A 115,343-nucleotide genomic window follows, 5' to 3' on the forward strand; every position below is an offset into this window, starting at 1 on the left:
CTAAATAGCTGCGCGGAATAGTAGATCACTGAAAGGGAACTCAGCCCGGATTGTGCGATCTGATCAATCGCCAAACCAACCAAAACCACCAACCGGACTGAGCGATGCCGATCATAGCACCAATACCCCGTGGCGAACGACGCCTGATGCAGAAAGCTATTCATAAAACGCGCGATAAAAATCATGCCCGCAGACTCACGGCCATGCTGATGCTTCATCGGGGTGAACGGGTCAGCGATGTTGCCAGAACTCTCTGTTGTGCCCGTTCATCCGTTGGTCGCTGGATTAACTGGTTTACGCACTCAGGTATTGAAGGCCTGAAATCCTTACCCGCAGGGCGCTCCCGACGCTGGCCTTTTGAACATATCTGCACCCTGTTACGTGAGCTGATAAAGCATTCTCCCGGCGATTTTGGTTATCAACGTTCACGCTGGAGCACCGAATTACTGGCAATAAAAATCAATGAGATAACCGGTTGCCAGTTACATGCAGGAACCGTTCGCCGCTGGTTGCCATCTGCGGGGCTTGTATGGCGCAGGGCCGCGCCAACTCTGCGTATCCGTGACCCACATAAAGATGAAAAGATGGCGGTAATCCACAAAGCGCTGGATGAATGCAGCGCAGAGCATCCGGTATTTTATGAAGATGAAGTGGATATCCACCTTAATCCTAAAATCGGTGCGGACTGGCAGTTGCGCGGACAGCAGAAACGGGTAGTGACGCCGGGGCAGAACGAAAAATACTATCTGGCCGGCGCACTGCACAGTGGCACGGGTAAAGTCAGCTACGTGGGCGGCAACAGCAAAAGTTCAGCGCTGTTTATCGCTCTGCTGAAGCACCTGAAAGCCACTTACCGGCGGGCGAAAACAATCACGCTGATCGTTGATAACTACATTATCCATAAAAGCCGCGAAACACAGCGCTGGTTGAAAGCAAATCCCAAGTTCAGGGTAATTTACCAGCCGGTTTACTCGCCGTGGGTGAATCATGTGGAACGGCTATGGCAGGCACTTCATGACACGATAACCCGTAATCATCAGTGCCGCTCAATGTGGCAGTTACTGAAAAAGGTCCGCCATTTTATGGAAACCGCCAGCCCATTCCCCGGAGGAAAACATGGTCAGGCAAAAGTGTAGCGGTATTAGGCACAGCTATTTAGCCTGTTGGCAGCAGGCGTCGTGAATGCGGCAGAAGTGTACAACAAAGACGGCAACAAACTGGATCTGTACGGTAAAGTTACCGCTCTGCACTACTTCTCCGACAATGACGGCGATGATGGCGACAAAACTTATGCTCGTCTGGGTTTCAAAGGCGAAACGCAGATTAACGATCAGCTGACCGGTTTCGGTCAGTGGGAATATGAATTCAAAGGCAACAATGCTGAATCAACTGGCAACAAAGGCAACAAAACCCGTCTGGCGTTTGCTGGTCTGAAATTTGCTGAATTTGGTTCTTTCGATTATGGCCGTAACTACGGTGTGGCTTACGATGTTGGCGCATGGACCGACGTTCTGCCTGAGTTCGGTGGTGACACCTGGACCCAGACTGACGTGTTCATGACTGCCCGTACTACTGGCGTTGCAACCTACCGTAACACTGACTTCTTCGGTCTGGTTGAAGGCTGGAACTTCGCGCTGCAGTATCAGGGCAAAAATGGCGCTTCTGGCGAAACCAACAATGGTCGTTCTAAACTCGTTGAGCAAAACGGCGACGGTTTCGGTCTGTCCACCAGCTACGAATATGAAGGCTTTGCTGCTACTGCTGCGTACGCGAAATCTGACCGTACCGATTCCCAGACTCGCGGTGGCGACAACGTATTCTATGCAGCGGGTAAAAACGCTGAAGTATGGGCTGCTGGTCTGAAATATGATGCGAACAACATCTACCTGGCAACCACCTATGCTGAAACCCGTAACATGACCACTTTCGGTGATGTAAACGGTATTGCTAACAAAGCGCAGAACTTCGAAGTGGTTGCACAGTACCAGTTCGACTTCGGTCTGCGTCCGTCCCTGGCTTACCTGAAATCCAAAGCTAAAGACATGGGCGGTTACGGCGATCAGGATCTGGTTGAATATGTTGATGTTGGCGCAACCTACTACTTCAACAAAAACATGTCTACCTATGTTGATTACAAAATCAACCTGCTGGATGACAACAACTTTACCCGTGCAGCGGGTATCTCAACTGACGACATCGTTGCCGTTGGCCTGACCTATCAGTTCTAATTTTTAGAATTGAGCTGTACAAAAAGCCAGCCCACGATGGGCTGGCTTTTTTTCCCCCCGATGTTAAACCGGCCATAAGGAGAATGCCGTGCAAACCTATACAGGACGTTGCCTCTGCGGGCAGAGTCATTTCACCGTCGATGTCGAATCCCTCGACGTCTATGCCTGCCACTGTACGATATGCCAGAAATGGTCTGGCGGTATCGCTATGTATCTGGAAGCCTGTGGACAACCGGTGATGGATCCCGATGCGCCCGGGCCCGCTTACTTTGCATCGTCTTCGCGCGGCGAACGGTATTTTTGTTCCGGCTGTGGTTGCCCACTGTGGATCAAGTTAACCGACACCGAGCGCTATTTCATTCCCTGGACGTTGCTCGAATTTAACGAGGTCGACCGTCGCCGTCTGATCCTTGCCGCCGAGATTTATACCGAGACGCAACCCGCGTTCTGGCGACTCACGGGTCAGTACGCCCGCCTGAGCGGAAAGGAAGTTGAAGAACTGGATAACCGCTGTCAGTTCACCCACTGAGTTATTCGCGTGCGGCCTTCGCCAGACTGAACCACATGCCCACCGCCAACAGAATCAACATGCTTCCGGCACTGCTTAATGCCACGCTATGCGACCAGGTAAAAGCCTGCTTCGCGGCCAGCAGAACCGTATCCGCCATTGCCGAAGGAAGCGTCTGCGCCAGTTGTACCGCTTCACCCATTGAGGACGAGGCGCGTGCGATTTCCCCGGCGTTCAGACCGTCAGGCAGCGCAATTGACGCAGAGAAACTGCGACTGAGCAACAGACCAAAGATAGCAATCCCCAGCCCCGCGCCCAGTTCATAGGCCATCGTTTCGATAGCCCCGGCCGCAGCCGCTTTTTCTGCCGGCGCCGCCGCCATGATCGCCGCCGTTGAGGCCAACAGGGCGCTGGCCGCGCTGAATCCGAGCAATGCCATTAACACCCAGGCCTGAAGTTGCTGGCTACTGAAGTCCGTTGCCGCCAGACCATAGAAACTCAGGGCGCTCAGCGCCATCCCGCCGGTCGCGACTTTCCGCAGCCCCAGCCGAGACACCAGCATCCCGGCAATCGGGCCGCTGAATCCACTGGCGAGCATCACCGGCAGCATAAATAATCCCGCCTGATACGGCGTTAAGCCATGAACAAACTGCAGTTCCTGCGCCATTAGCAGCTCAAAACCGACCAGCGTAATCATCGCCGTCATTGCCATCACCACGCCGCTCAAAATGATACGATGGGTGAACAGGCGCATATCAATCATGGGACGACTCGCCGCCAGTTGAATGCGGACAAACTGCGCCAGCAGCAGTGCGCCGCTCACCAGCGCCAGCGCAATAACGCCGGTGGCGATATGCCCTTTAAGCGCCGTCTTCGCGCTGTAGACCAGCAGCAGAATCGCGACAATCAGCATAATGGCGTGTCCCAGATTCAACGACTGATCGCGGCGTCCGGCCTGACGCGGAACATAGCGCGCGGTAAGTGCTACAACGACCAGTACAATCGGCACATTGATTAAGAACACGGAGCCCCAGTAAAAGTGCTCAAGCAGCATACCGCCAACCAGTGGGCCGAATGCCGCCCCGCCCGATCCCACTGCCGCCCAGACGCCAAGCGCCATGTTGCGGTGGTGCGCTTGCGAAAAGGTGGCGCGGATCCCGGCCAGCGTCGCTGGCACGATCATCGCTGCGCCTATCGCCAAAATGGCACGGGTGGCAATAAGCCAACTGGCAGTATGTGCAAAGGCGGCGGCCAGTGACGCAAGACCGAACAGCGCCCCGCCGAGGATCAGCAGGCGTTTAAAGCCGATACGATCGCCGAGTGCGCCCATCGGCAGTACCATCCCTGCCATCACCAGCGAGTAAATATCAATGATCCACAACAGTTCGTTGCCACTGGCACCCAGCGTCATGCTCAGAGTGGGTGCGGCAACGTGCAGCACCGTTGCATCAATCGCAACAGGAATGTAGACCAGCACAATAATCACTAACGTTAACCACTGACGAAACATAAAACTCCCTACGAAACAAGCTGGACACACGTCCAGCTTTGTCGATCCTACGGAAAATTGAACGTATGTCCAACTTTTTGTTCAGCGCCGTGATTACCAAATAATGAGAGTATTGAATGAGTGAATGATTTTGACGTCGGTGAAGAATGGCAGAACCGCGGGATAAGACAGTAAGCCGAACACGATGGCCGGCCTACTGGCAAAACAACATCAGCCGAGATCGCCGCCGGCAACCGGTAAGGTGATGCCGGTGATATAACTGGCGTCGTCGCTGGCGAGAAACAGAATCGCATTCGCCTGCTCCGCCAGCGTTCCATAGCGGTGCATCAGACTGCTGTCGACGGTCTGATCAATCACCTGCTGATACCACGCCTGTTCCTGGGCAGAGGGCGTTTCTTCATTACGCGGTACAAGACGCGCCGGGGCATCGGTCCCTCCGGGGGCGACGGCATTGATGCGAATGCCGCTTCCGCTGTACTCCATCGCAATCGATCGCGTTAGCGCGTTGACGCCGCCCTTCGCTGCGGAGTAAGGCACGCGATTCACCCCGCCCGTGGCGACGGAAGAGATATTCACAATGCTGCCGCGCCCCTGTTTCAGCATCCAGGGCAGCGCTGCGCGACAGCCCCACAGGGTCGGGAACAGCGAACGGCGGATCTCTTTTTCAATCTGATCCGGCTGATATTCGGCAAACGGTCGGGCCCAGATGGTTCCCCCGACGTTATTGACCAGCACGTCCAGTTGACCAAAATGCGCGACGCCCGCGGCAAAAACCTGCTCGGTGCTTTCCCATTGTTCCAGATCCGCCTCCAGCGCCAGCACCTGACATCCGCCGGACGCCAGGGTTGCCGCCAGTTCATGGACGTGACGGGAACGATCGATGAGCAACAATCGCGCCCCTTCCTGTGCCGCCTGAATAGCCGTCTGGCGACCAATGCCCTGCGCCGCGCCGGTAATGGCCACGACTTTATCGTTAAATCGCATTAAGGCTCCTTATGCCGCGGCACTTTGGCTGGCGATAAATTTTTCATACCAGAAACCAGTTGGCGTAATGCCCCGTTCGCGTAACGCCGTGGTGATGGCGTTGACCATCGGCGGCGGACCGCAGAGATAAATATCCACATCGCCCTGATTCAACAGCGCCTCACTGAGATGATCGGTGACAAACCCGCGCTGTGGGCAACCGCTTTGCGCGTCGGCGACCACAGGCAACCAGCGGAAGCCAGCCAGTTTGTGCTGGAAGGCGTCCAGCGCGTCGGTTTTGACCAGGTCGACGTCGTAGGTCACGCCATATAGCAGCGTGACCTGCCGCGAGCTCTGCTGCGCGGCAAGCGTTTCCAGCATGGACAGCATCGGCGCCAGTCCCGTGCCGCCGGCAAGCATCAACACCGGACGCTCGCCGTGACGCAGATAAAAGCTGCCCATCGGACCGCTGAGTGTGACGGTATCGCCGGGTTGTCCGCGCTGGGTCAACCACTGGCTCATCAACCCTCCGTGCACATTGCGGATCAAAAATCGCCCTTCGTCGCTGCCCGGTAGTGAACTGAACGAATAGGCGCGCTGCTGCGCCGTGCCCGGCACCTGAATGTTGATGTACTGTCCGGACAGAAAATGCAGCGCGACGTGCGGACGCACGACCAGTTCAATCGCCGTCTCAGAGAGCGAATTGATCGCCAGCACGTCTGCATCGGTGGTCGTGATACTGGTTTTGCATTGTGCGGCGGCGACCGGCACGTCAATCACGCAGTCGCTGGAAGGGATCATCTGGCAGGTCAGCACCTGTCGTGCGGTCGCGTCGTCATCGCTCAGCGCCTCTTCCAGAAAGTCCTCTCCCAGCGAATAATCGCCGCTGGCGCAGTGGCATTTGCAGGTGCCGCAGACGCCGTCGGAGCAATCCATCGGCAGGTTTACCTTCTGCCGGTAAGCAGCATCCAGCACCTTTTCACCAGCGTTACACTGAATAAAGCGGGTGATGCCGTCCTCAAAGTTGAGGGCAATTGTAAAGCTCATAAGCACCTCTTAAATATGATAAACGTCAATCACCTGACGGATATAGTCGTTATTGAGCCGTACCGTTTTACGCGTGATGAGCGGCTGATCGCCCTCTTCAACTAACGTGCAGTGCGTGGTGCCGAAGTAGGCATCGGTGTGCTGATAGCGGTGGCTGTAGGTGACCCAGTTGTAGCGCACCTCAACGCCGCCCTCTTTTTCGCCCAACAGTTCGATATTGCCGATCATATGCGTGGTGCGCGGCTCCGGGGTACTGGCACCGGAACGTTCGGTTTTGATGCGGTACACCCGGTCTTCCAGCCCGTCCCGGCTGGGATAATAGATAAGCGAGATCTCCCGCTGCGGGTCGCGGGTGGTTTTATCATCATCGCCCCAGGCAGGCATCCAGAAGACCACTTTTGGGCTATAGCAATGGAGCCACGCATCCCACTGCCGGTCGTCAAGCAGCCGCGCTTCGTAATAGAGAAACTGGCGAACCTGTTCAAGCGTTAACATCCGCCTACCTCCACGCGCTGTGTAATTGACCGCTCATACTGCTGATGTTCCTTTTCCACCGCCGCGAGCATCACGTTCTGCCAGTGGTGGTGGTGAGCGATGTAGAGCGCCTCATCTTCAGATTTGATGCCGCTCAGCAGTGGCGTAAATCCGACATGCTGCGCATGCTCATCGGGTCCGTCCACCCAGTGCAGCGCACCACGACTGAGATCGCTCCATGCCAGATTTTCGCCCAGATAGCCGCGCTGACAGGCGCTGAACTCTTCCAGGTCGTCGGGCGTTCCCATCCCGCTGACGTTAAAGAAATCCTCATACTGGCGGATGCGCAGCGCCCGCGCCGGGTCAGATTCACCTTTGGGCGCAAAACACCAGATCGTCACTTCGGTTTTGTCGACGGCAATGGGGCGAATCACGCGGATCTGCGTTGAGAATTGATCCATCAGGTATACATTGGGATAGAGGCACAAATTCCGTGTCTCATTTACCATCTGGTCGGCGCGATTTTCACCAAACTCCGCCTGCAGGCGTTCACGATGGTCGTAAACCGGACGAACTTCAGGGTTCATCGCCCGCGTCCACAGCAGCATATGGCCGTGTTCAAACCCGTAGCCGCCGCCGAGGCTCTTTGACCAGCCGTTGGCATCTACCGCGCGCGTCCCTTCCGCCTCGTAGTTCCGCCGCGACATGGTGGAGGCGTAGTTCCAGTGCACTACGCTGACGTGATAACCGTCGGCCCCGTTTTCCGCCCCCAGTTTCCAGTTGCCTTCGTAGACGTAGCTGGACGAACCTTTCAGAACCTCCAGCCCTTCGGGAGCCTGGTCGACCATTAGATCGATAATTTTACAGGTCTCGCCGAGGTACGTTTCCAGCGGCAGTACATCCTCACTCAGGCTACCGAACAGAAATCCGCGATAGGAAGCAAAACGCGGCAGCGATTTCAGATCGTGTGAACCTTCATGTTTAAACGTTTCCGGGTAACCGCCGGTACTTTCATCTTTCGCCTTCAGCAATTTGCCGTTATTACTGAAGGTCCAACCGTGAAACGGACAGGTAAAGGAATTTTTATTCCCCGTTTTGCGTCGGCATAACATGGCGCCGCGATGCGCACAGCTATTAATTAACGCGTGCAGTTCGTTCTTTTTATCGCGGGTGATAATAACCGGTTGTCGACCCAGGGTCAGGGTAAAATAATCGCCGGGTTCCGGGATCTGGCTTTCATGCGCCAGAAATACCCAGTTCCCTTCGAATATATGTTTTAGTTCCAGATTAAATAACTGCTCATCGGTAAATATCGAACGATGGCAACGATAAATATGCTTATCACGATCCACAATCAGGGCCTGCGTGATTTTATCTTTTAATGCCGAGAGCGTTTTTTGCATGAGTGTATTCCTCCTGCATCATTCAGGATTTATAAAACGGTACGAGTCAGACAGGCGTCGTGAATTATTCCTGCGCGCGCAGTCGGGTAATACGCTGCTCTTCCTCAGCACGCTGCGCCGCGCACAGCGTAAAGTCGAAACAGACTTCGGTATGTTCACCGTCCAGGTCGCGCTGCTGAATCAACGCAGGGTCGTTGACCTTCACCGGGTCGGCAATCAGGCCATCACGGGTGGCGAAAGCAAAATCATCCCACAGGTACTGGTCACCGTTCAGGTTGATCTGGCTGGTCAGGTGCTTAAAGCCCGGCGCGGAGACAAAGAAGTGGATGTGCGCCGGACGGTTGCCGTGACGACCCAGTTGATCGAGCAATTTTTGCGTCGGGCCGTCCGGCGGGCAACCGTAACCCGAAGGCAGGATACTGCGCACGCTGTAGCGCCCTTCGGCGTCGGTACGAATGCGACGACGCAGGTTGTAGTCGCTCTGGCTCTGATCGAAGAATGAGTAGTTGCCCAGCGTGTTGGCGTGCCAGATATCAACAATGGCCCCGGCCACCGGTTGTCCATGCACGTCTGTGACCTGACCATGCAGCCACATCACGTCGCCAGCATCTTTGCCGTCATCCATCCGGGCGTAGCCATCGGCCAGCGGCGCGTTGGCGACGTACAGCGGACCTTCGATAGTGCGCGGGGTGCCCGTCTCTGATGACAGACGGGATTCAATGGCTTCCTGGCGCAGATCGAGGAAATGTTCAAGACCCAGGCCAGCGGCGAGCAGTGCCGCTTCCTGACGACCGCCCAGTTCATGCAGATAATTCACCGCATGCCAGAATTCTTCCTGCGTGACATTATAGTCGTCGATAAGCGTACAAATATCGCCGAGCAGGCGGTGAATAATCGATTTAAAGCGCTCATTACCTTCCGGTCCATTTAAACCGGCACCTTCACGCAATAATTTCTGTACGTCATCTTGTTGGATAAAAGAGTGGCTCATAGTGCTTCTCACTTATTATTGTCTGTAGGGTTTATGCCGGATAATTCCGGCATGCGGTACGGCTATTATTGGTCGTTACTGTGTATAGACGACGGATGGCGGCACAGCGCTTCTATCCGAATATCCATGAAGGGATAGAGCGGCAGCGCCATTAATATCTGATGTAATTCTTCGGCATCGTTGACATCAAATATACTGACATTGGCGTACAAACCGGCAACGCGCCAGAGATGTCGCCATTTGCCGTCTCGTTGTAACTGTTGGGAATAAGCTTTTTCCCGTGATTTAATCTCGTCGATTTCATTAGCCAGCATTCCGTAAGGAATATTTACGGTCATATCCACTTTAAATAACATTAGGTTCTCCTGTTATTCCCGAGGCTTACGGGCATAAAACTGCAGTTTTTCCTCATCGAGCTCGACGCCAAGCCCTGGCGTTTGCGGCAGCACCACGCAACCGTCGGCGAAGGAGAGCGGAAGGCTGACGATGTCGTCTTTTAGCAGCAGCGGGCCGAACATCTCGGTGCCCCACTGCAACGGCAGGGTTGACCAGGCATGCAGCGACGCCACGGTGCCCACGGTGCCTTCGAGCATCGTGCCGCCGTACAGGCCGATACCCGCCGCCTGCGCAACGTGCGCCAGTTTCAGCACGCTTTCCGGTCCGCCGGCTTTGGCGATTTTCAGGGCATACGCGCCGCTGAACCCCTGCAGTGCCAGACGGTAACCGTCGAAATGGCTGGCAACGGATTCATCCGCCAGAATAGCCGTTTCAATGCGTTGACTCAGGCGAACCAGCGCATCACTGTCCTGGGCACTCACCGGTTGTTCAATCAGGTCGACGCCCATGGCCGCCAGTTCCCGACATCCTCTCGCCGCCGACGTGGCATCCCACGCCTGGTTGACGTCAACGCGGATGCTGGCACGGTCCCCCAGCGCTTCCACAATGGCGCGGGTGTGGCGCAGATCGGTCTCCAGCTCCCGGGCACCGATCTTCAGCTTAAACGCCTGATGCCGCCCGGCATCCAGCAGTCGCTGCCCCTCGGCAATGTCGTTATCCGTATTGCCGCTGGCGAGGGTCCACAGGACCGGCAACACGGTATTCTGCGCGCCGCCCAACAGTGCGGAAACCGGCAGCCCCAGCGCCTTTCCCTGGGCATCCAGCAGCGCGGTTTCAATGGCCGATTTGGCAAACGTATTGCCTTTGATCGCCCGGTTAATGCGTGACGTCAACGCATTCAGATTCCCGGCTGGCTGGCCTTTCAGCAGCGGTGTGAAATAGTGCGTAATCGCGGATTGAATCGCCTCCGGGCTTTCCACCCCATAGCTCAGTCCGCCAATCGTAGTGGCTTCGCCAATGCCGCTAATGCCGTCTGAACGCGTGATCCGCACAATCACCAGCGTCTGGCAACCCATCGTGGTCATGGAGAGTTTGTGAGGCCGAATCGTCGGGACATCAACCAGCCAGCTTTCAATACGTTCAACGGTCGCAGTCATTGTTTCTTCCTGAGCATGAATATCATCACTTTTTGTGCCACCGGTGATAACCCACGGTGACGGTGCTTTTGACAATAGGTGCGCGCCACGAAGGTGGTCAACGGCGATTATCGAAATGTTGTGCGATTATCGGCATGATTGTTACATTGAGGTTAATAATGTGATCCCGGTGGGAAAATACGGATATTCCCCGACTCACGTTCGCCTGCACGGTATAGTTGATGCGGTTAAGGATTTGAATTGCACAGGAGAAGGACTCAATGAGCGATAAAAATCAGTTAGTTATAGGCAGCCCATCGGCTAAATCAGACCCTAACTTTATGCTGTCTCTGGCACGGGGTCTGGAAGTCCTGAATGCGTTTACCCCTCAACGTCAGCGTCTGACGATTTCACAACTCAGCCAGAAAACGCAGATTTCCCGCGCGGCGGTGCGTCGCTGTCTCTATACTCTGGCGGCGCTGGGAATGGTGCACAGTCCAGACGGGCGTAGCTATGAACTGCTGCCGCGCGTGCTGGCCGTGGGACACGCGTATCTTGCGGGGACGCCGCTGGCAAAAGTGGCGCAGGCCGCACTGGATAATCTGGGAAAATCACTCGGTGAATCCTGTTCTGCCGCCACGCTCGACGGTGACAATGTGCTGTACATTGCCCGTGCGGCGGTTAACAACCTGCTCAGCGTCGACATCGGACGTGGCAGTCGACTGCCCGCGTGGGCCACCTCTATGGGACGCGTGTTGCTCAGTGCGCTTCCCGAAGAGCTGCTTGAAGTGACATTGTCACGCGCGCAGTTACTCCGCTATACCCCACACACGATTTGTGACCTGGCAGCGCTGCGGGAAGAGATCGCCCGCGTGCGTATTCAGGGCTATGCGCTGGCCGACAGGCAGATTGAAGTTGGACTCTGTTCCCTTGCCGTTCCGCTGCTTTCCCGCAATGGCACCGTGGTTGCTGCCCTCAACGTCGGGGTGCCAGCGTCATCCATGAGCGCTGCCGCGTTAAAAGAGAAAGCGCTGGCTCCTTTGCGTCGTTCCGCGATGGAGCTCTCACTTCAGCTGTAGCGTGTAACAATTGAACGTCTGTCCAGCTTGTTGATACACTGCCTCTCCAGCAAGAATGGAGGTGGTATGAGCTATCTGAATAAAGATGAGCGTCGCGAAGTAATATTACAGGCGGCCATGCGCGTGGCGCTCGAAGACGGTTTTTCCGCCATGACCGTCCGGCGAATCGCCACAGAAGCGAAAGTGGCGACCGGTCAAGTCCACCACCATTTCACCTCCGCCGGAGAACTTAAATCGCAGGCCTTTGTCCGTCTTATTCGCGCCCTGCTGGATGCGGAACTCGTCGCGGAAGATGCCACCTGGCGCATGCGTCTGCACGCCACGCTGGGCAGTGATGACCGCGGATTCGAGCCCTATATTAAGCTCTGGCGCGAAGCGCAGATCCTTGCGGACAAAGATCCGGAAATCAAAAGCGCCTACCTTCTCACCATGCGCATGTGGCATGAGGAAACGGTCGCCATTATCGAAAGCGGACTCGCCGCCGGAGAGTTCACCACCGCCTCCGCCCCCGCAGACATCGCCTGGCGCTTGATAGCGCTGGTGTGCGGTCTGGATGGCATGTACGTTCTCGGCATTCAGGAGATGGACGATCCGGCGTTTGATCGCCATCTGGATCGCATGATTGCGCTGGAGCTTTTTTCCTGAACGAATGCCTGAACGAATGAATGTTAGCCATTTATACTTTTTATTTACATTTGGTAACACTTAAGCAACCTGTTATTCCCCCTTCACTCCGCGTGGTTGCGCATTTTTATCTATCCTTTCCTCAACATTCATAAAAGCATCAATAAATTCTTAAAAGGGCGTATAGCGCTCTGCGCAGACTATTTCTTTTTTTTCATGAACGCATGTGCATGTGAGGGGTAATATGGCGCGACAAAATGAGAAAAATAACCGTTATCTTTTGAGTGACTGGAAGCCGGAAAATCCCGCATTCTGGGAGAATAAAGGTAAACACATAGCACGAAGAAACCTTTGTATCTCAGTCGCTTGCCTGTTACTTGCCTTCTGCGTCTGGATGTTGTTCAGCGCCGTCGCCGTCAATCTCAATAAAATTGGTTTTAATTTCACCACCGATCAACTCTTTTTATTAACCGCATTACCTTCACTTTCTGGCGCAATATTACGCGTTCCCTACTCCTTTATGGTGCCTATATTTGGCGGACGCCGCTGGACGGTTTTTAGCACCGCGATACTGATTATTCCTTGCGTCTGGCTCGGCTTTGCGGTGCAAAATACCACCACCCCTTTCGAGGTATTTATCATCATCGCGCTGCTGTGCGGTTTTGCCGGTGCAAACTTTGCTTCCAGCATGGGCAATATCAGTTTCTTTTTCCCGAAAGCGAAGCAAGGCAGCGCGCTTGGGGTGAACGGAGGGCTGGGCAATCTCGGCGTCAGCGTGATGCAACTGGCTGCGCCGCTGGTTATCTTCCTGCCGATATTTGCCTTCCTCGGCGTCCAGGGCGTCCCGCAACCCGATGGGTCACTGCTTTCGCTGGCAAACGCCGCCTGGATCTGGGTGCCGCTGCTGGCGATTGCCACAATAGCCGCCTGGCTTGGCACCAATGACATCGCCAGTTCCAAAGCCTCTATCGCCTCTCAGTTGCCGGTGCTCAAGCGTTTTCACCTTTGGCTATTAAGCCTGCTCTATCTGGCAACGTTCGGCTCATTCATCGGCTTTTCCGCAGGCTTTGCCATGCTGGCGAAGACGCAGTTTCCGGATGTGAATATCCTCAACCTGGCGTTTTTTGGCCCGTTTATCGGCGCGCTGGCGCGTTCTGCGGGCGGGGTCATCTCCGACAAGTTTGGCGGCGTGCGCGTGACGCTGATTAACTTCATCTTTATGGCGCTGTTCTCGGCCCTGCTCTTCCTGACGCTGCCCGGCTCAGGTTCCGGCAGTTTTATCGCCTTCTATCTGGTCTTTATGGGGCTGTTCTTAACCGCAGGTCTGGGTAGCGGCTCTACCTTCCAGATGATTGCCGTCATCTTCCGCCAGCTCACTATCTACAAAGTGAAACTGCGCGGCGGCAGCGACGAACAGGCACAGCGTGAAGCGGTGACCGACACCGCCGCCGCGCTGGGTTTTATTTCCGCAATTGGCGCCGTCGGCGGCTTCTTCATTCCTAAAGCATTCGGCAGTTCGCTGGCGATGACCGGTTCCCCCATCGGCGCCATGAAAATCTTTCTGGTGTTTTACATCGTCTGCGTGCTGGTGACCTGGCTGGTCTATGGCCGCCGTAAACCACAACAAAAATAACAACAACTGACGTAGGCCTGATAAGACGCCATGCGTCGCCATCAGGCAATCACGCAATGCCGGATGACGGCTTGCGCCTTATCCGGCCTACAAGACCCTATGGAGCAGGAGAAATGTCATGAGTAAACTGTTGGATCGCTTCCGTTACTTTAAACAAAAGGGTGACACCTTTGCTGACGGTCACGGTCAGGTGATGCATACCAACCGGGACTGGGAAGACAGCTATCGTCAGCGCTGGCAATTTGACAAGATTGTCCGTTCAACCCATGGGGTGAACTGCACCGGCTCCTGTAGCTGGAAAATCTACGTCAAAAATGGTCTGGTGACCTGGGAAACCCAGCAGACCGACTATCCGCGTACCCGTCCGGACCTGCCCAACCATGAACCGCGCGGTTGTCCGCGTGGTGCCAGCTACTCCTGGTATCTGTACAGCGCCAACCGTCTGAAATACCCGCTGGTGCGCAAACGGCTGATCGAACTGTGGCGCGAGGCCCTGGCTTCCCATCCCGATCCGGTGCTGGCGTGGGATTCGATCATGAATGACCCGCAAAAGTGCCAGAGCTACAAGCAGGTGCGCGGTCGCGGCGGGTTTATCCGCTCCAACTGGAAAGAACTCAACCAGCTCATTGCCGCCGCTAACGTCTGGACCGTCAAAACCTATGGCCCGGACCGCGTCGCTGGCTTCTCGCCGATCCCGGCGATGTCGATGGTCTCTTACGCCGCCGGCACCCGCTATCTTTCCCTGCTCGGCGGCACCTGTCTGAGTTTTTACGACTGGTACTGCGACCTGCCGCCCGCTTCACCGATGACCTGGGGCGAACAGACCGACGTGCCTGAATCCGCCGACTGGTACAACTCCAGCTATATCATTGCCTGGGGCTCCAACGTACCGCAAACCCGTACGCCGGATGCCCACTTCTTTACCGAAGTCCGTTACAAAGGCACCAAAACCGTCGCGATTACTCCTGATTTCTCCGAAGTTGCCAAGCTGAGCGATCAGTGGCTGGCGCCAAAACAAGGCACCGACAGCGCGCTGGCCATGGCGATGGGACACGTTATCTTAAAAGAATTCCATCTCGACAATCCCAGCGACTACTTCCTCAACTACTGCCGTCACTACACCGACATGCCGATGCTGGTATTACTGGACGCCCGCGAGGACGGCAGTTACGTGCCGGGACGGATGATGCGCGCCTCGGATCTGGTCGATGGGCTGGGTGAAAGCAATAACCCGGAGTGGAAAACGGTCGCCTGTAACAGCACCGGGGAACTGGTGGTGCCTAACGGTTCGATTGGTTTCCGCTGGGGTGAAAAAGGCAAATGGAACCTTGAATCACTGGCGGCAGGATCAGAAACCGAACTGTCACTGTCATTGCTCGGTCAGCATGATGAGGTGCTGGGCGTCGCCTTCCCCTATTTCGGCGGCAACGAAAACCCCCATTTTCGCAGCGTGAAGCAGGAACCCGTACTGGTGCGCCAACTGCCGGTGAAGCAGTTAACGCTTGCCGATGGCAGCCGATGCCCGGTGGTCAGCGTCTACGATCTGGTACTGGCAAACTACGGCCTCGATCGCGGTCTGGAAGACGCGTACGCTGCGATTACGTATTCCGAGGTGAAAGCCTATACGCCAGCGTGGGCGGAACAGATAACCGGCGTGCCGCGTTTTCAGATTGAAACCATCGCCCGTGAGTTCGCCGATACGGCGCATAAGACCCACGGTCGCTCGATGATTATCCTCGGTGCCGGCGTCAACCACTGGTATCACATGGACATGAACTACCGGGGAATGATCAACATCCTCGTGTTCTGCGGATGTGTCGGGCAGAGCGGCGGCGGCTGGGCGCACTATGTCGGCCAGGAAAAGCTGCGTCCGCAAACCGGCTGGCTACCGCTGGCCTTTGCCCTGGACTGGAACCGTCCGCCGCGCCAGATGAACAGCACCTCGTTTTTCTACAATCACGCCAGCCAGTGGCGTTATGAAAAACTGACCGCGCAGGAACTGCTTTCGCCGCTGGCGGATGCCTCAAAATTCACCGGTCATCTGATCGATTTCAATGTGCGCGCCGAACGCATGGGCTGGCTACCCTCTGCGCCGCAGCTTAATCTCAATCCGCTGACGGTCAAAGCCAGCGCCGAAAAGGCCGGCTTGTCACCCGTGGAATACACCGTTGCGGCATTGAAATCCGGTGATATTCGCTTTGCCTGCGAACAGCCGGACAGCGGTAAGAATCATCCGCGTAACCTGTTTGTCTGGCGTTCTAACCTGCTCGGTTCTTCCGGTAAAGGCCATGAGTACATGCTCAAATATTTGCTCGGTACAGAGAGCGGTATTCAGGGAGAAGCGCTGGGTTCCAGCGAAGGCATTAAGCCAGAAGAGGTGGAATGGCAGTCTGCGGCGATCGAAGGCAAGCTCGACCTGCTGGTGACGCTCGATTTCCGTATGTCGAGCACCTGTCTGTTCTCAGATGTCGTTCTGCCGACCGCCACCTGGTATGAAAAAGACGACATGAATACCTCGGATATGCATCCGTTTATTCACCCGCTGTCGGCGGCGGTGGATCCCGCGTGGGAATCGAAAAGCGACTGGGAAATCTACAAAGGCATCGCCAACGTCTTTTCCGAGGTCTGCGTCGGCCATCTGGGACAAGAAACCGACGTGGTGCTGCAACCGTTACAGCACGATTCACCGGCAGAACTCTCGCAGCCGTTCGACATTCAGGACTGGCGTAAAGGGGAATGCGACCTGATCCCCGGAAAAACCGCGCCAAACATTGCCGTGGTGGAACGCGACTATCCCGCGACGTACGAGCGTTTTACTTCGCTCGGACCGCTGATGGATACGTTGGGTAACGGCGGTAAGGGGATATCGTGGAACACCCAGACGGAGGTCGATTTCCTCGGCAAGCTTAACTACACCAAGCGCGAAGGCCCGGCGAAAGGCCGCCCGCTGATCGAAACGGCAATCGATGCCTCGGAGGTTATCCTGGCGCTGGCGCCGGAAACCAACGGTCAGGTGGCGGTGAAAGCGTGGCAAGCGCTTGGTGCGATGACCGGACGTGAGCATACCCATCTGGCGCTCAACAAAGAAGACGAGAAGATTCGTTTTCGCGATATCCAGGCACAGCCGCGCAAAATCATCTCCAGCCCGACATGGTCTGGTCTGGAAAGCGAGCATGTCTCCTATAACGCGGGCTATACCAACGTCCATGAGCTGATTCCGTGGCGCACACTCTCCGGCCGTCAGCAGCTGTATCAGGATCATCAGTGGATGCGCGCGTTTGGTGAAAGTCTCGTCGCCTATCGCCCGCCGATTGACACCCGCAGCGTCAGTGAGATGCGTGAAATTCCGCCGAACGGCTTCCCGGAGAAAGCGCTGAACTTCCTGACGCCGCACCAGAAATGGGGCATTCACTCCACCTACAGCGAAAACCTGTTGATGCTGACGCTGTCGCGCGGCGGGCCGATTGTCTGGATCAGTGAAACGGATGCGAAAGAGCTCGGTATCGAGGATAACGACTGGATCGAGGCCTTCAACGCCAACGGCGCCCTCACCGCTCGCGCGGTCGTCAGCCAGCGCGTGCCGCCCGGCATGACCATGATGTACCACGCGCAGGAACGCATCATGAATATCCCCGGTTCGGAAGTGACCGGCATGCGCGGCGGGATCCACAACTCCGTCACCCGTGTGTGCCCGAAACCGACGCACATGATCGGCGGCTATGCGCAGCTTGCCTACGGTTTTAACTATTACGGTACCGTCGGCTCCAACCGCGACGAGTTCATCATGATTAGAAAAATGAAGAACATTGACTGGCTGGATGATGAAGGTCGGGATCAGGTACAGGAGGCGAAAAAATGAAGATACGCTCACAGGTTGGCATGGTACTGAACCTCGATAAATGCATTGGTTGTCACACCTGCTCCGTTACCTGTAAAAACGTCTGGACCGGGCGTGAAGGAATGGAGTACGCGTGGTTTAACAACGTCGAGACGAAACCCGGCATCGGCTATCCGAAAAACTGGGAAGATCAGGAGGAGTGGCAAGGCGGTTGGGTTCGCGACGTGAATGGCAAGATCAGACCCCGTCTGGGCGGTAAAATGGGCGTCATCACTAAAATCTTCGCTAACCCGGTCATTCCGCAAATCGATGATTATTACGAGCCGTTCACCTACGACTATCAGCATCTGCACAGCGCGCCGGAGGGAAAACATGTGCCTACCGCCCGTCCCCGTTCGCTCATTGACGGCAAGCGGATGGATAAAATCATCTGGGGGCCGAACTGGGAAGAGCTGCTTGGCGGTGAATTTGAAAAACGCGCCCGCGACCGCAATTTCGACAAGATCCAGAAGGAGATGTACGGCCAGTTTGAAAACACCTTCATGATGTATCTGCCGCGTCTGTGCGAACACTGCCTGAATCCAAGCTGTGTCGCTACCTGTCCGAGCGGTGCCATCTACAAGCGTGAAGAAGACGGGATTGTGCTTATCGATCAGGATAAATGCCGCGGCTGGCGTTTGTGCATCAGCGGCTGCCCGTACAAAAAAATCTATTTCAACTGGAAAAGCGGCAAATCAGAGAAATGCATTTTCTGCTATCCGCGCATTGAGTCCGGCCAGCCGACCGTCTGTTCGGAAACCTGCGTCGGGCGTATCCGCTATCTCGGCGTACTGCTCTACGATGCGGATCGCATTGAAGAAGCGGCCAGCACCGAACATGAAACCGATCTCTATGAGCGCCAGTGCGACGTGTTCCTGAACCCGCACGACCCGGCGGTGATTGAAGAAGCGCTGAAACAGGGGATCCCGCAAAACGTTATCGACGCGGCGCAGCGATCGCCGGTATACAAAATGGCGATGGACTGGAAGCTGGCGCTGCCGCTACATCCGGAATACCGCACGCTGCCAATGGTCTGGTATGTGCCGCCGCTGTCGCCCATTCAGTCCTACGCCGATGCGGGCGGACTGCCCAAAAGCGACGGCGTGCTGCCGGCGATCGAAAGCCTGCGGATCCCAGTGCAGTATCTCGCCAATATGCTGAGCGCAGGCGACACCGGGCCGGTGCTGCGTGCGCTCAAGCGCATGATGGCAATGCGCCACTATATGCGGGCGCAAACCGTCGAAGGCGTCACCGATACTCGTGCGATTGATGAAGTGGGCTTAAGCGTTGAACAAATTGAAGAGATGTATCGCTACCTGGCGATTGCCAACTACGAAGACCGCTTTGTGATCCCGACCAGCCACCGTGAAATGGCGCACGATGCCTTCCCGGAGAAAAACGGTTGCGGCTTCTCCTTCGGCGACGGGTGCCACGGTTCCGATACCAAATTCAATCTGTTCAACAGCAGTCGCATTGACGCCATCAACATCACCGAAGTGCGTGACAAGGCGGAGGGTGAATAATGCAAATCCTCAAGGTGATTGGCCTGCTGATGGAGTATCCGGATGAGTGGCTGTGGGCGTGTAAGGACGACGCGCTGGCACTGGTGCGCCACGATGCGCCAATGCTCACCGACTTCACCGAAGCACTGCTCAACGCGCCGCTGCTCGATAAACAGGCCGAATGGTGCGAGGTGTTTGACCGTGGGCGCGCCACTTCGCTACTGCTGTTCGAGCACGTGCATGCAGAGTCCCGCGATCGCGGCCAGGCGATGGTGGATCTGTTGACGCAGTACGAAAAAGTGGGATTGCAACTCGACTGTCGCGAACTGCCGGACCATCTGCCGCTGTATCTGGAATACCTGAGCGTGCTGCCAGAAACCGACGCACGCGAAGGCTTGCAGAACGTCTCGCCGATTCTGGCCCTGCTGGGGGGACGTTTAAAGCAGCGTGGCACGCCGTGGTATCAGCTATTCGATGCCCTGTTGCTCCTGTCGGGTAGCCCACTTTCAAGTGACAGTGTCACGAAACAGGTTGACACTGAAACGCGTGATGACACTCGTCAGGCGTTGGATGCCGTCTGGGAAGAAGAACAGGTGAAATTTATCGAAGATAACGCCACGGCCTGTGACAGTTCGCCATTACAGCAATATCAACGACGCTTTAGCCAGGACGTGGCGCCGCAGTACGTCGACGTCAGCGCGGGAGGCCCGAAATGATACAGTTCCTGAACGTCTTTTTTTACGACATCTACCCCTATCTTTGCGGGACGGTCTTCATCCTCGGCAGTTGGCTGCGCTATGACTACGGGCAGTACACCTGGCGGGCGTCCTCCAGTCAGATGCTGGACAAACGCGGGATGGTCCTGTGGTCGAATCTGTTCCACATCGGCATTCTGGGGATCTTCTTTGGCCACCTGTTCGGGATGTTAACCCCACACTGGATGTACGCCTGGTTCCTGCCCATCGCGGTGAAACAGCAGATGGCGATGATTGCAGGCGGGATCTGCGGCGTGCTGACGCTGGTCGGCGGTGCGGGGTTGCTGGTACGTCGTCTGACAAACTCCCGCATCCGGGCCACCTCATCCACGGCGGATATCCTGATCCTCTGCATTCTGCTGATTCAGTGCATACTGGGCTTAAGCACGATACCGTTCTCCGCGCAGCACCCGGACGGCAGTGAAATGTTGAAACTGGTGGAGTGGGCGCAGTCAGTTGTGACCTTCCGTGGCGGGGCCTCTGCCCACCTGGACGGCGTGGCGTTTATTTTCCGCGTGCACCTGGTGCTGGGGATGACCATCTTCCTGCTCTTCCCGTTCACCCGTCTGGTTCACGTCTGGAGCGCGCCGTTTGAGTACTTCAGTCGTCGCTACCAGATCGTTCGTTCCCGTCGATAGCCTTCCACTGCCCGGCAGTGCAATCTGCCGGGCGACTGTTCGCTCCAGCCGAAAAGCGTGTTCATGTTGGCGGCATCGCCATCCGCTACGCTGCACGTTATGATGCTTCTCCAACTCAGGGAGAATGCTAATGAAACCACAGGTTTACCACGTTGATGCCTTCACCAGAACCCCTTTTCGCGGCAATTCCGCCGGTGTTGTCCTGCATGCTGACGGCCTTAGCGACGCGCAGATGCAACTGATTGCCCGCGAACTGCGTCACTCCGAAACCGCATTCCTGCTGCAAAGCGACGACAGCGATGTACGCATTCGCTATTTTACGCCGACGGTAGAAGTGCCCATTTGCGGGCACGCCACCGTTGCGGCACATTACGTCCGCGCCACGGCGCTGGGACTGGGTAATACCACGGTGTGGCAAACCTCGCTGGCGGGACGTCACCGGGTTGAGATCCGCTATGATAGCGACGATTATCGTATCTCGCTGGAACAAGGTGCGCCCTCCTTCGACGCGCCGCTCGAAGGCGACATCCGCGCCGCCATTCTACGCGCGCTGCACCTGAGTGAGGACGCAATGCTACCGGGCCTGCCGATTCAGGTCGCCTCGACCGGTCATTCCAAAGTGATGATCCCACTGAAGCCTGAGGTCAATATTGACGCCCTCGCCCCCGACCTTTCTGCGCTTTGCGCTATCAGTCAGCAGATTGGCTGCAATGGCTTTTTTCCTTTTCAGATCCGTCCGGGTAAAAATGAGACCGATGGACGCATGTTCTCTCCGGCAATCGGTATTGTGGAAGATCCGGTGACGGGCAATGCCAATGGCCCAATGGGTGCCTGGCTGGTGCATCATCATTTATTACAACATGACGGGAAATTGCTACAGGTGAAAGGACATCAGGGACGGGCATTAGGTCGCGACGGCATCGTTGATATTGACGTGACGATTCAGGATAACCAACCGGTAAAAGTCACGATATCCGGTAACGCAGTGATCCTGTTTCACGCACAATGGGCGGTAGATTTTTAAAAACAGCCCGGTAAAGATACGCCTTACCGGGCGGCTTTATTTTCCTTTCTTATATTGACCGCTTTAAATTCTTATTAAGATAGTCCAATTAATCTTAAATAGCATTTAAGGTGGTAAACGCTTTAAAAATCATAATGATAATCCGCTTTATTTTCTTCTTTCATCAACCGGGATTAATTAAAAATCAACATCATTTCATCTGTTTTGTTTTATTTTAATACTATCACCAATCGATTTATTTAGTTACGTAAGAACAATTCATTTGTAATTTTCTTAGGCGATATGAAAAATAAGTCATTATCTTGAGAGTGAGTCGCAGCAAAGGATTCTTCAGATATAGCAAAAGTTAAACAACACTCGTTCTGTCTGGAAACAAAAAACTCAACGCCGTAAATATAATATATTACGCGCTGTATTTGTCTATTAAGAATGTGAATATTGATATGAAAGAATTTAAATTAACAACCATGGCATTATTGATTGGCAGCTTGTTAATGACAAATAACGTTTGTGCAAAAATTTATAATGAGGATGAGGGGATTATCACCGGGAGTGGAGCCCTTACCGACGGCGGTACCTATAAAATTATCAGTACCTCCGGGGAAAACAACACCCTCTCCGTGGCGAACAATGGCGGGATTACGGTTACCCACCCGGGCGGAACGCCAATCGTCAGCGGCAGGGGCGAGTTTGAAGATGGCGATCTTACGCTCGCGTCTGGTACTGTTTTTGTTGCCAACAGCGGAACAATCAATTTAGGGTCAGGCTCTACGGTGAATCAAATTACCGGGGATTTGATTCCGGGTACGGTCGACGGACGCCCGGACCTGGCGCTTGATGAAGATTATCAATCTCTGTTCGCCGTCGGCATTGTTGATATGGGGGGAACCAGTGACGCCTATCGTGCACAAAAAGGCGCGCTTATTGCTGATGATTTAACCATCAACATCAGCCACCAGCGTGATGGCAAGACTATCTCGGGTATCTTTTCTGATAAAAATAATGGCGTTATTACCTTAACCGGCGATACCACGGTGAATGCAACGGTAACCGGGGCGAATGGACACGCTTTTAGCGTTTATGCGAAGGAAGGGACTTTCATCGACGCTGAAAATCTTATTGTTAATAGCAAGAGTACAGAATACGCCGTGGGGATCGTTTCGGAATCGACAGACGCAGCTAACCGCTCGCTGATTCAGTATCAAAATGCCAGCGTTAAATCCGTTGCCAATGATTTTGCGGATGGTATTAATGCTAACGCCGGTTATATCGAAGCGTTTGGCGATACCAATGTCGATGTCACCGTCAATGGCGTCGGGGGCGTGGCGTCCGCAATCTGGCTTTCTGATGGTCTTTCAGGCATCGATTTGGATTCGACTATCACCACCCACGGTACAACGACCCTGCTGTTGAAATCAGGTGCAGACAGAACGGTTCTTGATGGCGTTGACTCCATGGGGTCCACGCAGTTTACCAGCAACGACCTGAACATCACGCTGGACACCCAGGGACACCAACAGACGACCGGTACCGGTATTCTGGCCAGTAAAGACGATGCGTCGACGGCGGGTAAAATCGACATTAATGGGCGTCTCAATATTGATGTTGTTGATACCACCCGCAGCGGGAGCTGGAACTATGTCCATGCGGACAAAGGCGGCGAAATCACGCTGAATGGCGGGGTGCAGATGGGGGTTAACTACAACGACCCGAATGCCACCGCTATTCTGGCTGAAAACGCTGACTCCCGCGTGACGATTCATCCGCAGAACGTGCAGATTGTCGGTACTGTCGAAGCCAGCGATGCCGCCGTGGTTGACATCAGTGCGACCAGCCAGTCGCGTTTCGTTGGCGGAACGGTAACCAGCGGCAACGCGGTGAATAACCTGTCGCTGGCGGAAGGCTCGGCCTGGAACATGACCAAAAGTTCTCAGCTTACTCACCTGACGCTGGATGATTCCACGCTGACCTTCATGCCCACCAGCGTGCAGAGTCGCAGGCTGACCCGTGAGGCCACGAGCTTCAAAACCCTGACGGTGGACGGCGATTATACCGGTGCGAACGGTAACATCGTGATGAACACCCAACTGGGCGATGACGCCTCGCCGACTGACCGGATGATCGTTGCCGGCAACACCTCGGGCACGACGAGCGTCAAAGTGCTGAACGCCGGGGGCGCGGGTGGACTGACGACGGACGGTATCGAACTCATCAGCGTCGCCGGTCATTCCGACGGGGAGTTCAGACAGAATGGCCGCATCGTGGCAGGCGCCTATGACTACACCCTGCAACGCGGCGAAGGCGGGAATAACAAGAACTGGTACCTGAGCAGCGCGTTGTCTCCGGTCACCCCGGTGGATCCGGCATCGCCTGTTGATCCCACCGATCCGCAGTCGCCATCCCCGACGCCGCGTGAACACGCAATTCGTCCGGAAGCCGGTCTGTACGGTATGAACCTGCAGGCGGCGAACACGATGTTTAACACCCGCTTACAGGATCGTCTGGGCGAAACGCATTATGTTGACGCACTGACCGGCGAGGACGCGGTCACCAGCCTGTGGCTGCGTAATGTCGGTGGTCATACCCGTCAGAAAGACAGCAGCGACCAACTGAACATGCAGAGCAACCGCTATGTCATGCAGTTGGGTGGCGATCTCGCACAGTGGTCTTCGGACAACACCGATCGTTACCATCTGGGTCTGATGGCAGGTTACGCTAACCAGAAGAGCCGCGCGGAAAACCAGCGTAATGGTAACCGCGCTGACAGTCGCATCAGCGGTTACAGCGTCGGTCTGTACGGTACGTGGCTGCAGGACAACGCCACTCACGAAGGGGCATACGTTGACACCTGGGCGCAGTACAGCTGGTTCGATAACACCGTTTCCGGTCGTGACGTTGAAGCGGAAGAGTATGATTCCAGCGGATTCACCGCGTCTGTCGAATCCGGCTATACCTGGAAACTGGCAGCGTTAAGCGAACGTAACGCGCTGTATATCCAGCCTAAAGCGCAGGTCACCTGGATGGGCGTGAAGGCGGATGAGCACAAAGAAGTTAACGGTACCCGCGTGGAAGGCAACGGGGATGGCAACATCCAGACCCGCGTCGGCGTCCGTCTGTTCGGCAAGGGACATAACCAACTGGACAATGATAAGAACCGCACCTTCCAGCCGTTTGTGGAAGCCAACTGGATCCACAACAGCAAAGACTTTGGCGTCTCGATGAACGGTGAAAACGTGAATCTGCAGGGTGCCCGCAATATCGGCGAACTGAAAGCCGGTGTCGAAGGCCAGTTGACGAAGAACGTCGCGCTGTGGGGTAACGTCGCTCAGCAGGTTGGCGACAAAGGTTACAGCGATACCTCAGCGATGATCGGGATTAAAGCCTCGTTCTGATGAAAAACCCCCGGTAAGCGCATGCGCTGCCTGCCGGGTTTTCTTTATTTTCCGGCTTCCGGATGCGTATCAAACGCCGCCATCACCCTTGCCAGCTCAGTTTCCGTAAACCCATGCTTCGCGTCCGTCACCCCCAGGCCAAAACGTTCCTGTAGTAACGCATACAGCGAGGCGACATCCGGCAAATTGCGCTGTTCTACCACCCTGTCATTATCGTAATGCGTGAAATGGAAGTTGGTGAGGGTCAATTTTCCCCCGTCCGGCAAATGACGACACATTAACAGATGATGACGAAAGTGCGATTGCGGCCAGTGCGCAGACCAGAAGTTGCCCATCACATGGTCACTTTGCTGCTGCGTCACCCGATCGAAGCGATACATGGACTGCCAGTGTTCGTGATGACAGAACTGCAGGATCCAGTCGTCCCCCTCCTGCTGCAAACGGTATTCACCGTGCGGCGTCTTCTGAATCATGTCCGCTTGCAGACGAATGGGAGCCGTGAGCGTCTGGCCGCCAAACCCCACATCGGCTACCCACGATTCGCCGTCCAGTTCCACCAACAGCAGACGGTGAGTTCGCGGGGGTAAATTTGGTGGATTTGCCAGCACCACGCGCCCCAACAGGCTGCGTACGGTAAAGCCCAGTTCGCGCAGTACGCGCTCAAACACGCCATTTTGCTCAAAACAATAGCCACCGCGACGTGCGGTAATGAGTTTCTCTTCCAGCGACCGATCGTCAAGGTGCATTTCTCGCGGCAACAGCACGTCAAGATTCTCAAACGGGATAGTACAGTTATGCTGCAAATGTAGCGCCCGAAGCGTCTCAATATTGACTTCGGTACGCCCTGACCAGTTCAGACGCGCAAAATAAGCATTCAGGATGGGAGTCATCAGGTTTCCTGTCGTGAGCCTTAATCGTTACCCGAGTATAAACGATGAGTCCAAAGCGTGAGGCTGATGTTATTAGTAGGTTGGCGCAACGTCGATTTTCATTAATACTCAGAAAAACCCTTTGCGAGACAATCCTATGAGCCGATTCCGTCCTGTCGAATTACGCCACGCCAGTCGCCTGCTCAATCATGGCCCTACGGTGCTTATCACCAGTCGCGATGAGGTCAGCAACCGACGCAACATCATGGCCGCCGCGTGGTCTATGCCCGTCGAGTTTGAACCGCCCCGTCTCGCCATTGTGGTCGATAAAACGGCCTGGTCGCGAGAGTTAATTGAGCGCAGCGGCCTGTTCGGTATCGTCATTCCCGGCGTCGCCGCCACCAACTGGACGTACGCTGTCGGCAGCGTCTCCGGTCGCGATGAAGACAAGTTCAACTGTTACGGTATCCCGGTGATACAAGGGCCGGTTCTGGGGCTGCCGGTGGTCGAAGAAAAATGTCTGGCCTGGATGGAGTGTCGTCTCCTCCCCGCCACCGCCGCGCAGGAAAAATACGACACCTTATTCGGTGAAGTGGTTTCTGCCGCCGCGGATGAACGTGTGTTTGTCGAAGGCCGCTGGCAGTTCGATGACGATAAGCTTAATACCCTGCATCATCTTGGCGCTGGAACGTTCGTCACCAGCGGCAAACGCGTAACGGCGGGTTAGCTGCGCCTGCACCATAGTGCTCCTCTTGCCTGGCTATACGGATAAAGTTGAGTTCTGGTTCAATATCGTCACGCCATAATCCGACGTCGCCCGGTCAGCCCTCGCGACCGGGCGTTTTATTACATGCTGTAGCCTGGCTTTTTAATCAGCGCGTCCATCTGCGGTGCAATCTCGCTATCCCATACGTCCTGCCACGCTTCTTCAGGAACTTCAGTCAGCGCCACGCTCACCGAGCGCGCTTTGCTTTTCAGATGACGAACGATCGTCTCAGTAATCTCTGAGGCCAGCGCCGCTTTTTGTTCTTCAGTCAGGTCGCGCGGAAAACATTTAATATCAACGTGTGGCATTGCAGGTTCCTAATTATCAGTGTGAGGATTAAAACGAGCACAGTTGTGAATACGCCAGTGTCAGTTTATGCGGACTCACGCTCAATAAGGTGAAAACCGATATCGATAATGGCCTCTTCCACTGCCGTTTGTTCAATGCGATTCGCCAACAGCGTGGCGGCTCGCTGACCAATGGCGCGACGGTCAACGCTGACGGTGGTGATCGACGGACGATTACTGGCGGCAAAATCGAGATCGCCAAAACCGATAACCGCTAAATCCTGCGGAATACGTAATCCACGGCTTTCCGCTTCCATCATCGCGCCCTGCGCCAGGGTGTCGGAACTGCAGACAATTACGTCGAATTCCCCTTCGCTGAAGAGTTGCGTGAGTCCGCTGCGTCCCAGCGACAGCGATGCCGGGAGCGGTACATCGACCTGCGGCACATCATGAATATCATGGCGTGCCAGAACGCTGCATAGCCCCTGCTTACGCTGACCGGCGCGGCGATCGGCCGTCCACAGCAAACCGGGACGACGATACCCTTTACTTAGCAGATACTCGCCGGTGGCCTGCCCGACTTTTTCATGAGAGAAACCGACCAGCATATCAAGCGGCGTTGGGGTGAGATCCCAGATTTCGACCACCGGAATAGCCGCGTTGAGAATCACTTTTTTCAGTTCGCTGGTGTGGTGGATGCCGGTTAACACTACGCCGTCCGGACGCCGGGAAAGCAGTGTTGCCACCAGCTCCGCTTCCGTCTGCTCGGTATACCCCGCCACGCACAGGAGAATATGATAGCCGCGCCTTGCCAGTTCATCGCTCAGCGACTGGATAGTATCGACGAACATGTTGTTGTTGATCTGCGGCACCACAATGGCAATCAATTTACTGCGCCGTGACGCAAGACCTCCCGCCAGCGCGTTGGGAATATAGCCGGTCGCCCGCACCGCCTGCATCACTTTCTCAACCGTTTTAGGCCGCACCAGTTGCGGTGTATTGAGCGCCCGACTCACCGTCATGGGCGACAGTCCAGCACTGCGGGCAACATCTTCCAGCGTCGGCGCGCGAGGTGGTTTTGTGCTCTTCACTGTGGATGCCCCTGCAAAATTCACTGATTTATCTGTGCATTATTCATCATGCCGGTGGCTATTGCCAGCTTCTGACCAGGAAACGCCGCAAATACAGCAGCTTACTTTCCCCCTCGCACAATGAAATGTTAGCGCCATCATTCAATGTTGTGCATTTTACCAGATTGTTTTGGATCGTGACCTGTTTTGCAGGAATTCCCCTTTTTTATTCGCCATATGTGATCGATTGTTCAATTCAACATCAACTCTCTGGATTAATTTCTGCCATCAGAATAGAAATGTTAGCGCAATCATTTTACATCAATCAGGAGAATGACATGTCCTTAAGCGCGAATTCTGACGCCGTAACCTATGCCAAAGCAGCCAACGCCAGAACGGCAGCGGAAACCGGCGATCGCATCGAGTGGGTGAAGCTGTCACTGGCATTTCTGCCGCTGGCGACCCCGGTGAGTGACGCCAAAGTGTTAACCGGTCGCCAGAAACCGCTGACCGAAGTGGCGATCATCATTGCCGAGATCCGCAGTCGCGATGGATTTGAAGGCGTCGGCTTCAGCTATTCAAAACGAGCCGGTGGTCAGGGCATTTACGCTCATGCCAAAGAAATCGCCGACAACCTGCTGGGTGAAGATCCGAATGACATCGATAAGATCTACACCAAGCTGCTGTGGGCAGGCGCATCCGTTGGCCGCAGCGGAATGGCGGTTCAGGCCATCTCCCCTATCGATATCGCCCTCTGGGACATGAAAGCCAAGCGTGCTGGCCTGCCGCTGGCTAAACTGCTGGGCGCGCACCGGGATTCCGTGCAGTGCTACAACACCTCCGGCGGTTTCCTGCATACCCCGCTCGATCAGGTACTGAAAAATGTCGTGATTTCACGCGAAAACGGCATCGGCGGGATCAAACTGAAAGTTGGGCAACCCAACTGTGCCGAGGATATCCGCCGCTTAACCGCCGTTCGCGAAGCGCTGGGCGATGACTTCCCGTTGATGGTCGATGCCAACCAACAGTGGGATCGTGAAACGGCGATCCGCATGGGGCGCAAAATGGAACAGTTCAATCTTATCTGGATTGAAGAGCCGCTGGACGCCTACGATGTTGAAGGTCACGCTCAGCTTGCCGCCGCGCTGGATACGCCCATCGCCACCGGTGAAATGCTCACCAGCTTCCGCGAGCACGAACAGCTGATTCTGGGGAACGCCAGCGACTTCGTCCAGCCAGACGCTCCTCGCGTTGGCGGTATTTCACCGTTCCTGAAGATTATGGATCTGGCCGCGAAGCACGGGCGTAAGCTTGCGCCGCATTTTGCCATGGAAGTTCACCTGCATTTGTCCGCCGCCTACCCGCTGGAGCCGTGGCTGGAGCATTTCGAGTGGCTGAACCCGCTGTTCAACGAACAGCTTGAACTGCGCGACGGTCGCATGTGGATCTCCGATCGCCACGGTCTGGGCTTCACCCTGAGCGAGCAGGCTCGCCGCTGGACCCAATTAAGCTGTGAATTTGGCAAACGCCCCTGATGACACTGGCGGGAATCATTCCCGCCCTCTTACCTTACAGAACGCTTTCTGCCCTTATCGAGGAGTAGAGAATGAGCACAATGATAAAGCGCACCAAAGTGCGTTACAGCATTCTTATATTTTTATTTCTTGCCACTGTATTTAATTATGCCGACCGGGCAACGTTATCCGTCGTCGCGCCGATTATGAGTAAGGAATTAGGCTTTGACCCGGAAGCAATGGGACTGGCTTTTTCTTCTTTTGGTATTGCCTATGTGATAATGCAATTACCCGGTGGCTGGTTATTAGACCGCTACGGCTCGCGTCTGGTATATGGCTGTGCGCTGATCGGTTGGTCGCTGGTGACCATGTTTCAGGGCACCATCTATCTGTACGCCAGCCCGCTGATTGTCCTGATTATTCTGCGTTTACTGATGGGCGCAATCGAAGCGCCTGCCTTCCCGGCAAACAGTCGCTTAAGCGTACAGTGGTTCCCGAATAATGAGCGAGGTTTTGTCACCTCGGTTTATCAGGCAGCACAGTATATCTCGCTGGGGATTATTACCCCGCTGATGACTATTATTCTGCATAACCTGAGCTGGCATTTTGTCTTTTATTACATCGGTGCGATTGGCGTTATTCTCGGCGTCTTCTGGTTAATTAAAATCAAAGATCCGATGCACCATCCCAAAGTGAATCAACAGGAGATTGACTATATCCGCGAGGGTGGCGGTGAACCGATGCTTGGCAGTAAAAAGGAGTCGCAGAAGGTCTCGTTCGCCCAGATCAAAAGCGTCTGCGTCAACCGGATGATGATCGGTGTCTACATCGGGCAGTTTTGCGTCACCTCTATCACCTGGTTCTTCCTGACCTGGTTCCCAACCTACCTGTACCAGGCCAAGGGGATGTCGATACTGAAAGTGGGTTTTGTCGCCAGTATCCCGGCGATTGCCGGATTTATCGGCGGCCTGCTCGGTGGCGTCTTCTCCGACTGGTTGCTCAAACGCGGCTACAGCCTCACCATCGCGCGTAAACTGCCGGTGATTTGCGGCATGCTGCTCTCCTGCGTGATTGTTATCGCTAACTACACCTCTTCGGAGTTCGTGGTCATTGCTGCGATGAGCCTGGCCTTTTTCGCCAAAGGGTTTGGCAACCTCGGCTGGTGCGTCCTTAGCGATACGTCGCCGAAAGAGATGTTGGGCATCGCGGGGGGGGTCTTCAATATGTGCGGCAACATGGCAAGTATCGTCACTCCGCTGGTGATCGGCGTAATTCTGGCCAATACCCAGTCGTTTGACTTCGCCATTCTGTACGTCGGCTCAATGGGGCTCATTGGCCTTATTTCCTACCTGTTTATTGTTGGACCGTTGGATCGCATTACGCTAACCCCGTCTGCTGCCTGATAGTCCCTATGGCGAAGACTTCGCCCCGCTGTTCCGGGATTGCACTCCTCGGAACAGCGTTTTTTTATTGCGCTTTCACCCGCTGCCAGTGTCACCTTCTCTCAGATGATCTCGTTGTTTTTCAGCACCTGGCGTAATTCTGCCCGCTGACACACGGCGTCCGCTATCGCGCTGATATTCGGCGTATTGTCCTGAAACCAGTCATGACCTGGCCCCCAGGTGCGCATCACGCACAGATAACAATCAAGCAGGGTTAACTGCTCGCCGAAGGCATACGGTTCGGCGCTCAGTTGGTCGTTCAGCCAGAGGTAGAGTGATTTACGGTATTCAATACAGTTCTTTTTCAACTGTGCGGGCGCATCAGGAACCCAGCGTTCCGGATAGTCAGCGTAGGTATATGTCGGATAGATATTAGCCACCAGCCAGATTAACAGGCGCTGAAACTGCTGGCGCTCTGTACTTCCAACGGGCGGAGCCAGATCGGGGCGACGATCGAGTACCATCAGCGCGATGGCTGCCGTTTCGGTCATCACCTCACCATTTTCAAGCGTCAGCGTCGGTACCTGGCACAGCGGATTGATTTTTTTCAGCAGATCGCGCTGCGGCCCTTCACTATCAAAACCGCTGATATCAATAAAACGATACGGAATGTCCGCCAGCGTAAGCATTAATTCGCCGATCGCTGACCCCCACCCTGGCGCCCCGTAAACCTTAATCATACTGCCTCCTGCAGGTTAAAACTCTAAGTGTAGAGTAACCTGCATTTCTGGCATGGCTTTCTGAACGTTCCTGCCAACCGCTCCCTACAAAAATTAATAGGTCAGTAAAACGAATGATCTTAACCGCAATTGAACGACCCTATTTTCTTTTTGGCATCGTTTTATTGGTTAGATTTTACTTAAGAGAACACCCTGTACTTTTCAGGTTGCGCAGTTGTATTTATTTTTCATTTTACTGACATCTCATTTTAATTAAAGCGTGTAAATTTCATTTTAAATACTTTCGTCATTCTTATGTTTAGTAGAGAATGCAGCATTCTAAATACATCAATCTCTATTATCCGTCTGCCCGAGCTGACGGATTTTTGTGTTTATTCCGCACAGTATCACCAGGAGTCTTTCATGAGAAGTAACATTCCCGTTACACAGAAAGAGTTTTTACTTAACGAGAAAGCGACGCTCTTATCTACAACGAATACGCAAAGCCATATTACCTATGCGAATTCAGCGTTTATCGACGCCAGTGGATTTGGCGAAAATCAACTGATGGGCGAACCGCATAATATCATTCGTCATCCGGATATGCCGCCTGCCGCCTTTGCTGATATGTGGTTTACCCTGCAACAGGGCGACAGCTGGACCGGCATGGTCAAGAATCGTCGTCACAATGGTGACCATTACTGGGTTCGCGCCAACGTTACCCCCGTCTGGCATAACGAACAGTTAACCGGATACATCTCGGTACGCACTGTTCCTGCGCGTCAGGAAATTGAGCAAAGTGAGCAGCTTTATCAAAAGATAAATAATAACAATTTCAAGGGCCATCGATTATTTAAGGGCATTATTATTCGCCGTGGCATCCTGGCCTTTTTATCCGCGTTTAAATGGTTATCCATCCGTCAACGTGTCAATTATGCTATTGGTGCCAGTCTGTTTCTCGCCTTGGCTATTATTTTCTTAGCGATCAATCCGCTTATTCAGGCAGGCGCGTTTACCCTCTTATTTCTGCTGCTGGCTATTTACCTTAAGTATCAAATTTGTCATCCGGTTAAACAGATCCTGTCGCAGATGCAGAAAGTGGTCGCCGGGCGAAAACCCGACAGCATTCATTTAGATCGCGTCGATGAACTGGGGATGATGATGCGTCTGGTTAATCAGGCCGGATTAAATCTGAATTCACTGGTAGACGATGTCAGTACCCAAATTGCCGGTATTCAGGAGATCAGTACCCGCGTCAGTCAGGAAGGCTCAGCGCTGCATAAGCGCTCCGAAGAGACCTCGGCCAACCTGCAACAAACCGCGGCCGCGATTGAAGAGATAGGCAGCGCGGTGCAGCAAACGGCAGATACCGCCGCACAAACGATGACGATGGCGGACAGAACCAGCGCTAACGCCAGCGAAGGGGGCGACTTCATGAAGCAGACGATCGGCATGATGCAGTCGATTTCCCGCGATAACGGGCAGATCGTCGATATCATTGGCGTGATCGACAGTATTGCTTTCCAGACCAATATCCTCGCGCTTAACGCGGCGGTTGAAGCCGCCCGCGCCGGAGAATCCGGACGCGGATTTGCGGTCGTTGCCGCTGAAGTACGGAATCTGGCGCAGCACTCCGCGTCGGCCGCCAAAGAGATTGCGTCGCTGATTGAGAAGAACGTCGCCAACGTAAACGCCGGGGTGAGCATGGTTGAGCAGACGGAAACCCATCTGACCGGGATGATCGACGACGTGTTCCAGATGTCGACCATGATTAAAGAAATTGGCCTTGCGACGCGCGAACAGACGCAGGCGCTGGAACTGATTAACGATTCTATCTCCCGCATTGGCACCATGACCGATAACAATGCCGCGATGGTGGAAAGCGTCAGGGACGCCGCTGGCAATCTTTCCGGGCGCTCCTCACGCCTGCAACAGGCGGTACACGTCTTCGGCACCTCCGCCTGATCTTCCCTCCCGCTCTGCCTGTTCAGAGCGGGTTCTCACTTCAGTTCTGGTTGATTATTACGCAATCTGACCATTCGGAATGGACTATTTTGCACCGTTTATTATTTGCAGGTAGGATGCTCCGCCGGTGGTGTTATCCCTACCCAGAATGACGGGAAGCACCCCCTGCGTCGCAGCAGGTGGTTGCGACGAAAAGTTCGACTTATCAGACAGGTAAACAGGTAACGTAATGAATACACAAGAGACAACGGTGTCGGAGCAGCACGCGGCGAAACGACGCTGGTTGAATGCCCATGAAGAGGGTTATCACAAAGCGATGGGCAACCGTCAGGTTCAGATGATCGCCATCGGCGGCGCCATTGGAACCGGGTTATTTTTGGGGGCTGGCGCACGCCTGCAGATGGCGGGTCCGGCGCTGGCGCTGGTCTATCTGGTCTGCGGGATCTTCTCGTTCTTTATTCTGCGCGCGCTGGGCGAACTGGTTTTACACCGCCCTTCCAGCGGCAGTTTCGTCTCATACGCCCGTGAATTTCTCGGCGAGAAAGCCGCCTACGTCGCAGGATGGATGTACTTCATCAACTGGGCAATGACCGGCATTGTCGATATCACCGCCGTCGCGCTGTATATGCACTACTGGGGCGCGTTTGGTGACGTTCCGCAATGGGTCTTTGCGCTCGGCGCGCTGGCTATTGTGGGGACCATGAACATGATCGGCGTGAAGTGGTTTGCCGAAATGGAGTTCTGGTTTGCACTGGTCAAAGTACTGGCCATTGTCCTCTTTCTGGTGGTCGGGACGATTTTCCTCGGCTCGGGTAAACCGCTGGACGGTAATGCCACCGGCTTTCATCTGATTACCGATAACGGCGGGTTCTTCCCCCACGGCCTGCTGCCAGCGCTGGTGCTGGTGCAAGGGGTGGTCTTTGCCTTTGCTTCTATCGAACTGGTGGGAACCGCCGCTGGCGAGTGTAAAGATCCGCAGACGATGGTGCCAAAAGCCATCAACAGCGTGATCTGGCGTATCGGCCTGTTCTACGTCGGGTCCGTGGTGCTGCTGGTTCTGCTGCTGCCATGGAACGCCTACCAGGCGGGACAAAGCCCGTTTGTGACCTTCTTTTCGAAGCTCGGCGTTCCTTACATTGGCAGTATGATGAACATCGTCGTACTGACTGCCGCCCTCTCCAGCCTGAACTCCGGTCTTTATTGCACCGGACGCATTTTGCGCTCAATGGCGATGGGCGGCTCAGCCCCAAAATTCATGAGTAAGATGAGCCGTCAGCATGTGCCCTATGCGGGGATTCTGGCGACGCTGGTGGTGTATGTTGTCGGGGTTTTTCTCAACTATCTGGTCCCGTCACAGGTCTTCGAAATCGTGTTGAACTTTGCGTCGCTGGGGATCATCGCCTCGTGGGGCTTTATCGTGGTTTGCCAGTTGCGCTTGCGTCAGGCCATCAAAGAAGGGAAAGCCGCCGACGTCAGCTTCAGGCTGCCTGGCGCGCCGTATACCTCGTGGTTAACGCTGCTGTTTCTGTTGAGCGTTCTGGTGCTGATGGCGTTCGATTATCCGAACGGAACCTGGACCATTGCTTCTCTGCCGCTGATTGCCATCCTGCTGGTCGCCGGCTGGTACGGCGTGCGTAAACGCGTGGCGGAAATACACCGCACCGCGCCATAAATAATAAGGCCTGCACTTTCGGGCAGGCCTTATCAGATTGCACCTTGATGTATCTGCCGGGTGACGGCTTCGCCTTACCCGGCCTACGACACCCCTCAGGCGTAGGCCTGATAAGCGAAGCGCCATCAGGCGGTAGTCTTAGCGCCGGTGCCCGACATTACCGCCCTCTGGCGTCTTACAGGGCGATGCGAATCACATCATCCGGTTCAGAGGCTTCTTTCTCGCGAGTGGATTTCTGTTTCACGCTCACGTACAACGTTTTGCCATCGGCTGACAGCGCCAGGCTGTTCGGGAAGGTTGGCGTATTTCATGTATCTGCCGGGTGACGGCTTCGCCTTACCCGGCCTACGACACTCCTCAGGCGTAGGCCTGATAAGCGAAGCGCCATCAGGCGGTAGTCTTAGACATTACCGCCCTCTGGCGTCTTACAGGGCGATGCGAATCACATCATCCGGTTCAGTGGCTTCTTTCTCGCGAGTGGATTTCTGTTTCACGCTCACGTACAGCGTTTTGCCATCAGCTGACAGCGCCAGACTGTTCGGGAAGGTCGGCGTATCAAACGTTTTCACGACTTTGTAGCTCTTCGCATCAATCACGCTCACTTTACCCGCCTGACGGTGCGTCACATAGACTTCATTGCGCGTCGGGTTAAACAACACAGCCAGCGATTCCGGCGCGGCGATTTTCGCCAGCACGTTGCCGTTACGGGTATCAACGACCAGCACTTCGGCCGCTTTTGAGTCGGTAACAAATGCGCGATGACCGGTGGTATCGAGACTCAGGTTAATAAAGAAGTGCTCTTTACCGTCATCCAGCAGTTTTTTACGGCTGAGGATTTTGTTGGTGGCGGTATCGATGGTAATGAATTCGCCATCGGCATTAGTGGTGTACAGACGTTTCGCCTGGCTATCGATCGCCAGACCGGTGCTCATCTTACCGGTATTCTGGATAGTCTCTTTCAGCGCAATTTTTTCGCCATCAACTACCCAAATCACGCTCACTTTGCCAAGACCGCTGATATAAACCGTGTTGGTAGCTTCATCGGCAACCAGTTCACGCGGCTGCAGCGGACGCACGTCTTCTGAGCGCTTACGGGCATCGAGGACCAGTCGCCCTTTCACTTCACTCGTTTTCGCATCAATGGCCGTCACCGCGCTGTTCACCGTGTTGCCGAACCACAGCGTCTGGGTCGCATTGTTAATGGTGGCGCCAAACGGCTTGAGATCGTTATGGATGGCCTGCGTGACTTCCAGCGTCACCGGGTCAAGACGATAAACGATGCCGCCTTTGTCCAGCTTGCGGCTCTGCGAGGTAGCCAGCCACAGCGCGTTTTCCTGCTGGCTGTAAGCCATTTCGTAGGCACCTTTGCCCACGCCTTTACGCAGCATTTCTTCTGCGGCCTGGGCGCTGAATGACGAAGCAACCAGCAGCGAACCTAACAGCAATGAACTCCGCAGGCGCGGTGAAAACAGATGACGAAAATGCATGACGACTCCCTTTGATAAATCGCTATTTTTGCTGCTTCACATCGCTTCAACGAGCAACATCATGGTATTGCTCTTTTTTATAGATGGGAATGGTAATCATTATTCGTGTGAATGTGGAGCATTTATTCGCATTCTGGCTACAATCTTCTTAATTTCTCCATCAATTATTAACGCATCGTGCCGTTAAAATTTTCATATTTTTACAAATCCATTAACATAGAACTTACATACCGCTGGGTACGTTCAATTTAACTGGCCTTTTTCATGAAGATTATTTCCGCACGACATACCGCAGTTCCCGCACTTTTTCTCCCGCTCGTGTTCTCATCGCCAGTGATGGCTGATGACTCGACCGATGCCCAGACGATGATCGTTAGCGCGTCACCCCAGGCGATATCAGAGCTGGATACGCCAGCAGCCGTCAGCGTCGTTGACGGCGATGAGATGCGTCTGGCAGCGCCGCGCATCAACCTGTCAGAATCGCTGACCCGCGTGCCGGGACTTCAGGTACAAAACCGGCAAAACTATGCGCAGGATTTGCAGATTTCACTACGTGGATTCGGCTCCCGTTCCACCTATGGCATTCGCGGCATCCGTCTGTATGTGGACGGTATTCCCGCCACCATGCCGGACGGTCAAGGGCAGACCTCGAACATTGACCTCAGCAGCGTGCAGAACGTTGAGGTGCTGCGCGGCCCCTTCTCAGCGCTGTACGGCAATGCCTCCGGTGGCGTGATGAATGTCACCACCCAAACCGGTCAGCAGCCGCCGACAATAGAAGCGAGCAGCTATTACGGCAGTTTCGGTAGCTGGCGTTATGGGCTGAAAGCCACGGGCGCGATGGGTGATGGCACCCAGCCAGGCGACGTGGATTACACGGTCTCCACCACCCGTTTCACCACCCATGGCTATCGTGACCGCAGCGGCGCGCAGAAAAATCTGGCGAACGCAAAACTGGGCGTACGCCTCGATGACGACAGTAAACTGAGCCTGATTTTTAACAGTGTCGACATCAAAGCCGACGATCCGGGTGGCCTCAGCGAAACGGAATGGCGGGAAGATCCGCGGCAATCCCCTCGCGCTGAGCAATACAACACGCGCAAAACCATCAAACAGACCCAGGCCGGATTGCGCTATGAGCGCCAGTTCAGCGCGCGGGATGACATGAGCGTCATGATGTACGCCGGAGAGCGCGAAACCACGCAGTACCAGTCCATTCCCATCACGCCCCAGCTTCGCCCCTCTCATGCAGGCGGCGTGATCGCTCTGCAACGTCATTATCAGGGCATCGACAGCCGCTGGACGCATCGTGGTGAACTGGGTGTCCCCGTGACCTTCACCACCGGTTTGAACTACGAGAACATGAGTGAAAACCGTAAAGGCTATAACAACTATCGCCTGAGTAACGGTGTGCCGGAGTACGGACAAAAAGGCAGTCTGCGCCGCGATGAACGCAACCTGATGTGGAACGTGGATCCTTATCTGCAAACCCAGTGGCAGTTGACCGACAAACTCTCGCTGGATGCCGGCGTGCGCTACAGTTCAGTGTGGTTCGATTCCAACGATCGTTACGTCACGCCGGGTAATGGCGATGACAGCGGTGAGGCCAGCTACCATCAGTGGCTGCCAGCCGGCTCGTTAAAATACGCCTTAACCGATGGGTGGAACGTCTATCTCGCCGCAGGCCGTGGCTTCGAAACGCCGACCATCAATGAGCTTTCCTATCGCGCTGACGGACAAAGCGGGATGAATTTTGCGCTCAAACCCTCAACCAACGATACGGTGGAAATCGGGAGTAAAACCCGGATCGGTGACGGGTTGCTGACGGCGGCGCTCTTCCAGACCGATACCGATGATGAACTGGTGGTCGATTCCAGCAGCGGAGGACGCACGACCTATAAAAATGCCGGTAAAACGCGCCGCCAGGGCGCGGAACTCGCCTGGGATCAACGCGTTGCCGGAGACTGGCGGTTCATCGCGTCGTGGACCTGGCTGGATGCCACCTATCGCAGTAACGTGTGTAGCGACCAGAACTGTAACGGTAACCGGATGCCCGGCATCGCGCGGAACATGGGGTTCGCCTCGCTGGGATACGTTCCTGATGAAGGCTGGTATGCGGGTGCCGATGCACGCTATATGGGCGATATCATGGCCGATGATGAAAATACCGCGAAAGCGCCGTCTTATACCGTCGTCGGCCTGAATACCGGGTATAAATTTAACGTCAGCCGTCTGACGGTAGATGTATTTGGTCGCGTCGATAACCTGTTCGACAAAGAGTATGTCGGCTCGGTCATCGTGAATGAATCGAATGGCCGCTACTACGAACCTGCGCCAGGGCGAAACTATGGCGTTGGCGTCAACCTGGCCTGGCATTTTGAGTAAGGCTGATTATTAATGCCGCACGAGCGGGGATTTTCCCCGCTATATTTTAGCTATGCTTAATAACTATATTGCTGTTTAATTACCACTACATTTTTATGTATCAGGTCAATTAAACAATGACGGCTGGCGTCTTTATTTCCGGTCGCCATCACGCGTAGCAATTCCTGATAATGTCCGACGTTGTGCTGATAGGCTTCCTGCTTTGCCATATCATAAAGAAAATGCAGGCTCGGCCCCATGCGCACCCAAAGCTGTTCGATCATTTCGACAAGCGTAGGCATATTGGCAAACTGGTAAATTTTGAAGCGCAAGGCCCGGTTTGCCAACAGCCGGTCTTCTATCGTACCGCTCTCGTGAGCCTGCTGATAGTCCGCCAGAAGCGCATGCAGAATGCCCATTCGTTCCGGCGTGGCCTCGCCCGTCGCCGCCATCACCGCCATACCTTCCAGTTCACAGCGGATGTGAACGATCTCGCTAAACCTCGTCATTGTGATATCCGGAACCATGAACGCCTGTGCGGGCGCGATAGCCAATGCGCTTGAGGAGACCAGCCGTAGCAGCGCTTCCCGGACCGGGGTGATGCTGATCCCCAACTCCTGTGCGATATTTTTGGTGATAAGCCTGGCACCCGGACGTAAAGCACCAATGCTTAATTTGTCTTTTAGTCCTCTTTCAACTTGTGTAGTCAGACTTAAATGTTGCGTTTTTTCCATACCAGGCATTCTATTTCTTCACCTCATAACATAACCAATCGCAATTAAGCTAAATCGCCTAATTGATATAAATATCGCCTGGTATGAAAAATGTAAAACGTAAACAACAAGTAATTTACCCACGTTATTTTAACTGCCCCGACAGATTATTCGTCGGTTACGCGGTGATATATACCCGTCATACTTCAAGTTGCAGATGCGTTGGCTGCGCTCGTTCACCCCAGTCACTTACTCGAGTAAGCTCCCGGAGATTAATGAGAGACATCCTGTCTCTCACCGAAGGCCAGCCTGCGGCTGGTCAAATTCGTTCCCGACGAATTTGTCACTCCCATGCCGCGTGACTCAGCCTTCGGCTTCGCCCCTTCGGGGCCAGCGCTAGCGCTGTTCAAAGCCCTTTGGGCTTTGTCCTGCAACTCGACTTATTAAGGGTATAATTAAAGCTGGAATTTAAAATTTTGCCTATTTTTTAATGGCGGCTTTCGCCGCCAGGTTCTGTTTACGCGTCGTCGGCCAGACGGATCACCACTTTGCCAAAGTTTTTACCGGTCAGCAGGCCGATAAAAGTCTCTGGCGCGTTCTCCAGTCCGTCAGTGACCTGCTCGCGGTAGTGGATTTTCCCCTCTTTCACCCAGCGCCCCATTTCCTGCTGAAATTCGTGAATGCGGTGTCCGTAGTCCTGACCGATGATAAACCCCTGCAGTCGGATCCGTTTCTTCAGCAGGGTCGCCATCAGCAGCGGCAGTCTGTCGGGACCCGCCGGCAAGTTTGTCGCGTTATAACCGCTAACCAGACCACAGAGTGGGATCCGCGCCGAGGTGTTCAGCAACGGCAGCACCGCGTCAAACACCTTCCCGCCCACATTTTCGTAATAGACATCAATACCTTGTGGGCAAGCTTTCGCCAGTTGTTCAGCAAAGTCGCTGGCATAGTGATCCAGACAGACATCGAAGCCCAGCACGTCAGTGGCATGGCGGCATTTTTCCGCACCGCCAGCAACGCCCACGACGCGACACCCCTTCAACTTGCCAATTTGCCCAACCGTTGCGCCGACAGGGCCGGTTGCGGCCGCCACGACCAGCGTCTCGCCCTCTTTCGGCTGACCGATGTCAAGCAATCCCATATAGGCGGTAAATCCGGGCATCCCCAGCACGCCGAGCGCCCACGACGGATTCTCGGGATGATCCCCAAGCTTCACCAGCCCCGTGCCGTCGGAGATATCATAATCCTGCCAGCCGCTGTAGCTCAGGACCCATTCGCCAGGTTTATAGTCAGGATGATTTGACGTCACTACACGACTGACGGTGCCACCAACCATCACACCACCAATCTCGACCGGCGGCGAGTATGACGGTTCATCGCTCATGCGTCCGCGCATATACGGGTCGAGCGACAGATAAATCGTGCGCAGTAAAATCTGACCTTCGCCAGGGGTGGCGACATCGTCTTCTTCCAGACGGAAATTTTCCGCCACCGGTGCGCCATGTGGCCGGGATGCTAACACCCAACGACGATTACGCTGTGTTTGTTGAGCCATGATGTTCTCCTCTGCTTTTGGCATGAATCCATCAATAGTAGCAGGCCGCCGCGGTCATTAACTCCCGGCCTGGTTTAAGCGCACAACGAGGTAAACGCAGGGTTGCGTCGTCTCATTGATAAAACGACAGTCATTTGGCGGCCCCAGCTCCAGGCAATCTCCCGCCTTCATCTCGTGACGCGTATCCCCTTCGACGAACACCAGTTCGCCCCGCTGCAGCCAGATCAGCTGCCGGGCCTGAACGTACGATGACGCTGGCATGGGGATATCGCTACCCGCTGGCAATTCAATTTGCACCAGATCGATAGGCAGATCGCTACGCGGCGACACATGGCGGCGCAGATAGTGACTCTGCGGATCGTGCCACACGGGCTGATCGGCGAAACGGGACAGTTTACCCTCCTGCATTTCGGCACGAGCAATCAGCATGGACATACTGATGCCAAACGCCCCGGAGAGCCTGCCGAGCAGCGTCGCCGTTGGACTGCTTTCGCCGCGTTCGATTTTGTGGATCATGGCGCGCGACACGCCCGCCCGTTCAGCCAGTTCGGTAAGCGACCAGCTGCGGGATTCTCGTTCAATGCGAATTCTTGCACCGATCCGTTGATTTATGCTGTCTTCAATAGTATTCATATCGTAATACTATAGTGAACAAGCTCCGAGGTTCAACATGTCTATTCGATTCGCCAGCAAAGAGGACTGCGCCGCCATCGCAGAGATTTATAACCATGCGGTGCTGCACACGGCCGCCATCTGGAACGATCAGACGGTCGATGCCGATAACCGCATTACATGGTATCAAGCGCGGCAGGCGCTAGGTTACCCGGTGCTGGTAAGCGTGGAAGGTGACGTTGTCACGGGTTACGCCTCGTTTGGTGACTGGCGCAACTTTGATGGCTTCCGCCATACCGTCGAACATTCGGTTTATGTCCATCCGGATCATCAGGGAAAAGGTCTGGGACGCCAGTTACTGAGCAGGCTGATTGATGAAGCCCGTCGCTGTGGTAAACATGTGATGGTCGCCGGTATCGAGTCGCAGAACCACGCCTCACTACACCTGCACGAGACGCTCGGGTTTAACACTACCGCGCAGATGCCGCAGGTAGGCACTAAATTTGGCCGCTGGCTGGATCTGACCTTTATGCAGTTACAGCTTGACGACCGCCTCGAACCGGACTCACGCGGATGAACCAGTCGCTCACCCTCGCCTTTCTTATCGCCGCCGGTATCGGTCTGGTGGTACAAAACACCCTGATGGTGCGGATTACACAGACCTCATCGACCATCCTGATCGCCATGCTGTTGAACTCGCTGGTCGGGATTGTGCTGTTTGTCAGCATTTTGTGGTTTAAACAGGGCGTGGCGGGATTTGGCGAACTGGTTTCCAGCGTGCGCTGGTGGACACTGATCCCCGGTCTGCTGGGCTCGTTTTTCGTTTTCGCCAGCATCAGCGGCTATCAACATGTTGGTGCGGCGACCACCATTGCGGTGCTGGTCGCCAGCCAGTTAATTGGCGGTCTCGTGCTGGATATTTTACGCAGTCACGGCGTTCCGCTCAGAGCCTTAATCGGCCCGGTCTGCGGCGCAGTGATGCTGGTGGTCGGCGCCTGGCTCGTCGCCAGACGCCAGTTCTGATCAGAGGATCGTGCCGCCTTTCGTGAGTTGTTCGCGGCGCGCTTCCATATCTTCCTTATGCTGACGACCGTGGTGCGCGATAGCCGTTCTTAATCGCTGCTGCTGCGTGTAGCGATCTTCACGGCTTAACTGCGCGTCCTCGCTCAGGGCAACCAGCAGTTCGTTCATATGGGTAATGACGCCCTCATCAATGGCGGCATCGACACGGGCGCTGACCTCATCCAGGTGCGACATAAAAACTCCTTAATTCAGTTTTGCTTTTGAAAAATCACTGCCCATCAGGCTGACGCTGTAACCGGTCACGTTACTGCGCGTGGCGTAGAATGTCTTGCCGTTTGCCAGCGCAATCCACGGCGCCTGCTGATAATAGATCTCCTGCGCCTGCTGGTAGAGCTTCACGCGCGCTTCCGGTTTGCTGGTCAGCTTCGCTTTCTGGACCAGTGAATCATACTCCTTATCACACCAGCGCGCGGCATTCGATCCGGTTTTGATGTTGTTGCAGCCCAGCAGTACATCGGCGAAGTTATCCGGGTCGCCGTTATCCGACATCCAGCCAAACAGCGCGCTGTCATGCTCGCCTTTACGCATGCCGGAAAGGTATTCGCCCCACTCGTAAGAGACGATCTTCGCCTTCACGCCCACTTTTGCCCAGTCGCTTTGAATCATCTCCGCAATGCGTCGTGAGTTGGGGTTATACGGACGCTGCACAGGCATCGACCAGAGCGTCACTTCAAACCCTTTCTCCTGCCCGGCCTGCTGCAACAGTGCTTTCGCTTTCTCCGGGTCGTAGGCGTAATCCTTCAGTTCCGGATTAAAACCCATCATATTTGGCGGGATCGGTGATTTTGCCACTTTCGCCGAACCGAGGAACACGGCCTTCACAATCGCCTGCTTATCGGTGGCGTAGTTCAGCGCCTGGCGCACCAGCACATTATCAAACGGCTTTTTCTCGGTGTTGAAGGCCAGATAGCCGACGTTCAGCGCCTCAACGGCATGTAGCGCCAGGTCTTTGTTTTTCTTGATTTCATCAAACTGTACCGGCGATGGCGCAGGGATAATCTGACATTCGTTGGTTTGCAGTTTCGCCATCCGCGTCTGGACGTTCGGCGTGATGGCGAAGATCAGATGCTTTGTCGGCACCTCGCCGTCCCAGTAATTCGGGTTCGCCAGATAGCGAATCTGCGAGTCCTGTTTGTACTGTTGCAGGACGTACGGACCGGTGCCAATCGGCCAGTTATCGACGTTTTCCGGCGTCCCTTTTTTCAGCATGGCATCGGCGTATTCCGCAGAAAGAATTGAGGCAAAATCCATTCCCCAGTCGGCAAGAAACGCGGCGTTAGGTTCACTGAGCACAAACTGCACGTGGTAATCGTCGACCTTTTTCACCTCTTTAATCAGCTTATCGAAGCCCACGTCGTTGAAATACTCATAGCTGCCCTGCGACACATTGTGGTACGGATGTGTCGCGTCTTTCTGGCGTAATACCGAGAAAATGACGTCATCTGCGTTGAAATCGCGGGTCGGCTTGAAGAACTTGTTACTGTTGAACTTCACGCCCTGACGCAGCGTAAAGGTGTAGGTTTTACCATCTTCAGAGATAGTCCAGTCCGTCGCCAGCGACGGCACCGGCGTGTTTTTTACCGGGTCGAAATTGATCAGGCGGTTGTACAGCACCTGTGAACTGGCGACAAACGACGGGCCAGAACTGGCAATTTGCGGGTTAAAGGATTCTGGCGAGGCTTCCGAGCAATAGACAAGGGTGTCGTTATTTGCCGCCAGCGCGGCACCCGTTGGTAACACGGTACTGAGCGCCAGCGCGAGCAGCGTTTTCCCTGTGGACATGATATGAACCTTCTTCGTTATTATTGAGGGGGTTATAGGAGCATAGATTAAGACAACTGAAAAATAACAAATCTGTCTCAGGTTATGCGAATCCACGCATTTTTGTTGGATCTTTCACCACAGAATTTCTGTTAAGTCTTTTCGAAAACGTCAACGCATCTATGCCCTGAAAATTCACCCCTTTTTGCCTCTCTTCCACCGTTTGCCTGGGCCACGAATCCGTAAAGTAGATGCGTGAAAAAGTCTTAGGGTCCTTATCGTGGCAAAAACACTCTTGCGCAGCGGCAATCTGGATGATTATCAGGCCGTCGGCGGTGGCGGCCAGGCCGTCTTTGATTCAGCATTACAAATTCGTGAAACGCTCCGTCTGCGTAAGCAGCAGGCGATGGTGGATTGTCTCGCCATTCCACAAGTCAACGACAGCGGCGATCGGGTTGACTGGTATTCCCCCGTTGAAGGGGTATCCATCGCGTGGAAAGCCGCCGATGAAGAGGCGCGCTTTCGCGCCCTGCGCTATCTCTGTGCTACGCTGGAAAGCGCCGCATCGCTGAGCCGCAAAAGCCTGCAGTCCGGGAAAACATCACTACAACTGTTTGGTTCGCTGCTGGAAAAGGCCGTCCAGTTTCCAGGCGAAAATCACGTCTTCCTGGTGGATGGCAAACCGGTCATTACCTTCTGGGGATTTATCAATCTCAATGCGAACATCCGCGAGGATGTGCTGGAATGCCTGCGTACTCAGGAAGAACCTGAACCGGAAATTCACATTGAGCCAGAACCGGTCGAAGAGGCGGTTCCTGAGGTGACATTTGCCCAGGCGGACGAACCGCTGCTCTCCACGCCTGTCGTCCCGGTCAGCGAGCCAGAACCGGTTAGTGTGCCGCAGCCGGTTCCTGTGGTCACAGAAGAAAAAGTGACGCCAGTCCCGGTCAAACCGTCACGTCGCCTGCCGCTGTGGAGCCTGCCCGTCGCCGCGTTGATTGTCGCCGCCATTGCCGCTCCGCTACTGTGGAAATCACAGACGCCAGCCATCGCGACGGAAGTGGTCAATGTACCGCCGCCACCGCCGCCGGAACGGAAACCTCTGCCGACGCTTACCGCCGCGCTGCCGCTGCATCAGGCGGAAGTCATTGCACCGATGAAAAAAGAAAAACCTGCCGATGAGCCGGTGGTGATTACCGCGATTCCGAAAGACGCGTTGGTGATGGATGCGAACCAGATGAAGGCTGGCACCACGCGCTTTCTCAACGGTAACTGGCGCGTCATGGTGGATGTGAAAGATCCCGTCACCGGCAAAGCGCCGTCTCTGCGCTACCAGATCCAGAACAATAAAGGTACGGCGCGTGTGGTTCACGGCGACAACATCGTCTGCCGCGCGGATCTCTTCTCGGGGCTGCATCAGAGTGGGGAATTAATGATTAAGAGTCGTAGCAATGCGCGCTGCACCGACGGTTCACGCTATCCGATGCCGGAGATCACCTGTAAAGCCGGGGCCAATGATGTCGCCACCTGTACCGCCCGCTTTGATGCGAAAGCAGCGATTCCGTTGACGTTCAAAAAGATAGGTGCCTGATTTTATGCTGGTGAATCTGTGTGATTACAAACAGAGCGTCACGCTCATCGCAAACAGCGGCGTTCAGTTTCTCGACTTTGGGCTGACGCCGCAGGAATCTGCGCATCATGGTCGTTTCGTGCGTAAAACGGCCAATGGCCCCCTGCTGCGACTGGATTACGATCTGGCAAACGATCGCTATACCCTGCCTGCGCGCGCAGGCTCGCAGCCGGAAGTGGTGAAACCGGAAAGTACGCAAACGCTGCATTATTCCCTGGATGTCCTCGACGGCATCTGGCTGCCGCTGCCGTTCCTGCGCTTTAATCCGCCGCGCACCTTCGTTGAAGGGCCTGACAACTGGGCGCGCGTTCAGGTACGCAAACTTGCCGAACCCGACAGCGCGGGCAATACCCACCGCGTCACCCTCGCGCTCGATAGCCAGTTAAGCGAGAATGCGCCCGCCGCGCTCGCGCCCGGCGAAAACGATCTGCTGAACGGCACCCGTTTTGCCCTGGCCTGGCGCGACGATGAAATAGCGGATTTTCTCGATCAGACCTGGATTGACGGCTGGCTGCGCGAGGCGTTTCTCAACCACGTCAGCCAGCAGGAAAACCGTACTGAACAGGCTATCAGCCTGGCACTGCGCAACTTTGAGTATCAGGCGCACTGGCTGAACCTGCTGGCGCTACTGGGGGAACAGCTCGCCGTACCGGAAGTCAAACTGGTGACCCACACCCTCAGTACCCCGGCGATCCCGGTCGATTTGATTCTGGATGTCGGTAACACCCATACCTGCGGTGTATTGATTGAAGATCATGGCGACGCCAATGACGGACTGCGTCAGACGGCGGAACTGCAGGTTCGATCGCTGAGCGAACCGCAGTATCTCAACGATCCGCTGTTCACCAGTCGTCTTGAATTTTCAGAAGCCCGCTTTGGCAAACAGCATTTCTCCGTTGAAAGCGGACGTGAAGATGCCTTCATCTGGCCGTCGATTGTGCGGGTCGGTGACGAAGCGCGTAAGCTGGCAATGCAGCGCACGGGAACGGACGGTAACAGCGGTATTTCCAGCCCGCGCCGCTATCTGTGGGATGAAACGCCGGTGCTGCATGACTGGCGCTTCAGCCAGATGAACAGTAAAACGCAACGCGAACCGTTAGCCACCGCCTTTCCGCTGATGAACCTGATGAACGATGACGGTCAGCCGCTCTATTCACTGCCCCAGGATGACCGCCTGCCGGTGTTTTCGCCCCAGTACAGCCGCAGTACGCTGATGACCCATATGCTGTGCGAGATCCTCGCCCAGGCGCTGGGACAAATCAACAGCGTCGCAACCCGTCTGCGTCTGGGCTTTCCGGCATCGCCGCGTCAACTGCGCTCGCTGATCCTCACGCTCCCGTCGGCGATGCCCAAGCAGGAACGCGAAATTTTCCGTCTGCGCATGTTCGAAGCGATAGCCATTGTCTGGAAAGCAATGGGCTGGCACCCGCAGGACGAGGATTTCAGCACGCGTAAACAGCAGGAAAAAAGTGTGGTTCCGGTCCCTGAAATTCAGATGGAGTGGGACGAAGCCAGTTGCGGTCAGTTAGTCTGGCTGTACAACGAAGCCATTTCCCACTATGCCGGTCGCAGCGAAGCATTCTTCAACGCCCTTGCCCGCCCGGATCGTCTGCCGGAACCCGGAGAGACGAAAGGCCGGGCGTTGCGCGTGGCCTCGATTGATATCGGCGGCGGCACCACCGACATGGCGATTGTCCACTATCAACTGGACGATGGCGTCGGCGCCAATGTGAAAATCACGCCGCATCTGCTGTTCCGCGAAGGTTTCAAGGTCGCGGGCGATGACATGCTGTTGGACATTATCCAGAAATGCATTTTGCCCGCCCTGCAAACCCGACTGCAGCAGGCGGGAGTCACCGATGCCGCCGCCCTGCTCGCCACGCTGTTTGGCGATTCCGGACGCATCGATACCCAGGCCGTTTTACGGCAACAGACGGCGCTACAACTCTTTATGCCACTCGGTCACGCGGTGCTCTCTGCGTGGGAAAAGAGCGACATCAACGATCCGCTGGCCGGACTGCACGCCACCTTTGGCGATCTGCTGAACCATCGTCCGACCCGCAACGTACTGAACTACATTCAGCAGGCGATCGACCACGCGCTGCCGTCAGGTTCGCCGACGTTTGATCTCTTTAGCGTTCCGTTGCAGGTACAGTTCAGCCAGTTGCAGGAGGCGATGCTGGCAGGTCAGTTTACCCTGACCTCTCCGCTGCATGCGGTCTGTGAAGCCATTTCGCATTATTGCTGTGATGTTCTGCTGGTCACCGGCAGACCGACCTGTATCCCGGCGGTTCAGGCGCTGATCCGTCATCTGCAGCCGGTCCCGGTCAACCGCATGGTGTGGATGGACAACTACCGCGTCCATGAGTGGTATCCGTTCAGTCAGCAGGGGCGCATTGGCAATCCGAAATCCACCGCCGCCGTGGGGGCGATGCTGTGCAGCCTGGCGCTGGATCTGCGCCTGCCGCGCTTTAACTTTAAAGCCGCTGATATTGGTGCCTACTCAACCGTGCGCTACCTCGGGGTGCTCGACAATACGGTGAACACGCTGCGTGAGGAAAACGTCTGGTATCAGGATATTGATCTCGATAAACCCGGCGCGAAACTCGACACCCGCCTGCACTTCCCGCTGCGCGGCAACGTTACGCTCGGTTTCCGCCAACTGGCGAACAGTCGCTGGCCCGCAACGCCGCTGTATACGCTGAGCATTAACTCTGCCGATCTGGCGAAGAATATCGCCGGCGACGGTGTGTTAAATGTGCGTCTGCAACTGCGCGGCGGCAACAAAGAGAGCGGCCCCGAGTCGTTTATATTGAGTGATGCCTGGCTACAGGACGGCACGGCCGTGGCGGCGAATGCCCTGACCTTAAAATTGAATACCCTGGCCGATCGCCGACACAGCGGCAGCCATTACTGGATTGACAGCGGGAGCGTGTACCTGAAATGAGCAAGATGTTGAATACCACTCAGGCCGCGATTGCGTGGGTTAACCGCACCCGTCAGCACGCCATGACGCTGGATGATGAAGCAGATGCCCTGCTGGCACAACTCAACGGCGCAGCCGCCACGGAATCCGCCCTCAATGCCGCCCGACATGAGCGCGCCAGCATTGGGCTTTACGGCTATTCGCAGGCGGCGAAAGCGCATCTCCTTGCCGCGCTGTGCAACAGCGACAACGGTAAGGTCAATGTCATTACGCCGGATCGCAGCTTCGACTATTTCAGTCATCTCAACCCCGGACACGCGCCAACCAACATGGCACTGCGCTTCACGCGCCAGGTTAACCTGTCCGACGACGAGTGGCCGCTGCGCCTGCGACTGGTAACGGAAGCTGAACTGGTGCAGATCTTCATCGCCCAGGCCTGTGCCCAACCAGCGTACCGGCAGGTGGAAAAAGCGATTATCGAATCGCGCATCGAGAAGTGGCAGTCGCTACGTCAGTTACATCCCGTTCAGGGCGTGACGGCGCAGGAAGTGGCGACCATTGCCCGCTTCTGGCAGCGTTGTCTCCCCGCATCGCAACAGCAGATTGATGACGCGCTGTGGCAGCAATTTGCCCTGCTGCTGCCGACGGTCGATCTCTCAACCCGCGCCAGCGCCTGGTCGCTGTTGTGGGGTGAGCAGCCGGAACTGACGCAGCAGTGGCTGGAACTGGCACAGGTCCTGCAGCAGACCGGTCATGCCAGCGAAGTCGCCGCGCCGCTGAGCCTGCTGGTCGATCAGTTTGGTTTACCCTCAGAAAGCTTTATCACTCAGGAATTTCTCGCCTCGCAGGAGGCGCAAAGCGATGTGGTCGTCCATCCCGTTGTGGATGAGAAGCGACTTAACGCCGTCAGTCTCGCCCAGTCGTCGTTGGCCCTGTTGACGCGCGAGCTGGTGCTGAGTGTGGAAGATAGCGTACTGGATGGCGTCGATCTGCTGGATATTCCGCTCGCGCCGCTCAACCACCCGCAACCGCTCTGGCAGGCTAAACTGGGCTGGTTGCTGGAGCATTACCGGCAGCAGCTTCAGCCCGATGTACTGGTTGTCTGTAATGCCACCGCCACCCGTACGCAGACGCCGTCTACGGCCAGAACGTTGCTCAACTGGGTGCACGACACGCAGCCGACGCGCGAAACCGCGATGCCTGGCGTGGTGTGGGCGATTACGCCGCAGGATGCGCGATTTACCACGCAGCAGAATCTGGACGAAGCGGTCCAGCATCTGATGGGAAAACCGGGCCAGCACTGGGGCACTCTGCAGGCGCTGGATAAACACAGTCTGCTGCGGTTGACTGAATGGCTGTCGCAAGCCACGTCAACGCCCCAGCGTCAGGCACGGCTGCAGGCGCTGAACGAGCAGCATCTACAGCATGTTCGTGAACTGATGCTGGCGCAACCAGCCGAAGCGCCCAGCGCGGAAGCGGTCGTCCGCCAGTTACAACAGCAGGCGGCGCATCACGGCGATCTGCTCGACGGCCTGTTACCGGCGGTACAACAATTTGAAACTCTGCTCCGTCGCCCGCAACCGCGCGAAGAACAGGTCAGCGGCTTGTTCAATGACGCCATTGACCTTTTCGCGGACGTCCGTGACGCGCCGCAACAGGCAGAGAACAAAGAGACGGGCTATCAGGCGCACCGCATGTGGCTCAACCACATTCGCCAGTGGAGTCGCGATGATGGTCAGGCGAAACGTTTAGGGTTGACGCCCGCTGCGCTGCGTCAGGTCGTCGACATTCTGGCGATCGCCAGCTACCGCCTGCAACTGCCGCAGCAGCTGCAACAGATATTGCAGCGTGAAGAGGTCTGCGCTGCCCAGTTGCACGCCTGTATCGCCAATTTTATTGCCTGGCTTGGCTATGCCGACGTGGCTGAGGCAGAACGCCCCGCCAGTCGGATCGTCAAAGGAACGGCAATTTTCAGCGCGGTCAAACGCCAGCCGATGGCGCGACTAACACAACTGGAAGAGCAACCGGTACACGCCGCCAGCCGCTATGTCTATGACTGGCTGGTTGCGCTGTATACGCGGGCAACGGAAAACAAAGGGTATCAGCATCCGCAGGATGTGACTGAAGCAGACCGAAAGGCGCTGTGCGCGTTGCTGACAACGGCCTGAGGTTCAGCCGGGATGGACACCGGCTGAGTCGACTCAAAACAGCGAAAACAACAGAGCGACAGGAAAACTCATTGGCCAGGTGGCCCCGACCAGAAAGGCACTCAGAAAGCGGATGCGTTTTTTATCATGCGAGAGGAACCAGGTGATCAGAAAGGCAATCGCGGCCATTACCGCATAGAACATCAACATTTTTTGGTACAAAGACATTTAAGGGCATCCGGCCAGAAGAATAAAACGCGCGCAATATGCTCCATTTTTTGATGCACATCAAGTTTTATCACTTTTGGTCAATCATTTTGCCGCTTTTTATGACCGCTTACGTTAAGTCCCTGGTTTGTACTATTGCGGATCGCGAGACAGCGAACTATATACAAAGGGGCACTAACACAGGGTGGCAAAAATGAATGTTTCCAGTAGAACCGTGGTGTTGATAAATCTCTTTGCTGCTGTTGGTCTTTTTGCTCTTATCTCATTGAGATTTGGCTGGTTTATCTAAATTTTGAGTGCTTGCGGCGCAGACGGGCAGAGAGGAAAATCCTCTCTGCCTTTGGTCGACGATCCTCTCACTTCCCCGCGATAGCGTAAATGATCCTTAATGTTTACTCATTCGGGATGACATCAGAGCGGCACCTTCTCGTTGACCTCAAACTGGAACACATACGGATCGGAAAGCAGCGCAAACTGTTCGTCATCAGGATAGGTCACCGCGACGTGATAATCTTCGCCGGCAAAAGCTTTAATTGCCGCCAGATTGTGCCAGTACGTGGCGAGGAAGAAGTGCTCCCATTCCCCTTGCCGCTCCCGGCGAACAAATGCCCCTGCATTCCCCTGAATGCTTTGGGAATGCTTAACGCCGGTCAATTCTAAATGTACTGCAAATCCATCGCCATGCTGCACGGGTACACAGCCATGCCACGTTCTAACAATCATACCCACTCCATTTAAATGCATTTTTTATGAATGACTATTCACCATACCATACTCTTTTGCCCCTGAGTATTGACAACAAAAAGCCCTGCACGGCGGCAGGGCTTACGGCTTATCACGGACATGGTCGGTCAGTGTTTCACCATGACGTGACGGATCACGGTGTAGTCCTCCAGTCCATACAGTGACATGTCTTTTCCATAACCAGACAGTTTCTGCCCGCCGTGCGGCATTTCGCTCACCAGCATGAAATGGGTATTAACCCAGGTGCAGCCGTATTGCAGACGCGCACTGACCCGGTGCGCGCGTCCGACATCACGCGTCCAGACCGATGAGGCGAGGCCATATTGCGAATCATTGGCCCATTCCAGCACCTGTTCTTCCTCCTCGAAGACCGTCACGCTGACCACCGGACCGAACACTTCTCGCTGGACGATCGCATCCTCCTGCTTAGCCCCTGCCAGCAGCGTCGGGGCAAAGTAGTAACCCGGCCCTTCGACTCTTTTCCCACCGGTGACCACGTTGATATGTCCCAGCGCTTTGGCATCTTCAACGGCTTTGGTGACGCGCTCCAGATGCGCCAGTGAGCTCAACGGACCCAGCTCAGTCGATTCGTCCTCCGGCGCGCCGGTCTTCAGGCTGGCCACTGCGGCACCGAGTTTCTCAACCAGCGCGTCGTAAACGCCCTTCTGCGCGTAAATGCGACAGGCGGCGGTACAGTCCTGACCGGCATTGTAGAAACCGAAGGTGCGCACCCCTTCCACCACCGCATCCACATCAGCGTCGTCGAACACAATCACCGGCGCTTTCCCCCCCAGTTCCATATGCGTGCGCTTAATCGACGGCGCCGTGTGGCTGATGATGTGCTCGCCGGTAGCAATCGAACCGGTTAAGGAGACCATGCGCACTTTCTTGTGCCCGGTCAGCGGATCGCCGACCGTTTTGCCTCTGCCAAACAGTACGTTGAGCACGCCCGGCGGGAAGATATCTTTGGCGTATTCCGCCAGTTTCAGCGCGGTCAGCGGTGTGATTTCCGACGGCTTGATCACCACGCAGTTACCGGCCGCCAGCGCGGGGGCCAGTTTCCACGCCGCCATCATCAGAGGATAGTTCCACGGCGCGATGGAGGCGACAACGCCGACCGGATCGCGACGAATCATCGAGGTATGACCTTCCAGATATTCCCCCGCAGCCAGACCGTTCAGACAACGCGCGGCACCGGCGAAAAAGCGAAATACATCGACAATCGCCGGGATCTCATCATTGAGCGCGCAACGCAGCGGCTTGCCGCAGTTGCGTGATTCCAGTTCGGCAAAGACCTGCGCATTCTGTTCAATAACGTCAGCCAGTTTCAGCAGCAGTTCACTGCGCGCTTTTGGGGTCGTCTGTCCCCATTCGCTAAACGCACGATCGGCGGCGAGAACGGCCGCATCCACCTGAGCGGGAGATGCTTCTGCAATTTCCAGCAGCACCTCGCCGGTGGCGGGGTTATAGACGGGCTGTTTCTCACCTTCACCATTGACCAGCTCGCCGTTAATCAGTAATTGATGTTGCATAGCATTTTCCCATATCGTTGTTTATTTACCGTTTCCGGCGAGGCTGTCGCCTTCACGCGTGAGCCACCAGGCCCCCAGAATCGGAATGGTTGTGACCAGCATGACCAGCAGTGCCACGACGTTCGTCACCGGCACGTCGCGCGGTCGCCCTAACTGATTGAGCAACCACAGCGGCAGCGTCCGTTCGTGACCGGCAGTAAAGGTTGTGACGATGATTTCATCGAAAGACAGCGCGAACGCCAGCATTCCCCCGGCCAGCAGCGCCGATCCCAGATTCGGCAGCACCACGTAGCGGAAGGTCTGCCAGCCGTTGGCGCCGAGATCCATAGAGGCCTCCACCAGGCTCCAGGAGGTACGACGAAAGCGGGCTATCACGTTGTTAAAGACCACCACCACACAGAACGTCGCATGACCGACGACGATGGTGAAAAAACCCGGTTCGAGATTGACCGTCTTAAACGCGGTCAGTAGCGCCAGACCGGTGACGATCCCCGGCAGGGCTATCGGTAACAGCAGCAATAATGAGATAGCGTTTTTACCGAAGAAATCACGCCGCCAGAGCGCCGCGGCGGCAAGCGTACCGAGCACCAGCGCAATCGCCGTCGACAACGCCGCGATTTTTAGTGACAACGTCACGGCATCCAGAATATCGCTGCGCTGCGCAGCAACGCTGAACCAGCGTAGCGTCAGCCCCTGCGGTGGAAAGCTAAAGGCGGCATCTTCGGTATTAAACGCATAGGCTGCGATGATAAGAATCGGGAAGTGCAGGAATACCACCCCGCCCCAGGCCGCCAGTTTGAGGAAAAACGGTGCGCGCTCAGAGTGCATCGAACGCTCCCAGGCGTTTCACGAACGCCAGATAAAGGGCTATCAGCACAATTGGCACCAGCGTAAACGCCGCCGCCATCGGCATGTTGCCAATCGCACCCTGTTGGGAATAGACCATGTTGCCGATGAAATAGCCCGGCGGCCCCACGAGCTGCGGCACGATAAAATCCCCCAGCGTCAGCGAGAAGGTGAAGATAGAACCGGCGGCGATGCCGGGGATCGCCAGCGGCAGAACCACATAGCGGAAGGTCTGGCGTGGACGAGCCCCCAGATCGGCGGACGCCTGTAACAGCGACGGTGGCAACCGTTCCAGCGCGGCCTGAACCGGCAGGATCATAAACGGCAGCCAAATGTAGACGAACACCATAAAGCGCCCTAACCCCGACGTCGAGAGCGTGTTTCCCCCTACGGCCGGCAGCGTCAGCAGGCTGGTCAGCAGAGGTTCTACGCCAAGATGAACCAGGAACCACTGCGCCACACCATCTTTCGCCAGCAGCAACGTCCAGGCGTAGGCCTTGACGATGTAACTCGCCCACATCGGCAACATGACCGCAATATAGAAGAACGCTTTCATCTTGCCAGAGGTATAGCGCGCCATGTACCACGCCATCGGAAACGCCAGAATCGCGCTGGCTATTGTCACCGCAATCGCCATCGTCAGCGTGCGTAAGATGATGTCGTAGTTGGCGGGGTTAAACAGCGCGCGAAGATTGGCGAGCGTCAGATCCGGCGTCACCGACATGGTGAAGTCGTCGAAGGTGTAAAACCCCTGCCACAGCAGCGTCAGCAGCGAGCCGAAGTAGACAATGCCAAACCACATCAGCGGGCCAAGCAGCAGCAAAAACAGCCCCAGACCGGGATGACGCCAGAAAAAGCCGGTGAGTTTACTCAGACCGCCGGGCCGTGAAGGCGTAGAGAGCACATTCATTGCCATTCACCTCTCCTCGACCAGCGGTACCATGACCTCGCGCGGCCATGACACCATCACCTGCTGACCGGGCGCGAGCAGAGTCGCAAACGGCTCTCCCGTCTGATTGGCCTGACTGACCAGCAGCTTTTCGCCGCCAGCAAGCCTGAGTTCAAAACGGGTGGCGGCCCCCTGATACTGCACGGCCTGAATCACCCCCTGCACCTGGATCTCTCCAGGAGTATTGAGCCGGATATGCTCCGGGCGCAGCGAGAAGCTGCCCGTCATCCCGCAGACGTTTGAGGCCATCGCGGGATCAAAGACGTTCGATGTTCCGACGAAACCCGCAACAAACGGCGTGCGCGGACGCATGTAGAGCTCGCGCGGCGAATCCACCTGCTCAATGCGGCCGTTGTTAAACACCGCCACGCGATCGGACATCGACAGCGCTTCGCCCTGATCGTGCGTCACGAAGATGAACGTAATCCCCAGCGACTGCTGGAGCTTTTTCAGTTCCAGTTGCATCTGCTCGCGCAGTTTCAGATCCAGTGCACCAAGCGGTTCATCCAGCAGCAGCACGCGCGGTTCGTTGACCAGCGCCCTGGCGATGGCGACCCGCTGACGCTGACCGCCGGAAAGCTGTGACGGTTTGCGTTCGAAGGTAAACCCCAGCGCCACCTTTTCCAGCGCCTCGCGGGCCTGGGCCTGACGCTGCTTCTTATTGACGCCTTTGACCATCAGGCCATAGGCGACATTGTCGAGAATCGACATGTGTGGAAACAGCGCGTAGTCCTGAAACACGGTATTCACATCCCGCTCCCAGGGCGGTAAATCGCTGGCTGGCTTGCCAAAGATGGCAATCGAACCGCCAGAAAGCTGTTCGAATCCGGCAATCAGGCGCAGGCAGGTGGTTTTGCCGGAGCCGGAGGGCCCCAGCATGGAGAAAAACTCACCGTCTTTAATCGCAATACTGACGCCATCGACCGCCCGCACGTCACCGTACAGACGCGAGACGTTGTCAAACTCCACTGCGTACGTCATAAATCACCCCAGTGACGTTAACGACCGCCCATGATGGCGATGTAATCCTGCGTCCAGCGACTGTACGGCACGAATTTACCGCCTTCAGCGACAGGCGTTTTCCAGAAGGCGATTTTGTCAAAATAGCGGTAGCCGTTGGTTTCACAGCCTTTGTCGCCCAGCAGCGTACTGGCTTTGCAGCCTTCGGTGACGACCGGCAGCGATCCAAACCAGGCCGCCACATCGCCCTGAACTTTTGGCGTCAACGACCAGTTCATCCACTTGTAGGCGCAAACCGGGTGTTTTGTTTCGCTGTGCAGCATGGTGGTATCCGCCCAGCCGGTGACCCCTTCTTTCGGGAACACCGTACCAATGTGCTGCCCTTCACCCTTCAGCGCGTTCGCCTGATACGGCCAGGCGCTGGACGCCACGACGCCCTCATTTTTGAAATCGCTCATTTGTACGGTGGTGTCGTGCCAGTAACGGTGGATCAACGGTTGCTGCGCGCGCAGTACTTTCAGTACCGCCTGATACTGCGCTTCGGTAAGTTGATACGGATCCGAAATCCCCAGTTGCGGCTGGGTGGCTTTCACAAACAGCGCCGCGTCGGCAATGTAAATCGGTCCGTCATAGGCCTGCACGCGGCCTTTGTTGCTTTTTCCATCCGGCAGGTTTTGTTCAACGAACACCACGTTCCAGCTATCCGGCGGCGTCGGGAAAATTTGCGTGTTGTACATCAGCAGGTTCGGTCCCCACTGATACGGCGTGCCGTAGACTTTGCCCGCCACGTTGAACCAGTCGCCTTTGACCACCCGGGGATCGACGGTTTTCCAGTTAGGGATGAGCGCCGTGTTGATTGGCTGCACGCGTTTACCCATGATCAGGCGCAGAGAGGCATCGCCAGAGGCCGTCACCAGATCGTAACCGCCTTTCGCCATCAGGCTGACCATCTCATCCGACGTCGCCGCCGTTTTGACGTTAACCGCACAGCCGGTCTCTTTTTCGAATTGTGTCACCCAGTCGTACTGTTTATCGGTCTGACCACGTTCGATATAGCCCGGCCAGGCGATAATATCCAGGCGGCCTTCAGCCTGACCTAAAGCGGTAGGCGGTTCGGCGGCGTGCGCGGTCATCAGCGTCATACTGAGCGCGCACAGGCTGCTGCGGGCAAATTTCTTGCTCATAAGGTCTTACTCCTGTCGCAAAATATTGAGCGGCAGCCTTGCCGTAAATATATGTCCTTTCCTAAAAATAGTCGGCGCGCCGTCAGCGCACCTCCCGGCATGAGGAAATTTAATCAGGTTGTGACATAACGCGCATTACGCCCCGAACGCCGGCGCTGAGCGGCTATCTTCTGGAGTATAGACAAGGGGTTAGCTGACGAGATGGAAAAACAAAAGCTATTGATATTTCCTATGATGATCGGCGGGAAATAAAGTCGTACGGTTCTTGCTGATATTTTATAAATAAGAACGCGCCATTCTTTTATATTGAATAGCGCGCGTGTTTTATTTCATCTGAGCGCGAATGAGTTGCCCCAGTTGTTTCACCGCGTCTTCTTCGCGCTCTCCCCAATTCCATGCGGTATTGAAGCGGAAAAAGCGCTTCCAGGTGTCTGAGGTCGAGAACATTTTCCCCGGCGCGATGCTGATATGGTGGGCCAGCGCCTGTGTGGTCAGCTCACCCGCGTCCAGCGATTCCGGTAGTTCAAGCCAGAGAAAATAGCCGCTGTTGTTATGATGAATTTTTACTTCCGCCGGAAGATGACGCAGCAGCGTTTGCCAGGCCTGCTGTTTGCGCTCCGCCAGTTGACGGCGCAGGCGGCGAAGATGAGCGTCATACCGGCGCGTAGAGAGATAATCGACCAGTGCCAGCTGCATCGGCGAACTGGTGGAGAGCGTGCTCATCAGTTGTAATCGCTGGATCTGACGGGCATGTTTGCCGGCGGCTACCCAACCGATGCGAAAACCCGGCACCAGACATTTGGAAAACGACGAGCAGTGCAGCACTTTATCGCCCCGATCCCACGCTTTGGCGGGCAGCGGTTTCTCCCGACCAAAGTAGAGTTCGCTGTAGACATCATCTTCAATCAACATCACATTATGGCGATCGAGTATCTCAACCAGACGCGCCTTTTTCTCCGGGCTGAGGGTCACGCCGAGCGGGTTCTGGCTGTTGGTCATGAGCCAGCAGGCTTTGACCGGGTACTCCTGCAGCGCCAGCTCCAGCGCCGCGAGGTCGATCCCCTCCTTCACGTCCGTAGCCACCGACAACGCTTTAAGCCGCAGCCGCTCCAGCGCCTGCAACGCGCCATAGAAACAGGGGTTTTCGACAATCACCCAGTCGCCCGGTTCTGTCACCGCCTGCAGGCTCAGGTTAAGCGCCTCCAGCGCTCCGGCGGTAATGACTATCTCATCGGGCGAGACGGTAATACCCTGTAGGGCATAACGGCGGGCAATGGCGTGACGCAGCTCTGCGTTCCCCGGCGGCAGGTTTTCAATCACGCTCATCGCGGTTGCGGTCCTGCTCACCTGCGCCAGAGAACGGTTCAGTTGCTGTAGGGGGAATAAACGCGGATCGGGAAAGGCCGAGGCAAACGGCATCACCGACGCATCCCGACTGGCCTGTAGCATCTCGAAGATATAGGTGTTGATATCTACCGCTTCGTCGCACATCACCTGGACCGGTTGCACCTCGGGCTGGCTAACCGGACGTGGCGCGACATAATAACCGGACTGGGGACGTGCAATAATCCGTCCCTGACTTTCCAGTAGCTGATAGGCATGTCCGACGGTCATAAAACTCATCCCGCTACTGACCACCTGCTCACGCAGTGACGGCAGACGGTCGCCAGGTTGCCAGACGCCAGAGGCAATCTGCTCGCAGAGTTGTTCAGCCAGACGCTGGTACTTTTTCATCGTTATTATCTCGCGGGTCAAAACATGTGGACCCGCACAGTGTATATCAGTGAGTAAAATACTCAACGCTCTGGTAACTGTTATGGTTTTAAAAGCCCTTACTGTTTCTGATACTGAAATCATCAAAGACTTAAAATTGCGCTGAATCAATTTTTAGTGCGGAGCTCTGCATGTTCGGTCTTGATGCGTTTCATCTTGCAAGGATCCAGTTCGCCTTTACGGTTTCCTTCCACATTATTTTTCCGGCGATCACCATTGGTCTTGCCAGCTACCTTGCGGTGCTGGAAGGGCTTTGGCTGAAAAGCAAAAATCCCGTCTGGCGCTCGCTCTACCAGTTCTGGTCGAAAATTTTCGCCGTTAACTTTGGTATGGGCGTGGTATCCGGTCTGGTGATGGCCTACCAGTTTGGCACCAACTGGAGCGGGTTTTCCGAGTTCGCCGGCAGTATCACCGGGCCATTGCTGACCTACGAGGTGCTCACGGCGTTCTTCCTTGAGGCCGGATTCCTCGGCGTGATGCTGTTTGGCTGGAACAAGGTTGGCCCTGGATTACATTTTTTCTCCACCTGCATGGTGGCACTGGGTACGATTATCTCCACCTTCTGGATCCTTGCCTCCAACAGCTGGATGCAGACGCCACAGGGCTATGAGATAGTCAACGGCCAGGTCGTGCCGGTGGACTGGTTCGCCGTCATTTTCAACCCGTCGTTCCCCTACCGCTTGCTCCACATGTCGGTGGCGGCGTTTCTCAGCAGCGCATTGTTTGTCGGGGCCTCAGCGGCCTGGCATTTGCTGCGCGGAAACACGACTCCTGCTATCCGCGCCATGTTTTCGATGGCGCTGTGGATGACGCTGATTGTCGCACCGCTTCAGGCGCTCATTGGCGACATGCACGGCCTGAATACTCTCAAACATCAGCCCGCCAAAATCGCCGCCATTGAGGGCCACTGGGAAAACCCGCCGGGGGAACCCACCCCGCTGCTGCTCGTCGGCTGGCCGGATATGGAACAAGAACGTACCCGCTATGGGCTGGCGATCCCGGCGCTGGGCAGCCTGATCCTGACCCACAGTCTGGATAAACAGGTCCCGGCGCTGAAAGAGTTTGCGAAAGAGGATCGCCCCAACGCCACGATGGTGTTCTGGTCGTTTCGCATCATGGCGGGTCTGGGGATGTTAATGATCCTGCTCGGTGTTTGTGCCCTGTGGTTACGCTACCGACAGCGTCTTTATACCTCACGACCGTTCCTGCGCTTTGCTTTATGGATGGGGCCGTCAGGGTTGATTGCCATTCTGGCGGGTTGGGTCACAACGGAGGTCGGTCGTCAGCCGTGGGTGGTTTACGGGCTGCAACGTACTGCTGATGCGGTCTCCGCACATGGCGATCTACACATGAGTCTTTCTCTGCTGGCGTTCTTTGTCGTCTACAGCTCAGTCTTTGGCGTGGGTTATAGCTACATGATCCGCCTCATCCGCAAGGGGCCACAGGACACGATTGCTCCGACGCCGCCCACCGGCACGCCAGCCCGGCCGCTGTCTGCCGCCGTCCTCGACTCTCAACATGAGGCACACCGCTAATGGGTATTGATTTATCGGTAATCTGGTTCGTCATCATCGTCTTCGCCACGCTGATGTACATCGTGATGGATGGATTCGACCTGGGTATTGGCATTTTGTTTCCCGTTATCCGCGATGCTGACGATCGCGACGTGATGGTTAACAGCGTCGCCCCGGTCTGGGATGGCAATGAAACCTGGCTGGTCCTCGGGGGTGCCGGGCTGTTCGGCGCGTTTCCGCTGGCCTATGCGGTGATTATTGACGCGCTCACGATCCCGCTAACGCTGATGCTCATCGGATTGATTTTTCGCGGCGTCGCCTTTGAATTTCGCTTCAAAGCCACGCCAGCCCATCGTCCGTTCTGGGATAAAGCGTTTCTCTGCGGTTCGATGCTGGCGACGTTCACCCAGGGCGTGGTGGTGGGTGCGGTGATTAACGGTTTTGCCGTCACCGGTCGCCGTTTCAGCGGCGGCCCGTTTGACTGGTTCACCCCTTTCACCCTGTTCTGTGGCGTTGGTCTGGTCGTCGCTTATGCGTTGCTGGGTGCCACCTGGCTGGTGATGAAAAGCGAGAACCCCTTGCAGGATAAGATGCGTACTGTCGCGAAAAAACTCTTGCTGGCGATGCTGCTGGTCATCGCGCTCATCAGCCTGTGGACGCCACTTGCGCACCCGGCGATCGCTAAACGCTGGTTTACGCTGCCGAATCTGTGGTTCCTGCTGCCGGTTCCGCTGCTGGTTGCGGTGATTGGCTTCTGGTTATGGCGAACGCTTAACCAGCAAGACAGCCACGCGCTGCCCTTTGTGTTGACCCTTGGTCTGGTTTTCCTCGGTTTCAGCGGGTTGGGGATCAGCATCTGGCCGTACATCATTCCGCCTTCCATTACGATCTGGCAGGCTGCTGCGCCCGCGCAGAGTCAGGGCTTTATGCTGGTCGGCGCGTTACTGATCATTCCCATTATTCTGGTTTACACCTTCTGGAGTTACTACGTATTCCGTGGCAAAGTTCAACATGGCGAGGGGTATCACTGATGCAACAATCTGTCTGGAACCGCCTGATGTGGCTGGTGATTTTGTGGGGCGGCAGCGTGCTGGCGCTGGCTGCCGTGGGCATGTTCTTTCGCCTGATCATGACGGCGGCAGGATTTAAATCGCATTAAGATTATGCCGGATGACGCTGCGTTTATCCGGCATAATCGTTAACCTTTACGACGCTTTGGCAGCGTTTTCATCAGCTCTTCCGGGCTGACGGAAGCCACCACGCTGCCGGGCAGCGGCATCTTCAGGATATGATTTTTGATTTTACCGATCACATGCATTTCGCACGGGCGGCAGTCAAATTTCAGCGTTAACACCTCATCGCCGTTAACCAGTTGCATCGGCGTTGCCTTCCAGCTTTTGATATTGCCCTTCGCCTGTTTCGGGCACAGATTAAAGGCAAAACGCAGACAGTGTTTGGTGATCATCACCGGCACATCGCCCTTTTCTTCATGCGCTTCATATGCCGCATCAATCAACTGCACGCCATAGCGATGGTAAAACTCGCGCGCTTTATGGTTATAAACGTTGGCCAAAAAACTCAGGTGCGTTTGCGGGTAAACCGGCGCAGGTTCAGACACCGGTTTGCGAACGCCGCGTTGATAGCCCGCCAGGCGCGCGGCATCCAATAGCTCCACCGCTTCCCGGCGAAACGCATTAAGCTGGCTGTTCGGCACAAACAGCGCCCCCGGCAGGTTCACCGCGATATCGCGGGCGTAATAGAGAGTCTGCCCCAGTTTCGCCAGTCCATCCTTCAGACCGTTCAGCGCTTTTTCCGCGTTGTTGGCCTCATCAAACTGTCCGTCCAGCGTATGGGTGATGCTGACGCCCTCTTCGCTGGTCAGCGTCAGGATCAGCTGTTCCTGCCAGCCGCCCAGTTCAATATCCACGGCAACCCGACGCTCGCTTGAGGTTTTGGTTAACGCCTGCTGCCAGTTATGGTCAAGATTGCGATTCAGCGGATGGGGCGGACGCAGTTTATGCAGTTCGGCGGGCATCTCGTTCGGCCAGACGCGATAGCGATGATGTCCGGTTTTTTCGACGGTATTGGCGCGAAAGCCAACAACATCGCGGTTGATCAGGACGTTAAGACCGTCACCGTTTGCCAGCGGTTCACTGACTTCAACGTCGAGGTGATCTTTCGCCACTTTCAGCACGTCACCCACCGGCAGACCGATAAACTTCGGCGAATCAAAGGCGCCAATATCCCCTTTACGCGCATTCACAAAGTAGTCGGTGCTGCCGCGATGGAATGTTTTATCCGTTGACGGCGTGAAGAAATGTTCCGTACGCCCGGCAGAAGCCCGCGCCAGGTCGTCGCGATCCTCAATAATGGCATCCAGCATCTGACGATAGTGCGCGGTGATGTTTTTTACATAGCTCATGTCTTTGTAACGCCCTTCAATCTTGAAGGAGCGCACGCCAGCGTCGATCAGCGCACCCAGGTTGGCGGTCTGATCGTTATCTTTCATCGACAGCAGGTGTTTCTCATACGACACCACTCGTCCTTGATCGTCTTTCAGGGTGTACGGCAAACGGCACGCCTGCGAGCAGTCGCCACGGTTGGCGCTGCGCCCCGTTTGTGCATGCGAGATATAGCACTGTCCCGAATACGCCACGCACAGCGCGCCGTGGACAAAGAATTCTATTGTAGCGTCGGTCGCCTGATGAATAGCCTGAATCTGTTCAAGACTCAGTTCCCGCGCCAGTACTATCTGCGTAAAACCCACGTCAGAGAGGAATTTGGCTTTCTCCACGCTGCGAATATCGCACTGGGTGCTGGCATGCAGTTCGATGGGCGGGATGTCGAGTTCCAGGATGCCCATGTCCTGTACGATCAGCGCATCAACGCCGGTCTGGTAGAGATCGGTAATGAGCTGCTGCGCGGGGTCCAGTTCATCGTCGTGAAGAATCGTATTCAGCGTGACAAAGATTTTCGCGCCATAGCGATGGGCGAACGGCACCAGTTCGGCGATATCTTTCAGGCTATTGCTGGCATTATGACGCGCCCCAAAGCCAGGACCGCCGATATAGACGGCATCTGCACCATGTAAAATGGCTTCGCGGGCAATGGCGGTATCACGTGCCGGGCTTAACAATTCAAGGCGATGTGGGGACTGGCGCATAGCGTTGTTGTATCCAGTAGCAGCAAAATGGCGGCTATTGTAGTCAGAAGCGCCACGTTGCGAAATAGTTTTCCCGCTTAACTGCGTGGGTAATGGATAAGCGAATGAAAGTGCACGGTCTGTTCGCTGCTGTTGCGATAGGCATGGGCGCGGTCACCCGCAAAACGAATTCCTTCTCCGGCACGGATCACGCGCCATTGCTGGTCAATGCACATCTCCAGTGCGCCCGCTATCACGACCACATGTTCAATCACGCCAGCTTCATGCGGTGTGGATTCGCTGAGCGCGCCGGGTGCCAGCAGAATCGAAAAGTGGTCAAACCGTAGCACCGGATCCCACGGAAATAACGGCGTCACGACCATCGCCTGCTCTTGCGGATCAAACGTCGGCAGCGGTTCAGTTTCCGGCGGTGAAATAAAAGTGGAGAACGGGACGTTCAGTCCGGTGGCAATCTTCCATAACGTCGCCACCGTGGGACTGGATTCGTTGCGCTCAATTTGCCCGAGCATTGCTTTTGAAACACCGGTCGCTTCAGCCAGGCGCGATAAACTCCACTCCCGCTGCTTGCGTAATGTTTTTAAGGTGTTCGCCAGATAGTGCGTCAGGTTGTCCATTGGTATCCTCCCAAAAGGTCAGCTTACCACTTGTACGTTATAACGCCCAGATGCTAGATTAAACGACCGTTATAACGCACAGGAGGGCTTATGCGATCATTCTCCCTGCCATTACCCACACTGCTTTCTGGATTTGTCGCCGTACTGGTTGGCTATGCCAGTTCTGCGGCCATCATCTGGCAGGCCGCCGTGGCAGCGGGCGCCAGCACAACGCAAATTGCCGGCTGGATGACCACCCTTGGCATCGCAATGGGTGTCAGTACGCTGCTCTTGACGCTCTGGTATCGCGCCCCCGTACTGACGGCGTGGTCAACGCCCGGCGCGGCGCTGCTGGTGACCGGACTCCAGGGGCTGACGCTGCCAGAAGCGATTGGTGTGTTTATCATCGCTAACGCGTTAATCGTACTGTGTGGCGTGACGGGATTATTCGCCCGCCTGATGCAGGTGATCCCCCACTCGCTGGCGGCGGCCATGCTGGCCGGGATTTTGCTCCGCTTTGGCCTGGAGGCATTTGCCCGTCTCGGCGACCAGTTTCTGCTTTGTGGCGGTATGCTGCTGGCGTGGTTAGTGATGAAGAGGATTGCGCCGCGCTACGCGGTCATTGCGGCACTGATTGCCGGCGCGGTCATTGCGCTATTCGAAGGTGACATTGTCACCTCTTCATTCGCCATGACCCCGGTGTTACCCACCTTTATTGCCCCTCAGTTTTCTCTGGCCCACGCTCTGGGCATTGCTGTACCGCTCTTTCTGGTGACAATGGCGTCACAGAATGCGCCCGGCGTGGCAACGATGAAAGCCGCCGGATACGATGTCCCCGTTTCACCTTTGATCATTGTCACCGGATTACTGGCACTGCTGTTTTCCCCTTTTGGCGTCTATTCCATCTGCATTGCCGCCATTACTGCGGCGATTTGCCAGAGTCCGGATGCCCATCCGGACGCCGCTAAACGCTGGTTGGCCGCCGCGGCCGCCGGGATGTTCTATCTGTTAGCCGGTATTTTCGGCAGTTCGATTACCGGCATGATGGCGGCCCTGCCGACGAGTGGCATTCAAATGCTGGCGGGACTGGCGCTGCTGGGGACGATTTCGGGTAGCCTGTACCAGGCGCTGAATCATGAAAACGAGCGTGATGCCGCCGTGGTGACGTTTCTGGTCACCGCCAGTGGGCTGACGCTGTGGGGAGTGGGTTCGGCATTTTGGGGACTGATCGCAGGCGGGATCTGCTACACCGTCTTAAGGTTAGCCCGACGCGCGTAACTGCGTCGGCGTCTTGCCCGTCACCTGCTTAAAGCGATTGCTGAAGTGGCTCGGCGAACTGAATCCGCAGGCCAGCGCAATCTCCGTTAACGGACGCTGTGAGTGACAGACCAGCTGCTTTGCCACGGCCATCCGGCGCTGCATCACGTACTGATGCGGTGCCATTTTCATCGACTGGCGGAACATTCTGGCGAAATGAAATTCACTCAGCGCGGCTTCATACGCCAGATCGGCTAGCGTCAACGGTTCCGCCAGGTGGGCGTCGATATAGGCCAGCACATTGCGCAACGTCACCGGCGCCAGTCCGCCCGTTACCGTCGGCAATCGCCACTGCACGTTGCTGTAGTGCTGAATAATATGAGTCATCAGAAGTGACGACGCGGCGCTGAGCGTCAGGTGATTCGCGGGTTGATGCCAGTCGTTACCCAGCAAAAACTGTCGGTAGACCGCCGTAATGCCCGGATCGTTACCAAACGTCCGTTCATCCAGCGTAAAGCGGTATGGACTTTTGTCCCAGACCTTTTCCCCCACGTCACGCAGATGCGCGTCGGTGCAGTAGAGATGCACGAACGAGAGGTTGTCACGGATATCCCAGGTGGATTCACTCTCTTTTGGCAACAGGCAAAAGCGGTCCGGCCCACCGCCATTTTTCCAGCCAGAAGCCGTTTTCTGATAACTTTCGTAGCCATCCGCGACATACAGACTGAGCGTGTGATGATCGCAATACTGCGTGATGGTATCGCGCTTGTTTGACCATGCCGCTAACTGAACGCCCGAACGCAGCTCGACCGACTCCTGCAACACGGCATTGTGCTGACTCAATTTTTCAAAGGCATCGTAAGACCGGGTCATACCACCACATAAACGCTGTTGTTCAGGCATTCAGTCTATCGCAGGTCATTGCGGTTACCACCCGCCGGACAGAAAAAAGCGCAAGATTTTGCAAGTATCCCGCAAATCGATGAAAGCGCGTCCCACCTGAGATCGGCGACAGTCAATTATCGGGTAAGAAGAGAGAATAATGATGAACGCACTATTGTATTGTCTGGTCGTGGTTATCTGGGGTACCACATGGATCGCCATTTATTTGCAGCAGGGCCCCGTTGCCGCACCGGTCTCGATTTTCTGGCGCTTTGCGGTGGCGACGGCATTGATGATGGTCATTATGCTGCTGCGCGGAAAGTTACGCACGCTATCGCTACGTGACCATCTGTTCTGCCTGCTGCAAGGGAGTTGCGTCTTCTGCTTCAACTTCTGGTGTTTTTATACCGCAGCGGCCTGGATCAATACGGGACTGGAGTCAGTTATCTTCTCCATGGCGGTTCTGTTTAACGCGGTGAACAGTTTCTTCTTCTTTGGGCAAAAACCGCCGCTGCGCTTTTATTGCGCCGCCGCGCTGGGACTCACCGGTATCGTCACCCTCTTCTGGCACGATCTGATGAGCAGCGGCTTTAGCGGATCGCTGCTGCTGGGCATTGGTCTTAGCGCACTGGGGACATTTGGTTTTTCACTGGGAAATATGATAAGCCTCCGCCATCAGAAAAAGGGTCTGGAAGTGATGACCACCAACAGTTGGGCCATGCTGTATGGCACGCTGTTGATTGCGACGATTGCACTTGTGCGTGGGGATAATTTCACCCCGCAGTGGACCTTCAGTTATCTCGGCGCCCTGCTGTATCTGGCCGTTTTCGGATCGGTCATCGCTTTTGGTGCCTACTTTACGCTGGTGGGGAGAATTGGCCCGAGCAATGCCGCCTACAGCACGCTGCTATTTCCGCTGGTTGCGCTGTCATTTTCTACGGTTTACGAAGGCTATAGCTGGCAGGTGAATGCGGTGGCCGGGCTGGTTCTGATTCTGGTGGGAAATCTGGTGATGTTTGCCCGCCCACCGGCACTCTTGCGCCGCCGGACGGCATAAAGAAACGCGCCATCAGACGATGGCGCGTGGCAATTATTTCCGGTTTATGTCAAACATGGTGGCATCTGTCGCCATGTCATCAACCACTTTCTTCAACGTTTCAAACGCCATTGGCGTGCTCTGGTTGTTCAGGTCCTTACCTTCGCCCTGACGAACAACTTTAATCACCGGCTTATTGGTTGCCGCATCAATTAGCTCGCCTTCAAAGTAGAGATGGGTGTCCATGGTACGGTGACCGGTTGCCATTTGTGTACCGGCAACCACCAGCGCCACAGGTACCACTTCATAGAATTGCAGCCCTTCTTTACTGGTATCTACCCCCGTGATCGCACCACGGAAGATCAGGCTACGCGGCCCCGGCGTGGTCACCAGCGGTTTACGTTGACCAACGGCAGTTTTCAGTTTCGTGTTGGTGTAGGTCAACAGCTGATCGAGCACCTTCTGGCCGACCTGAGTGGTCGGTTTTGGTACCGGATAATAGGTTATTGGATTCCAGACAATGTTGTCATATTTGGTTTCGCTATAGCCGGGATCGACCCAACGTAACACCGGATGCCCGGTGGCGGATTTTGTTTCCTTAAGACCAGAGTAGTCTTTTAAAAAACCAGAATATTTATCTGGCTGTGTGACTTTTGATGCACAGCCGGATAAGGCCAGTAAACCAGTAAGCACTGCAACTTTAAATAAAGTATGAGTACGCATGAAACGATCCCTTAGAATATGCAGATATGCAATTGAAATAGTAGCAAAGGGAAATCATCTGCGTTGGACTAAAAATGGTAACCACAGCACAATTTATTTCAGAGCGCCCATATTTAGGAAAAATGCTGGGCGCTGAGGAGGTTAGCGGCGCTTTCGCTTAGGCCATTTTACGCGCCAGCAGCGTGGCGAAGCGCAGTTTAATTCGGTTGCCGTTGGCATCAGTACGATGCAGTTCGCCAACATCTTCATTATATTTCAGTAATTCCCAGCCTTCGTAATAACGACGCAGTTCCCCTTCTTTAAAAGCAAACGGGAATCCTACCGTGCACGGAAAATCAGCGGTATCCATGGCGGCAACAATCAGGTTATAACCGCCCGGTTTGGTGCAACGCTGCATATTGTCGATTAAACCCGGAATCGTTTTGGCTTCCAGGAACATCAGTACCACGGTGGAGAGAATAAAATCATATTCGCCTTCAAACGTCAGGGCGTTGAGATCCACCACTTTCGCCTGGAGATTGTCCAGCCCTTCTGCCGCTTTGATACGTTCGACGTTGGCGATACTCATCGGGTTTTTATCCCACGCGGTCACGTCATAACCCCTCGCCGCCAGATACAGACTGTTACGGCCATTGCCACAGCCTAAATCCAGCGTTTTTCCCGGTTTGACGACCTTCACCGCCTCCAGAACGTCAGAGTGAGTACGGGTTAAGTCATATTTTTCAGTGAAGTAATTTTCATCACGAAGGGTCATTTTTTATCCTCAGATTTCAGTAATGCCGCACGTTCTGTGCGAATGAGCAGTTTTCCCTGCATCAGTAGTGCGAACGTGCGTACCAACAATAATGCGATGATAACATTAGTAAAGATGAACAACGGCACCGCCAGCGTGTGAAAAAAGCCAGCGGGACTGGCGTGGCCAAGATGCAGTCCGGTGGTCGCCAGGGCCGACACGCCGAACGAGAAACTCCAGAATGAGGCGTTAAACGGCTGCGACAGATACCAGGGCATCAGGCGCAGCATAAACAGGAGTTGCAGCAGGCCGTAGCCAAATAACATTTTTGCCAGCGTATCGCCCTCACCGCCGTTGACGCTCAGCCAGGCGCTACAGGCCACCAGCGCAGGCGCAAGCTGGATCCCCAGCGAAGTCCGCATAGCGGTGGGCAATTCGCCGGCGCTGCGCAGACGCTGCAAGATAACCGGCTCCAGGCTCAGCCAGGAAAAAACGCCCGCCCCTAAAAAGACCAGTCCGGCATCGGTATAGCCTAATGCGCCGCAGGCCATCGCGCTGATGAAGTTGTTAGCGACCGTGGGTAAATAGAGTCCTGGCGTTGTTGCCTCTTGTGGGTGCGAGCCGCGCCACAGCCCGGCGGTCTGCCATGCTGCGTAAACCAGTTGAATGACGACCCCGACGCTAAACAGGCCAATCGCCAGCGGACGACACCACGGAACAAAACCAATCGCCACCAGCATCGTGGTGGCCGGAAACAGGCTGACAAAACTGCTCATCACCGGATGGCGAATCTCGGCGATCACGCTGTGCGGAAGGCGGATCAGACGCGTGATAAACGCCAGCGTCAGCAGTCCCCATATCACCATCGCCAGCATCACCAGACCGTCGCCGAACCAGTGGCTGACCGACCAGATCTGGCTGGCATAGCGCCAGGCAAAGCCCATTCCAATCGTCCCAAGGACCATGCCGAAGTAACCGGCGGGAAGATTCAGGACGCGATCGCTACTCTTGTTGTTGCTCATTTTGTTTAATTTATAAAGTATATTTTAAATGCATTTTATGGAATTTTATCCGCGTTAGCCAGCGTCGCAGAATTTGCTACGGTTATAGTAAGCGACTAAACGGAATGCCTTCATGCGTAAATACCGACTCAGCGACGAACCGCGCGCGTTCAGTTACCTGGATAATGGCAATAAAAAGAGCGTATTACTACGCCAGATTATCGCACTCGTTGACTTTAATGATGTGAAAACCGGTGACGCTGGCGGCTGGATTGATGATGAAAGCGTGCTGGCCCATACCGGAGATTGTTGGATTTACGACGAAAACACGCTGGCCTTTGCCGGCTGTATAATTTCGGGCAATGCGCGTATCACCCAGCCCTGCCTGCTACGCGACAACGTCAGCCTTGGCGATAACGTCTGGATAGACCATGCGGAGCTCAGCCACGGTGCCAGAATCAGTGACAACGTCACGATTCAGTCATCCACGGTTCGCGGCGACTGCCACCTCTTTGGCGACGCGCGGATTCTGCAACAATCAGAGATTGTCGCGGCGCGCGGACTCACCGTCGAGCGCGATCGGATCCTGCAAGTTTATGACCGCGCCACGGTTATCAATTCACGCATTGTCCACCAGGCGCAAATCTATGGCGACGCCATCGTCAGCTACGCGTTTATTGAGCATCGGGCCGAAGTTTTTGATGACGCGCTGATTGAAGGTAACGACGAAAATAACGTCTGGATTTGCGATTGTGCGAAAGTCTACGGTCGTGCGCAGGTAATAGCCGGCACCGGGGACGATGCGATCCCCACCCTGCGCTACAGTTCGCAGGTGGCGGAACAGGCGCGAGTGGAAGGCAACTGTGTCCTTAAACATCACGTGCTGGTGGGCGGAAACGCCGTGCTGCGCGGCGGTCCCATTTTACTCGACGATCATATTCTGATTGAAGGCGATGCGCGTATTCTCGGTGAGGTACTGATTGAAAATCACATCGACATCCGAGGACGCACCACCGTTGAGGCCGCCACAGACGAGGCCATTCACCTGCGCGGCCCGAAAGTGTTCAACGGTGAACAGCATATCACTCGCACACCGCTGATTGGTTCACTGTAGCGACGAATCGATGATTCGTGCGTACAGATTAACATCGTCATAGTGACCGTTCAGGAACTCCGCCTGCTTCAGGCAGCCTTCAAGCGTAAAGCCATTGCGCTGTGCCACCTGATTGCTTGCCAGATTTTTTACCCGACATTTGATAACAAAGCGGCGAATTTCGCCTCGCCCGGCATAGTGATGAATAAACGCCTGCAACGCGCGCGACAGGATCCCTTTCCCCTGCTGCGCTTCATCTATCCAGTAACCGATATAAGCCGCTTTGTTCAACGGCTCGATCTGATTAAACGACAGCACGCCCAGCATCTCCTCGCCGTCGAAAATCAGGAACATTTTGGCATAGCCCCGCTGGTGGAGCATCATGTTGCCCTGCACGGATTTTCGCGAATCCTCTTCAGCGTTGACGTATTGCGGCCAGTCTAAAAACTGCTGTAGCCAGGCACTGTTTTTACGTACCAGTTGATACAGCCCGGCAACGTGACATTCCTCTACCGCCCGTAGTTGTAGCGTGTCATTGATCTCAATAATTTCACTCACCCGTATTCTTCCTCCCGCGTTCAGACATTCATCAGCATTGAGCGTTTTTATTCTACTTACCTCACATTATTTTTTATTTCCTCTACTTTCGCTATTTCCACGTGAGACTGCTCACAATTATTCGCCCAGCCAGCGCCTATAAAACGCTCAACGAGTGATTGTTTTATCTTCTACGGAGATCCTTATGTCATTTTCTGTGCAGGAAACACTGTTCTCGCTTTTGCATCTCAATGCCGTTTCAGGGCATGAAAACAGCGTCGCTGAGGTCATGCTACGCGAATTTAAACGTCAGGCAAAAGAGGTCTGGCGCGATCGGTTAGGAAATGTCGTCGCCCGCTACGGTAGCGATAACCCGAATGCCTTGCGACTGATGATGTTTGCCCACATGGATGAAGTCGGCTTTATGGTGCGCAAAATTGAGCCGTCGGGATTTTTGCGCTTCGAACGTGTGGGCGGCCCGGCGCAGGTCACTATGTCCGGTTCGGTCGTCACGCTCGCCGGAGATAATGGCCCGGTGATGGGATGCATCGGCATTAAGGCGTACCACTTTGCAAAGGGGGATGAACGCACGCAATCACCTTGCGTCGATAAACTGTGGATTGATATCGGCGCGAAGGATAAAGCCGACGCCCTGCGGATGGGCATCCAGGTCGGTACGCCGGTTACGCTGTATAACCCACCGCAACTGCTGGCGAACGATCTCGTGTGCAGCAAAGCGCTGGACGATCGTCTGGGGTGCACGGCGCTGCTGGGCGTGGCGGATGCCATCGGCACAGCGTCGCTGGATATCGCGGTTTATCTGGTGGCGTCCGTGCAGGAAGAGTTCAACATCCGCGGCATTGTCCCGGTTTTACGCCGCGTTAAGCCGGATCTCGCCATCGGCATTGATATCACGCCGTCATGCGATACGCCGGATCTGCAGGACTACTCCGACGTCCGGGTCAACCAGGGGGTCGGCATCACCTGCCTGAACTATCACGGACGTGGCACGCTGGCCGGTTTAATCACGCCACCGCGACTGATCCACATGCTTGAGCAAACGGCCCTTGCGCACCATATTCCCGTGCAGCGCGAAGTCGCGCCCGGTGTTATCACCGAAACGGGCTATATCCAGGTTGAGCAGGACGGCATTCCCTGCGTCAGCCTCTCTATCCCTTGTCGCTATACCCATTCTCCCGCGGAGGTCGCCAGTCTGCGCGATTTGACTGACTGCATTCGCTTATTGACCGCCCTGGCTGGTATGCCAGCCGGGCACTTTCCCGTTGAGCCTGATTCAGGCACTACACAAGAGGCAAATCCATTATGAAAAAGATCCTTGTGGCATGCGGTACCGGCATGTCGACGTCAACCATGATTGCGCACAAGTTGCAGGAGTTCCTTGCTGAACAAGGCATTCCGGCAAGCACCGCCCAGTGTTGTCTCAATGAGATCCCGCTGAATTGTAACGGCATGGACCTGATTGTGACGTCCATGCGTACCAATAACGATTACGGTATTCCCACGTTAAACGGCGCGGCACTGCTAACGGGAATTAACGACGACGCCTTGAAGCAAGAAATCAAGGCACTGTTAACGCAATAACAAGGAGGCATTATGTTTGACTACATCCTGTCTCTCGGTGGTACCGTCTTTGTTCCCATCATCATGATTGTGATTGGGTTGATCTTCCGTATTCCCTGGCTGCAGGCGATCAAAGCCGGGGTCACGGTAGGGATTGGTTTTGTCGGAATGGGGCTGGTGATCGTCATGGCGATCGACAGCCTCAGTCCGCCCATCAAAGTGATGATTGAACGCTTTGGTCTGACCCTGCATGTGTTTGACGTCGGCGCAGGACCGGCCTCTGGCGTCGGGTACGCCACCGCCATTGGCGCAATGATTATCCCGATTATTTTTCTGCTCAACGTCGCGATGCTGGTCACCCGTCTGACCAAAACCATGAACGTCGATATCTATAACTACTGGCACTACGCCATTACCGGCACCGTGGTCCAGTTAATGACCGGCAGTCTGATTTATGGCGTGCTGGGTGCCATTTGCCACGCGGCATTGTCGCTGAAAATGGCCGACTGGACGGCTAAGCGCGTGCAGAACATCGTCGGACTGGAGGGGATCTCCATTCCGCAGGGCTATGGTTCCAGTTCGGTACCACTGTTCGTTCTCCTCGATGCCATCTACGAAAAAATTCCGTTTATGAAAGGACGCAACATTGATGCCCAGGAGATCCAGAAACGCTACGGCATGGTCGGCGACCCGGTCATTATCGGCGTGGTGCTCGGTCTGATCTTTGGTCTCGCGGCGGGTGAAGGATTTAAAGGCTGCGCCAGCCTGATGATCACCGTCGCGGCGATTATGGTGCTGTTCCCGCGCATGATCCGTCTGATTGTTGAAGGGTTACTCCCCATCTCCGACGGCGCACGTAAATTCTTCCAGAAGCATTTTAAGGGACGTGAGGTGTATATCGGTCTGGATACCGCCGTCACGCTGGGTCACCCCACCACCATTGCCGTTGGCCTGTTGCTGATCCCTATCATGTTGATTCTCGCCAGCATCTTGCCCGGCAACAAAGTGCTGCCGCTTGCCGACCTGCCCGTCGCACCGTTCTTTATCTGTATGGCGACGGTTATCCATCGCGGCGACCTGATTCGCACCTTAATCAGCGGCGTGATTGTCATGGTCACCGTCCTGCTGATCGCCACGCAGTTTGCCCCCTACTTCACCGACATGGCGCTTAAGGGCGGTTTCAGCTTTGCCGGTGAAAACGCGCAAATCTCTGCACTGTCCGTAGGCAACATGTTTGGCTGGTCAATTTCGGAGCTGATGTCGCTTGGCATTATTGGCGTCGTCGTGGCGGTGGGTATCGTCGCCAGCGTCGTGCTGTTCTTACGTAAACGTGAACTATCGGAATAAGGAGTACCTTCAATGAGTTGGCTGAAAGAGGTTATTGGAACGGAAAAAGCTGTTATTGCCATGTGCCATTTGCGCGCATTGCCCGGCGACCCGAGCTTTGATGCGCAGAAAGGGATGAACTGGGTGATCGACCGCGCCCGGGACGATCTGCTGGCGCTACAAAATGGCGGCGTGGATGCCGTGATGTTTTCCAACGAGTTTAGTCTCCCCTATCTCACGAAGGTTCGCCCGGAAACCACCGCGGCAATGGCGAGGGTGATTGGACAACTGATGAGCGAAATCCGCATCCCGTTTGGCGTCAATGTGCTGTGGGATCCGGTCGCGTCGTTCGACCTGGCTATGGCGACGGGCGCATCGTTTATTCGCGAGATTTTTACCGGTGCCTACGCCAGCGACTTCGGCGTCTGGGACACCAACGTCGGTGAGACCATACGTCATCAGCACCGCATCGGCGCGGGTGGGGTCAAAACGCTGTTCAATATTGTGCCTGAAGCGGCGGTATATCTGGGCAATCGCGATATTTGTTCCATTGCGAAATCCACCGTCTTTAACAACCATCCGGATGCCCTCTGCGTCTCTGGTCTGACGGCGGGCGCACGCACCGACAGCGCCCTGCTAAAGCGGGTAAAAGAGACGGTGCCGGATACCGTGGTGCTGGCGAATACCGGCGTGTGTCTGGAAAACGTTGAGGAACAGCTTAGCATTGCTGACGGTTGCGTAACGGCCACCACCTTTAAAAAGGACGGCGTTTTCGCCAACTTTGTCGATCAGGCGCGGGTCAGTCGGTTTATGGAAAAAGTGCATCATATACGGCAATAAAAAAGGGGATAAGCAGAGCGCTTACCCCCGGTAGTACAGCGATCCCTGCCGCCTTCGTCAAAAGTCTCGACGGGGATCGCTATCAGAGTAACCCTAACCGGCAAGGAGTCAACGACTGATGATAAACGATGTTAAGTGGGTGCAGACACAGCGCGAGGCCAAAGACTGGCGCCAGGCCGTCGAGATCGCCGCTCGCCCGCTGATTACCTTTGGCGCTGCGCAACCGGGCTACGTGGACGGCATTATCGACAACACGCTGAACTGGGGGCCGTACTATTTAATTGCCCCCGGTATCGCCTTACCCCATGCGCGGCCCGAACAAGGGGCTAACCACAATCAGGTCAGCATCACGACGCTTAAAACGCCCGTCGCGTTTGGTCATGAGGAATGCGACCCGGTCTGGCTGCTGCTGTGCGTCAGCGCGACGGATGCCAATGCGCATATCCTCACCCTCCAGCGCATCAGTCAGTTTATTGATTCACCCGAACGACTCGCGGCGGTGCGACAAGCGCAAACCGACGCCGCGCTGTTTGCGCAGGTATGCGGATAACGGAGGCGATGATGATTCTGCACCCTTCTCTTGCGTCGGCGGATCCACTGCACTACGGGACGACGCTGACTGCCCTGGCCGATGCCGATATGGGTTCACTGCATCTGGATATCGAAGACAGCAGCTTTATTAACAACATTACCTTTGGCCTCAAAACCGTGCAGGCCGTCGCCCGGCAGACGACACATCCCCTCTCATTTCATTTTATGATTTCCCGCCCACAGGACTGGTTTTCTGCTCTGGCAGAACTCAAACCGGCGTGGATTTTTGTTCATGCTGAAGCGCTGGCATATCCTTCTGAAACGCTGGCACAAATAAGGCTTATCGGCGCGAAAGCCGGGCTGGCGTTTAATCCGGCCACCCCTGTTGACGCGTATTGCTATCTGGCACCACACCTGGATGCGCTGATGGTCATGACCAGCGAACCCGACGGCGTCGGTCAGCAGTTCATTCCCGCCCTGTGTGAGAAGGTCCGTCGCGTACGCGACTGTTTTCCTGAAGCGGCGTGCTGGGCCGACGGTGGCATAACGCTTTCCGCTGCACAACAGCTGGCGACAGCGGGCGCGCAGCATCTTGTCGTGGGACGCGCGCTGTTCTCATCAGAAAACTATCACGCCACGTTATCCCGGTTTGCCGGACTGTAAGAGGAGATTGCTTCGATGAGCCAACAGCGCCCTGACCGTATCAAACAGATGCTGCACTATCTGTGGCAGCATCGTCATCTCTCTACCCAGCAGGCCATGGAACTGTTTGGCTATGCGGAGGCCACCGTCCGTCGTGATTTCCAGTATATCGCCAGCCAGTATCCCGGCATGATTCGCGGTCACGGCAGCCTTGATTTTGACGACAGCATGGATGACAAAGAGTATGTTTTTGATGTCAAACGGACATTGCAGGCGGAGGCCAAAAAAGAGATTGCCGCCCTGGCCCGCACGATGATCAAAGACGGCGACTGTTTCTTTCTTGATTCCGGTTCCACCTGTCTGGAACTGGCGAAATGTCTGGCCGATGCGCGGGTGAAAGTCATCTGTAACGACATCAAAATCGCCAATGAGCTGGGCTGTTTTCCGCACGTCGAGAGCTACATCATCGGCGGACTGATTCGTCCGGGTTACTTTTCGGTGGGTGAGAGCCTGGCGCTGGAGATGATCAATGCGTTTTCGGTAGAACGGGCCTTTATCTCCTGCGATGCGCTGTCGCTGGCAACGGGGATCACCAACGCGACGATGTTCGAAGTCGGCGTTAAAACGCGGATTATTCAACGCGCCCGCGACGTGGTGCTGATGGCCGATCATTCAAAGTTTGATGCCGTCGAACCTCACGCGGTGGCCACGCTCTCATGTATTAAAACGATCATCAGCGACAGCGCGCTCGCGGATGACATTGTGCAGCGCTACACCCACGCGGGATGTCATCTGGTGTTGCCACATCGCTGAATGACAGGCACAAAAAAGCCGCCAGGGCCGGCGGCTTAGCTTGCTGACACAGAAGGAAAAAGCGTGGTTTTCCTTCTGTGCGGTTAGCGGCTCATCAACGCGGATTACCCCGCATCAACGCTTTCTTTCTGCAGTATTTTGAGCATATCGTCCTTAAGCTGGAGTTTCTGTTTTTTCAGACGAACGACTTCGAGATTGTATCCCCGACCATCGGAACCTTCCAGCCTGGCAATTTCATGATCAAGGTTGTTGTGCTTTTCGAAAAGAGACAGAAAGCGAGGATTCTCGGATTTCAGTCGGGAAATCAGATCTCTGTATTCTGGAAACATACGCTCTCCCTGTTAGTGATAAACCATGTGTATAAGAAATACACTCCTTCAGCTTACTCATTTGACTTAGGGAAAAATGCGAACGGGATCGTGTTTAATTCCTGTACAGATATTTCACGCTCATCTCTGATGACGCCCTTCGCATAACGAAGGGCGTCGGCGTCGATTAACGCATCACGCGGTCGTCGACGTAGTTACGTTTATCCGGCGCAGGCGGGAAATACTGATACAGCCAGGTTTCACTGATCGCCTCTCCCTGACAGCGCAGGAACATACGCATATCCACCGGATCGGTCGAGTCAGACGTCGGGTACCAGTCGAACTGGATGCGATAACCGTCAAACGGTTCAACGTAGAGGATCTCAATCTGTTTCGCTTCACCGCTGGACAACGTAATCACCGGCTCAATGCCTTTCGGCGCGGCCGCTTTCAGATCGCCACCCACGAAATCGACCGCAAAACGCCGTGCCCATTTCTCCGGATAGTGCTCACCCGGTGCCCAGCCTTCCGGGAATCCACCCATACCGGTGCGGGTCGCCATCACGCGCGCCAGCGGCGAACGGACCGGCGGCTGTGCGCTCCAGTACAGACGGTATTTGTATTCCAGCTCGTCACCCGCTTCGATGGCTTTTTCCGGCTGCCAGAAGCAGACCACGTTATCCAGCGTTTCGCCAGTCGTCGGGATCTCCATCAGGCCGATGGTGCCTTTGCCCCACTGGTTACGCGGTTCAACCCACAGGCTTGGGCGCTTGTTGTACCAGCCCATGATGTCCTGATAGTGGGTAAAATCGCGGTCCAGTTGCAGCAGGCCGAACCCTTTCGGATTGTTATCGGTATAGGCGTTGAATTGCAGCTTCTGCGGATTGTTCAGCGGGCGGCAGATCCACTCGCCGTTACCGCGCCACATCGCCAGTCGATCGGAGTCGTGGATCTGCGGATGAATGGTGTCGCACATGCGGCGTTCGTTATTGCCGCAGCTGAACATACTGGTCATCGGGGCGATGCCCAACTGTTTGATGTCTTTGCGGGCATAGAGACGATTTTCGACATCCATGATCACCTGGCTCTTCTCGCAGTGAATCACGAACTTATAGGCACCGGTGATGCTCGGGCTGTCCAGCAGCGCGTACACGGTAAACGAGGTGGCGCCTGGTTTCACCGTATCGAACCAGAAGGCGGTGAAATCCGGGAACTCTTCTTTGGTGTCGGTGTAGGTGTCAATTGCCAGACCGCGCGCGGAAAGCCCGTACTGATAGGTATCATCAACCGCACGGAAATAGCTTGCGCCAAGGAAGGAGACGACGTCGCGACGCGCCAGTTCGGGCGCTTTGAAGACGCGAAAACCGGCAAAGCCGAGATCGGTTTGCCCTTCCAGTTGTTTGGTATCAACGCCGGCATCATTGTATTTAAACAGTTCCGGACGGAAGTGGATCTCACGCGCCTGATGGGTGCTGGAATCAACGGAGAACATGCGTACGCGGCGACGAAAGCCCATCCCGACGTGGAAGAACTGCGCATCCAACTGGCGGTCTTCGACGTTGTTCCACAGCGATTGCGCGGCATCGTACTGAATACTGTTGTAGGCCTGCGGCGTCAGATTCGCCAGCGTATTAGGCAACGCACGCGGCGCACCGCCCCACGGTTTCTGCGCGAGATCGTGCGCCATGGATTGCAGTACGGAAAAATCAAAGCGGACGGTTTGTCCGTCTGCAATGTCGGATTCCGCCGCATAAGCAGCACGGGTGAAGAGTGAAGCAATACCGCTGGTACCGCACACGGCGGCCATTGCCATTGAACCTTTAATAAATCGTCTGCGATTCATACCTGAAAGTAAATCCTTCTGGTCATGTGAAGGGTCCCGCGCTGGCGCTCGACAGCGGCAAGAAGTTGCATAATTCTGACCGCTCACTCTAGACAAAATTCATTAAGAATCCAATTGTTGGCCGCTGATTATCTGAACAAAACGGAAAATATTTCGTGTCGATGAGAACAGACTGATTCCCACGTAAATTTTCCCGCACAAACTTTCAGCTTGTGCAAAGTTAGTCGAGACTGACATGGTGGGCCATCACCCGTTTAAAGAGCGAAAGCCGCGCCCGCATGAACCGGTTCTCAACCTTAAATCCGGCGAACTTGTTCAGCCCAATGCGCAACAACCGATCGCGGCCCTGAATACAGGCAGGCCAGCGGACCGGTCCGTGAAGCACATCGCAAGACCGGCTGGCATGACGGGCGAAATTGACCCAGTAATCCGCAACGTGGGCGGCAAAAGCGAGATCGTTAGCGTTCACGTAATTGCGCGAGGGCTCGGCGAGCATCAATGTATCAAAAACATAAGGCACTTCATTGCCATGCCATGCGCCGTTGGCGTAGGTGTGATGCTCCGTTTCCGCAACGTAATCGAACCAGTAACGCCAGCACGGTTCGCCAACCCGCTGCTGCGCCTGCATCACCACATAGCCCAATGCCGTAAACGCCATATCCCGACACACATGCCGCCCCAGCTCTTCATCGCCCTTCACACCCGGATACAGCAGCTTAATCAGGCCGAGTCCCAGCCTGCGTTCACGACGTAGTTTCTGGATTTGCCCGGCAAGGTCGATGCCAAAGACGGCCATCACGCTGGCTTCATCGCTGTTCGAGCCAATCATCATGGGCATTGGGTGTTGTCTGGCGGCAAAAAAGACGTCCAGCATCGGTTCCGGCAGTATTGCATCGCCGGAGATGGGCGTCGGCGCAATTTTATACGGCGCGCCCAGCGGCCAGAATGCCTCAGCCGGAATGGCGCGAAGTTGTTCCGCCGTCGCGTTCTGCAAGCCAAAGTGCTCTGCCAGCGCAACACCGTTTTCCAGGGCAATCTCGCGAGGCGTGTCCGGCAGCGTGTAGCCGCTCTGTACAATCGCTTTATGAAACAGCCCTTTCCCGCGCGGAGAGGCTAACAGCGAGAGTACGCTGCGCGCCCCGGCCGACTCCCCAAACAGCGTGACGTTTTGCGGATCGCCGCCGAACGCGGCGATGTTTTCCTGAACCCAGCGCAGCGCGGCAATCTGGTCGAGCAGCGCGAAGTTATTGAGGCACTCGCCCTCTTCGCCTTCCAGCGCCGGATGGGCAAAAAAGCCGAGATGACCGAGGCGATAATTGACGGTAACGACAACCACGTCACGCTTCGCCAGCGCAACGCCGTCATAAGGTGGCAGATTGCCGGCACCGATGGTGTAGCCACCGCCGTGCAGCCAGACCATTACCGGAAGCGGCTGATGACGTTTCGCCGGAGACCAGACGTTGAGATAGAGACAATCTTCAGAAAAAGCGCCCGGATCGCCGCCGCCCAACTCTTTGCAGTATTCAATGTCCTGCCAGCTTGCACTGGAGAAGGTACTGGCGTCACGAACCCCGGACCAGGGGGCGACCGGTTGAGGTGCTCGCCAGCGTCGTTCACCCGTTGGCGGCGCGGCGTAAGGAATGCCGCGCCAGAGGTGGGTGTCATCCTGTACAACACCCATCAACTGGCCCTGCACCGTTTTAATCAGTGGAATGCTGGGATTGACCATGTCCATGTTTACCCGTTAATCGCAGATCCCTACAGGATACCTGGATTAAAGCAGGCCGCAACGCCGTTTGCTGCGTTCTTCCGCTTCCTGGTACAACACAAACTCGTCAAACACCGGACAGCCCAACGCCTGTTCAAAGGCCTCGCGACTGGCATTGCCATGACTGCGCGCCTGAGTTTCATTCCCCAGATTCGACTGGAAAATCCCCGCCGCGCTGACCGGCAGGAAATCTTCATAGGTGATGGGCTGCGCCTGCACCCAGCCACGTTCAATGTGCGGTTGTGGATCGTCACCGGGATGAATCGCCTTGCGGTGCGCTTCGCCTGACGGCGTCAGACGATAGCGAAACCATGCCAGCCCCTGCTGGCGCAACAGAAATTCGCTGTCCGGGAACGCGTTAAACACCTCCTGCAGGTGCAGTTGGTGCGTCAGGTTATCTTTACCCGTCCCGGCATTGCGCAATAATTCATCGTACAGCTGACGCCCTTTGATCGTCAGCGCCACGCCGCGTTGTTCTATCTCGCCGAAGCGGGCCGTATGCGTCCCCTGCATTTCACCAGCGAACAGCACCGGTTCTTCCAGCGCTTTGAAACTGGTCTGGCGCAACAGAATGGGTACGTCACGACGCGGTGGGCCTTCGATCAGGATTTTCGGTTCAATACCACATTCCGGCATCATCGACTGCACCCGGTCGATATCCAGCGTTCTGGGCGTCAGGTGGTTAATGTGACAACCGGGGAAACAGACCACATCGGCGATCAGTCGATGTTCGTTATGCAGCGCATGATAGGTTTGGTCATCCACAGTGGCATGACGATGCCAGCGGAAGGTTTCCAGCGCTTCTTTCACAAACTCGCGCGCCTGTGACGCACTAAACCCATTCTGGCTGTCCCAGACATCGAGCAGTTCACGACAGCGTGGCGTAAAGATATCGCGCTGAGCGAGGATCTCCGCCGCGCGCTGGCGCAACGAGGCGTTTTCAATCAGTTCAAGACGCAATAACGAGGTAAAGACGCGAAACGGATTTCGCGACAGCGAGGCATCGTCAATCGGGCGGAATGCCGTTGAGTGCACCGGTACCCCGGCCTGGGAGAGATCGTAATAGCTGACCGGAAACATCCCCATGATGGCAAACATGCGGCGCAGCGTGGACAGTTCCTCTGCCGTACCGACGCGAATAGCGCCATGACGTTCTACGTTGAGGCGCGCCAGTTCATCCGCATTAGCCAGTTTTTCATGCAGCGTGGGGTTATTTTCGAGGACCGCCAGATTCACATCCGCCACCAGTTCCAGCAGCGTGCCATACTGCGGAACTTCCTGCTGGTACATGGCTGACATTGCCTGCGAAAAGTGTTCCCGAATCTCATCTGCCGTGATGGTGTTCGCCATAATGTCATGCCTCCAGTGAATGTTACCTGGAGTGTAGGAAACGCCATTCACTCTGGGGGGAAGAATTTACAAAGTGTGATCTCACCTGAATTCGCTCTGCGTCAGACCCTGCGCCCTTATATAGCCTTTGGTTATGTAATAAACGGCATAAATTCACTTTTAATTAACAATGCATTTACACACACTGCATCAGGTAAGCATAAAACAATAACTCTCTTCCCTGTACCGGAGTCCGCTATGCGTGAAAAAGTGACCTCTCGCGAGGTGATCCATCGCGACTATAACAGCCATCCGCCGGCCTTTGCCCCCGGCTATAAAACCAGCGTTCTGCGCTCGCCGCGCAACGCGCTGATCTCCTTACAAAACTCGTTGTCTGAAATCACCGGACCGGTCTTTAGCAGCAACGATCTTGGCCCGCTGGATAATGACCTGATCATGAATTACGCCAAAGACGGCCTGCCGATTGGCGAGCGCATTATCGTCCATGGCTATGTGCGTGATGGCTTTGGTCGGCCGTTGAAAAATACGCTGGTCGAAGTCTGGCAGGCCAATGCCGGCGGTCGTTATCGCCACAAGAAGGATCAGTACCTCGCACCGATCGACCCTAACTTCGGCGGCTGCGGGCGGGTGTTAACCGATGAGAACGGCTATTACTTTTTCCGTACCATCAAGCCCGGCCCCTACCCGTGGCGCAATCAGGTCAGTGACTGGCGTCCTTCGCACATCCACTTTTCACTCTCCGGTGAAGCTTTCGCCCAACGTTTGATTACGCAAATGTATTTTGAAGGCGATCCGCTGATCAAGCAGTGTCCGATTGTGAAAACCATCAATAACGATGACGCCATCCGCACGCTGATTGCCGAACTGGATACCCACGCCGCCGTACCGCTCGATTGCCTGGCGTATCGCTTTGACCTCGTGCTCCGCGGGCAGCGCGCCACCTTATTTGAAAACCGAACTCAGGGGGGCTCGCGATGAAAGACTATTTGCAGGAAACCGCCTCGCAAACGGCGGGACCGTATGTGCACATTGGGCTTGCGCCTGACGCCGCAGGGTTTCACATCTTTGAGAAGAATTTCAGTTCCACACTGACCAACAGTCATACCGAAGGCGAGCGCATCGTGATTGAAGGCCGGGTGATTGATGGTTCAGGCACGCCGGTGCGCGATGTGCTGCTGGAAATCTGGCAGGCCAACGCCCACGGACGCTATAACCATCCGGCGGACCGTCAGGAAGAAAAACCGATCGACGCGGATTTTCGCGGCTGGGGACGAACCTGTTCCGACTTCGACAGCGGCGTCTGGCGTTTCGACACCATCAAACCTGGCTGCGTGGTGGGACGCGATGGCCGTACGATGGCGCCGCACGTCAATCTGTGGATTGTTGCGCGCGGCATCAACATTGGCCTGAATACTCGCCTCTATTTTGCGGATGAACAAGAAGCCAATCAGCACGATCCGGTGCTCAATCTGATCGAATGGGAAGTTCGCCGTCAGACCCTGATTGCCCGCCGCGAGCAGCGCGGTAGTGAGACCGTCTATACCTTCGATATTCACCTGCAGGGCGAAAATGAAACCGTCTTTTTTGACGTCTGATGCCGTCAAGGGAACGGGCTGAATCTGTCAGCCCGTTTTGTCTAGTTTATCTGCGCAACATGACTTTCCAGCCACGGCAGCATCTGTTTCTTACGACTCAACATCCCTTCCACTGTTACCGGTTGCGCCAGTTCAGGCTGGCGCGGGCCGGCGAACCAGAGTTGTGAATTGCCCACGTTGATGTCGGTCAGCATCAGCACAACCAAATCCGCCCCGCTGCGGGCCGCGTAATCGGTCATCTCCTCACGCAGAGCGTCCATCATGTCGGCGACCTGGCTCAGCGCGTACAGTTCAATCTGTGCGACGCTCACCTGCTGACCGTTAATAGTGAAACGCTTGATATCCTTTTGCAGCAGCTCGCTGGCGCGCAATCCTTCAACGCTGGTTTTCGCGCTCAGCAGATCGGCGCTGAACGCGGTCAGATCAATCCCGGCAAGCGCTGTCAGTTCTTCGACGACCAGACGGTCATCCGCAGTCGTCGTGGGCGAACGTAGCGTGACAGTGTCACTCAGTATCGCGCCCAACAACAATAACGCCTGCGCAGGCGTTATCTGCGCCCTGTTCTCTGGGCTCATCAGTTGCCACAACAGCGTGGCACTGCTGCCCACCGGCTTTATCCATACCTCTGGCGGCAGGCGGGTAACCAGCCCGCCCAGGCGATGATGGTCGATAATGCCGACGATATTGCTCTCCTGGAGGGTTTCCGGCCCCTGTGTCGGCTCGGTGAAATCCACCAGCCAGACGTCGAGATCCGTCAACGGCATTTCCAGCAACGGCGGTATATCCTGCCCGGCCCGCTCGAACAGAAACTGGGTTTCGCGATTGGGTTCGCCCAGACGCCAGGCTGTGGCCTGAAGTCCGCGCATATTCAGCCAGCGCGCTGCCATAAAAGCGGTACAAATGGCATCACTGTCCGGATTAAGGTGGCCTACGACATGGATCATTTTCGCCTCCGAAGAGAAAGTGCTGTTACTTAAATAAGTTAAATGTTAATAATATTTTGCAATCAAGTTATCAAAAACAAACAACTTTACTTGTCACCGGCACCGCTCTGTTCTTAACATCGCTTATGGAAAAAAATAGTCTGTTCAGTCAGCGCATCCGATTGCGCCATCTTCATACATTTGTCGCTGTTGCTCAACAAGGAACCCTGGGGCGCGCAGCAGAAACCCTTAACCTTAGCCAGCCTGCGCTTTCCAAGACGCTTAACGAACTGGAGCAACTGACCGGAACCCGCCTCTTCGAGCGCGGACGGCTTGGCGCGCAGCTAACGCTGCCCGGCGAGCAGTTCTTAACGCACGCGGTGAAAGTGCTTGATGCGCTCAATACCGCCGGACAGGCGCTGAATCGTAAAGAAGGTCTTAACAATGATGTGGTAAGAATAGGCGCTCTGCCGACCGCCGCGCTGGGTATTCTTCCGTCGGTCATCGGGCAGTTTCATCGGCAACAAAAAGAGACCACGCTGCAAGTCGCGACGATGAACAACACCATGCTGTTGGCGGGTCTGAAATCCGGCGAGATCGACATCGGCATTGGCCGGATGTCCGATCCGGAATTGATGAGCGGCCTCAATTATGAGCTGCTGTTTCTCGAGTCATTAAAGCTGGTCGTTCGCCCCAACCACCCGTTACTGCAGGAAAATGTGACACTGAGTCGCGTGATGGACTGGCCCGTGGTTGTCTCGCCAAAAGGGACAATCCCCCGTCAGAATGCCGAGGCGTTGCTGCAAAGTCAGGGCTGTAAGATGCCAACCGGCTGCATTGAAACGCTCTCCGCGTCGCTGTCGCGCCAGTTAACCGTCGATTATGACTACGTCTGGTTTGTGCCGTCAGGCGCGGTAAAAGAGGATTTGCGCCAGGCGACGCTGGTTTCGCTACCGGTGCCAACACAGGGTGCTGGCGAGCCGATCGGTATTCTGACCCGCGTGGATTCACCGCTCTCCTCTGGCGCACAGACCTTAATTTCCGCCATTCGTAAATCGATGCCGTTATAACCGGTCAGACAGGCCGGATGAGGCACTATTGCGCCACACCCGGCAATGGCGATTAGAAGGTTTCCCAGTTATCCCCACGATCGGTAACCGGCTGCGCTAAAGGCTGAACGGGCGTCTTTGTTGTCGACACGCGTTTACCCGAGCGTCCCCCCTGCAAGCGAAACGTACCCACCGCCTCCGTCAGATGCGCGGCCTGCTCTTCCAGCGATGCCGCCGCCGCAGAGGCCTCTTCCACTAGCGAGGCGTTCTGCTGTGTCACTTTATCCATCTCTGAGATAGCCTGGCTAACCTGGACTATCCCACGGCTCTGTTCGTCCGACGCCGCCGCGATTTCCAGCATGATATCGGTGACGCGTTTAACCGCCTCCACAATGTCGGTCATGGTATTACCCGCCGCGACCACTTCACCGGAACCCTGATCGATCAGCCGGACTGACTCGCTGATCAGCCCTTCAATCTCTTTCGCCGCCTGGGCGCTGCGGCTGGCCAGCGTACGGACCTCACTGGCGACCACGGCGAATCCACGCCCTTGCTCACCGGCACGCGCGGCCTCTACTGCGGCGTTCAGCGCCAGAATATTGGTCTGGAAGGCAATGCTGTTAATGACCGCGGTGATCTCAGAGATTTTCTTCGAACTGGTCGAAATATTACCCATCGTCTGGACCACGCCGGAGACCATCTGTCCGCCACGACTGGCTTTACCGGACGCATCTTCCGCCAGTTTGCTGGCGTGGTGCGCGTTATCGGCGTTTTGCTTCACCGTTGCGGTCAACTCTTCCATACTGGCTGCCGTTTGCTCGATCGCCGCAGCCTGCTCCTCGGTGCGTGAAGACAAGTCGGTATTGCCCGCCGAGATTTCGCTGGTGCCTCGGTAAATCTCTTCTGCGCCCTGACGCACGGATCCGACCGTTTGCACCAGCGAACGCTGCATTTGTTGCAGGTGGCGACTCAGACGCCCAATCTCGCTGCGCCCGGTCGGTTCATCCTGCATGGTCAGATCGCCAGCGGCAATTTGCTCAATACGCTGCGCGGCATGCTGCAAAGGTTGAATGACGGTACGACGCAGAACAATAAACGTCATCAGCGTCAGCAGCAGCGCCAGACCAAAGGCACCTATCATGAACATCATCCCCAGTTGTGTGCGCTGATGCGCCTGCTCACTTAACTGGTTAGCACGTGCCATGCGCAGTTCGATCGCCTTCAGTAAGACTTTGTTGTAACTGTCATCCAGTTGTCTTGCGTGTTCGCTCTCGTGGTTGATGATCGCTTCAAACATGCCGTTTTTGGCGTACTTGAGCATCGGTTGCATCCCTGCAACATAGGCTTTGAAGCTACTCTCCAGCTCGCCATCCAACGCCTCATCCGCAGGGGTTTTCACCTTGCGCGCCATGTAAACGTTAAATCCTTCCTCAGATTGCTTGATACGCTTTTCCGCTGCGGCAATGTTGGCCTTCATGTCATCCATTTCAGCAATCCGACTGGCAGCGCCTGCATGAATCATGTTGATTCGCGCGGTACGCAGGTGGTTCGAGCTGTTCGATAATCCCATGCGAACCTGGATCTCATCCGTCACGTCCCGCTGATCGCGGTCAGCCTGCATGAGAAAGTAGCCCGCCAGACCTGAGCTCAGCGCGAACAGTAAAAGGATGCCACCGAGAATGGAGGAAAACAGCGGAACCAGCCTGATGTGATGCAAAAAGCCCAGCTTATGTGGTGCTTGCATCGATGTTGTGTTGTCCATGACCGTCGACTCTCTTGTAGGATTAATGCGTAATACGCGCCCGTTAGATAGTCATCGGCATTCCGCGAGGTTTACTTACCGGGAAAAGCGCCGATTTCGTCACAGTTTGACAACATTTATGTTAAAAACAGGAGAGCGCCAGCGGAGATTTCCGCTGGCGGATGAATCAGTTATCGCCGAAATGGATAACGGTACGGATGGATTTACCTTCGTGCATCAGGTCAAACGCGTCGTTGATTTGATCCAGCGGCAGGCGGTGGGTAATGAACGGATCCAACTGGATTTTCCCGGTCATCGCGTCTTCCACCATCCCGGGTAACTGGGTACGCCCTTTTACGCCACCAAATGCGGAACCACGCCAGACACGGCCAGTCACCAACTGGAACGGACGGGTTTTAATTTCCTGACCCGCGCCGGCAACACCAATGATGATGCTCTCGCCCCACCCTTTGTGACAACATTCCAGCGCCGCACGCATCACGTTCACATTACCAATACATTCGAAGCTAAAGTCGACGCCGCCATCGGTGAGTTCAACAATCACCTCCTGGATCGGTTTGTCATCGTCTTTCGGGTTGATGAAGTCGGTTGCCCCCATTTCAGCCGCCAGTTTGAATTTTTCCGGGTTGGTATCGACGGCAATAATACGTCCGGCTTTCGCCTGCACGGCGCCCTGAATCACCGCCAAACCAATTCCGCCAAGGCCAAACACGGCAACGGTGTCGCCCTCTTTGACTTTCGCGGTGTTATGCACGGCACCAATACCTGTTGTCACACCGCAGCCCAGCAGACAGACCTTGTCCAGCGGTGCTTGCGGGTTGACTTTTGCCAGTGAGATCTCCGCACACACGGTGTATTCGCTGAAGGTACTGGTCCCCATATAGTGATAGATAGGTTCGCCGTTATAAGAAAAACGGGTGGTGCCATCCGGCATCAGGCCTTTCCCCTGGGTGGCACGCACGGCCTGACAGAGGTTGGTTTTCCCGGATTTACAGAATTTGCACTCGCCGCATTCGGCGGTATACAGCGGGATGACATGGTCGCCCGGTTTCAGGCTGGTAACGCCTTCGCCGACCTCGACCACCACACCACCGCCTTCATGTCCCAGAACCGCCGGGAATACCCCTTCCGGATCGTCGCCAGAAAGCGTAAACGCGTCAGTGTGACACACCCCGGTGTGGGTGATCCTGACCAGCACTTCGCCTTTTTTCGGCGGTGCGACGTCAATCTCAACAATTTTAAGCGGCTGGCCGGGGCCAAACGCGACTGCTGCACGTGATTTCATCTGTCTCTTCCCTTTATTGCGAGGTGATAGGTTTATTTTAGATAAGCGCGAAGAAGGTGGCCGATTTCAGCCATGCGCACGGCGCGCTGGTCAGACGTGGTTTCACCACTCACCAGTTCATCCTTCAGGTGGATCTCAACCATTTCGCCCATTAAGCCATTGGACGCGCCGCGAACCGCGGCAATTTGTTGCAGGATAGCCAGGCAAGGTTCGCCGGACTCCAGCGCACGCTCCAGAGCATCCACCTGCCCCCGAATGCGCCGTACGCGAGTCAGAATACGTTTTTTATCTGCGGGTGAATGTGGCATACTCCCTCCTGTATACTATAGGGGGGTATACTATCATAAATATTAACAATTTGTGAAATATAATATTTTATCAAAATCAGTATGTTACAGGATTGTATTGAAGTACACATGTAAACATACACCGTCTTTTTGGTGCTCCCGAAACACGCCCCACCTCCCCGGCTGCAAGTACAAGGACGGCGGTCCAGGATAATCCTGGCAATACTCTCTTTGTCGTGCATGCATTTAGCCCTATCACCTCCGATAACCCGGATGCGCTGGGCGTATCCGGTTTCCGTTTTTTAAATGTGAAAGGAGGTAATTCCCGGAGCCTGACATAAAAGTGTTCTAAATAAACATTTCGGGTACGCGGAATTTATGCTTATCAAAATAAACATGAGATTTTTTTTGTTATTTGGTGTATTATTGATGTCCATTCATACAGGAAAAGCCTATGTCAGAACGTAAAGACTCAAAATCACGTCGCAATTATCTTGTCAACTGTTCCTGCCCAAACTGCGCCAAAGAATCTCAACACAGTTTTTCAAGAGTACAAAAAGGTGCTCTTTTGATTTGCCCTCATTGCAATAAAGTTTTCCAGACAAATCTCAAAGCCGTTGCCTGAGTGTTTTGATCCTCCCCGAGCGCATGTAATAGCAAAAAATATATATCATTAGTCAATTGATATAATAAAAAACCCGCAATTGCGGGTTTGATGTGCTTAATTTAAATTGTGATGCTTTTGGGGAAAGCCAGCCCCTACCCACTCTGTCGATATGTCTACTCAGGCAATAGCCTTCTTCGTTATCGCATACAGACAAAGCGTTGGATTTTACTCTGTAGTAACGACATTCGCTGCCGCAGGACCTTTAGCGCCATCCTCTATTGAGAATGTGACTTTCTGTCCTTCAAACAGGGTACGGTAATTATCATTCTGAATAGCTGAGAAATGCACAAAAACATCTTTGCTACCGTCAGCAGGAGTAATGAAACCGAAACCTTTATCAGCATTAAACCATTTTACTAAACCAGTCATTTTATTTGACATTTTATATTCCTTAAATTGAGCCTTTCGGCTTAGATGGTTTTTATTACAGAAATTACTTAGTACTTATTGGAGAGACTCAAAGAAGGAATAAGTGAATAACACCTGAAATGAGAACTGCTTTAGTAAACTACTTTGTATATCGTCTGTTCTTCAAACCGACGTCGCCATTAACGCACGGTCATACCAATTAATCAATGTTTATTTTAGCCATCCGGACTCCTTTATACCCACAAGAAAACGCTGGCTTTCTTTCAAATCGTCTGTATAGTGCACCGGGTTATCAGTATTAAGGAATTTGTTTGTCCCGTAAAATGACAGGAATTGTCAAAACCTTTGACTACAAAAGTGGCAAAGGTCTTATCACCCCCTCCGATGGCCGTATAGATGTTCAGCTTCACATTTCAGCACTAAACCTCCGCGATTCAGAAAAACTTACCCCTGGGCTACGCGTTGAGTTTTGTCGGATAAATGGTCTGCGTGGGCCATCAGCAGCGAATGTTTATTTTTCATGACCTATAATGACACTTTTATTTCTGATGCCCTCGCAACTGGCGGCTTAGTACCAGGGTCATCAGTAGCACCCGGTGTGGAGGGTCTCCCCGCACCGGGCGAAAATCACCTTATCGCTTACGCGGCATCATCCGCAGCAGCGTATTATCCTTCCAGAAATAATGGTGCATCAGCGCGGCGGCGGCATGTAGCGCAATGACAAAATAGCCGAGATTCGCCAGCGTGATATGCCAGGACTTCAGCGTATCCACCAGTTCGAAATTGCCTTCTGCCGCGTACGGCATCACCAGACCAAAGGCCAACCATGGATTCCCGCGGTTGTACATCATCACCAGGCCGATCAATGGCAGTGCAATAAACAACAGATAAATCACCAGGTGCCCCAGATGTGCCAGTCCGGTGATCATCGGTTTAGGTTTCGGCACGATGGCTGGAGCCGGATATTTCAGTCTGATCAGCAAACGCGCAACCATCAGAACCAGAATGGCTATCCCGCAAGAAACGTGAATCATGTTAATGACGGGACGGTCGCTGCGCGGGAAAAAGCCGCGGAATTCCATCGCACAGTAGGCCACAATCACCAGTAAAAAGACCAGCCAGTGGATGCCAATCTGCAGGCTTGAGTACTTATTGCCCATAACACTTCCTGAGTAAAAACAATAAAGCGACAACATAGCGAGCTTTTGTTAAAAATTCATTAATTTTTCTTCACTGCTTATCAGTCAGTTAGGCTCAACGGCAAGAAGTGCGATTGCTCACCCCGCCATACTGGACTATGCCTGGTAGGGAAAAAAGAATGTCCGCGACAACCTCACAGGAGTTAATCATGAGTAAAATTGGCATTAACGGTTTTGGTCGTATTGGTCGTCTGGTGTTGCGTCGGTTACTGGAAGTCAAAAGCGATGTTGATGTGGTCGCAATCAACGACCTCACCTCCCCTAAAATCCTCGCCTATCTGCTTAAGCATGACTCAAACTACGGCCCGTTCCCCTGGAGCGTTGATTTTACGGAAGACGCGCTGATTGTTGACGGGAAAACGATCGCGGTTTATGCAGAGAAAGACGCTAAAAATATCCCGTGGAAAGCCAAAGGTGCGGAAGTCATCATTGAATGCACCGGCTTTTATACCTCTACCGAGAAATCTCAGGCACACATCGATGCTGGTGCGAAAAAAGTGCTGATCTCCGCGCCTGCAGGCGACATGAAGACCATCGTCTTCAACGTTAACGATGACACGCTGAATGCCAGTGATGTAATTGTTTCGGTGGCCTCCTGTACCACCAACTGCCTGGCGCCGATGGCCAAAGCCCTGCACGACAACTTTGGTATTAAGGTGGGCACCATGACCACGATTCACGCTTACACCGGCACGCAGTCGCTGGTCGATGGCCCGCGAGGGAAGGATCTGCGCGCCTCGCGTGCGGCAGCCGAAAACATCATCCCGCATACCACGGGGGCGGCGAAAGCGATCGGTCTCGTTATCCCGGATCTCAGCGGCAAGCTGAAGGGCCATGCACAGCGCGTTCCGGTGAAAACCGGTTCCGTCACCGAGCTGGTGTCGATTCTGGCTAAAAAAGTGACGGCGGAAGAGGTTAACAACGCACTGAAAAAAGCGACGAAAAACAATGAATCTTTTGGTTACACCGATGAAGAAATTGTCTCCTCTGACGTCATCGGCTCCCATTTTGGTTCCGTGTTTGATGCCACCCAGACTGAAATCACCGAGGTGGGGGATCTGCAACTGGTGAAAACGGTGGCCTGGTACGACAACGAATACGGCTTTGTGACGCAGCTTATCCGTACCCTTGATAAGTTCATTAAGCGCTAAACGTAAAGGCGGAGGGAAACCTCCGCTCTTCTTCGCCGATCAGGACTGCAAATAGACCACCTGGGTTTGCAGGTATTCGTTCAGCCCGTGTTTGCCGTCAGCACCACCAATCCCCGACTTACGCCAGCCCGCGTGGAAGCCCTGCATCGCTTCAAAGTTCTCGCGATTAATATAGGTCTCGCCAAACTTCAGTCCTTTAATGGCTTTCATCGCCACGTTGAGATTCTGCGTATAAATTGACGACGTCAGACCGTAGTCGCTGTCATTCGCCATCGCGATGGCCTCCTCCAGCGTGTTGAAGACCACAACGGGCAGCACCGGACCGAAAGTCTCTTCGTGCATAATGGCCATCTCCTGACGGACATCCAGCAACAGCGTGGGGGGATAATAATAACCTTTACTCTCAACGGCTTTACCGCCGAGCGCCACCCGCGCGCCCTCCTGTACCGCGCGCGCCACTTTCTGCTCAACACGTTGCAGAGCGGCAGCATTGATAAGCGGTCCCATGGCGATGTCGTTACGCTCGCCTGGATTGCCAAACTGCACCGCCTTCAGGGCTTCACCCAGACGGTTCACAAACTGGTCATAAATCCCTTTTTGCACATATACGCGCTCAGCGCAGTTGCACACCTGCCCGGTGTTGATCACCCGTGAATCAACAATCGCTTTCACCGCCAACTCAAGATCGGCATCCTCCATCACAATGGCCGGTGCCTTGCCGCCCAGTTCCAGGCACACTTTGGTGATATTCTTCGCCGCCGTCGCCATAATCTTCTCACCCGCGGCAACGCTACCGGTCATGCTGACCATCGCCACCTTCGGGTTGCCTGCCAGTTCCTGACCGACGGTTTCGCCACGCCCCAGCACCAGGTTAAACACACCGCGCGGCAGGCCAATGTCGTCGACGATTTTGGCAAACGCAATGGCGTTATTGGGCGTAAATTCGCTGGGTTTAATCACGATGGTATTCCCGGTCAACAGTGCCGGAGCCAGCTTGCGGGCAATGAGGAAGAACGGGAAGTTCCACGGCAGGATCCCGGTAGTGACCCCCAGCGCACGCTTGAACAGCAAAATATTCTCGCCGGGACGGTCGCTTTGCAGAATTTCGCCTTCGTAACGGCGCGCCCACTCTGCCATATAGTCGAGGTAATCGGCGGTAAAGGAGACTTCCACTTCCGCCAGTTGCTGAATTTTGCCCCCCTCAGCGACGATTAAGGCGCTGATTTCACTGGCACGCTCGCGGATCCCGGCGGCAATTTTGCGCAGCCAGCCCGCACGAGCGATCGCCGGTAGCGCTTCCCACTCCGCCTGCGCGCGGTCGGCGGCGTCAATGGCTTTACGCGCATCTTCGGCGCGACCATCAGGAATACGCGAAATCACCTCTTCGGTCGCCGGGTTGACGACATCAATCCAGGCATTTTCGTGCCAGGTCACAAACTGTCCATCGATATACATAGGATGTTGTACGGGTACTGACATGCGCTGCTCCTGTGATTGAATTGTTTTTAACAAGTAAAACTATTGTTAATAAATATCAATCATGCCTCAGCGATCCCGACCGGCGTCGTGATTCTGTGAACTGCTTCATAAAAGAGGGGGATCGGGCTCGGGAGAACGAAAAGGCAGGCCTTCGTATTTTGCCCGTTTGAGAGAAAATACACCCAAACGGGCAGCCGTTAGCGCAGCGAACGGTTGTTCATCGCGTCATTCAGCGCCGCATCCTGTTGCAGTGTCTGCCACGCGGCTTCGACCTCTGGCGGGAAATCCACATGCACGATGAAGTCGCGCCCACGAGGGCCATAGCCGGTTTCATCATTGCGCAAGCGCGGGATTTCCCCCACCACCAGCGCTAAATAGCGATCGACCGTCCACAGACCGTCCGGGTCGTTGGCGAACGCAACACCGTCTTCCTGCTGACGCAATACGGGCGTAAATCCCGGATGGCTCAACCAGCGCGGCGCGTCCGGATCGTCACGGGTCACCCGACGAAAGGTCGCCACCGTGCGCCGCTGCATAGTGGGATCCTGTACCACGATGGCGGTGTTAATCGGTTCTGCGGCCTGAGCAATCATCTGCGCGCTAAAAAGGGCGTTTTCCCCACAGTTGGTTGACCTGTCTTCCAGCCAAATTTTATCGGCGGGGATATGCCAGACCTGGCGGGCAATATCCGCCAGAATGGCGGCTTCGGCGCGACCAGTGGTCTGAATCGTGTTGTAGCGCGGATGTTGGGCGACGGCAGCATACAGGAAGGTTGTGGAATGACCAATCCCACCGGTAATCAGCAGCGGAATATCTTGCTCCTGAGCAATTCGACAGGCGGCGTCAATCGTCGGGATGACGGCATTGCCCGCCAGTACCACACAGTCTGCCGGGTAAGCGGCCTCCCCGCAGAAGTCATCCTGCGCCAGCCACTGCCCCACCGTATTGGCAGCCTCAAGGGTGGTGGCGGAAAGTTTCGGGAACGGTTGCATCATTAGGCTCCTCCTCACATTGCAGCAGAGTACCCCACCCACGCTGAATAAACAGCAGATCTCTCTGAAAGGTTGATGATTGATATTTCGACGCTTTTTTTATCATCTGCGTGAAATAACACAAAACGTCTAAAAACCGGGCGGTTGCACCTGCTTACTATCCTGTTTAACTGACACCTAATGAATGATTAACGTTAAATATTTTGTTTTTGCAGAAAATAACACTGACAAATTACTCTCTTTTCAGCCCATTCCCGCGTGACGCCACTTGTGAAATGTTAATAACACACCTAGTTTAATTAACAATTTTACAACCATTTAACGTAACAGGTTGCACCTGCCGCACCGCCAGGTGACACCTTCTTTGTTCTCTGGCGGAGGTTTTAAGTTAATGACAACCCATGAAAGCAGTACGGCTATTCTGAAGAAAAATAAGAAGGTACTTGTCGCCAGTCTGACCGGCAGTGCGATTGAGTGGTTCGACTACTTCCTGTATGGCACCGCGGCAGCACTGGTGTTCAACAAGATTTTCTTCCCGATGGTCGACCCGGTGATCGGTCTTATCCTCTCGTATCTCTCCTTCTCTCTGACCTTTTTCATTCGCCCGATTGGCGGGGTGATTTTCGCCCACATCGGCGATCGCATCGGGCGTAAAAAGACGCTGGTACTGACGCTTTCCCTGATGGGCGGCGCGACGGTGATGATTGGCCTGCTGCCCACTTATGACATGATCGGTATCTGGGCCCCTATCCTGCTTATTCTGATGCGCATCATCCAGGGGATGGGCATTGGCGGCGAATGGGGCGGCGCGCTGCTGCTGGCCTATGAGTACGCGCCGGAAAAACGCAAAGGCTTCTTCGGCAGTATTCCGCAGGCGGGCGTGACGATTGGGATGCTGATGGCGACGTTTATCGTGTCGCTGATGACCCTGTTTAGCGAAGAGGATTTTCTCTCCTGGGGCTGGCGCATTCCGTTCTTGCTGAGCTCCGTGCTGGTGCTGTTAGGGTTGTGGATCCGTCGGGATATCGACGAAACGCCGGACTTTAAAAAAGTGAAAGCGTCTGGTCAGGTCGCCAAAGCGCCGCTGCGCGATACGCTGACCCATCACTGGCGTGAAGTGTTGATTGCCGCCGGGTTGAAGGTGGTGGAAACCGCACCGTTCTATATTTTCTCGACCTTTGTGGTCAGCTATGCCACGAGCACCCTCAGCTATCAGAAATCTCAGGTGCTGGAAGCCGTCACCGTTGGCGCGCTGATCGCCACCGTGATGATCCCGTTGATGGGCCTGCTGTCGGACAAGATCGGGCGTAAACGGATGTATGCCATCAGCGTCTCCCTGCTTGGCTTGTTTATCGTGCCGTGGTTCCTGCTGCTCAATACCGGCACTACCTGGGGCATTATGCTGGCGACAATCGTGATGTTCGGTGTGCTTTGGGCTCCGGTGACGGCGGTACTGGGAACACTGTGTTCCGAAATCTTCAGCGCCAACGTTCGCTACACCGGCATCACCCTTGGCTACCAGATTGGCGCCGCGCTGGCAGGCGGTACCGCGCCCCTTATCGCCACCGGTCTGTTGGCGAAATATGACGGCGACTGGGTGCCCGTGGCGTGGTATCTGCTCACCACCGTGGCGATATCCCTGGTTGCCATTTTCTTTGCCAGTCGGGTGAAGCGTAACCCGGCGATCAACGCCCAACCCGACGTGTTGTAATCCCTTCGCGGCCAGACCCTCTGGCCGCTTTGATGTAATACCTGCACGGAACATTTGATTTACCAGGCGTTTTCCTATTCACTTGATTTATAATTTACGTAACATACATTACCATTAGTCTGCTAATAAATAGATTCAATGAAGGTAAAAAACCTTATGCGTCTGCCTCAACGCGATCCCTACGCGCCTCGCGACTGGCAGCCTCACGAAAAACCGGCTCTGCTGGGCTCTCCTTCGACGCCTGTTCACAGCACGCCTAAGCGTATTGCTTATGGTGTAGTTGGCCTGCTGGTGTGTCTGACGGGGGCATTAGGCAACGCGATGGTTTCCGCCAACCTGCAAAATTTGCAGGGCACCTTTGCGGCCTGGTCAACGGAGATCGCATGGCTACCCGCGGTTTACGTGATGACCAATGTCTCTATCAACCTGCTACTGGTGAAATTTCGCCAGCAATACGGATTGCGGGCGTTCACCGAAGGGTTTCTGGTGCTGTACGTGCTGGTCACCTTCTTCCACCTGTTTGTTAACGATCTGAGCTCTGCACTCATGGTGCGTGCCGCGCACGGCATGGTCGCCGCCGCGCTCAGTTCGCTGGGGATTTATTATCAGATTCAGGCGTGGCCGGCGAAACATCGTCTCAAGGCGCTGACGATAGGGATTACCGGCTCATCGCTGGCGATCCCAATAGCCCGTCTGTTTTCGACTGAACTGCTACAGCTTGATGAATGGCGCGGCCTGTACTTTTTTGAGTTGGGTCTGGCGCTGATCTCGCTGGGCTGCGTCATCGCCCTGAAGCTACCACCGGGCGATCGCAAAAAGGTGTTTGAAAAGAAAGACTTCATCACGTTTATTTTACTGGCACCGGGGATGGCATTACTTTGCGCCGTGCTGTCGCTGGGGCGCCTGGACTGGTGGTTTGAAGCGCCGTGGATAGGCTGGTCGCTGGCGCTGGCCACGGTGCTCATCATTGCCGCCATCACGTTTGAACATAACCGCAGCAACCCCCTGCTCAATACCCGCTGGTTGTCGAGCGGCAGTATCTTACGTCTCGGGCTGATTATGCTGCTGATCCGCATTGTCCTTGCGGAGCAAAATACCGGTGTGATTGGCTGGCTGCAGTATGCCGGACTACAGAACGAGCAGATGACCTGGCTCGCGTGGTCGATCTTTGCCGGGATTGTTTGCGGCATTGTCGCCAGCTGTCTGACGATTAAGCCGACGCGGCTAGCCTGGCCCATCGTCACCTCGCTGGTGCTGATGATCGTTGCCTCGCTGCTGGACAGCCAGTCGAATAACCTGACGCGTGCGGATCAGTTGATGATTAGCCAGTTTCTGCTTGGCTTCGGCAGCGCGTTCTTTCTCGCCCCGGCGATGCTGGCCGGGATCGGTGGCGTTGTCGCCGATCCGCGAAATCTGGTCAGCTTTTCCGTGCTGTTTGGGATGAGTCAAAACATCGGCGGCCTGCTAGGGTCGGCGATCCTCGGCACCTTTCAAACCTGGCGCGAAAAATACCACTCCAGTCTGCTGGCCGACCAGCTCACCACGCTTAATCCGCTGGTGAATGAGCGGCTACAGCTCTATACGCAGATGTACAAGGGCCTGATTGGCGACAGCGCGCTGCTGGACACCCAGGCCGTGCTGCAACTGCAGAACGTTAGCGCCCTTGAGGCCAATATCCTCGCCTACAATGATACTTACCTGCTGACGGCCAGCATCGCTACCGCCACGCTGGTGTGGATTTTCTGGCGTCTGCTGCGTCTGCGCGTGACGGCGCATCTGGCGCTGAAGAAAGCCACAGGTACCAAATAACGGAAAATAATGATGTTGAAAGTGTTCTCTCAGGAGCAGTTATGAGTCAGCAGGATGCCGCCAAAGAGCAGGCCCACACCCGCAATAATTTGCGCATTGTCTCCATTTTTGCCGCTGCAGCGATTGGCATCGTCGGCGTGCTGGTGATCCTGTATGCGTGGCAGCTTCCGCCGTTTACCCGCCATACGCAGTTTACCGATAACGCCTATGTGCGCGGGCAAACGACGTTTATCAGCCCGCAGGTGAACGGCTACATCACCCAGGTGAACGTGCAGGATTTCGTGCAGGTTAAAAAAGGCGATCTGTTATTGCAGATAGATGACCGCATCTATCGTCAGCGAGTGCATCAGGCTCAGGCGCAGCTGGCGATGAAAATCGCCGCGCTCAACAATAATCAGCAGCAGCGTAAGAGCGCGGAAGCCGTGATTGTGCGCAACGAGGCCATTCTGAGAAATGCCAAAGCGCAAAGTCTGAAGACCCAGGCCGATCTGAAACGAGTGAAAGATTTGACGGCTGATGGCTCACTGTCGATTCGTGAGCGTGACGCCGCCCTCGCCAGCGCGGCGCAGGGCAGCGCTGATATCGATCAGGCCCAAGCGACGCTGGACATGTCGCGCCAGGATTTGCAGACCGTGATTGTTAACCGCGACGCGTTGCAGGCGGATGTGGAAAACGCCAGGGCCGCGCTGGAACTGGCGGAAATTGATCTGCAAAACACGCGGATCATCGCCCCGCGCGACGGTCAGCTTGGACAAATCGCCGTACGGCTTGGGGCATACGTCACTGCCGGTACGCATCTCACCACCCTGGTCCCATCTCAGCACTGGGTCATCGCGAATATCAAAGAGACGCAGTTGGCCGACCTCCGCGTCGGTCAGCCGGTGAAATTTAGCGTCGATGCCTTAAACGATAAACAGTATGAAGGCCGCGTTGAGAGCATCTCGCCGGCAACGGGCGTGGAATTTAGCGCCATCACGCCGGATAACGCGACCGGCAACTTCGTGAAAATAGCCCAGCGCATCCCGGTACGGGTGGAAGTGCTTGGCAAGCCAGAGGATGTCGCGCTGCTGCGCCCCGGCATGTCGGTACAGGTGCATATTGATACCCGGGAGGTGAAACCATGACCTTCCGCCCCTTGTCGGGCGTGGCGGTCGCCCTGCTGCTGGTTGGCTGTCAGTCTGTCGATGTTCAGCCCGCGACATCCTCACTGGCAATCCCCGCCGCCTGGCGAGCAACCAGCGGCCCCACCAGCCCCGCAGAGCAGGTGTGGTGGCGAAATTTTCATGATCGTTATCTGAATCAGTATGTCGATCAGGCGCTGAATAATAACAGCGATGTGCTGATCGCCCGTGAGCGCATCAATGAATACCAGGCGCAGGTCTATGCCGCGCAGGGCAGCCTGTTTCCCTCACTGGATGCCAGCCTTGCTGGCACCCGCGCCCGCGCACAGTCCGCCGCCACCGGACTGCCCATTTACAGTACGCTGTATAAAGGCAGCCTGACTGCCAGTTATGACGTCGATATCTGGGGGGTTAACCGCAGTACGGCGCGTGCAGCGCAGGCCTCGCTGGAGGCGCAAAAAGCGGCGGCCGCGGCGGCAGATTTGACCATCGCATCATCGGTCGCCTCCGGGTATGTCACGCTGCTGGCGCTTGATGAACAACTGGAAGTGACCCAGGCGACGGTGAAATCCCGCGAAGAGGCGCTGAATCTGGCTAAACGCCAGTATGAAACGGGCTACAGTTCGCGCCTGGAGCTCATGCAGTCCGACTCTGAACTGCGCTCCACGCGGGCGCAAATTCCGCTCTTGCAACATCAGATTGCCCAGCAGGAGAACGCATTGAGCATTTTGCTTGGCGCTAACCCGCAACGCGTCGATCGCAGCGCGGATTTCGAGGCGCTGACGCCGCTGAAGATTCCCTCGCAGCTGCCGTCAACATTGCTTAATCGCCGTCCGGATATTGTCCAGGCCGAGCGTCAGTTGATTGCTGCCGATGCCTCACTGGCGGCGTCCCGCGCCAGCCTGCTACCGTCGTTCAATCTCACTGCCGGCGGATCGATACAGGATCGCACCCTGCCCGCTCTACTCGATAATCCCCTTCAGTTGTGGAGTCTTGGCGGCAGCATTCTTGCCCCGCTGTTAAACCGTCAGGCGCTGAACGCGCAGGTGGATATTTCGCAGTCCCAGCGCAATCAGGCGCTGTACGGTTACGAGAAAACCGTGCGCAACGCCTTCAGAGAAGTGAACGACAGTCTGGATGCCATCACCCGTTATCAGGAGCAGTTGCAGGAGTTGCAGGCGCAACAGGCGGTCGCACAGGAGACCTTGCGAATCGCGCAAAACCGCTATCGTAACGGCTATTCCTCGTATCTCGACGTGCTGGACGCGCAGCGTACGCTGTTCTCAGTACAGACCAGCGTGGTGCAGGTGAAAAATAACCTGCTGCTGGCGCAGATTGATTTGTATAAAGCGTTGGGTGGCGGGTGGAGTGTCTGACTGATGCCCGATGGCATTGAACGTGAAGGCGAAGCCGCCATCCGGCACTGAATGACCGGGCGGCGGGTGGAGTGCATCACCGGTGCCCGATGGCGCTGCGCTTATCGGGCCTACGAACAATGCATTGCCATCCGGCACCCGCCGGAACGCGTCATTCTCACCCGATGCTATTGAACGTGTAGGCCGGATAAGGCGAAGCCGCCATCCGGCGCTCGCCGGAACGCGTCATTCTCATCCGATGCCATTGAACGTGTAGGCCGGATAAGGCGAAGCCGCCATCCGGCACTGAATTACCCGCTAATCTGCTCCATCGCCTGCAGGATACGCTTATCCGAAATCGGATACGGCGTCCCCAGTTGCTGGGCAAAGTAGCTGACGCGCAGTTCTTCAATCATCCAGCGGATCGCTTTCACATCCTCGTCTTCGCGCCGCGCCGGGGGCAGTTTGTTAAACCACTGCTGCCATGCCTGTTGTACGCTTTCGACTTTTAGCATCTGCGCGCGATCGCGGTGGGGATCAATCGCCAGTTTCTCGAGACGTTTTTCAATCGCCTGCAGATAACGCAGCGTGTCGCCAAGGCGTTTGTAACCGTTACCGGTGACAAACCCGCGATACACCAGCCCGCCCATCTGCGCTTTGATATCAGAAAGGCCCAGCGCCATCGTCATATCCACGCGCCCTTTGAGCCGCTTGTTGATGGTAAAGACCGCGGTCAGAATCTGTTCGACCTGCTGCGCAATCTCCACAACCGTCTCGTTCAGTTCAGCGCGAACCTTCTCATGCAGCGCGGCAAAGCCTTCTTCCGTCCAGACCGGCCCCCCATTGGCGTCAATCAGCTTATCCACGCCGCAGGAAATGCAGTCGTCGATCAGCTCCAGTACCTTGCCGTACGGGTTGAAATACAGACCCAGTTTGGCTTTGTTTGGCAGCTTCTCGTGCAGGTATTTGATCGGCGACGGGATGTTCAACAACAGCAAACGGCGCAAACCTGACCACATCGCCTGCTGTTGCTCCAGCGGATTATCAAACAGCTTGATCGCCACGCTGTCGCGCTCATCCACCAGCGCGGGCCACGCTTTCACTTTGTAATTACCGCGTTTCTGCTCGTAACTTTCCGGCAGTTTTCCAAAGCTCCAGATGTGCAGCCCGCTCTGTTCGATACCGTCATCGGCCACCGCCGAGAGCGTCTCCTGCACTTTCCCTTTCAGCCGGTCTTTCAGCTCCTGCAACGAGCGCCCTTCTTCCAGCTTCTTGTTTTTATCATCCACCACCCGGAAAGTGATTTTCAGATGATCGGGCACCTGATCCCAGTGCCAGTCTTCGCGGTCAACCGTTACGCCCGTCATCCGCCGCAGTTCACGCTCCAGCGCGTCCAGCAACGGCAGTTCCAGCGGCGTTACGCGGCCTAAAAACGCCTCGGCATAGTTCGGTGCTGGCACAAAGTTGCGCCGCACCGGTTTGGGCAGCGACTTAATCAGCGCAATCACCAGTTCGCGGCGCAGGCCCGGTATCTGCCATTCAAAGCCACTTTCGTCGACCTGATTGAGCAGCGGCAGCGGAATATGTACGGTCACGCCGTCCGCATCCGCACCCGGTTCGAACTGATAGCTCAACCGCAGCTTCAGATTGCCCTGATGCCAGAAGTTCGGATAGTCCAGCTTGCTGATGTTGTCTGCGCCCTCTTTGATCAGCATGCCCTTTTCAAAGTTCAGCAGATCCGGCGTGTCGCGGCTGACCTTCTTCCACCAGTTATCAAAGTGACGGGCGGAAATCACGTCATGGCTGATGCGCTGGTCGTAGAACTCAAACAGCGTTTCGTCGTCCACCAGAATGTCGCGGCGGCGCGATTTGTGTTCCAGTTCTTCCACTTCGGCGCGCAGCTTGAGGTTTTCACGGAAAAAGGCATGACGCGTCTGCCAGTCGCCTTCCACCAGCGCATGGCGGATAAACAGTTCGCGGCACAGCGCCGGGTCAATCTGGCTGTAGTTCACCTTACGCGCGGCGACAATCGGCAGACCGTAAACGGTCACCTTTTCCGTCGCCATCACCGCACCCTGCGCCCGCTCCCAGTGCGGTTCGCTGTAGGAACGCTTAATCAGATGCTGAGCAACCGGCTCCACCCACTCGGGATCGATCCGCGCTGCAATACGTCCCCACAGGCGACTGGTTTCCACCAGTTCCGCCACCATCGCCCACTTCGGCGGTTTTTTGAATAAGCCGGAACCGGGGAAAATCGAAAAGCGCGCGTTACGTGCGCCGGTATATTCCTGCTTATCGGCATCCTTCATACCGATATGTGATAACAGCCCGGTCAGCAGCGCAATATGGATCTCGCGGTACTCCGCCGGTTCGCTGTTTACCGGAATCCCCAACTCTTTCACCACCTGACGCAGTTGGGTGTAGATATCCTGCCATTCACGCACGCGCAGATAGTTCAGATAGTCGGTCCGGCACAGACGGCGAAAGGCGTTTGACGACAGTGCTTTTTGCTGTTCGCCGAGATAGTTCCACAGATTCACAAACGCGAGGAAATCGGACTCTTTGTCGTGGAAGCGACGGTGTTTCTCATCGGACGCCTGCTGCTTGTCCATCGGACGTTCGCGCGGATCCTGAATCGACAGCGCCGAGGTGATGATCATCGCCTCGCGCACGCAGCCGTGTTTTTGCGCTTCCAGCACCATTCGCGCCAGACGCGGGTCCACCGGCAACTGGCTCAGTTGACGCCCCAGCGGCGTCAGTTTATAGGCCGTCGCCTGTTCATCGGTGGTAATCGCCCCCAGTTCTTCCAGCAGACGCACGCCGTCCTGGATGTTGCGCTTATCCGGCGCTTCGACAAACGGGAACGCGGCGATATCACCCAGCCCCAGCGCGGTCATCTGCAAAATGACCGACGCCAGGTTGGTGCGCAGAATTTCCGGGTCGGTAAATTCCGGGCGCGACAGGAAGTCATCTTCGGAATAGAGACGAATACAGATGCCTTCGGAAACGCGCCCGCAGCGGCCTTTACGCTGGTTGGCTGAAGCCTGCGATACCGGTTCAATTGGCAGACGCTGGACTTTGGTACGGAAACTGTAGCGACTGATACGCGCCGTACCGGGATCGATCACATATTTGATGCCCGGCACCGTCAGCGAGGTTTCCGCTACGTTGGTCGCCAGCACAATACGACGTCCGCTGTGCGACTGGAAGACGCGGTTTTGTTCGCTATTCGACAGTCGCGCATACAGCGGCAGCACTTCCGTATGGCGCAGATTCAGTTTATTCAGCGCATCGGCGGTATCGCGGATCTCGCGCTCACCGCTCATGAAAATCAGGATGTCGCCAGGACTTTCTCGACCCAGTTCGTCTACCGCATCGAAGATGGCCTGCAACTGGTCACGCTCGGTGTCATCCGCCTCTTCAACGATCGGTCGATAGCGAACTTCCACCGGATAAGTGCGCCCGGAGACCTCTATGATCGGCGCATTGTTGAAATGGCGCGAAAAGCGTTCCGGATCGATGGTGGCGGAGGTGATGATAATTTTCAGATCCGGACGACGCGGCAACAGTTCTTTCAGATAACCAAGCAGGAAATCGATGTTCAGGCTACGTTCATGCGCTTCATCGATAATGATGGTGTCGTACTGCATCAGCAGACGGTCCTGCTGAATCTCCGCCAGCAGGATACCGTCGGTCATCAGCTTGACCATGGTGTTGTCGCTGACGTGATCGCTAAAGCGCACCTTATAACCGATGCACCCGCCCGGCTCCGTCTGTAACTCTTCGGCGATACGGTTAGCCACCGTACGCGCCGCCAGACGCCGCGGCTGGGTGTGGCCTATCAGCCCTTTGACCCCGCGCCCCAGTTCCATGCAGATTTTCGGTAACTGAGTGGTTTTACCTGAACCGGTTTCCCCGGCGACGATCACCACCTGATGGTCGCGAACGGCCTCGAGGATCGCCTGTTTCTTCTGGCTAACGGGCAGGTTTTCCGGGTAGGTAATCAACGGTCGTGCTGCTTCGCGTAGCACAACTTTACCTGCCGCCTGTTCAATCTCTTTCGCCATCTCCTGGTAAATGGCCTGTTGTGCATCAGGATTTTTAACCTTCTTCACGCCGTGCAGGCGACGCGAAAAGCGCTGCCGGTCGCGCAGCATCAGTGAATCCAGCTGCTGTTGTAATGCGTGGAAGGTTAATTTTTGTTGTTCTGTCATAGCGTTAAAAGGCAGTGCTCTGCCTGGTTAAATCTCTTCTAAATGATTGGAATAGAGTACCACATCAGCGCATTTTGTGTGTTGTTCAATAAATTCGAACATAGGATTCGATATATTGCGCTTTCTCTGCGACAGGATTGTGAATAAAGTGTCAACAAGCAACGGGGCACAGCCCATTCAAACACCTATAAGGAAACACCCATGAGCAAGGTATTAGTTCTCAAATCCAGTATTCTGGCAGGGTACTCTCAGTCTGGTCAGTTGTCTGATTATTTTGTTGAACAGTGGCGTGAAAAGCACTCTGCTGACGAAATCACCGTTCGTGACCTGGCTGCCAATCCAATCCCGGTACTGGATGGCGAACTGGTGGGTGCCCTGCGCCCGAGCGACGCGCCGCTGACGCCTCGTCAACAGGACGCGCTGGCGCTGTCTGATGAGCTGATTGCTGAACTGAAAGCGCACGACGTGATTGTTATCGCCGCGCCGATGTACAACTTCAACATCCCGACGCAGCTGAAAAACTACTTCGACCTGATTGCTCGTGCCGGCGTGACGTTCCGCTATACCGAGAAAGGTCCGGAAGGTCTGGTAACCGGCAAACGCGCGGTGATCCTCTCCAGCCGTGGCGGTATCCACAAAGATACGCCGACCGACCTGATTGCGCCGTACCTGAAAGTCTTCCTCGGCTTTATCGGCATCACCGACGTGAACTTCGTGTTCGCAGAAGGGATCGCCTACGGTCCGGAAGTAGCGTCTAAAGCGCAGTCTGACGCAAAAGCCGCCATCGATAGCGTGGTTGCCGCGTAAGTTCTTCCCCTCCCGCTCCGGCGGGAGGTTTTTTTATTTGCTCTGATAGCGTAAATAACCCACCACTCCCTGACTCACACCATCACTCGGATGGTTCACTCCGTCTGTAACTTCTACACAGGGAAAATCAAACGGCGACACGTTTTCAACACATGCCACATTAACCCCGTATTGATTCGGGCTGGATCGGCGTTGATGGAAGGTATAAATCCCACACACTGAACAAAAGAAGTGCCTGGCGGTGCCGGTATTGAAGCGATATTCCGTGAGTTTGTCTTTTCCCGTAAGAATCTCTATTCCCATCAGGGGCGCAGAGACCACCACCGCTCCCCGCATCCGACAAAATGAACAATTACAGCGCCGGACCGTATTAAAACCGTCACTGAGCTGAACGGTAAATCTGACGGCACCGCAGTGGCATTGTGCTGCTCTTTTTTCAGTCATCGGTATGTCCTTCTTTCGATATCCCCTCCAGCGTCGCCAGCACGTCAGTTGAAAGAATCAGATCGCCAGCGGCCATATTTTCATGTAAATGCGTCACCGACGACGTGCCGGGTATCAGCAAAATATTTGGCGAACGGTGCAATAACCAGGCCAGAGCTACCTGCATCGGCGTCGCATTGAGGCTCGCGGCCACATCTGAGAGCGTGGAGGATTGCAGCGGCGTGAACCCGCCCAGCGGGAAAAAGGGAACGTAAGCAATACCGTCTTCTGCCAGTATGTCGATTAACGCATCATCCTGGCGATGGGCAATATTGTATTCATTCTGCACACAAACGATGTCTGCCATGCTACGCGCTTGCGCCACCTGGCGTGCGGTCACATTGCTCAGACCGATGTGTTTGACCAGTCCCTGCTGCTGAAGCTCCGCCAGCACGCTGAAACTCTCCTCCATGGATCCTTCATGAGGGCCGTGACCGTCGCCCAGCATAATGCGTAAGTTAACGACATCCAGCACATCCAGACCGAGGTTGCGCAGATTATCGTGAACCGCCTGCCTGAGTTCCTCGGGTGAGAACGCCGGTAACCAGGAGGCATCGTCTCCACGACGAGCGCCGATTTTAGTGACAATCACCAGATCGTCCGGATAAGGATGCAGCGCTTCACGAATGATTTGGTTGGTGACGTGCGGACCGTAAAAATCGCTGGTATCAATATGGTTGACCCCCAGTGCGATCGCTTCCCGAAGCACCGTCAATGCAACATGACGATCGCGCGGTGGACCAAAAACCCCAGGCCCCGCGAGTTGCATTGCTCCATACCCTAAGCGTTTAACCTGCCGGGAACCGAGTGAAAACGTGTCAGATTTACCATGATTTGCCATAACTGCCCCTTCTGCTGAATAGCGCGTAAGAAAAGAGAGTATAGAAACTTACCCTGCAAATTATTACGCCCAACCCAGCAAAACGGAAAGCCGCAGATCGCAGATACGACGAATTACTTACGTAACCACTTGCCGTTAATGCCCTGGACATATTCTCCTGGTTTCGCACGCTCAACCAGTTTCTGTCCGGCCATTTTCGCCACTTCATCAACGGGTAGATTATGGCTTTCCGCGAGCTGCTGATAACTTACGCTGCGCGCTTTATTGATATCCCTGACCAGCGCCTGCGTTTGCGCGTCTTGTTTCAGCGCCACCAGATAGCCACTGTACGTCTCACCGACCCGGCCCTCGGTTCTGGCCTCATTTAGCGTCAGCGCCAGGGCGCTCCCACTCAGCAAACTCAGAATGAGCGTCGCCAGGATTAAGGTTCTTTTCATCATGACCTCAGAACAAGTCGCTGCGGGATTTGAGCAGGCTTTCAACGTCCTTATCCACTTTGATATGGATCTCATGCTCAATTTTGACGTTCATATTGATAGTGATGGGCTCTTTTGGCGCCGCGACTTCAATGCGCGGCGTACAGCCCGTCACTAACCACAGCGGAAGAAGCGCCAGCATGGCTATCATTGTTTTCATTGGGGTTCCTCACATTCCTTGCCTTGCGGACAGTTTTTTTCCGGCAGCGCCGCGTTTTGTTCAAGCCATGCCTGTAGATTGTCGCCAAAGCGCAGACTGCGCCACAGCGTAAAGACATTCTCTTCATGGGTATAGTTGAGATTCACCGTGCCGACCTTGCCATCCACCCGGCTGTTGCCGGTGATCTGCGCCTGCATCGTCAATACCCCCAAATTGTCTAAATTGATTTTGGTCCATGAATGGGCAATCTCCATGTATCGCAACCAGTTAATAGCCGCCCCTGCCGCCATGTTATCTTTCACCACCGCATCTGCGGTGTCTTTATCGATACGCAGCGTCATCGGACCGGGATTGGTTAACCAGCCGTCTTTGATAATCCATTTTTCATTGTTCAACCACAGAGGGAGCGCCCCGCTCACCGGCCCGGACATCGCAAACTGTTTCGGATTAACCGCGCTGATAAGTTCGCTTGAAGAGATGTTTTGCACCCGCACCAGCGCCGGATCGTGCTGCGGCATACGCAGTTGTTGCATGGAAACCTTGCCGCCCAATACATCCACACTCACATCCGTGAGCAACAGCGGATCCGCTTCACTCCACGGATAGGCCCCTTCCAGATCGGCGGTGATATTCGTGGCCGTCACCTGATTGACCACTTCAGCAATTCGCAGCGAAACCGGTCCGCGCGTCCCCAGTTGCCACGCGCCCGCACTAAAGCGGAACGGCAGCACGAAATCGACGCCGTTGATTTGGTTATCCGGCATCCATGCGCTGCCGCCTTTTAAGACGCCGTGACCGCCGGCCTCGAATCCCTGTTCCGCTGCAGCTGAAAACGCCACCTGGGCATACAGCTCACCTTCGCGTAGTTTCATTTTCCACTCCGGCGGCACCAGCGGCTGGAACACCTCCAGCGACTGTTTTGGCCACCAGGCCTGACCGCGTAAACGCAGGCCATCCCAACGACCGTTGAGCCTCACGGGGCCGATCGCGCCGGCATGTAAATCGCCTTTGAACAGGAAAAATGTCGGATCGCGCCCTTCCACGCTGAACTTAAGGGTTGAGGGGGGTAAGACGCTACCACCGGAGAAATGGGTTTCCCCAGCATCGAACGAAAGCGCCCCGCTAAATCGAGGGTGCGCCGCATCACGCACCCATTCAACCGGTTTATCCATGATCAGACGGGGCGTTTCAACCTTCATGGTGCCGTACTGAAGCTGGTCAAATCCCGTAGACAAATCGGTCAGCGTGATCGTGTCGTCATGCCACTCGCCCTTGCCTGCCACATCCCATTTAGCGTGCATCGGGGTAAAACTTCCCTCGCCCCAGTAGCGCCACTGCCAGCGCCCTGCATCGGGCAGAAAATCATTCGCCAGACCGTCCAGGTGCAGGACAAAATCCCCCATCTGATTCTCATGAGCGCGCAGAATCGCCTGCAATCGTCCATCCACCCCGCGCTGTGTCACCTTCACGCCCGCCAGCGGCCAGCGGATTTCGTCAATATCCAGCGAGTCGATGACCCGCCCGCGCGAACGCAGCAGCGCGCCAGGACCAAACGCCAGTTCCGGGTCGGTCAGGCTGCCGGTCAACTGGGCAGGTAGTCTGGCATAGAAAACCAAATCATCCTGCTTGGCTTCACCGGTCAGTTGCAGCGGCATCGCGCTGTTGTCCATGCTCAGTTTTCCTGGCCCAAATGAAAGCACCGCGTTGCCTTTCCCCGCGTCCCCCTGGGTCAGCACATTCAATCGTCCACTGATTGCTGCTTTCTCGATGCCTTCCTGCCAGTTGTCCACCTTCACGCCCAGACGCCCGCTGAGGGGGAAGCCCTGATAAGGCCACGACCAGCGCCCGTCGCTGATGGTTAACTGCTGGCGCGTGAGTTCCCACGGCAGATCGAGCAGCGGATCGGCATTATCCCGCGCCATCACGATCAACTGTCCGGCATTCTCACGCCATTCCAGTTCCGCATCGACCAACGACGGCTCCTGCGGCAGACTGAGCGTAGCGACGGTGTGCCCGCTCACCGGCAGTCCATCCGGCACCAGCGGCATCGTGAATTCACCGACCAGTTTGACCGGCGGTTGTCCTTCAAATGCCATGACATCAAGCTCACTTACCGTCAGTGTCTGACCGCGCAGTTGACCTTGAAATTTCACTTTGTCGCCCTGATAACGAAGTTGCTGAACCGAAGCGCTCAGCGAGACGTTCAGTTTGCCCTGCCACACCTGCCAGGGTGAAAGAATGACGTTGTCGATAGTTATCCAGGTATTGGGCAGCATGGCCTGCCATTGGGCAAGCGTACGCGGCGCGGCGGGAGATTGTTCCGCCTGCGGCAGTTTTGCCAGACAGGCGGAGTCGAGTTCAAGCGTGCCAATGTTCAACTGCCAGCGACTGGGATGTGACAACCGGGCCTGGCTGATGCGGGCTAACTGGCAATCATCAACCAGATAGCGGAGCTCAGGAATATGTAAACCGTGGCGCGTGAATCGGGGGCTATCATCCAGCGCAATGCGCGTTCCGACCGGCAGCCAGATGCCCGCAAGCGTGGGAACCCACAGCCCCAGCGTCATCACCAACGTCAGCGGCACGAGGATCACGAGTAACAGAAGCGCCAGAACGGCTTTATATTTACCCTTCATGGGCAGTTAATATCCTGATTTAGCGAAAAATTAAGCCGAATTAGGCTGTTATTGTGTCATGTTTAGTGAAACATGCCCAGATTAAGAATAGATGCTCCGGGATGACATACACAATTTTTCACCCTCTTAAAAATCAGAAAGTCAGATAAATTACAGTGGGTTATCAGATAAATCTAAAGCCTGATATTGAGCAATAGCGAGCAAACTATGGCCTTCAATCCTGCCCCAAGCCCCGGCGGTGTAAAAATCAGAGGCCAGAGGGGATAGCGGAAATCGCCTGAACCGACGGTCTCGGGGTCCGTATGATTAGGCAAATGCAGTCTTTAACGATTATTCCTTTCCTGTGCCCTCAGCAATGCAGGCCGGCTCATCGCTCTGAGTATGTAACTGTCTACCTCCCTGTCTATTTCTAAACCACAGGCTTTTGCCCATAGCAACGTATGAGATATAAAAATATCGGCCAGGGTAAAGTTGTCTCCCGCAATCCATGCGTAATCTGGATTAAATTGAATTTGGGTGAGAACTTTGCTTGCTTCATTTCCGAAGTAGTTCATTAAATCTGTAGAGCGCAGATTTTCCGGCGTTAACACTCTCTGTTTCAGTAAATTCCAGACAGGTGATTCCAGATCGGTCAGGGCAAAGCTAATCCATGAATTAACAGCCGCTTTTTCTGCCGAATTTTCGGGATACAGAGATGTTCCGGGATGTTGCTCACAGATGTAAATACATATTGCCATTGTCTCGCTAAGAGAGACGTTTCCGTCCGTCAAAAAGGGGACTTTTCTATAAGGATGCGGTGATTTGACTCCGGAAGCAGGACTCAGGAGATCGACTTTTATAGATTCATACGTTGCGCCAATTTCTTCAAGGGTCCAGAGCACTCTGAGCGATCTGCTTTTAGGGTAAATATAGATGTTCAAGGTAACACTCCTTTGTTTTCAAAATCAGTTTCGACAAAGAATCACTCGTGCAACTCACTGTTCTGAAGACCTGGTCGAACCGTTGCTCACTACCTGAATGGGATTTCTGACTTGATCACATCGACACCATTGATATTAATGGATTTCAGATACTCCTTCATGTCATTTTTTGTGGTCTTATTCTTAGGTCCAAGCACTACTTTTTTGACTGGCATATAATCGCCAACAGCAAGATCCATTTTATAATATTTAGCCTCACCAAAGGAGGTACTTCTTTCTAAGATTTTATATGGATCGTTTTTCCCCATAACCTCAATAAGACCTCTGAATTCTTGTTCATCATAATAACTATGATGCTTATATAGCGAAGAAAGTCTTACAACGACTGTTTTAAGTTTGCCAATAGCCACTGACTGATGCACTTTATCATTTTTACTATACTGATTGCTTATATGCTCTAAATAACTACGCAAACATTCTTTAAAATTATCTTCATTATAAATAACCCCGAAAAACATCACCTTACCGAAAACAGGCCCTCCTTTCTCAACGTATCTGTTTACTAAATTAATCATAGACATATCAGCATGTTCTACGCCAAACGAGATCCCACTGCCAAAGTCACCATATCCCCTCCACATACCGAGAGAGTCTCCCGATAAAGAAAACGAAGAAATAAGAATCATAAAATCATCGCCCATATTTTCTGGGGATAGCTTAGCAACCTCTTCACTCAAGATGGGAAAGAATTCTCTAATATATTCACTTATGATTTTAAAGCCCAAAATATATTCAGTGTCATCATTCATCTTTCTCAAGTCTGTAAGCCAGATACTTTTTGATTGCATCATGCTTTTAAAGGTATTTTCAGAAGTATAGTGATAGATCAAATCATCCATTTCTGCCTCTTAACATAAACGATGTAAATATCCATTATCATTAATGGTAACATGGATGATTGAATAAAAAACATGAAGTTTGTCAAACCGAACATTTATCTATTTTTAAAGCAAACTGAAAATTTCAAACGGTGAATTAGCATACCAATCCAGACAATACCGAAGCGATTTAGTATGACAGAGCCTCTTATGTTCACTGACCCATGCGGTTGGTTTTCCCAAAGCGTGTCCTCATATAGCTGACACAGAGGGCCGATGAGGCCGACACAAGGTGGCGCTGAGAGAGGAATCAGGTCGATGTGCTGAATGACCGCATGTCAACCGCTATGCCCCCAGGATGCGCCACAGAAGTCATATGCTTAAGAAAGTTGTTAAAATTTAGTATGATGGATGCATAACCGATAGATGCTCTAGAATTATTCATTATACGTATCACTTTCAATGATATTTTATATTTTGTAGAATAATTTGAATTAGATAACTGTGATTCAATATCACTGGAGAAAGTCTTATGAAACTCGCCGTCTACAGTACAAAACAGTACGACAAGAAGTACCTGCAACAGGTTAACGAGGCTTTTGGCTTTGAGCTTGAATTCTTTGATTTTCTGTTGACGGAGAAAACGGCAAAAACCGCACATGGTTGTGAAGCCGTTTGTATCTTCGTGAACGATGATGGCAGTCGCCCGGTACTCGAAGAGCTGAAAAATCATGGCGTTAAGTATATTGCGCTGCGCTGTGCGGGTTTCAATAACGTCGATCTGGATGCGGCAAAAGAGCTTGGTCTGCAGGTCGTTCGCGTCCCGGCCTATTCTCCTGAAGCCGTCGCGGAACACGCGGTGGGCATGATGATGACCCTCAACCGCCGTATTCACCGCGCTTACCAGCGTACCCGCGATGCCAACTTCTCTCTGGAAGGGTTAACGGGTTTCACTATGCACGGAAAAACAGCGGGCGTAATTGGTACCGGGAAGATTGGCATCGCCGCCCTGCGTATTCTGAAAGGTTTTGGCATGCGTCTGCTGGCGTTTGATCCCTATCCCAGCGCCGCTGCGCTTGAACTCGGCGTGGAATATGTTGACCTGCCGACGCTGTTCGCCGAATCCGATGTGATTTCGCTACACTGCCCGTTAACACCGGAAAACTATCACCTGCTGAACCATGCAGCGTTTGATCAGATGAAAAACGGCGTGATGGTCATCAACACCAGTCGCGGTGCGCTGATCGATTCTCAGGCTGCGATTGAGGCGCTGAAAAATCAGAAAATTGGTTCCCTGGGGATGGATGTTTACGAAAACGAACGCGATCTGTTCTTCGAAGATAAGTCGAATGACGTTATCCAGGATGATGTTTTCCGTCGCTTGTCCGCCTGTCATAACGTGCTGTTCACCGGGCATCAGGCCTTCCTGACCGCGGAAGCGCTGACCAGCATTTCTGAGACTACGTTACAGAATTTGCGGCAGTTAGCGAACGGAGAAACCAGTCCTAACGCCCTGTTCTGATCCCGTCGCCCTCCTGTTTTCAGGAGGGCATTTCAGAATTTCCCCAAAGCCACTGGCAATAAGATCGGTATGCTGTCGGTGGTAAATACGGTTTTAATGCAGAGAACTAACATGAAGAAGGTCATAGCGCTGGTTGCGCTGAGCCTGCTGATAGCAGGTTGTGTCAGTAATGGAAAAGTGTCGGTTAGCCGCGAGCAATTGCAGCATCATCGCTTTGTTCTGGAGAGTGTGGACGGTAAACCGATCGGTGCAACGGGCCA

General features: G+C 54.9%; 102 protein-coding genes and 2 pseudogenes (1 of these 104 running past the window's edge). 50 read left to right on the forward strand and 54 right to left on the reverse strand.

What is annotated here, in order from left to right; all coding sequences use genetic code 11:
* Window positions 1-104: 104 nt before the first annotated feature.
* The 3 genes from QQZ17_RS18170 to QQZ17_RS18180 all read left to right on the forward strand — a co-directional run bounded on the left by QQZ17_RS18170 (window position 105) and on the right by QQZ17_RS18180 (window position 2,757).
* Window positions 105-1,136, forward strand: coding sequence for an IS630-like element ISEc33 family transposase (locus QQZ17_RS18170; RefSeq protein WP_046092923.1), 1,032 nt, complete (start codon window positions 105-107; stop codon window positions 1,134-1,136).
* A gap of 24 nt (window positions 1,137-1,160) precedes the next feature.
* Window positions 1,161-2,228 carry a porin OmpC gene (gene ompC / locus QQZ17_RS18175; RefSeq protein ID WP_152404656.1) on the forward strand — a complete coding sequence of 356 codons (1,068 nt, stop codon included), beginning with the start codon at window positions 1,161-1,163 and terminating at the stop codon, window positions 2,226-2,228.
* Between the two features lie 88 nt (window positions 2,229-2,316).
* A complete protein-coding gene (locus QQZ17_RS18180) occupies window positions 2,317-2,757 on the forward strand; it encodes a GFA family protein (RefSeq protein WP_152404653.1) in 441 nt (146 codons plus the stop codon).
* 1 nt (window position 2,758) lies between these two features.
* On the opposite strand, the gene QQZ17_RS18185 is transcribed toward QQZ17_RS18180, so the two are convergent.
* The 8 genes from QQZ17_RS18185 to QQZ17_RS18220 form a co-directional block, all read right to left on the reverse strand.
* Window positions 2,759-4,246: an MFS transporter gene (locus QQZ17_RS18185; RefSeq protein ID WP_152404651.1), complete on the reverse strand. Its 1,488-nt coding sequence runs from the start codon at window positions 4,244-4,246 to the stop codon at window positions 2,759-2,761.
* Between the two features lie 210 nt (window positions 4,247-4,456).
* Window positions 4,457-5,230 carry a benzoate diol dehydrogenase BenD gene (gene benD / locus QQZ17_RS18190; protein ID WP_152404649.1) on the reverse strand — a complete coding sequence of 258 codons (774 nt, stop codon included), beginning with the start codon at window positions 5,228-5,230 and terminating at the stop codon, window positions 4,457-4,459.
* A gap of 9 nt (window positions 5,231-5,239) precedes the next feature.
* Window positions 5,240-6,256 (reverse strand): benzoate 1,2-dioxygenase electron transfer component BenC, encoded by a 1,017-nt coding sequence (gene benC, locus QQZ17_RS18195; protein WP_152404647.1) that lies wholly within the window; start codon window positions 6,254-6,256, stop codon window positions 5,240-5,242.
* A gap of 9 nt (window positions 6,257-6,265) precedes the next feature.
* Entirely contained in the window at window positions 6,266-6,751 is a 486-nt protein-coding gene (benB, locus tag QQZ17_RS18200; RefSeq protein ID WP_152404645.1) for a benzoate 1,2-dioxygenase small subunit, read from the reverse strand.
* Complete coding sequence (locus QQZ17_RS18205; protein ID WP_152404644.1) at window positions 6,745-8,133, reverse strand: Rieske 2Fe-2S domain-containing protein; 1,389 nt, start codon at window positions 8,131-8,133, stop codon at window positions 6,745-6,747. The genes benB and QQZ17_RS18205 overlap by 7 nt, the downstream gene beginning before the upstream one ends.
* A gap of 64 nt (window positions 8,134-8,197) precedes the next feature.
* Entirely contained in the window at window positions 8,198-9,124 is a 927-nt protein-coding gene (catA, locus tag QQZ17_RS18210; protein WP_152404643.1) for a catechol 1,2-dioxygenase, read from the reverse strand.
* A gap of 65 nt (window positions 9,125-9,189) precedes the next feature.
* Complete coding sequence (gene catC / locus QQZ17_RS18215; RefSeq protein ID WP_152404642.1) at window positions 9,190-9,480, reverse strand: muconolactone Delta-isomerase; 291 nt, start codon at window positions 9,478-9,480, stop codon at window positions 9,190-9,192.
* Between the two features lie 12 nt (window positions 9,481-9,492).
* Complete coding sequence (locus tag QQZ17_RS18220) at window positions 9,493-10,665, reverse strand: muconate cycloisomerase family protein (protein ID WP_187697502.1); 1,173 nt, start codon at window positions 10,663-10,665, stop codon at window positions 9,493-9,495.
* A 212-nt stretch (window positions 10,666-10,877) separates the two neighbouring features.
* On the opposite strand from QQZ17_RS18220, the gene QQZ17_RS18225 reads away from it, so the two are divergent.
* The 9 genes from QQZ17_RS18225 to QQZ17_RS18265 all read left to right on the forward strand — a co-directional run bounded on the left by QQZ17_RS18225 (window position 10,878) and on the right by QQZ17_RS18265 (window position 25,120).
* Window positions 10,878-11,675 (forward strand): IclR family transcriptional regulator domain-containing protein, encoded by a 798-nt coding sequence (locus QQZ17_RS18225; protein WP_152404639.1) that lies wholly within the window; start codon window positions 10,878-10,880, stop codon window positions 11,673-11,675.
* A gap of 66 nt (window positions 11,676-11,741) precedes the next feature.
* The gene (locus QQZ17_RS18230) at window positions 11,742-12,320 is read left to right on the forward strand and encodes a TetR family transcriptional regulator (RefSeq protein WP_152404638.1); all 579 of its coding nucleotides are present in this window, start codon (window positions 11,742-11,744) and stop codon (window positions 12,318-12,320) included.
* A gap of 223 nt (window positions 12,321-12,543) precedes the next feature.
* Complete coding sequence (locus QQZ17_RS18235; RefSeq protein WP_152404637.1) at window positions 12,544-13,932, forward strand: NarK family nitrate/nitrite MFS transporter; 1,389 nt, start codon at window positions 12,544-12,546, stop codon at window positions 13,930-13,932.
* A 118-nt stretch (window positions 13,933-14,050) separates the two neighbouring features.
* Window positions 14,051-17,791, forward strand: a complete 3,741-nt coding sequence (locus QQZ17_RS18240) for a nitrate reductase subunit alpha (protein ID WP_284554149.1) — start codon at window positions 14,051-14,053, stop codon at window positions 17,789-17,791.
* Entirely contained in the window at window positions 17,788-19,332 is a 1,545-nt protein-coding gene (narH, locus tag QQZ17_RS18245; RefSeq protein ID WP_152404635.1) for a nitrate reductase subunit beta, read from the forward strand. The genes QQZ17_RS18240 and narH overlap by 4 nt, the downstream gene beginning before the upstream one ends.
* Window positions 19,332-20,027 carry a nitrate reductase molybdenum cofactor assembly chaperone gene (gene narW / locus QQZ17_RS18250; protein WP_152404634.1) on the forward strand — a complete coding sequence of 232 codons (696 nt, stop codon included), beginning with the start codon at window positions 19,332-19,334 and terminating at the stop codon, window positions 20,025-20,027. Before narH ends, narW begins: the two co-directional genes overlap by 1 nt.
* Window positions 20,024-20,704 (forward strand): respiratory nitrate reductase subunit gamma, encoded by a 681-nt coding sequence (gene narI / locus QQZ17_RS18255; RefSeq protein WP_042318984.1) that lies wholly within the window; start codon window positions 20,024-20,026, stop codon window positions 20,702-20,704. Before narW ends, narI begins: the two co-directional genes overlap by 4 nt.
* A 130-nt stretch (window positions 20,705-20,834) precedes the next feature.
* Window positions 20,835-21,728 carry a PhzF family isomerase gene (locus QQZ17_RS18260; protein WP_152404633.1) on the forward strand — a complete coding sequence of 298 codons (894 nt, stop codon included), beginning with the start codon at window positions 20,835-20,837 and terminating at the stop codon, window positions 21,726-21,728.
* Between the two features lie 443 nt (window positions 21,729-22,171).
* The gene (locus tag QQZ17_RS18265) at window positions 22,172-25,120 is read left to right on the forward strand and encodes an autotransporter outer membrane beta-barrel domain-containing protein (RefSeq protein ID WP_152404632.1); all 2,949 of its coding nucleotides are present in this window, start codon (window positions 22,172-22,174) and stop codon (window positions 25,118-25,120) included.
* A gap of 44 nt (window positions 25,121-25,164) precedes the next feature.
* Here the strand turns inward: QQZ17_RS18265 and nhoA are convergent, their stop codons facing one another.
* Window positions 25,165-26,010, reverse strand: a complete 846-nt coding sequence (gene nhoA / locus QQZ17_RS18270) for an N-hydroxyarylamine O-acetyltransferase (protein ID WP_152404631.1) — start codon at window positions 26,008-26,010, stop codon at window positions 25,165-25,167.
* Window positions 26,011-26,146: 136 nt separating this feature from the next.
* Between nhoA and QQZ17_RS18275 the strand changes: the two genes are divergently transcribed.
* Window positions 26,147-26,716: a flavin reductase family protein gene (locus QQZ17_RS18275; RefSeq protein WP_152404630.1), complete on the forward strand. Its 570-nt coding sequence runs from the start codon at window positions 26,147-26,149 to the stop codon at window positions 26,714-26,716.
* Between the two features lie 119 nt (window positions 26,717-26,835).
* Here the strand turns inward: QQZ17_RS18275 and pptA are convergent, their stop codons facing one another.
* Entirely contained in the window at window positions 26,836-27,063 is a 228-nt protein-coding gene (gene pptA, locus QQZ17_RS18280; protein ID WP_152404629.1) for a tautomerase PptA, read from the reverse strand.
* 65 nt (window positions 27,064-27,128) lie between these two features.
* Complete coding sequence (locus tag QQZ17_RS18285; RefSeq protein ID WP_152404628.1) at window positions 27,129-28,133, reverse strand: LacI family DNA-binding transcriptional regulator; 1,005 nt, start codon at window positions 28,131-28,133, stop codon at window positions 27,129-27,131.
* 317 nt (window positions 28,134-28,450) lie between these two features.
* Between QQZ17_RS18285 and QQZ17_RS18290 the strand changes: the two genes are divergently transcribed.
* Window positions 28,451-29,647: an L-talarate/galactarate dehydratase gene (locus QQZ17_RS18290; protein WP_042318970.1), complete on the forward strand. Its 1,197-nt coding sequence runs from the start codon at window positions 28,451-28,453 to the stop codon at window positions 29,645-29,647.
* 71 nt (window positions 29,648-29,718) lie between these two features.
* Window positions 29,719-31,029, forward strand: coding sequence for an MFS transporter (locus tag QQZ17_RS18295; protein WP_152404627.1), 1,311 nt, complete (start codon window positions 29,719-29,721; stop codon window positions 31,027-31,029).
* Between the two features lie 101 nt (window positions 31,030-31,130).
* Here QQZ17_RS18295 and QQZ17_RS18300 read toward each other — a convergent pair whose 3' ends face one another.
* The gene (locus QQZ17_RS18300) at window positions 31,131-31,748 is read right to left on the reverse strand and encodes a glutathione S-transferase family protein (protein ID WP_152404626.1); all 618 of its coding nucleotides are present in this window, start codon (window positions 31,746-31,748) and stop codon (window positions 31,131-31,133) included.
* Between the two features lie 402 nt (window positions 31,749-32,150).
* Here QQZ17_RS18300 and QQZ17_RS18305 point away from each other — a divergent pair, with 402 nt between their 5' ends.
* Window positions 32,151-33,692: a methyl-accepting chemotaxis protein gene (locus tag QQZ17_RS18305; RefSeq protein ID WP_152404625.1), complete on the forward strand. Its 1,542-nt coding sequence runs from the start codon at window positions 32,151-32,153 to the stop codon at window positions 33,690-33,692.
* Between the two features lie 229 nt (window positions 33,693-33,921).
* On the forward strand, window positions 33,922-35,364 hold the full coding sequence (gene ansP / locus QQZ17_RS18310; protein WP_152404624.1) for an L-asparagine permease: 1,443 nt from the start codon (window positions 33,922-33,924) through the stop codon (window positions 35,362-35,364).
* Between the two features lie 175 nt (window positions 35,365-35,539).
* Here ansP and QQZ17_RS18315 read toward each other — a convergent pair.
* Together QQZ17_RS18315 and yncE are read right to left on the reverse strand one after the other, a co-directional pair.
* A pseudogene (locus QQZ17_RS18315) lies at window positions 35,540-35,671 on the reverse strand (YncE family protein); the annotation flags it as partial.
* A 118-nt stretch (window positions 35,672-35,789) separates the two neighbouring features.
* Entirely contained in the window at window positions 35,790-36,851 is a 1,062-nt protein-coding gene (gene yncE / locus QQZ17_RS18320) for a 7-bladed beta-propeller protein YncE (protein WP_152404623.1), read from the reverse strand.
* A gap of 264 nt (window positions 36,852-37,115) precedes the next feature.
* Here yncE and pqqU point away from each other — a divergent pair, with 264 nt between their 5' ends.
* A complete protein-coding gene (gene pqqU / locus QQZ17_RS18325) occupies window positions 37,116-39,236 on the forward strand; it encodes a TonB-dependent receptor PqqU (protein WP_152404622.1) in 2,121 nt (706 codons plus the stop codon).
* A 56-nt stretch (window positions 39,237-39,292) separates the two neighbouring features.
* On the opposite strand, the gene QQZ17_RS18330 is transcribed toward pqqU, so the two are convergent.
* The 3 genes from QQZ17_RS18330 to QQZ17_RS18340 all read right to left on the reverse strand — a co-directional run bounded on the left by QQZ17_RS18330 (window position 39,293) and on the right by QQZ17_RS18340 (window position 42,116).
* Window positions 39,293-39,958: a GntR family transcriptional regulator gene (locus QQZ17_RS18330; protein ID WP_152404620.1), complete on the reverse strand. Its 666-nt coding sequence runs from the start codon at window positions 39,956-39,958 to the stop codon at window positions 39,293-39,295.
* A 487-nt stretch (window positions 39,959-40,445) separates the two neighbouring features.
* On the reverse strand, window positions 40,446-41,483 hold the full coding sequence (locus tag QQZ17_RS18335; protein ID WP_152404616.1) for an NADP-dependent oxidoreductase: 1,038 nt from the start codon (window positions 41,481-41,483) through the stop codon (window positions 40,446-40,448).
* Between the two features lie 57 nt (window positions 41,484-41,540).
* Entirely contained in the window at window positions 41,541-42,116 is a 576-nt protein-coding gene (locus QQZ17_RS18340; protein ID WP_152404614.1) for a helix-turn-helix domain-containing protein, read from the reverse strand.
* Between the two features lie 37 nt (window positions 42,117-42,153).
* Here QQZ17_RS18340 and QQZ17_RS18345 point away from each other — a divergent pair, with 37 nt between their 5' ends.
* The gene (locus QQZ17_RS18345; protein WP_152404612.1) at window positions 42,154-42,672 is read left to right on the forward strand and encodes a GNAT family N-acetyltransferase; all 519 of its coding nucleotides are present in this window, start codon (window positions 42,154-42,156) and stop codon (window positions 42,670-42,672) included.
* The gene (locus QQZ17_RS18350) at window positions 42,669-43,118 is read left to right on the forward strand and encodes a DMT family transporter (RefSeq protein WP_152404610.1); all 450 of its coding nucleotides are present in this window, start codon (window positions 42,669-42,671) and stop codon (window positions 43,116-43,118) included. Before QQZ17_RS18345 ends, QQZ17_RS18350 begins: the two co-directional genes overlap by 4 nt.
* Here the strand turns inward: QQZ17_RS18350 and QQZ17_RS18355 are convergent, their stop codons facing one another.
* Together QQZ17_RS18355 and QQZ17_RS18360 are read right to left on the reverse strand one after the other, a co-directional pair.
* Window positions 43,119-43,352, reverse strand: coding sequence for a YdcY family protein (locus QQZ17_RS18355; protein WP_152404608.1), 234 nt, complete (start codon window positions 43,350-43,352; stop codon window positions 43,119-43,121).
* A gap of 9 nt (window positions 43,353-43,361) precedes the next feature.
* Entirely contained in the window at window positions 43,362-44,960 is a 1,599-nt protein-coding gene (locus tag QQZ17_RS18360; protein ID WP_152404606.1) for an ABC transporter substrate-binding protein, read from the reverse strand.
* Window positions 44,961-45,219: 259 nt separating this feature from the next.
* Here QQZ17_RS18360 and QQZ17_RS18365 point away from each other — a divergent pair, with 259 nt between their 5' ends.
* The 3 genes from QQZ17_RS18365 to QQZ17_RS18375 are packed head-to-tail and all read left to right on the forward strand — an operon-like array spanning window position 45,220 to window position 51,663.
* Complete coding sequence (locus tag QQZ17_RS18365) at window positions 45,220-46,530, forward strand: SrfA family protein (protein ID WP_152404604.1); 1,311 nt, start codon at window positions 45,220-45,222, stop codon at window positions 46,528-46,530.
* 4 nt (window positions 46,531-46,534) lie between these two features.
* Window positions 46,535-49,516 carry a virulence factor SrfB gene (locus QQZ17_RS18370; protein ID WP_152404602.1) on the forward strand — a complete coding sequence of 994 codons (2,982 nt, stop codon included), beginning with the start codon at window positions 46,535-46,537 and terminating at the stop codon, window positions 49,514-49,516.
* Window positions 49,513-51,663 (forward strand): virulence factor SrfC family protein, encoded by a 2,151-nt coding sequence (locus tag QQZ17_RS18375; protein WP_152404600.1) that lies wholly within the window; start codon window positions 49,513-49,515, stop codon window positions 51,661-51,663. Before QQZ17_RS18370 ends, QQZ17_RS18375 begins: the two co-directional genes overlap by 4 nt.
* A 33-nt stretch (window positions 51,664-51,696) precedes the next feature.
* On the opposite strand, the gene ortT is transcribed toward QQZ17_RS18375, so the two are convergent.
* Window positions 51,697-51,870 (reverse strand): orphan toxin OrtT, encoded by a 174-nt coding sequence (gene ortT / locus QQZ17_RS18380; RefSeq protein ID WP_042318948.1) that lies wholly within the window; start codon window positions 51,868-51,870, stop codon window positions 51,697-51,699.
* 193 nt (window positions 51,871-52,063) lie between these two features.
* On the opposite strand from ortT, the gene yncL reads away from it, so the two are divergent.
* Window positions 52,064-52,159: a stress response membrane protein YncL gene (gene yncL, locus QQZ17_RS18385; protein WP_071820580.1), complete on the forward strand. Its 96-nt coding sequence runs from the start codon at window positions 52,064-52,066 to the stop codon at window positions 52,157-52,159.
* Between the two features lie 122 nt (window positions 52,160-52,281).
* On the opposite strand, the gene QQZ17_RS18390 is transcribed toward yncL, so the two are convergent.
* The 7 genes from QQZ17_RS18390 to QQZ17_RS18420 all read right to left on the reverse strand — a co-directional run bounded on the left by QQZ17_RS18390 (window position 52,282) and on the right by QQZ17_RS18420 (window position 59,819).
* Window positions 52,282-52,593, reverse strand: a complete 312-nt coding sequence (locus QQZ17_RS18390) for a hypothetical protein (protein ID WP_152404598.1) — start codon at window positions 52,591-52,593, stop codon at window positions 52,282-52,284.
* A 128-nt stretch (window positions 52,594-52,721) separates the two neighbouring features.
* Window positions 52,722-54,146, reverse strand: a complete 1,425-nt coding sequence (gene patD, locus QQZ17_RS18395) for an aminobutyraldehyde dehydrogenase (RefSeq protein WP_152404596.1) — start codon at window positions 54,144-54,146, stop codon at window positions 52,722-52,724.
* A gap of 21 nt (window positions 54,147-54,167) precedes the next feature.
* Window positions 54,168-54,974: an ABC transporter permease gene (locus tag QQZ17_RS18400; RefSeq protein ID WP_152404594.1), complete on the reverse strand. Its 807-nt coding sequence runs from the start codon at window positions 54,972-54,974 to the stop codon at window positions 54,168-54,170.
* Window positions 54,964-55,908 (reverse strand): ABC transporter permease, encoded by a 945-nt coding sequence (locus tag QQZ17_RS18405; RefSeq protein ID WP_152404591.1) that lies wholly within the window; start codon window positions 55,906-55,908, stop codon window positions 54,964-54,966. The genes QQZ17_RS18400 and QQZ17_RS18405 overlap by 11 nt, the downstream gene beginning before the upstream one ends.
* Window positions 55,909-56,922, reverse strand: coding sequence for an ABC transporter ATP-binding protein (locus QQZ17_RS18410; RefSeq protein ID WP_152404589.1), 1,014 nt, complete (start codon window positions 56,920-56,922; stop codon window positions 55,909-55,911). It lies immediately after the preceding gene.
* 17 nt (window positions 56,923-56,939) lie between these two features.
* Window positions 56,940-58,085 (reverse strand): putative ABC transporter substrate-binding protein YdcS, encoded by a 1,146-nt coding sequence (gene ydcS, locus QQZ17_RS18415; RefSeq protein ID WP_152404587.1) that lies wholly within the window; start codon window positions 58,083-58,085, stop codon window positions 56,940-56,942.
* Window positions 58,086-58,409: 324 nt separating this feature from the next.
* Window positions 58,410-59,819, reverse strand: a complete 1,410-nt coding sequence (locus QQZ17_RS18420) for an aminotransferase-like domain-containing protein (RefSeq protein ID WP_152404585.1) — start codon at window positions 59,817-59,819, stop codon at window positions 58,410-58,412.
* 170 nt (window positions 59,820-59,989) lie between these two features.
* On the opposite strand from QQZ17_RS18420, the gene QQZ17_RS18425 reads away from it, so the two are divergent.
* From QQZ17_RS18425 to QQZ17_RS18435, 3 genes are read left to right on the forward strand one after another with little or no spacing between them, the layout of a single operon-like run.
* Window positions 59,990-61,393, forward strand: coding sequence for a cytochrome ubiquinol oxidase subunit I (locus tag QQZ17_RS18425; RefSeq protein WP_152404583.1), 1,404 nt, complete (start codon window positions 59,990-59,992; stop codon window positions 61,391-61,393).
* Window positions 61,393-62,403: a cytochrome d ubiquinol oxidase subunit II gene (gene cydB / locus QQZ17_RS18430; protein WP_152404580.1), complete on the forward strand. Its 1,011-nt coding sequence runs from the start codon at window positions 61,393-61,395 to the stop codon at window positions 62,401-62,403. The genes QQZ17_RS18425 and cydB overlap by 1 nt, the downstream gene beginning before the upstream one ends.
* Window positions 62,403-62,531, forward strand: coding sequence for a DUF2474 domain-containing protein (locus QQZ17_RS18435; protein WP_152404578.1), 129 nt, complete (start codon window positions 62,403-62,405; stop codon window positions 62,529-62,531). The genes cydB and QQZ17_RS18435 overlap by 1 nt, the downstream gene beginning before the upstream one ends.
* Before the next feature lie 39 nt (window positions 62,532-62,570).
* Here the strand turns inward: QQZ17_RS18435 and QQZ17_RS18440 are convergent, their stop codons facing one another.
* Both QQZ17_RS18440 and QQZ17_RS18445 read right to left on the reverse strand, forming a co-directional pair.
* A complete protein-coding gene (locus QQZ17_RS18440; protein ID WP_152404576.1) occupies window positions 62,571-64,535 on the reverse strand; it encodes a peptidase U32 family protein in 1,965 nt (654 codons plus the stop codon).
* 77 nt (window positions 64,536-64,612) lie between these two features.
* Window positions 64,613-65,149: a helix-turn-helix domain-containing protein gene (locus QQZ17_RS18445; RefSeq protein ID WP_152404574.1), complete on the reverse strand. Its 537-nt coding sequence runs from the start codon at window positions 65,147-65,149 to the stop codon at window positions 64,613-64,615.
* Window positions 65,150-65,239: 90 nt separating this feature from the next.
* Here QQZ17_RS18445 and QQZ17_RS18450 point away from each other — a divergent pair, with 90 nt between their 5' ends.
* Window positions 65,240-66,406, forward strand: coding sequence for a benzoate/H(+) symporter BenE family transporter (locus tag QQZ17_RS18450; RefSeq protein ID WP_152404572.1), 1,167 nt, complete (start codon window positions 65,240-65,242; stop codon window positions 66,404-66,406).
* Here the strand turns inward: QQZ17_RS18450 and QQZ17_RS18455 are convergent.
* Window positions 66,389-67,258, reverse strand: a complete 870-nt coding sequence (locus QQZ17_RS18455; protein ID WP_152406329.1) for a helix-turn-helix domain-containing protein — start codon at window positions 67,256-67,258, stop codon at window positions 66,389-66,391. The genes QQZ17_RS18450 and QQZ17_RS18455 overlap by 18 nt on opposite strands.
* A gap of 172 nt (window positions 67,259-67,430) precedes the next feature.
* Here QQZ17_RS18455 and QQZ17_RS18460 point away from each other — a divergent pair, with 172 nt between their 5' ends.
* The gene (locus QQZ17_RS18460) at window positions 67,431-68,324 is read left to right on the forward strand and encodes a DMT family transporter (protein ID WP_152406328.1); all 894 of its coding nucleotides are present in this window, start codon (window positions 67,431-67,433) and stop codon (window positions 68,322-68,324) included.
* Between the two features lie 33 nt (window positions 68,325-68,357).
* Here QQZ17_RS18460 and QQZ17_RS18465 read toward each other — a convergent pair whose 3' ends face one another.
* From QQZ17_RS18465 to tehA, 3 genes are all read right to left on the reverse strand, one after another.
* Window positions 68,358-69,026 (reverse strand): DUF3313 domain-containing protein, encoded by a 669-nt coding sequence (locus QQZ17_RS18465; RefSeq protein ID WP_152404570.1) that lies wholly within the window; start codon window positions 69,024-69,026, stop codon window positions 68,358-68,360.
* Between the two features lie 157 nt (window positions 69,027-69,183).
* On the reverse strand, window positions 69,184-69,780 hold the full coding sequence (gene tehB / locus QQZ17_RS18470) for a tellurite resistance methyltransferase TehB (protein WP_152404568.1): 597 nt from the start codon (window positions 69,778-69,780) through the stop codon (window positions 69,184-69,186).
* Window positions 69,777-70,781 carry a dicarboxylate transporter/tellurite-resistance protein TehA gene (gene tehA, locus QQZ17_RS18475; RefSeq protein WP_152404566.1) on the reverse strand — a complete coding sequence of 335 codons (1,005 nt, stop codon included), beginning with the start codon at window positions 70,779-70,781 and terminating at the stop codon, window positions 69,777-69,779. Before tehA ends, tehB begins: the two co-directional genes overlap by 4 nt.
* Window positions 70,782-70,893: 112 nt before the next feature.
* Between tehA and ydcK the strand changes: the two genes are divergently transcribed.
* Window positions 70,894-71,874: a YdcK family protein gene (gene ydcK, locus QQZ17_RS18480; RefSeq protein ID WP_152404564.1), complete on the forward strand. Its 981-nt coding sequence runs from the start codon at window positions 70,894-70,896 to the stop codon at window positions 71,872-71,874.
* On the opposite strand, the gene rimL is transcribed toward ydcK, so the two are convergent.
* On the reverse strand, window positions 71,866-72,411 hold the full coding sequence (rimL, locus tag QQZ17_RS18485; protein ID WP_152404562.1) for a 50S ribosomal protein L7/L12-serine acetyltransferase: 546 nt from the start codon (window positions 72,409-72,411) through the stop codon (window positions 71,866-71,868). The genes ydcK and rimL overlap by 9 nt on opposite strands.
* 184 nt (window positions 72,412-72,595) lie before the next feature.
* On the opposite strand from rimL, the gene QQZ17_RS18490 reads away from it, so the two are divergent.
* The 7 genes from QQZ17_RS18490 (at window position 72,596) to QQZ17_RS18520 (ending at window position 78,123) form a co-directional block, all read left to right on the forward strand.
* A complete protein-coding gene (locus QQZ17_RS18490; RefSeq protein WP_152404560.1) occupies window positions 72,596-73,717 on the forward strand; it encodes a M42 family metallopeptidase in 1,122 nt (373 codons plus the stop codon).
* Window positions 73,714-73,992, forward strand: coding sequence for a PTS sugar transporter subunit IIB SgcB (gene sgcB / locus QQZ17_RS18495; RefSeq protein WP_152754380.1), 279 nt, complete (start codon window positions 73,714-73,716; stop codon window positions 73,990-73,992). The genes QQZ17_RS18490 and sgcB overlap by 4 nt, the downstream gene beginning before the upstream one ends.
* Window positions 73,993-74,004: 12 nt before the next feature.
* On the forward strand, window positions 74,005-75,318 hold the full coding sequence (sgcC, locus tag QQZ17_RS18500; protein WP_152404556.1) for a PTS sugar transporter subunit IIC SgcC: 1,314 nt from the start codon (window positions 74,005-74,007) through the stop codon (window positions 75,316-75,318).
* Window positions 75,319-75,330: 12 nt separating this feature from the next.
* Window positions 75,331-76,137, forward strand: a complete 807-nt coding sequence (gene sgcQ, locus QQZ17_RS18505; protein WP_152404554.1) for a BtpA family protein SgcQ — start codon at window positions 75,331-75,333, stop codon at window positions 76,135-76,137.
* 118 nt (window positions 76,138-76,255) lie between these two features.
* A complete protein-coding gene (sgcA, locus tag QQZ17_RS18510; RefSeq protein WP_152404552.1) occupies window positions 76,256-76,687 on the forward strand; it encodes an SgcA family PTS sugar transporter subunit IIA in 432 nt (143 codons plus the stop codon).
* A gap of 11 nt (window positions 76,688-76,698) precedes the next feature.
* Complete coding sequence (locus QQZ17_RS18515) at window positions 76,699-77,331, forward strand: ribulose-phosphate 3 epimerase family protein (protein ID WP_152406327.1); 633 nt, start codon at window positions 76,699-76,701, stop codon at window positions 77,329-77,331.
* Between the two features lie 15 nt (window positions 77,332-77,346).
* Window positions 77,347-78,123 carry a DeoR/GlpR family DNA-binding transcription regulator gene (locus QQZ17_RS18520; RefSeq protein WP_046480931.1) on the forward strand — a complete coding sequence of 259 codons (777 nt, stop codon included), beginning with the start codon at window positions 77,347-77,349 and terminating at the stop codon, window positions 78,121-78,123.
* A 104-nt stretch (window positions 78,124-78,227) separates the two neighbouring features.
* Here QQZ17_RS18520 and QQZ17_RS18525 read toward each other — a convergent pair whose 3' ends face one another.
* From QQZ17_RS18525 to hglS, 4 genes are all read right to left on the reverse strand, one after another.
* Entirely contained in the window at window positions 78,228-78,452 is a 225-nt protein-coding gene (locus QQZ17_RS18525; protein WP_042318909.1) for a YdcH family protein, read from the reverse strand.
* Between the two features lie 166 nt (window positions 78,453-78,618).
* Entirely contained in the window at window positions 78,619-80,274 is a 1,656-nt protein-coding gene (locus tag QQZ17_RS18530) for a glucan biosynthesis protein D (protein WP_152404550.1), read from the reverse strand.
* Window positions 80,275-80,494: 220 nt separating this feature from the next.
* On the reverse strand, window positions 80,495-82,003 hold the full coding sequence (locus tag QQZ17_RS18535) for a carboxylesterase/lipase family protein (RefSeq protein WP_152406326.1): 1,509 nt from the start codon (window positions 82,001-82,003) through the stop codon (window positions 80,495-80,497).
* Window positions 82,004-82,048: 45 nt separating this feature from the next.
* The gene (gene hglS, locus QQZ17_RS18540) at window positions 82,049-83,392 is read right to left on the reverse strand and encodes a 2-oxoadipate dioxygenase/decarboxylase HglS (RefSeq protein WP_152404548.1); all 1,344 of its coding nucleotides are present in this window, start codon (window positions 83,390-83,392) and stop codon (window positions 82,049-82,051) included.
* A gap of 237 nt (window positions 83,393-83,629) precedes the next feature.
* Here hglS and pcaH point away from each other — a divergent pair, with 237 nt between their 5' ends.
* Complete coding sequence (pcaH, locus tag QQZ17_RS18545) at window positions 83,630-84,370, forward strand: protocatechuate 3,4-dioxygenase subunit beta (protein ID WP_152404546.1); 741 nt, start codon at window positions 83,630-83,632, stop codon at window positions 84,368-84,370.
* Entirely contained in the window at window positions 84,367-84,987 is a 621-nt protein-coding gene (gene pcaG, locus QQZ17_RS18550; protein WP_152404544.1) for a protocatechuate 3,4-dioxygenase subunit alpha, read from the forward strand. The genes pcaH and pcaG overlap by 4 nt, the downstream gene beginning before the upstream one ends.
* Window positions 84,988-85,028: 41 nt before the next feature.
* Here the strand turns inward: pcaG and QQZ17_RS18555 are convergent, their stop codons facing one another.
* The gene (locus QQZ17_RS18555) at window positions 85,029-85,931 is read right to left on the reverse strand and encodes a manganese-dependent inorganic pyrophosphatase (RefSeq protein ID WP_152404542.1); all 903 of its coding nucleotides are present in this window, start codon (window positions 85,929-85,931) and stop codon (window positions 85,029-85,031) included.
* A 125-nt stretch (window positions 85,932-86,056) separates the two neighbouring features.
* On the opposite strand from QQZ17_RS18555, the gene QQZ17_RS18560 reads away from it, so the two are divergent.
* On the forward strand, window positions 86,057-86,980 hold the full coding sequence (locus QQZ17_RS18560) for a LysR substrate-binding domain-containing protein (RefSeq protein ID WP_152404540.1): 924 nt from the start codon (window positions 86,057-86,059) through the stop codon (window positions 86,978-86,980).
* Between the two features lie 52 nt (window positions 86,981-87,032).
* Here QQZ17_RS18560 and QQZ17_RS18565 read toward each other — a convergent pair whose 3' ends face one another.
* The 3 genes from QQZ17_RS18565 to QQZ17_RS18575 all read right to left on the reverse strand — a co-directional run bounded on the left by QQZ17_RS18565 (window position 87,033) and on the right by QQZ17_RS18575 (window position 90,314).
* A complete protein-coding gene (locus QQZ17_RS18565; protein WP_152404538.1) occupies window positions 87,033-88,721 on the reverse strand; it encodes a methyl-accepting chemotaxis protein in 1,689 nt (562 codons plus the stop codon).
* A gap of 166 nt (window positions 88,722-88,887) precedes the next feature.
* On the reverse strand, window positions 88,888-90,006 hold the full coding sequence (locus QQZ17_RS18570) for an S-(hydroxymethyl)glutathione dehydrogenase/class III alcohol dehydrogenase (RefSeq protein WP_152404536.1): 1,119 nt from the start codon (window positions 90,004-90,006) through the stop codon (window positions 88,888-88,890).
* 32 nt (window positions 90,007-90,038) lie between these two features.
* Entirely contained in the window at window positions 90,039-90,314 is a 276-nt protein-coding gene (locus tag QQZ17_RS18575; RefSeq protein WP_046480941.1) for a metal/formaldehyde-sensitive transcriptional repressor, read from the reverse strand.
* 433 nt (window positions 90,315-90,747) lie between these two features.
* Between QQZ17_RS18575 and QQZ17_RS18580 the strand changes: the two genes are divergently transcribed.
* Window positions 90,748-90,918, forward strand: a complete 171-nt coding sequence (locus QQZ17_RS18580) for a YnfU family zinc-binding protein (RefSeq protein WP_167337380.1) — start codon at window positions 90,748-90,750, stop codon at window positions 90,916-90,918.
* Between the two features lie 207 nt (window positions 90,919-91,125).
* Here the strand turns inward: QQZ17_RS18580 and cspE are convergent, their stop codons facing one another.
* A complete protein-coding gene (gene cspE, locus QQZ17_RS18585; protein WP_152404534.1) occupies window positions 91,126-91,341 on the reverse strand; it encodes a transcription antiterminator/RNA stability regulator CspE in 216 nt (71 codons plus the stop codon).
* A 299-nt stretch (window positions 91,342-91,640) separates the two neighbouring features.
* Here cspE and cspF point away from each other — a divergent pair, with 299 nt between their 5' ends.
* Window positions 91,641-91,853, forward strand: a complete 213-nt coding sequence (gene cspF / locus QQZ17_RS18590) for a cold shock-like protein CspF (protein WP_052746894.1) — start codon at window positions 91,641-91,643, stop codon at window positions 91,851-91,853.
* A 108-nt stretch (window positions 91,854-91,961) separates the two neighbouring features.
* On the opposite strand, the gene cybB is transcribed toward cspF, so the two are convergent.
* Window positions 91,962-92,489: a cytochrome b561 gene (gene cybB, locus QQZ17_RS18595; RefSeq protein ID WP_152404532.1), complete on the reverse strand. Its 528-nt coding sequence runs from the start codon at window positions 92,487-92,489 to the stop codon at window positions 91,962-91,964.
* 188 nt (window positions 92,490-92,677) lie between these two features.
* Here cybB and gap point away from each other — a divergent pair, with 188 nt between their 5' ends.
* The gene (gene gap, locus QQZ17_RS18600) at window positions 92,678-93,679 is read left to right on the forward strand and encodes a type I glyceraldehyde-3-phosphate dehydrogenase (protein ID WP_152404531.1); all 1,002 of its coding nucleotides are present in this window, start codon (window positions 92,678-92,680) and stop codon (window positions 93,677-93,679) included.
* A gap of 39 nt (window positions 93,680-93,718) precedes the next feature.
* Here gap and aldA read toward each other — a convergent pair whose 3' ends face one another.
* Entirely contained in the window at window positions 93,719-95,158 is a 1,440-nt protein-coding gene (gene aldA, locus QQZ17_RS18605) for an aldehyde dehydrogenase (protein ID WP_152404529.1), read from the reverse strand.
* Window positions 95,159-95,355: 197 nt separating this feature from the next.
* Window positions 95,356-96,150 carry a YdcF family protein gene (locus QQZ17_RS18610; protein WP_152406325.1) on the reverse strand — a complete coding sequence of 265 codons (795 nt, stop codon included), beginning with the start codon at window positions 96,148-96,150 and terminating at the stop codon, window positions 95,356-95,358.
* A 391-nt stretch (window positions 96,151-96,541) separates the two neighbouring features.
* Between QQZ17_RS18610 and QQZ17_RS18615 the strand changes: the two genes are divergently transcribed.
* From QQZ17_RS18615 to QQZ17_RS18630, 4 genes are all read left to right on the forward strand, one after another.
* Window positions 96,542-97,861 (forward strand): MFS transporter, encoded by a 1,320-nt coding sequence (locus tag QQZ17_RS18615; protein WP_152404527.1) that lies wholly within the window; start codon window positions 96,542-96,544, stop codon window positions 97,859-97,861.
* Between the two features lie 156 nt (window positions 97,862-98,017).
* The gene (locus tag QQZ17_RS18620) at window positions 98,018-99,670 is read left to right on the forward strand and encodes an MFS transporter (RefSeq protein ID WP_371305388.1); all 1,653 of its coding nucleotides are present in this window, start codon (window positions 98,018-98,020) and stop codon (window positions 99,668-99,670) included.
* Between the two features lie 41 nt (window positions 99,671-99,711).
* Entirely contained in the window at window positions 99,712-100,794 is a 1,083-nt protein-coding gene (locus QQZ17_RS18625; RefSeq protein ID WP_152404525.1) for an HlyD family secretion protein, read from the forward strand.
* Window positions 100,791-102,167 (forward strand): efflux transporter outer membrane subunit, encoded by a 1,377-nt coding sequence (locus QQZ17_RS18630; RefSeq protein WP_152404522.1) that lies wholly within the window; start codon window positions 100,791-100,793, stop codon window positions 102,165-102,167. The genes QQZ17_RS18625 and QQZ17_RS18630 overlap by 4 nt, the downstream gene beginning before the upstream one ends.
* A gap of 290 nt (window positions 102,168-102,457) precedes the next feature.
* Here the strand turns inward: QQZ17_RS18630 and hrpA are convergent, their stop codons facing one another.
* Entirely contained in the window at window positions 102,458-106,360 is a 3,903-nt protein-coding gene (gene hrpA / locus QQZ17_RS18635) for an ATP-dependent RNA helicase HrpA (RefSeq protein ID WP_152404521.1), read from the reverse strand.
* A 201-nt stretch (window positions 106,361-106,561) separates the two neighbouring features.
* On the opposite strand from hrpA, the gene azoR reads away from it, so the two are divergent.
* Window positions 106,562-107,167 carry an FMN-dependent NADH-azoreductase gene (gene azoR, locus QQZ17_RS18640; RefSeq protein WP_043000613.1) on the forward strand — a complete coding sequence of 202 codons (606 nt, stop codon included), beginning with the start codon at window positions 106,562-106,564 and terminating at the stop codon, window positions 107,165-107,167.
* Here azoR and QQZ17_RS18645 read toward each other — a convergent pair.
* From QQZ17_RS18645 to QQZ17_RS18675, 7 genes and pseudogenes are all read right to left on the reverse strand, one after another.
* Window positions 107,115-107,611: pseudogene (locus tag QQZ17_RS18645) on the reverse strand (GFA family protein). The gene azoR and the pseudogene QQZ17_RS18645 overlap by 53 nt on opposite strands.
* Window positions 107,604-108,491, reverse strand: a complete 888-nt coding sequence (locus tag QQZ17_RS18650) for an aldo/keto reductase family oxidoreductase (protein WP_152404516.1) — start codon at window positions 108,489-108,491, stop codon at window positions 107,604-107,606. Before QQZ17_RS18650 ends, QQZ17_RS18645 begins: the two are co-directional and overlap by 8 nt.
* Window positions 108,492-108,604: 113 nt before the next feature.
* Window positions 108,605-108,928, reverse strand: a complete 324-nt coding sequence (locus QQZ17_RS18655) for a YdbL family protein (RefSeq protein ID WP_152406323.1) — start codon at window positions 108,926-108,928, stop codon at window positions 108,605-108,607.
* A gap of 7 nt (window positions 108,929-108,935) precedes the next feature.
* A complete protein-coding gene (locus QQZ17_RS18660; protein ID WP_152404514.1) occupies window positions 108,936-109,127 on the reverse strand; it encodes a YnbE family lipoprotein in 192 nt (63 codons plus the stop codon).
* A complete protein-coding gene (locus QQZ17_RS18665) occupies window positions 109,124-111,763 on the reverse strand; it encodes a YdbH family protein (protein ID WP_152404512.1) in 2,640 nt (879 codons plus the stop codon). Before QQZ17_RS18665 ends, QQZ17_RS18660 begins: the two co-directional genes overlap by 4 nt.
* 323 nt (window positions 111,764-112,086) lie before the next feature.
* Complete coding sequence (locus QQZ17_RS18670; protein WP_152404510.1) at window positions 112,087-112,683, reverse strand: glutathione S-transferase family protein; 597 nt, start codon at window positions 112,681-112,683, stop codon at window positions 112,087-112,089.
* An 89-nt stretch (window positions 112,684-112,772) separates the two neighbouring features.
* Window positions 112,773-113,582: a DUF2971 domain-containing protein gene (locus tag QQZ17_RS18675; protein ID WP_152404507.1), complete on the reverse strand. Its 810-nt coding sequence runs from the start codon at window positions 113,580-113,582 to the stop codon at window positions 112,773-112,775.
* 511 nt (window positions 113,583-114,093) lie between these two features.
* Between QQZ17_RS18675 and QQZ17_RS18680 the strand changes: the two genes are divergently transcribed.
* Window positions 114,094-115,083: a 2-hydroxyacid dehydrogenase gene (locus tag QQZ17_RS18680; protein ID WP_152404505.1), complete on the forward strand. Its 990-nt coding sequence runs from the start codon at window positions 114,094-114,096 to the stop codon at window positions 115,081-115,083.
* Window positions 115,084-115,194: 111 nt separating this feature from the next.
* On the forward strand, window positions 115,195-115,343 hold the start of the coding sequence (gene hslJ, locus QQZ17_RS18685) for a heat shock protein HslJ (protein ID WP_152404503.1). The gene runs 274 nt beyond the window's last position; only the first 149 of its 423 coding nucleotides appear in the window; its start codon is at window positions 115,195-115,197; its stop codon lies beyond the right edge, outside the window.

It is taken from the genome of Citrobacter sp. T1.2D-1, from assembly GCF_950098555.1.
GTDB lineage: Bacteria > Pseudomonadota > Gammaproteobacteria > Enterobacterales > Enterobacteriaceae > Citrobacter_A > Citrobacter_A telavivensis.

What these genes read in the sequence shown, in the direction of transcription:
- QQZ17_RS18295 (WP_152404627.1), top strand. Translation starts at nt 29,719, where the DNA reads ATGAGCACAATGATAAAGCGCACCAAAGTGCGTTACAGCATTCTTATA.
- sgcQ (WP_152404554.1), top strand. Translation starts at nt 75,331, where the DNA reads ATGAGTTGGCTGAAAGAGGTTATTGGAACGGAAAAAGCTGTTATTGCC.
- catC (WP_152404642.1), bottom strand. Translation starts at nt 9,480, where the DNA reads ATGTTATTTAAAGTGGATATGACCGTAAATATTCCTTACGGAATGCTG.
- yncL (WP_071820580.1), top strand. Translation starts at nt 52,064, where the DNA reads ATGAATGTTTCCAGTAGAACCGTGGTGTTGATAAATCTCTTTGCTGCT.
- sgcB (WP_152754380.1), top strand. Translation starts at nt 73,714, where the DNA reads ATGAAAAAGATCCTTGTGGCATGCGGTACCGGCATGTCGACGTCAACC.
- QQZ17_RS18675 (WP_152404507.1), bottom strand. Translation starts at nt 113,582, where the DNA reads ATGGATGATTTGATCTATCACTATACTTCTGAAAATACCTTTAAAAGC.
- QQZ17_RS18235 (WP_152404637.1), top strand. Translation starts at nt 12,544, where the DNA reads ATGGCGCGACAAAATGAGAAAAATAACCGTTATCTTTTGAGTGACTGG.
- ydcK (WP_152404564.1), top strand. Translation starts at nt 70,894, where the DNA reads ATGCGTAAATACCGACTCAGCGACGAACCGCGCGCGTTCAGTTACCTG.
- QQZ17_RS18680 (WP_152404505.1), top strand. Translation starts at nt 114,094, where the DNA reads ATGAAACTCGCCGTCTACAGTACAAAACAGTACGACAAGAAGTACCTG.
- QQZ17_RS18440 (WP_152404576.1), bottom strand. Translation starts at nt 64,535, where the DNA reads ATGCGCCAGTCCCCACATCGCCTTGAATTGTTAAGCCCGGCACGTGAT.
- sgcA (WP_152404552.1), top strand. Translation starts at nt 76,256, where the DNA reads ATGATAAACGATGTTAAGTGGGTGCAGACACAGCGCGAGGCCAAAGAC.
- QQZ17_RS18425 (WP_152404583.1), top strand. Translation starts at nt 59,990, where the DNA reads ATGTTCGGTCTTGATGCGTTTCATCTTGCAAGGATCCAGTTCGCCTTT.
- hrpA (WP_152404521.1), bottom strand. Translation starts at nt 106,360, where the DNA reads ATGACAGAACAACAAAAATTAACCTTCCACGCATTACAACAGCAGCTG.
- QQZ17_RS18650 (WP_152404516.1), bottom strand. Translation starts at nt 108,491, where the DNA reads ATGGCAAATCATGGTAAATCTGACACGTTTTCACTCGGTTCCCGGCAG.
- QQZ17_RS18370 (WP_152404602.1), top strand. Translation starts at nt 46,535, where the DNA reads ATGCTGGTGAATCTGTGTGATTACAAACAGAGCGTCACGCTCATCGCA.
- QQZ17_RS18560 (WP_152404540.1), top strand. Translation starts at nt 86,057, where the DNA reads ATGGAAAAAAATAGTCTGTTCAGTCAGCGCATCCGATTGCGCCATCTT.
- QQZ17_RS18305 (WP_152404625.1), top strand. Translation starts at nt 32,151, where the DNA reads ATGAGAAGTAACATTCCCGTTACACAGAAAGAGTTTTTACTTAACGAG.
- QQZ17_RS18575 (WP_046480941.1), bottom strand. Translation starts at nt 90,314, where the DNA reads ATGCCACATTCACCCGCAGATAAAAAACGTATTCTGACTCGCGTACGG.
- yncE (WP_152404623.1), bottom strand. Translation starts at nt 36,851, where the DNA reads ATGCATTTTCGTCATCTGTTTTCACCGCGCCTGCGGAGTTCATTGCTG.
- QQZ17_RS18610 (WP_152406325.1), bottom strand. Translation starts at nt 96,150, where the DNA reads ATGCAACCGTTCCCGAAACTTTCCGCCACCACCCTTGAGGCTGCCAAT.
- sgcC (WP_152404556.1), top strand. Translation starts at nt 74,005, where the DNA reads ATGTTTGACTACATCCTGTCTCTCGGTGGTACCGTCTTTGTTCCCATC.
- QQZ17_RS18260 (WP_152404633.1), top strand. Translation starts at nt 20,835, where the DNA reads ATGAAACCACAGGTTTACCACGTTGATGCCTTCACCAGAACCCCTTTT.
- QQZ17_RS18450 (WP_152404572.1), top strand. Translation starts at nt 65,240, where the DNA reads ATGCGATCATTCTCCCTGCCATTACCCACACTGCTTTCTGGATTTGTC.
- QQZ17_RS18300 (WP_152404626.1), bottom strand. Translation starts at nt 31,748, where the DNA reads ATGATTAAGGTTTACGGGGCGCCAGGGTGGGGGTCAGCGATCGGCGAA.
- QQZ17_RS18515 (WP_152406327.1), top strand. Translation starts at nt 76,699, where the DNA reads ATGATTCTGCACCCTTCTCTTGCGTCGGCGGATCCACTGCACTACGGG.
- QQZ17_RS18170 (WP_046092923.1), top strand. Translation starts at nt 105, where the DNA reads ATGCCGATCATAGCACCAATACCCCGTGGCGAACGACGCCTGATGCAG.
- QQZ17_RS18350 (WP_152404610.1), top strand. Translation starts at nt 42,669, where the DNA reads ATGAACCAGTCGCTCACCCTCGCCTTTCTTATCGCCGCCGGTATCGGT.
- azoR (WP_043000613.1), top strand. Translation starts at nt 106,562, where the DNA reads ATGAGCAAGGTATTAGTTCTCAAATCCAGTATTCTGGCAGGGTACTCT.
- QQZ17_RS18655 (WP_152406323.1), bottom strand. Translation starts at nt 108,928, where the DNA reads ATGAAAAGAACCTTAATCCTGGCGACGCTCATTCTGAGTTTGCTGAGT.
- nhoA (WP_152404631.1), bottom strand. Translation starts at nt 26,010, where the DNA reads ATGACTCCCATCCTGAATGCTTATTTTGCGCGTCTGAACTGGTCAGGG.
- narH (WP_152404635.1), top strand. Translation starts at nt 17,788, where the DNA reads ATGAAGATACGCTCACAGGTTGGCATGGTACTGAACCTCGATAAATGC.
- pcaH (WP_152404546.1), top strand. Translation starts at nt 83,630, where the DNA reads ATGCGTGAAAAAGTGACCTCTCGCGAGGTGATCCATCGCGACTATAAC.
- QQZ17_RS18330 (WP_152404620.1), bottom strand. Translation starts at nt 39,958, where the DNA reads ATGCCTGGTATGGAAAAAACGCAACATTTAAGTCTGACTACACAAGTT.
- QQZ17_RS18240 (WP_284554149.1), top strand. Translation starts at nt 14,051, where the DNA reads ATGAGTAAACTGTTGGATCGCTTCCGTTACTTTAAACAAAAGGGTGAC.
- benD (WP_152404649.1), bottom strand. Translation starts at nt 5,230, where the DNA reads ATGCGATTTAACGATAAAGTCGTGGCCATTACCGGCGCGGCGCAGGGC.
- QQZ17_RS18525 (WP_042318909.1), bottom strand. Translation starts at nt 78,452, where the DNA reads ATGTTTCCAGAATACAGAGATCTGATTTCCCGACTGAAATCCGAGAAT.
- QQZ17_RS18340 (WP_152404614.1), bottom strand. Translation starts at nt 42,116, where the DNA reads ATGAATACTATTGAAGACAGCATAAATCAACGGATCGGTGCAAGAATT.
- QQZ17_RS18565 (WP_152404538.1), bottom strand. Translation starts at nt 88,721, where the DNA reads ATGGACAACACAACATCGATGCAAGCACCACATAAGCTGGGCTTTTTG.
- narW (WP_152404634.1), top strand. Translation starts at nt 19,332, where the DNA reads ATGCAAATCCTCAAGGTGATTGGCCTGCTGATGGAGTATCCGGATGAG.
- QQZ17_RS18460 (WP_152406328.1), top strand. Translation starts at nt 67,431, where the DNA reads ATGAACGCACTATTGTATTGTCTGGTCGTGGTTATCTGGGGTACCACA.
- pcaG (WP_152404544.1), top strand. Translation starts at nt 84,367, where the DNA reads ATGAAAGACTATTTGCAGGAAACCGCCTCGCAAACGGCGGGACCGTAT.
- QQZ17_RS18555 (WP_152404542.1), bottom strand. Translation starts at nt 85,931, where the DNA reads ATGATCCATGTCGTAGGCCACCTTAATCCGGACAGTGATGCCATTTGT.
- ortT (WP_042318948.1), bottom strand. Translation starts at nt 51,870, where the DNA reads ATGTCTTTGTACCAAAAAATGTTGATGTTCTATGCGGTAATGGCCGCG.
- hglS (WP_152404548.1), bottom strand. Translation starts at nt 83,392, where the DNA reads ATGGCGAACACCATCACGGCAGATGAGATTCGGGAACACTTTTCGCAG.
- QQZ17_RS18615 (WP_152404527.1), top strand. Translation starts at nt 96,542, where the DNA reads ATGACAACCCATGAAAGCAGTACGGCTATTCTGAAGAAAAATAAGAAG.
- QQZ17_RS18630 (WP_152404522.1), top strand. Translation starts at nt 100,791, where the DNA reads ATGACCTTCCGCCCCTTGTCGGGCGTGGCGGTCGCCCTGCTGCTGGTT.
- ansP (WP_152404624.1), top strand. Translation starts at nt 33,922, where the DNA reads ATGAATACACAAGAGACAACGGTGTCGGAGCAGCACGCGGCGAAACGA.
- QQZ17_RS18490 (WP_152404560.1), top strand. Translation starts at nt 72,596, where the DNA reads ATGTCATTTTCTGTGCAGGAAACACTGTTCTCGCTTTTGCATCTCAAT.
- QQZ17_RS18620 (WP_371305388.1), top strand. Translation starts at nt 98,018, where the DNA reads ATGCGTCTGCCTCAACGCGATCCCTACGCGCCTCGCGACTGGCAGCCT.
- QQZ17_RS18665 (WP_152404512.1), bottom strand. Translation starts at nt 111,763, where the DNA reads ATGAAGGGTAAATATAAAGCCGTTCTGGCGCTTCTGTTACTCGTGATC.
- aldA (WP_152404529.1), bottom strand. Translation starts at nt 95,158, where the DNA reads ATGTCAGTACCCGTACAACATCCTATGTATATCGATGGACAGTTTGTG.
- cspE (WP_152404534.1), bottom strand. Translation starts at nt 91,341, where the DNA reads ATGTCAAATAAAATGACTGGTTTAGTAAAATGGTTTAATGCTGATAAA.
- pptA (WP_152404629.1), bottom strand. Translation starts at nt 27,063, where the DNA reads ATGCCACACGTTGATATTAAATGTTTTCCGCGCGACCTGACTGAAGAA.
- QQZ17_RS18580 (WP_167337380.1), top strand. Translation starts at nt 90,748, where the DNA reads ATGTCAGAACGTAAAGACTCAAAATCACGTCGCAATTATCTTGTCAAC.
- QQZ17_RS18445 (WP_152404574.1), bottom strand. Translation starts at nt 65,149, where the DNA reads ATGGACAACCTGACGCACTATCTGGCGAACACCTTAAAAACATTACGC.
- QQZ17_RS18345 (WP_152404612.1), top strand. Translation starts at nt 42,154, where the DNA reads ATGTCTATTCGATTCGCCAGCAAAGAGGACTGCGCCGCCATCGCAGAG.
- QQZ17_RS18290 (WP_042318970.1), top strand. Translation starts at nt 28,451, where the DNA reads ATGTCCTTAAGCGCGAATTCTGACGCCGTAACCTATGCCAAAGCAGCC.
- QQZ17_RS18405 (WP_152404591.1), bottom strand. Translation starts at nt 55,908, where the DNA reads ATGGCAATGAATGTGCTCTCTACGCCTTCACGGCCCGGCGGTCTGAGT.
- QQZ17_RS18410 (WP_152404589.1), bottom strand. Translation starts at nt 56,922, where the DNA reads ATGACGTACGCAGTGGAGTTTGACAACGTCTCGCGTCTGTACGGTGAC.
- QQZ17_RS18185 (WP_152404651.1), bottom strand. Translation starts at nt 4,246, where the DNA reads ATGTTTCGTCAGTGGTTAACGTTAGTGATTATTGTGCTGGTCTACATT.
- QQZ17_RS18205 (WP_152404644.1), bottom strand. Translation starts at nt 8,133, where the DNA reads ATGCAAAAAACGCTCTCGGCATTAAAAGATAAAATCACGCAGGCCCTG.
- pqqU (WP_152404622.1), top strand. Translation starts at nt 37,116, where the DNA reads ATGAAGATTATTTCCGCACGACATACCGCAGTTCCCGCACTTTTTCTC.
- QQZ17_RS18400 (WP_152404594.1), bottom strand. Translation starts at nt 54,974, where the DNA reads ATGCACTCTGAGCGCGCACCGTTTTTCCTCAAACTGGCGGCCTGGGGC.
- QQZ17_RS18390 (WP_152404598.1), bottom strand. Translation starts at nt 52,593, where the DNA reads ATGATTGTTAGAACGTGGCATGGCTGTGTACCCGTGCAGCATGGCGAT.
- QQZ17_RS18535 (WP_152406326.1), bottom strand. Translation starts at nt 82,003, where the DNA reads ATGGTCAATCCCAGCATTCCACTGATTAAAACGGTGCAGGGCCAGTTG.
- QQZ17_RS18265 (WP_152404632.1), top strand. Translation starts at nt 22,172, where the DNA reads ATGAAAGAATTTAAATTAACAACCATGGCATTATTGATTGGCAGCTTG.
- QQZ17_RS18375 (WP_152404600.1), top strand. Translation starts at nt 49,513, where the DNA reads ATGAGCAAGATGTTGAATACCACTCAGGCCGCGATTGCGTGGGTTAAC.
- QQZ17_RS18465 (WP_152404570.1), bottom strand. Translation starts at nt 69,026, where the DNA reads ATGCGTACTCATACTTTATTTAAAGTTGCAGTGCTTACTGGTTTACTG.
- benB (WP_152404645.1), bottom strand. Translation starts at nt 6,751, where the DNA reads ATGTTAACGCTTGAACAGGTTCGCCAGTTTCTCTATTACGAAGCGCGG.
- narI (WP_042318984.1), top strand. Translation starts at nt 20,024, where the DNA reads ATGATACAGTTCCTGAACGTCTTTTTTTACGACATCTACCCCTATCTT.
- QQZ17_RS18230 (WP_152404638.1), top strand. Translation starts at nt 11,742, where the DNA reads ATGAGCTATCTGAATAAAGATGAGCGTCGCGAAGTAATATTACAGGCG.
- QQZ17_RS18360 (WP_152404606.1), bottom strand. Translation starts at nt 44,960, where the DNA reads ATGTCCACAGGGAAAACGCTGCTCGCGCTGGCGCTCAGTACCGTGTTA.
- QQZ17_RS18520 (WP_046480931.1), top strand. Translation starts at nt 77,347, where the DNA reads ATGAGCCAACAGCGCCCTGACCGTATCAAACAGATGCTGCACTATCTG.
- QQZ17_RS18455 (WP_152406329.1), bottom strand. Translation starts at nt 67,258, where the DNA reads ATGACCCGGTCTTACGATGCCTTTGAAAAATTGAGTCAGCACAATGCC.
- tehB (WP_152404568.1), bottom strand. Translation starts at nt 69,780, where the DNA reads ATGACCCTTCGTGATGAAAATTACTTCACTGAAAAATATGACTTAACC.
- gap (WP_152404531.1), top strand. Translation starts at nt 92,678, where the DNA reads ATGAGTAAAATTGGCATTAACGGTTTTGGTCGTATTGGTCGTCTGGTG.
- patD (WP_152404596.1), bottom strand. Translation starts at nt 54,146, where the DNA reads ATGCAACATCAATTACTGATTAACGGCGAGCTGGTCAATGGTGAAGGT.
- ydcS (WP_152404587.1), bottom strand. Translation starts at nt 58,085, where the DNA reads ATGAGCAAGAAATTTGCCCGCAGCAGCCTGTGCGCGCTCAGTATGACG.
- cybB (WP_152404532.1), bottom strand. Translation starts at nt 92,489, where the DNA reads ATGGGCAATAAGTACTCAAGCCTGCAGATTGGCATCCACTGGCTGGTC.
- QQZ17_RS18420 (WP_152404585.1), bottom strand. Translation starts at nt 59,819, where the DNA reads ATGAAAAAGTACCAGCGTCTGGCTGAACAACTCTGCGAGCAGATTGCC.
- QQZ17_RS18660 (WP_152404514.1), bottom strand. Translation starts at nt 109,127, where the DNA reads ATGAAAACAATGATAGCCATGCTGGCGCTTCTTCCGCTGTGGTTAGTG.
- QQZ17_RS18355 (WP_152404608.1), bottom strand. Translation starts at nt 43,352, where the DNA reads ATGTCGCACCTGGATGAGGTCAGCGCCCGTGTCGATGCCGCCATTGAT.
- QQZ17_RS18530 (WP_152404550.1), bottom strand. Translation starts at nt 80,274, where the DNA reads ATGAATCGCAGACGATTTATTAAAGGTTCAATGGCAATGGCCGCCGTG.
- QQZ17_RS18335 (WP_152404616.1), bottom strand. Translation starts at nt 41,483, where the DNA reads ATGGCTCAACAAACACAGCGTAATCGTCGTTGGGTGTTAGCATCCCGG.
- QQZ17_RS18275 (WP_152404630.1), top strand. Translation starts at nt 26,147, where the DNA reads ATGAGCCGATTCCGTCCTGTCGAATTACGCCACGCCAGTCGCCTGCTC.
- QQZ17_RS18570 (WP_152404536.1), bottom strand. Translation starts at nt 90,006, where the DNA reads ATGAAATCACGTGCAGCAGTCGCGTTTGGCCCCGGCCAGCCGCTTAAA.
- QQZ17_RS18625 (WP_152404525.1), top strand. Translation starts at nt 99,712, where the DNA reads ATGAGTCAGCAGGATGCCGCCAAAGAGCAGGCCCACACCCGCAATAAT.
- catA (WP_152404643.1), bottom strand. Translation starts at nt 9,124, where the DNA reads ATGAGCCACTCTTTTATCCAACAAGATGACGTACAGAAATTATTGCGT.
- tehA (WP_152404566.1), bottom strand. Translation starts at nt 70,781, where the DNA reads ATGAGCAACAACAAGAGTAGCGATCGCGTCCTGAATCTTCCCGCCGGT.
- cydB (WP_152404580.1), top strand. Translation starts at nt 61,393, where the DNA reads ATGGGTATTGATTTATCGGTAATCTGGTTCGTCATCATCGTCTTCGCC.
- QQZ17_RS18225 (WP_152404639.1), top strand. Translation starts at nt 10,878, where the DNA reads ATGAGCGATAAAAATCAGTTAGTTATAGGCAGCCCATCGGCTAAATCA.
- benC (WP_152404647.1), bottom strand. Translation starts at nt 6,256, where the DNA reads ATGAGCTTTACAATTGCCCTCAACTTTGAGGACGGCATCACCCGCTTT.
- QQZ17_RS18435 (WP_152404578.1), top strand. Translation starts at nt 62,403, where the DNA reads ATGCAACAATCTGTCTGGAACCGCCTGATGTGGCTGGTGATTTTGTGG.